The sequence below is a fragment of the Lactococcus taiwanensis genome, assembly GCF_014905395.1.
GTDB lineage: Bacteria > Bacillota > Bacilli > Lactobacillales > Streptococcaceae > Lactococcus > Lactococcus taiwanensis.
The window spans coordinates 57,672-173,014 of the sequence record NZ_BNDT01000002.1 but is presented as its reverse complement, the minus strand read 5'-3'; the positions used below and the strand labels follow the sequence as shown (position 1 = coordinate 173,014).

The 115,343-nt window shown below is 38.9% G+C and carries 113 protein-coding genes and 2 tRNA genes (2 of these 115 cut by a window edge); 29 read left to right on the top strand and 86 right to left on the bottom strand.

Annotation, left to right across the window (positions count from 1 at the left end):
* Window positions 1-996: the 3' portion of an AI-2E family transporter gene (locus JKP71_RS03150; RefSeq protein ID WP_075524899.1), read on the top strand. 36 nt of this gene lie to the left of the window's left edge; the window shows 996 of its 1,032 coding nt (coding positions 37-1,032); its start codon lies beyond the left edge, outside the window; it ends in the stop codon at window positions 994-996.
* 73 nt (window positions 997-1,069) lie between these two features.
* On the top strand, window positions 1,070-1,579 hold the full coding sequence (locus JKP71_RS03145) for a DUF2325 domain-containing protein (RefSeq protein ID WP_200407009.1): 510 nt from the start codon (window positions 1,070-1,072) through the stop codon (window positions 1,577-1,579).
* A 19-nt stretch (window positions 1,580-1,598) separates the two neighbouring features.
* Here the strand turns inward: JKP71_RS03145 and nrdG are convergent, their stop codons facing one another.
* Both nrdG and nrdD read right to left on the bottom strand, forming a co-directional pair.
* On the bottom strand, window positions 1,599-2,198 hold the full coding sequence (gene nrdG / locus JKP71_RS03140; RefSeq protein WP_200407008.1) for an anaerobic ribonucleoside-triphosphate reductase activating protein: 600 nt from the start codon (window positions 2,196-2,198) through the stop codon (window positions 1,599-1,601).
* Window positions 2,199-2,201: 3 nt separating this feature from the next.
* Window positions 2,202-4,445 carry an anaerobic ribonucleoside-triphosphate reductase gene (gene nrdD, locus JKP71_RS03135; protein WP_075524902.1) on the bottom strand — a complete coding sequence of 748 codons (2,244 nt, stop codon included), beginning with the start codon at window positions 4,443-4,445 and terminating at the stop codon, window positions 2,202-2,204.
* A gap of 464 nt (window positions 4,446-4,909) precedes the next feature.
* Here nrdD and JKP71_RS03130 point away from each other — a divergent pair, with 464 nt between their 5' ends.
* Window positions 4,910-6,205, top strand: a complete 1,296-nt coding sequence (locus JKP71_RS03130; RefSeq protein ID WP_200407007.1) for a LysM peptidoglycan-binding domain-containing protein — start codon at window positions 4,910-4,912, stop codon at window positions 6,203-6,205.
* A gap of 176 nt (window positions 6,206-6,381) precedes the next feature.
* Here the strand turns inward: JKP71_RS03130 and JKP71_RS03125 are convergent, their stop codons facing one another.
* Window positions 6,382-6,894 carry a cysteine hydrolase family protein gene (locus JKP71_RS03125; protein ID WP_075524904.1) on the bottom strand — a complete coding sequence of 171 codons (513 nt, stop codon included), beginning with the start codon at window positions 6,892-6,894 and terminating at the stop codon, window positions 6,382-6,384.
* 111 nt (window positions 6,895-7,005) lie between these two features.
* Complete coding sequence (locus JKP71_RS03120; protein ID WP_200407006.1) at window positions 7,006-7,851, bottom strand: aldo/keto reductase; 846 nt, start codon at window positions 7,849-7,851, stop codon at window positions 7,006-7,008.
* A 263-nt stretch (window positions 7,852-8,114) separates the two neighbouring features.
* Between JKP71_RS03120 and JKP71_RS03115 the strand changes: the two genes are divergently transcribed.
* From JKP71_RS03115 to JKP71_RS03105, 3 genes are all read left to right on the top strand, one after another.
* A complete protein-coding gene (locus JKP71_RS03115; protein WP_075524906.1) occupies window positions 8,115-8,591 on the top strand; it encodes an S-ribosylhomocysteine lyase in 477 nt (158 codons plus the stop codon).
* Between the two features lie 129 nt (window positions 8,592-8,720).
* Window positions 8,721-8,888 (top strand): hypothetical protein, encoded by a 168-nt coding sequence (locus JKP71_RS03110; RefSeq protein ID WP_196756708.1) that lies wholly within the window; start codon window positions 8,721-8,723, stop codon window positions 8,886-8,888.
* Entirely contained in the window at window positions 8,872-9,891 is a 1,020-nt protein-coding gene (locus JKP71_RS03105; protein WP_075524907.1) for a Gfo/Idh/MocA family oxidoreductase, read from the top strand. The genes JKP71_RS03110 and JKP71_RS03105 overlap by 17 nt, the downstream gene beginning before the upstream one ends.
* 24 nt (window positions 9,892-9,915) lie before the next feature.
* Here the strand turns inward: JKP71_RS03105 and JKP71_RS03100 are convergent, their stop codons facing one another.
* The 5 genes from JKP71_RS03100 to JKP71_RS03080 all read right to left on the bottom strand — a co-directional run bounded on the left by JKP71_RS03100 (window position 9,916) and on the right by JKP71_RS03080 (window position 16,009).
* Window positions 9,916-10,587, bottom strand: a complete 672-nt coding sequence (locus JKP71_RS03100; protein ID WP_200407005.1) for a YcjF family protein — start codon at window positions 10,585-10,587, stop codon at window positions 9,916-9,918.
* 129 nt (window positions 10,588-10,716) lie between these two features.
* Window positions 10,717-11,223: a hypothetical protein gene (locus JKP71_RS03095; protein ID WP_200407004.1), complete on the bottom strand. Its 507-nt coding sequence runs from the start codon at window positions 11,221-11,223 to the stop codon at window positions 10,717-10,719.
* 160 nt (window positions 11,224-11,383) lie between these two features.
* Window positions 11,384-13,231, bottom strand: a complete 1,848-nt coding sequence (locus JKP71_RS03090) for an ABC transporter ATP-binding protein (protein ID WP_200407003.1) — start codon at window positions 13,229-13,231, stop codon at window positions 11,384-11,386.
* A complete protein-coding gene (locus JKP71_RS03085; protein WP_200407002.1) occupies window positions 13,228-15,039 on the bottom strand; it encodes an ABC transporter ATP-binding protein in 1,812 nt (603 codons plus the stop codon). The genes JKP71_RS03090 and JKP71_RS03085 overlap by 4 nt, the downstream gene beginning before the upstream one ends.
* Window positions 15,040-15,181: 142 nt before the next feature.
* Window positions 15,182-16,009 (bottom strand): NAD(P)H-hydrate dehydratase, encoded by an 828-nt coding sequence (locus JKP71_RS03080; RefSeq protein ID WP_075524912.1) that lies wholly within the window; start codon window positions 16,007-16,009, stop codon window positions 15,182-15,184.
* 37 nt (window positions 16,010-16,046) lie between these two features.
* Between JKP71_RS03080 and JKP71_RS03075 the strand changes: the two genes are divergently transcribed.
* The 6 genes from JKP71_RS03075 (at window position 16,047) to JKP71_RS03050 (ending at window position 23,346) form a co-directional block, all read left to right on the top strand.
* Complete coding sequence (locus tag JKP71_RS03075; RefSeq protein WP_200407001.1) at window positions 16,047-17,333, top strand: BaiN/RdsA family NAD(P)/FAD-dependent oxidoreductase; 1,287 nt, start codon at window positions 16,047-16,049, stop codon at window positions 17,331-17,333.
* 59 nt (window positions 17,334-17,392) lie between these two features.
* Window positions 17,393-17,478: transfer RNA gene (locus JKP71_RS03070), tRNA-Leu, on the top strand.
* A 130-nt stretch (window positions 17,479-17,608) separates the two neighbouring features.
* Window positions 17,609-19,060: an AcpB/EbpR/MafR family transcriptional regulator gene (locus JKP71_RS03065; protein WP_200407000.1), complete on the top strand. Its 1,452-nt coding sequence runs from the start codon at window positions 17,609-17,611 to the stop codon at window positions 19,058-19,060.
* Window positions 19,061-19,207: 147 nt separating this feature from the next.
* Complete coding sequence (gene glpK, locus JKP71_RS03060) at window positions 19,208-20,701, top strand: glycerol kinase GlpK (protein ID WP_200406999.1); 1,494 nt, start codon at window positions 19,208-19,210, stop codon at window positions 20,699-20,701.
* Window positions 20,702-20,730: 29 nt separating this feature from the next.
* Complete coding sequence (gene glpO, locus JKP71_RS03055; protein WP_200406998.1) at window positions 20,731-22,560, top strand: type 1 glycerol-3-phosphate oxidase; 1,830 nt, start codon at window positions 20,731-20,733, stop codon at window positions 22,558-22,560.
* A gap of 51 nt (window positions 22,561-22,611) precedes the next feature.
* Window positions 22,612-23,346 carry an MIP/aquaporin family protein gene (locus JKP71_RS03050; protein ID WP_200406997.1) on the top strand — a complete coding sequence of 245 codons (735 nt, stop codon included), beginning with the start codon at window positions 22,612-22,614 and terminating at the stop codon, window positions 23,344-23,346.
* A gap of 25 nt (window positions 23,347-23,371) precedes the next feature.
* Here the strand turns inward: JKP71_RS03050 and JKP71_RS03045 are convergent, their stop codons facing one another.
* Both JKP71_RS03045 and JKP71_RS03040 read right to left on the bottom strand, forming a co-directional pair.
* Window positions 23,372-25,294, bottom strand: a complete 1,923-nt coding sequence (locus JKP71_RS03045) for a fructose-1,6-bisphosphatase (protein WP_200406996.1) — start codon at window positions 25,292-25,294, stop codon at window positions 23,372-23,374.
* A 192-nt stretch (window positions 25,295-25,486) separates the two neighbouring features.
* Window positions 25,487-26,656, bottom strand: coding sequence for a class I SAM-dependent rRNA methyltransferase (locus JKP71_RS03040; protein ID WP_200406995.1), 1,170 nt, complete (start codon window positions 26,654-26,656; stop codon window positions 25,487-25,489).
* A 131-nt stretch (window positions 26,657-26,787) separates the two neighbouring features.
* On the opposite strand from JKP71_RS03040, the gene JKP71_RS03035 reads away from it, so the two are divergent.
* From JKP71_RS03035 to JKP71_RS03020, 4 genes are all read left to right on the top strand, one after another.
* Window positions 26,788-28,167 (top strand): C69 family dipeptidase, encoded by a 1,380-nt coding sequence (locus JKP71_RS03035; protein ID WP_200406994.1) that lies wholly within the window; start codon window positions 26,788-26,790, stop codon window positions 28,165-28,167.
* A 93-nt stretch (window positions 28,168-28,260) separates the two neighbouring features.
* Window positions 28,261-29,085: an Rgg/GadR/MutR family transcriptional regulator gene (locus JKP71_RS03030; protein ID WP_200406993.1), complete on the top strand. Its 825-nt coding sequence runs from the start codon at window positions 28,261-28,263 to the stop codon at window positions 29,083-29,085.
* A gap of 115 nt (window positions 29,086-29,200) precedes the next feature.
* On the top strand, window positions 29,201-29,845 hold the full coding sequence (locus JKP71_RS03025; protein WP_234446102.1) for a hypothetical protein: 645 nt from the start codon (window positions 29,201-29,203) through the stop codon (window positions 29,843-29,845).
* A gap of 21 nt (window positions 29,846-29,866) precedes the next feature.
* Window positions 29,867-30,040, top strand: a complete 174-nt coding sequence (locus JKP71_RS03020) for a hypothetical protein (RefSeq protein WP_155724359.1) — start codon at window positions 29,867-29,869, stop codon at window positions 30,038-30,040.
* A 1,224-nt stretch (window positions 30,041-31,264) separates the two neighbouring features.
* Here JKP71_RS03020 and JKP71_RS03015 read toward each other — a convergent pair.
* The 17 genes from JKP71_RS03015 to guaB form a co-directional block, all read right to left on the bottom strand.
* Window positions 31,265-32,461: a phosphoglycerate kinase gene (locus JKP71_RS03015; protein ID WP_200406992.1), complete on the bottom strand. Its 1,197-nt coding sequence runs from the start codon at window positions 32,459-32,461 to the stop codon at window positions 31,265-31,267.
* 214 nt (window positions 32,462-32,675) lie between these two features.
* On the bottom strand, window positions 32,676-33,497 hold the full coding sequence (locus JKP71_RS03010) for an HAD family hydrolase (RefSeq protein ID WP_200406991.1): 822 nt from the start codon (window positions 33,495-33,497) through the stop codon (window positions 32,676-32,678).
* 122 nt (window positions 33,498-33,619) lie between these two features.
* Window positions 33,620-33,796, bottom strand: coding sequence for a 30S ribosomal protein S21 (gene rpsU, locus JKP71_RS03005; RefSeq protein ID WP_075525234.1), 177 nt, complete (start codon window positions 33,794-33,796; stop codon window positions 33,620-33,622).
* A gap of 117 nt (window positions 33,797-33,913) precedes the next feature.
* A complete protein-coding gene (locus tag JKP71_RS03000; protein WP_200406990.1) occupies window positions 33,914-34,573 on the bottom strand; it encodes a uracil-DNA glycosylase in 660 nt (219 codons plus the stop codon).
* The gene (locus JKP71_RS02995; RefSeq protein WP_200406989.1) at window positions 34,560-35,210 is read right to left on the bottom strand and encodes a GyrI-like domain-containing protein; all 651 of its coding nucleotides are present in this window, start codon (window positions 35,208-35,210) and stop codon (window positions 34,560-34,562) included. Before JKP71_RS02995 ends, JKP71_RS03000 begins: the two co-directional genes overlap by 14 nt.
* 91 nt (window positions 35,211-35,301) lie before the next feature.
* Window positions 35,302-36,018 carry a YebC/PmpR family DNA-binding transcriptional regulator gene (locus JKP71_RS02990; protein ID WP_075525214.1) on the bottom strand — a complete coding sequence of 239 codons (717 nt, stop codon included), beginning with the start codon at window positions 36,016-36,018 and terminating at the stop codon, window positions 35,302-35,304.
* A 213-nt stretch (window positions 36,019-36,231) separates the two neighbouring features.
* The gene (locus tag JKP71_RS02985) at window positions 36,232-37,347 is read right to left on the bottom strand and encodes a nucleotidyltransferase (RefSeq protein ID WP_200406988.1); all 1,116 of its coding nucleotides are present in this window, start codon (window positions 37,345-37,347) and stop codon (window positions 36,232-36,234) included.
* Between the two features lie 94 nt (window positions 37,348-37,441).
* Window positions 37,442-38,176: a class I SAM-dependent DNA methyltransferase gene (locus JKP71_RS02980; protein ID WP_200406987.1), complete on the bottom strand. Its 735-nt coding sequence runs from the start codon at window positions 38,174-38,176 to the stop codon at window positions 37,442-37,444.
* Window positions 38,177-38,265: 89 nt separating this feature from the next.
* On the bottom strand, window positions 38,266-38,625 hold the full coding sequence (rsfS, locus tag JKP71_RS02975) for a ribosome silencing factor (RefSeq protein WP_075525211.1): 360 nt from the start codon (window positions 38,623-38,625) through the stop codon (window positions 38,266-38,268).
* A gap of 166 nt (window positions 38,626-38,791) precedes the next feature.
* A complete protein-coding gene (locus JKP71_RS02970; RefSeq protein ID WP_200406986.1) occupies window positions 38,792-39,217 on the bottom strand; it encodes a GNAT family N-acetyltransferase in 426 nt (141 codons plus the stop codon).
* Between the two features lie 40 nt (window positions 39,218-39,257).
* Window positions 39,258-39,848, bottom strand: a complete 591-nt coding sequence (gene yqeK, locus JKP71_RS02965; RefSeq protein ID WP_075525209.1) for a bis(5'-nucleosyl)-tetraphosphatase (symmetrical) YqeK — start codon at window positions 39,846-39,848, stop codon at window positions 39,258-39,260.
* Window positions 39,841-40,440, bottom strand: coding sequence for a nicotinate-nucleotide adenylyltransferase (locus JKP71_RS02960; protein WP_075525208.1), 600 nt, complete (start codon window positions 40,438-40,440; stop codon window positions 39,841-39,843). Before JKP71_RS02960 ends, yqeK begins: the two co-directional genes overlap by 8 nt.
* 41 nt (window positions 40,441-40,481) lie before the next feature.
* Complete coding sequence (gene yhbY, locus JKP71_RS02955) at window positions 40,482-40,796, bottom strand: ribosome assembly RNA-binding protein YhbY (RefSeq protein WP_200406985.1); 315 nt, start codon at window positions 40,794-40,796, stop codon at window positions 40,482-40,484.
* Between the two features lie 27 nt (window positions 40,797-40,823).
* Entirely contained in the window at window positions 40,824-42,068 is a 1,245-nt protein-coding gene (gene hflX, locus JKP71_RS02950; RefSeq protein ID WP_200406984.1) for a GTPase HflX, read from the bottom strand.
* A 133-nt stretch (window positions 42,069-42,201) separates the two neighbouring features.
* The gene (locus tag JKP71_RS02945; RefSeq protein WP_200406983.1) at window positions 42,202-42,837 is read right to left on the bottom strand and encodes an RpiB/LacA/LacB family sugar-phosphate isomerase; all 636 of its coding nucleotides are present in this window, start codon (window positions 42,835-42,837) and stop codon (window positions 42,202-42,204) included.
* Between the two features lie 38 nt (window positions 42,838-42,875).
* The gene (gene yqeH, locus JKP71_RS02940) at window positions 42,876-43,973 is read right to left on the bottom strand and encodes a ribosome biogenesis GTPase YqeH (RefSeq protein ID WP_200407118.1); all 1,098 of its coding nucleotides are present in this window, start codon (window positions 43,971-43,973) and stop codon (window positions 42,876-42,878) included.
* 204 nt (window positions 43,974-44,177) lie between these two features.
* Window positions 44,178-45,659: an IMP dehydrogenase gene (guaB, locus tag JKP71_RS02935; protein ID WP_075525204.1), complete on the bottom strand. Its 1,482-nt coding sequence runs from the start codon at window positions 45,657-45,659 to the stop codon at window positions 44,178-44,180.
* 394 nt (window positions 45,660-46,053) lie between these two features.
* Here guaB and JKP71_RS02930 point away from each other — a divergent pair, with 394 nt between their 5' ends.
* Window positions 46,054-47,352, top strand: coding sequence for a GH25 family lysozyme (locus JKP71_RS02930; RefSeq protein ID WP_200406982.1), 1,299 nt, complete (start codon window positions 46,054-46,056; stop codon window positions 47,350-47,352).
* 53 nt (window positions 47,353-47,405) lie between these two features.
* Here JKP71_RS02930 and JKP71_RS02925 read toward each other — a convergent pair whose 3' ends face one another.
* The 25 genes from JKP71_RS02925 to JKP71_RS02805 all read right to left on the bottom strand — a co-directional run bounded on the left by JKP71_RS02925 (window position 47,406) and on the right by JKP71_RS02805 (window position 74,687).
* The gene (locus JKP71_RS02925; protein WP_200406981.1) at window positions 47,406-49,103 is read right to left on the bottom strand and encodes an LTA synthase family protein; all 1,698 of its coding nucleotides are present in this window, start codon (window positions 49,101-49,103) and stop codon (window positions 47,406-47,408) included.
* Window positions 49,104-49,240: 137 nt separating this feature from the next.
* Entirely contained in the window at window positions 49,241-50,686 is a 1,446-nt protein-coding gene (locus tag JKP71_RS02920) for a DUF2142 domain-containing protein (protein WP_075525201.1), read from the bottom strand.
* A gap of 11 nt (window positions 50,687-50,697) precedes the next feature.
* Window positions 50,698-52,503, bottom strand: coding sequence for a hypothetical protein (locus JKP71_RS02915; protein WP_200406980.1), 1,806 nt, complete (start codon window positions 52,501-52,503; stop codon window positions 50,698-50,700).
* A gap of 29 nt (window positions 52,504-52,532) precedes the next feature.
* Complete coding sequence (locus JKP71_RS02910; RefSeq protein ID WP_075525199.1) at window positions 52,533-53,954, bottom strand: lipopolysaccharide biosynthesis protein; 1,422 nt, start codon at window positions 53,952-53,954, stop codon at window positions 52,533-52,535.
* A gap of 31 nt (window positions 53,955-53,985) precedes the next feature.
* Window positions 53,986-55,098: a glycosyltransferase gene (locus JKP71_RS02905; protein ID WP_200406979.1), complete on the bottom strand. Its 1,113-nt coding sequence runs from the start codon at window positions 55,096-55,098 to the stop codon at window positions 53,986-53,988.
* A gap of 23 nt (window positions 55,099-55,121) precedes the next feature.
* Window positions 55,122-56,117 carry a stealth family protein gene (locus JKP71_RS02900; protein WP_075525197.1) on the bottom strand — a complete coding sequence of 332 codons (996 nt, stop codon included), beginning with the start codon at window positions 56,115-56,117 and terminating at the stop codon, window positions 55,122-55,124.
* A gap of 47 nt (window positions 56,118-56,164) precedes the next feature.
* Window positions 56,165-57,298, bottom strand: coding sequence for a glycosyltransferase (locus tag JKP71_RS02895; protein WP_200406978.1), 1,134 nt, complete (start codon window positions 57,296-57,298; stop codon window positions 56,165-56,167).
* Window positions 57,299-57,331: 33 nt separating this feature from the next.
* Window positions 57,332-58,129: a glycosyltransferase gene (locus tag JKP71_RS02890; RefSeq protein WP_200406977.1), complete on the bottom strand. Its 798-nt coding sequence runs from the start codon at window positions 58,127-58,129 to the stop codon at window positions 57,332-57,334.
* Window positions 58,116-59,282: a nucleotide sugar dehydrogenase gene (locus JKP71_RS02885; RefSeq protein WP_200406976.1), complete on the bottom strand. Its 1,167-nt coding sequence runs from the start codon at window positions 59,280-59,282 to the stop codon at window positions 58,116-58,118. Before JKP71_RS02885 ends, JKP71_RS02890 begins: the two co-directional genes overlap by 14 nt.
* A 25-nt stretch (window positions 59,283-59,307) precedes the next feature.
* Window positions 59,308-59,673, bottom strand: a complete 366-nt coding sequence (locus JKP71_RS02880) for a DUF2304 domain-containing protein (RefSeq protein WP_075525232.1) — start codon at window positions 59,671-59,673, stop codon at window positions 59,308-59,310.
* Entirely contained in the window at window positions 59,673-60,404 is a 732-nt protein-coding gene (locus JKP71_RS02875; protein ID WP_075525193.1) for a glycosyltransferase family 2 protein, read from the bottom strand. Before JKP71_RS02875 ends, JKP71_RS02880 begins: the two co-directional genes overlap by 1 nt.
* A 10-nt stretch (window positions 60,405-60,414) precedes the next feature.
* Complete coding sequence (locus JKP71_RS02870) at window positions 60,415-62,172, bottom strand: rhamnan synthesis F family protein (protein ID WP_075525192.1); 1,758 nt, start codon at window positions 62,170-62,172, stop codon at window positions 60,415-60,417.
* Window positions 62,169-63,134, bottom strand: coding sequence for a glycosyltransferase family 2 protein (locus JKP71_RS02865; protein WP_200406975.1), 966 nt, complete (start codon window positions 63,132-63,134; stop codon window positions 62,169-62,171). Before JKP71_RS02865 ends, JKP71_RS02870 begins: the two co-directional genes overlap by 4 nt.
* 8 nt (window positions 63,135-63,142) lie before the next feature.
* Window positions 63,143-64,522 carry a DUF2142 domain-containing protein gene (locus JKP71_RS02860; protein WP_200406974.1) on the bottom strand — a complete coding sequence of 460 codons (1,380 nt, stop codon included), beginning with the start codon at window positions 64,520-64,522 and terminating at the stop codon, window positions 63,143-63,145.
* Window positions 64,500-65,690, bottom strand: a complete 1,191-nt coding sequence (locus JKP71_RS02855; RefSeq protein ID WP_200406973.1) for an ABC transporter ATP-binding protein — start codon at window positions 65,688-65,690, stop codon at window positions 64,500-64,502. Before JKP71_RS02855 ends, JKP71_RS02860 begins: the two co-directional genes overlap by 23 nt.
* Window positions 65,691-65,705: 15 nt before the next feature.
* A complete protein-coding gene (locus tag JKP71_RS02850) occupies window positions 65,706-66,515 on the bottom strand; it encodes an ABC transporter permease (RefSeq protein ID WP_075525188.1) in 810 nt (269 codons plus the stop codon).
* Window positions 66,512-67,492 (bottom strand): glycosyltransferase family 2 protein, encoded by a 981-nt coding sequence (locus tag JKP71_RS02845; RefSeq protein ID WP_308430919.1) that lies wholly within the window; start codon window positions 67,490-67,492, stop codon window positions 66,512-66,514. Before JKP71_RS02845 ends, JKP71_RS02850 begins: the two co-directional genes overlap by 4 nt.
* A gap of 48 nt (window positions 67,493-67,540) precedes the next feature.
* Complete coding sequence (cps2T, locus tag JKP71_RS02840) at window positions 67,541-68,686, bottom strand: beta 1-4 rhamnosyltransferase Cps2T (RefSeq protein WP_200406972.1); 1,146 nt, start codon at window positions 68,684-68,686, stop codon at window positions 67,541-67,543.
* Window positions 68,687-68,874: 188 nt separating this feature from the next.
* Window positions 68,875-69,774: a dTDP-4-dehydrorhamnose reductase gene (gene rfbD / locus JKP71_RS02835; protein WP_200406971.1), complete on the bottom strand. Its 900-nt coding sequence runs from the start codon at window positions 69,772-69,774 to the stop codon at window positions 68,875-68,877.
* A 149-nt stretch (window positions 69,775-69,923) separates the two neighbouring features.
* Entirely contained in the window at window positions 69,924-70,985 is a 1,062-nt protein-coding gene (rfbB, locus tag JKP71_RS02830) for a dTDP-glucose 4,6-dehydratase (RefSeq protein WP_075525185.1), read from the bottom strand.
* A 65-nt stretch (window positions 70,986-71,050) separates the two neighbouring features.
* Complete coding sequence (gene galE, locus JKP71_RS02825; RefSeq protein ID WP_200406970.1) at window positions 71,051-72,031, bottom strand: UDP-glucose 4-epimerase GalE; 981 nt, start codon at window positions 72,029-72,031, stop codon at window positions 71,051-71,053.
* Between the two features lie 86 nt (window positions 72,032-72,117).
* A complete protein-coding gene (locus JKP71_RS02820; protein ID WP_075525184.1) occupies window positions 72,118-72,372 on the bottom strand; it encodes a hypothetical protein in 255 nt (84 codons plus the stop codon).
* Window positions 72,372-72,965: a dTDP-4-dehydrorhamnose 3,5-epimerase family protein gene (locus tag JKP71_RS02815; protein WP_200406969.1), complete on the bottom strand. Its 594-nt coding sequence runs from the start codon at window positions 72,963-72,965 to the stop codon at window positions 72,372-72,374. The genes JKP71_RS02820 and JKP71_RS02815 overlap by 1 nt, the downstream gene beginning before the upstream one ends.
* Window positions 72,965-73,834: a glucose-1-phosphate thymidylyltransferase RfbA gene (rfbA, locus tag JKP71_RS02810; protein WP_075525229.1), complete on the bottom strand. Its 870-nt coding sequence runs from the start codon at window positions 73,832-73,834 to the stop codon at window positions 72,965-72,967. Before rfbA ends, JKP71_RS02815 begins: the two co-directional genes overlap by 1 nt.
* A gap of 193 nt (window positions 73,835-74,027) precedes the next feature.
* Window positions 74,028-74,687 (bottom strand): DUF1129 domain-containing protein, encoded by a 660-nt coding sequence (locus tag JKP71_RS02805; protein ID WP_200406968.1) that lies wholly within the window; start codon window positions 74,685-74,687, stop codon window positions 74,028-74,030.
* A 135-nt stretch (window positions 74,688-74,822) separates the two neighbouring features.
* On the opposite strand from JKP71_RS02805, the gene rpmB reads away from it, so the two are divergent.
* The 6 genes from rpmB (at window position 74,823) to JKP71_RS02775 (ending at window position 80,295) form a co-directional block, all read left to right on the top strand.
* Window positions 74,823-75,017 (top strand): 50S ribosomal protein L28, encoded by a 195-nt coding sequence (gene rpmB / locus JKP71_RS02800; protein WP_003129776.1) that lies wholly within the window; start codon window positions 74,823-74,825, stop codon window positions 75,015-75,017.
* Window positions 75,018-75,318: 301 nt separating this feature from the next.
* On the top strand, window positions 75,319-75,681 hold the full coding sequence (locus tag JKP71_RS02795) for an Asp23/Gls24 family envelope stress response protein (protein ID WP_075525228.1): 363 nt from the start codon (window positions 75,319-75,321) through the stop codon (window positions 75,679-75,681).
* Window positions 75,681-77,345, top strand: a complete 1,665-nt coding sequence (gene fakA / locus JKP71_RS02790) for a DAK2 domain-containing protein (protein ID WP_075525181.1) — start codon at window positions 75,681-75,683, stop codon at window positions 77,343-77,345. The genes JKP71_RS02795 and fakA overlap by 1 nt, the downstream gene beginning before the upstream one ends.
* Before the next feature lie 172 nt (window positions 77,346-77,517).
* Window positions 77,518-77,976 carry a ferrous iron transport protein A gene (locus tag JKP71_RS02785; protein ID WP_200406967.1) on the top strand — a complete coding sequence of 153 codons (459 nt, stop codon included), beginning with the start codon at window positions 77,518-77,520 and terminating at the stop codon, window positions 77,974-77,976.
* A gap of 74 nt (window positions 77,977-78,050) precedes the next feature.
* Window positions 78,051-80,126 (top strand): ferrous iron transport protein B, encoded by a 2,076-nt coding sequence (gene feoB, locus JKP71_RS02780; protein WP_200406966.1) that lies wholly within the window; start codon window positions 78,051-78,053, stop codon window positions 80,124-80,126.
* Window positions 80,113-80,295: a hypothetical protein gene (locus JKP71_RS02775; RefSeq protein ID WP_200406965.1), complete on the top strand. Its 183-nt coding sequence runs from the start codon at window positions 80,113-80,115 to the stop codon at window positions 80,293-80,295. Before feoB ends, JKP71_RS02775 begins: the two co-directional genes overlap by 14 nt.
* 71 nt (window positions 80,296-80,366) lie before the next feature.
* Here JKP71_RS02775 and JKP71_RS02770 read toward each other — a convergent pair whose 3' ends face one another.
* The 17 genes from JKP71_RS02770 to JKP71_RS02690 all read right to left on the bottom strand — a co-directional run bounded on the left by JKP71_RS02770 (window position 80,367) and on the right by JKP71_RS02690 (window position 95,909).
* On the bottom strand, window positions 80,367-81,272 hold the full coding sequence (locus JKP71_RS02770; protein WP_200406964.1) for a prenyltransferase: 906 nt from the start codon (window positions 81,270-81,272) through the stop codon (window positions 80,367-80,369).
* Between the two features lie 56 nt (window positions 81,273-81,328).
* A complete protein-coding gene (locus tag JKP71_RS02765; RefSeq protein ID WP_200406963.1) occupies window positions 81,329-82,309 on the bottom strand; it encodes a polyprenyl synthetase family protein in 981 nt (326 codons plus the stop codon).
* 246 nt (window positions 82,310-82,555) lie between these two features.
* Window positions 82,556-83,167 carry a nitroreductase family protein gene (locus tag JKP71_RS02760; RefSeq protein WP_200406962.1) on the bottom strand — a complete coding sequence of 204 codons (612 nt, stop codon included), beginning with the start codon at window positions 83,165-83,167 and terminating at the stop codon, window positions 82,556-82,558.
* 328 nt (window positions 83,168-83,495) lie between these two features.
* Complete coding sequence (gene rlmN, locus JKP71_RS02755) at window positions 83,496-84,593, bottom strand: dual-specificity RNA methyltransferase RlmN (protein WP_200406961.1); 1,098 nt, start codon at window positions 84,591-84,593, stop codon at window positions 83,496-83,498.
* Between the two features lie 203 nt (window positions 84,594-84,796).
* Window positions 84,797-85,534: a YutD family protein gene (locus JKP71_RS02750; protein ID WP_200406960.1), complete on the bottom strand. Its 738-nt coding sequence runs from the start codon at window positions 85,532-85,534 to the stop codon at window positions 84,797-84,799.
* Window positions 85,535-86,890 (bottom strand): bifunctional metallophosphatase/5'-nucleotidase, encoded by a 1,356-nt coding sequence (locus JKP71_RS02745; RefSeq protein WP_200406959.1) that lies wholly within the window; start codon window positions 86,888-86,890, stop codon window positions 85,535-85,537. It abuts the gene before it with no gap.
* An 81-nt stretch (window positions 86,891-86,971) separates the two neighbouring features.
* Complete coding sequence (locus JKP71_RS02740) at window positions 86,972-87,424, bottom strand: dUTP diphosphatase (RefSeq protein ID WP_075525171.1); 453 nt, start codon at window positions 87,422-87,424, stop codon at window positions 86,972-86,974.
* Window positions 87,425-87,489: 65 nt separating this feature from the next.
* Window positions 87,490-88,929: a glycoside hydrolase family 1 protein gene (locus JKP71_RS02735; protein ID WP_075525170.1), complete on the bottom strand. Its 1,440-nt coding sequence runs from the start codon at window positions 88,927-88,929 to the stop codon at window positions 87,490-87,492.
* 128 nt (window positions 88,930-89,057) lie between these two features.
* Window positions 89,058-89,252: a preprotein translocase subunit YajC gene (locus JKP71_RS02730; protein ID WP_075525169.1), complete on the bottom strand. Its 195-nt coding sequence runs from the start codon at window positions 89,250-89,252 to the stop codon at window positions 89,058-89,060.
* Window positions 89,249-89,455 carry a hypothetical protein gene (locus tag JKP71_RS02725; protein WP_075525168.1) on the bottom strand — a complete coding sequence of 69 codons (207 nt, stop codon included), beginning with the start codon at window positions 89,453-89,455 and terminating at the stop codon, window positions 89,249-89,251. The genes JKP71_RS02730 and JKP71_RS02725 overlap by 4 nt, the downstream gene beginning before the upstream one ends.
* Before the next feature lie 118 nt (window positions 89,456-89,573).
* Window positions 89,574-91,058, bottom strand: a complete 1,485-nt coding sequence (locus JKP71_RS02720) for a PTS sugar transporter subunit IIC (protein WP_200406958.1) — start codon at window positions 91,056-91,058, stop codon at window positions 89,574-89,576.
* 141 nt (window positions 91,059-91,199) lie between these two features.
* The gene (locus JKP71_RS02715; protein WP_200406957.1) at window positions 91,200-92,291 is read right to left on the bottom strand and encodes a DUF871 domain-containing protein; all 1,092 of its coding nucleotides are present in this window, start codon (window positions 92,289-92,291) and stop codon (window positions 91,200-91,202) included.
* Between the two features lie 317 nt (window positions 92,292-92,608).
* Entirely contained in the window at window positions 92,609-93,667 is a 1,059-nt protein-coding gene (locus tag JKP71_RS02710) for a GNAT family N-acetyltransferase (RefSeq protein WP_200406956.1), read from the bottom strand.
* Window positions 93,668-93,770: 103 nt separating this feature from the next.
* The gene (locus JKP71_RS02705) at window positions 93,771-94,151 is read right to left on the bottom strand and encodes a VOC family protein (RefSeq protein ID WP_200406955.1); all 381 of its coding nucleotides are present in this window, start codon (window positions 94,149-94,151) and stop codon (window positions 93,771-93,773) included.
* A gap of 14 nt (window positions 94,152-94,165) precedes the next feature.
* Window positions 94,166-94,597 carry a DUF3284 domain-containing protein gene (locus tag JKP71_RS02700; RefSeq protein ID WP_075525163.1) on the bottom strand — a complete coding sequence of 144 codons (432 nt, stop codon included), beginning with the start codon at window positions 94,595-94,597 and terminating at the stop codon, window positions 94,166-94,168.
* A gap of 99 nt (window positions 94,598-94,696) precedes the next feature.
* A complete protein-coding gene (locus tag JKP71_RS02695) occupies window positions 94,697-95,389 on the bottom strand; it encodes a rhomboid family intramembrane serine protease (RefSeq protein ID WP_200406954.1) in 693 nt (230 codons plus the stop codon).
* A complete protein-coding gene (locus JKP71_RS02690) occupies window positions 95,379-95,909 on the bottom strand; it encodes a 5-formyltetrahydrofolate cyclo-ligase (RefSeq protein WP_200406953.1) in 531 nt (176 codons plus the stop codon). The genes JKP71_RS02695 and JKP71_RS02690 overlap by 11 nt, the downstream gene beginning before the upstream one ends.
* 117 nt (window positions 95,910-96,026) lie before the next feature.
* Here JKP71_RS02690 and JKP71_RS02685 point away from each other — a divergent pair, with 117 nt between their 5' ends.
* Entirely contained in the window at window positions 96,027-96,224 is a 198-nt protein-coding gene (locus JKP71_RS02685; protein ID WP_075525160.1) for a cold-shock protein, read from the top strand.
* 268 nt (window positions 96,225-96,492) lie between these two features.
* Window positions 96,493-97,845, top strand: a complete 1,353-nt coding sequence (locus JKP71_RS02680) for an MATE family efflux transporter (protein ID WP_200406952.1) — start codon at window positions 96,493-96,495, stop codon at window positions 97,843-97,845.
* A gap of 19 nt (window positions 97,846-97,864) precedes the next feature.
* Here JKP71_RS02680 and JKP71_RS02675 read toward each other — a convergent pair whose 3' ends face one another.
* From JKP71_RS02675 to JKP71_RS02625, 11 genes are all read right to left on the bottom strand, one after another.
* Window positions 97,865-99,379 carry an amidase family protein gene (locus tag JKP71_RS02675; RefSeq protein WP_200406951.1) on the bottom strand — a complete coding sequence of 505 codons (1,515 nt, stop codon included), beginning with the start codon at window positions 99,377-99,379 and terminating at the stop codon, window positions 97,865-97,867.
* Between the two features lie 127 nt (window positions 99,380-99,506).
* Window positions 99,507-100,940 carry an Asp-tRNA(Asn)/Glu-tRNA(Gln) amidotransferase subunit GatB gene (gene gatB, locus JKP71_RS02670; RefSeq protein ID WP_200406950.1) on the bottom strand — a complete coding sequence of 478 codons (1,434 nt, stop codon included), beginning with the start codon at window positions 100,938-100,940 and terminating at the stop codon, window positions 99,507-99,509.
* A gap of 39 nt (window positions 100,941-100,979) precedes the next feature.
* The gene (locus JKP71_RS02665) at window positions 100,980-101,582 is read right to left on the bottom strand and encodes an NUDIX hydrolase (protein ID WP_200406949.1); all 603 of its coding nucleotides are present in this window, start codon (window positions 101,580-101,582) and stop codon (window positions 100,980-100,982) included.
* Between the two features lie 3 nt (window positions 101,583-101,585).
* Window positions 101,586-103,046 (bottom strand): Asp-tRNA(Asn)/Glu-tRNA(Gln) amidotransferase subunit GatA, encoded by a 1,461-nt coding sequence (gene gatA, locus JKP71_RS02660; protein WP_200406948.1) that lies wholly within the window; start codon window positions 103,044-103,046, stop codon window positions 101,586-101,588.
* Complete coding sequence (gene gatC, locus JKP71_RS02655) at window positions 103,046-103,351, bottom strand: Asp-tRNA(Asn)/Glu-tRNA(Gln) amidotransferase subunit GatC (RefSeq protein WP_075525154.1); 306 nt, start codon at window positions 103,349-103,351, stop codon at window positions 103,046-103,048. Before gatC ends, gatA begins: the two co-directional genes overlap by 1 nt.
* 253 nt (window positions 103,352-103,604) lie before the next feature.
* Window positions 103,605-104,393, bottom strand: coding sequence for a GTP-sensing pleiotropic transcriptional regulator CodY (gene codY, locus JKP71_RS02650; RefSeq protein ID WP_075525153.1), 789 nt, complete (start codon window positions 104,391-104,393; stop codon window positions 103,605-103,607).
* A 154-nt stretch (window positions 104,394-104,547) separates the two neighbouring features.
* Window positions 104,548-105,762, bottom strand: coding sequence for a pyridoxal phosphate-dependent aminotransferase (locus tag JKP71_RS02645; protein ID WP_200406947.1), 1,215 nt, complete (start codon window positions 105,760-105,762; stop codon window positions 104,548-104,550).
* Window positions 105,763-105,846: 84 nt separating this feature from the next.
* Entirely contained in the window at window positions 105,847-107,430 is a 1,584-nt protein-coding gene (locus JKP71_RS02640) for a glycosyltransferase (RefSeq protein ID WP_200406946.1), read from the bottom strand.
* Between the two features lie 193 nt (window positions 107,431-107,623).
* Window positions 107,624-107,863, bottom strand: a complete 240-nt coding sequence (locus tag JKP71_RS02635; protein ID WP_075525150.1) for a hypothetical protein — start codon at window positions 107,861-107,863, stop codon at window positions 107,624-107,626.
* 12 nt (window positions 107,864-107,875) lie between these two features.
* On the bottom strand, window positions 107,876-108,085 hold the full coding sequence (locus tag JKP71_RS02630) for a hypothetical protein (protein WP_075525149.1): 210 nt from the start codon (window positions 108,083-108,085) through the stop codon (window positions 107,876-107,878).
* A gap of 125 nt (window positions 108,086-108,210) precedes the next feature.
* The gene (locus tag JKP71_RS02625; protein WP_200406945.1) at window positions 108,211-109,014 is read right to left on the bottom strand and encodes a DNA/RNA non-specific endonuclease; all 804 of its coding nucleotides are present in this window, start codon (window positions 109,012-109,014) and stop codon (window positions 108,211-108,213) included.
* A gap of 106 nt (window positions 109,015-109,120) precedes the next feature.
* On the opposite strand from JKP71_RS02625, the gene JKP71_RS02620 reads away from it, so the two are divergent.
* Window positions 109,121-109,558: a CoA-binding protein gene (locus JKP71_RS02620; RefSeq protein WP_200406944.1), complete on the top strand. Its 438-nt coding sequence runs from the start codon at window positions 109,121-109,123 to the stop codon at window positions 109,556-109,558.
* Between the two features lie 217 nt (window positions 109,559-109,775).
* On the top strand, window positions 109,776-110,960 hold the full coding sequence (locus JKP71_RS02615; RefSeq protein WP_200406943.1) for an MFS transporter: 1,185 nt from the start codon (window positions 109,776-109,778) through the stop codon (window positions 110,958-110,960).
* 99 nt (window positions 110,961-111,059) lie between these two features.
* Here the strand turns inward: JKP71_RS02615 and JKP71_RS02610 are convergent, their stop codons facing one another.
* Entirely contained in the window at window positions 111,060-111,752 is a 693-nt protein-coding gene (locus JKP71_RS02610) for a DUF975 family protein (RefSeq protein ID WP_200406942.1), read from the bottom strand.
* A 190-nt stretch (window positions 111,753-111,942) separates the two neighbouring features.
* Here JKP71_RS02610 and tgt point away from each other — a divergent pair, with 190 nt between their 5' ends.
* Together tgt and JKP71_RS02600 are read left to right on the top strand one after the other, a co-directional pair.
* Window positions 111,943-113,091: a tRNA guanosine(34) transglycosylase Tgt gene (tgt, locus tag JKP71_RS02605; protein WP_075525144.1), complete on the top strand. Its 1,149-nt coding sequence runs from the start codon at window positions 111,943-111,945 to the stop codon at window positions 113,089-113,091.
* Window positions 113,092-113,154: 63 nt separating this feature from the next.
* Window positions 113,155-113,227, top strand: a tRNA-Thr gene (locus JKP71_RS02600).
* A 44-nt stretch (window positions 113,228-113,271) separates the two neighbouring features.
* On the opposite strand, the gene JKP71_RS02595 is transcribed toward JKP71_RS02600, so the two are convergent.
* The 4 genes from JKP71_RS02595 to JKP71_RS02580 form a co-directional block, all read right to left on the bottom strand.
* Entirely contained in the window at window positions 113,272-114,111 is an 840-nt protein-coding gene (locus JKP71_RS02595; protein ID WP_200406941.1) for an Rgg/GadR/MutR family transcriptional regulator, read from the bottom strand.
* A gap of 78 nt (window positions 114,112-114,189) precedes the next feature.
* Window positions 114,190-114,549, bottom strand: coding sequence for a helix-turn-helix domain-containing protein (locus tag JKP71_RS02590; protein ID WP_200406940.1), 360 nt, complete (start codon window positions 114,547-114,549; stop codon window positions 114,190-114,192).
* A 104-nt stretch (window positions 114,550-114,653) separates the two neighbouring features.
* The gene (locus tag JKP71_RS02585) at window positions 114,654-115,298 is read right to left on the bottom strand and encodes an HAD family hydrolase (protein ID WP_200406939.1); all 645 of its coding nucleotides are present in this window, start codon (window positions 115,296-115,298) and stop codon (window positions 114,654-114,656) included.
* 35 nt (window positions 115,299-115,333) lie between these two features.
* Window positions 115,334-115,343: the 3' end of an Rgg/GadR/MutR family transcriptional regulator gene (locus JKP71_RS02580; RefSeq protein ID WP_200406938.1), read on the bottom strand. Its footprint extends 905 nt past the window's final position; only the last 10 of its 915 coding nucleotides appear in the window; its start codon lies beyond the right edge, outside the window; its stop codon occupies window positions 115,334-115,336.

The window sequence follows — 115,343 nt, the reverse complement described above, 5'->3', positions numbered from 1 at the left end:
TTAAGGCGATGGATCGTTCTTCTCTTAATGATTGCCTTGATTTATTTCTTAAGAAGTATTCTACCTTTAGTTTTACTTACCTTCATTTTCAGCTACCTTGCCTATCGTTTTGTCAATTTTGTAAAAGTGAAAACAAAACTCTCTGAAAAACTTATTGCGCCATTACTTTATGGCTCCATTCTCGTTCTAATTTATTTAGGAATCACACAGTATCTCCCTGTTCTGATTAAAGAGATCACTCATCTCGTAAATGCTGTTGCCAAGTTTTATCAGGTTAATAATCAGACTGACAGCGAGTTTATGTCCATGATCTATCAATTTTTAAAAGAATATAATCTTATGGGGAAACTCCAAACAGGCATGCTAACAATTATGAGTTATGTGACGAGCTTTGGGAAGGGGTTGATGATTTTCGCCTTTGCTTTTTTGATGAGTTTCTTTTTTACAATTGATCGCAAGGAAACTAATCGGTTTTCTAACCTCTTTTTAGAAAGTGACCTTGCTTGGTTCTTTGAAGATATCCATTATCTTGCCAAAAAATTCGTAAGAAGTTTCGGTGTAGTCATTGAAACACAGTTTATTATTGCCTTGGTTAATACGGGCTTAACTGTCCTCGTCTTGAGCGCTCTTAAATTTCCCGAACTGTTTAGTTTGGGAGTAATGATTTTCGTTTTAAGTCTCATACCGGTAGCGGGCGTGTTAATTTCTTGTATCCCCCTCACTGTCATTGCCTACTCTGTTGGAGGATTAAAAGATGTGCTGATTATTTTAAGCATGATTCTCTTGATTCATGCCTTGGAATCTTATGTTCTCAATCCACGGCTCATGTCTCAAAAAACCAAAGTTCCTATCTTCTATACCTTTATTATTCTCTTTTTAGGAGAACATTTCTTTGGAGTATGGGGGTTACTAACCGGTATTCCTCTGTTCAACTTCGCCCTCGATCTTTTAAATGTAAAGGCGCTCCCTCTTACTCCGAAACTTCCCCCAAAATAATAGGCTCTCCCCCCAAGTCCTAAACGATATGATATGATATAATCATACTGATATTATAGGGAAGGGGATAACTATGAGAACGATACTCGTTTTATGCGAATCTGGCTACTGGCATGATCTGCGCTCTGGTTTAAATCAAGTTGGCATATCTTTTCTAGGTTTTGACAAGAAAAAACCCAATCGTTTTGAAATTGAACAGCTGGTTGCCAAGGCTGATTTTGTGGTCATGAGAAATGTGAATGTCGCTCACCACTCTGTGCGTTTTGCTAAAGAAGCTTGTAAAGCAACAAATACTCCTTTCTGGATTAGTCATAATTTTGGTGTGGAAACAATTATCAACCACTTTAATGAAACTTTCCCGGAAGAAAGTGTTCATTTAGCTCGTAAAGCCAGTCAAGCTAAAAACACTAAGCCGCCACGCAAAACCATCCATTCAAAAACTACGAAAGATAAAGCTGAAGCACAGCTAATCACTAAATCTCTTAGTCAAAAGCATAAGCATCTTCCTTTAAAAAACATATTAAAAGATATCCAAATAAGTGATGAACCTGATTTTGAAAAAATGTTTAAAAAAAAGCACTGACCAAACAGTGCTTTTTATTTTATATTAATTTTTCTTTATGGATTTGCTCAAAGTTCTGATCTCCATCATTCAGTTTCTCCCAAATGACGACTTTACCTGTCGCTCGAGACTTTGGAACATCAATAATTCGTTGATTGGAAGAGCCACGAAATTGAAGCATAAGATTTTTCTTTGACAGTTCAAATCGTCCATCCACTAAAATGTCAAGTAAATCAAGCATTTCTAGTTTATCTTCCGTTTCCAGCATCATTTCTTCCCAGGTATAACCCGTCCATGACCAAATGTCTTTATCCGGTAGTTCTTTACGTATTCGCTTAAGTAATGGGAGGAGAAAAGTTGTATTAAGAAATGGTTCGCCACCAAGTAGCGTTAACCCTTGTACATAGGGTTGCGCCAAATCTGCCATGATGCGCTCTTCCAACTCTTGAGTGTAGGGCGTGCCATAGCGAAATGACCATGTCGCTTGATTATAGCAGCCTGCGCAATGAAACATACAGCCACTCACATAAAGTGAGCAGCGCACCCCTTCACCATCCACGAAATTGAAGGGTTTATAATCGGCAATATAATTTTGTGAGAGCTCTTCAGCTCTCCATTCGCCTGGTTTTGGATTGTTCATTTTTTATTTCTCCACGAAGTATTTTGATTTGGCTTCATCTACTTCGGCAGAATCAATGATATTCCCATTGTTAAGTGCACCAACTGATCCATTCATGTGTTTTACACGTGATGAAATTTCTTTATGGCGTCCGTGAACCATCGGACGAGCTTGAGGATTTCCGAGGTAGCCACAGGTCCGTTTTACAACATCACAGGTTTTAGGGTCATCATTGCCACATTGTGGACATTTGAAGCCACGCTCTGTCGGCGTAAAGTCGCCTTCAAAACCACAGGCATAGCAGTGGTCAATTGGTGCATTTGTTCCAAGATAACCAATACGATCATAAGCAAAATCCCAAACGGCTTCTAATGCTTTTGGATTTTGTTGGAGAACCGGATATTCACAGTAATGAATGAAGCCACCATTAGCATACACAGGATAGTCTTTTTCAAACTCTAATTTTTCAAATGGAGTAGGATTTTTGCGAATGTCATAGTGGAAAGAGTTGGTATAGTAATCTTTATCAGTGATATCTGCAACTGAACCAAATTTTTCTTTATCCATCCGACAGAACCGGTCAGTTAGGCTTTCTGATGGTGTTGAGTAGACTGAATAATGATATCCAGATGCTTTAGACCATGCTTCACAATCTTCATGCATCCGTTTCACAATTTCAATGGTAAAAGCTTTAGCTTCGGGGTTATTTTCCCAAGTTGGCCCGTAGAAGGTTGTTGCCACTTCATAAAGCCCAATATAGCCTAAACTTACAGTTGCGCGTTCATTATTGTAGAGATCATCAACAGCTCCATCAGCGTCAAGGCGGCCCAAGGCGCCATTCATAAAGAGAATAGGTGCATTTTTAGGTTGGGCTTCTTTAGTACGTTCCACACGAAAGGCAAGGGCATCATGAGCAATCTCAATTCTTTCATTGAAGATTTCCCAGAATTTTTCTTTATTACCAGCGGCTTCAAGCGCTATACGTGGAAGGTTGACTGTGACAACTCCAAGATTATTACGTCCAGCAGTCACATCATTACCTTGGGCATCTTTCCAGCCTTGTAAGAATGAACGACACCCCATTGAAGCTTTAAATGAACCTGTTAATTCAACGATTTTATCATAGCTCAAAATATCAGGGTACATCCGTTTTGTTGAACATTCAAGTGCAAGTTCTTTGATGTCATAGTTTGGTGTTCCTACTTCAAGGTTAAGCCCTCGTTTGAGTGTGAAAATTAATTTTGGGAAAATCGCGGTGCGGTGTTCTGCGCCAAGTCCACCAATCCGGACTTGAAGAATCGCTTTTTGTATTTCACGTGCATACCAATCTTCCCCAAGACCAAAACCAACTGTTACAAATGGCGTTTGACCATTTGAGGTAAACAAAGTATTAATCTCATACTCTAACGATTGCATGGCATCATAAATGTCTTTGGTGGTTTTTTCTTTAGCGTATGCTTCACGTTTTTCAGGTTGTTCAATCCATTTTTTAGCATCCCGCATGTGCTTGTCATAATTGAGCTTAGCGTAAGGTGCCAATACTTCATCGGCACGGTCAAATGAACAACCACCATATTGTGAACTAGCCACGTTAGCGATGATTTGACTGGCTTGCGCGGTTGCTGTTTGAATTGATTTTGGCGAATCGACTTGCGCATTGCCAAGTTTAAAGCCATTTTCAAACATATTTTTAAAGTCAATCAAACAACAGTTAGACATGGTTGTAAATGGGCTATAATCTAAATCATGATAATGAATATCACCTTTTTGGTGAGCATTGGCGACGTGAGGTGGAAGCATTTTAAGGCCGATGGCCTTGGAAACAGCGCCAGCTGTCAAATCACGTTGGGTGTTAAAAACATTGCTGTCTTTATTCGCATTCTCATTCACCACCGTTTGATCGCGATTGATAAGTTTTTCAATGGTAAAATTAATATCAGTAGCTTTAGAGCGTTCAATATCTCGTTTGGCACGATAGCTGATGTATTCTTCAGCGAGCGCTGCTTCACCCGATTCCAGTAACTCTTGTTCGACAATACTTTGAATCTCATAAATTTTGACATTCTCAGAAAAGCGCGCGAAAATTTCACTGACCACTCTGTCAGTAAGTTCTGACAGCATCGTTTGATCGGTCATTTCTACTTTTTCAGCCGCTTTCGTCAGTGCATCAAAAATCTTTTGGCTGTTAAATTTTACAGAGCGCCCATCACGCTTAATCACATTTATTTCTTTAACTTCAATTTCCTGATTTAATACTTCTGTTCTCATTTTTTATCCTCGTGCACTCTAAATTCTTTCCTCACTATTTTATCAAATTCTCACACTTAACACAATATATAGTAGGTAATTATGTAAAAGAATACAACATCTTGTGGCTTAAGGCTTAAGGCACTTTGCAACCCCTCTCAGAAAAAATGTCTGCGTTTTGTTTAAAAAATGTAATAGTTTTGTTTAAAAACTGAATTTCTAAAGCTTAAAATTGTCAAAAAGAAAAAGAAGTTACTGACAGCCTGATAAGTTGACCACTGCAGGCGATTGCTAAAGAAAATTTTTTCAACTTTAAAAAACATCATAGTTGCCTTTCAAAAAAAATCGTTTACAATTCGCCATACAATTGAAATCTTTTATTTTAATGTTTTTGTCATTTTGTTATAACAAATTGCTTCTTACATGGTAAAATAGGAGTATTCATTTTGTAATTTTAAAATTTCTCTATGGAAAGGAAACGATTTATGCCCGCTTCACGTGTTAAAGTAAAAAATAGACATCTAAAAAAGAAGGCGAAAAAGCCTTTAACTTTTCATAAACCTGCCTCTAAATTCGCTGGGGCGGTCCTAATTGCTGGTACGCTGACTACAACACACGATCTTTTAGTGCAACAGGCCCAGCCTATCGTTCAAGCAGCTACCAATTCGACGGAAGCATTTATCGAGAGTATTGCAGCCTCTGCTAAACCCGTCGCTGATGCCAATGGACTTTATCCATCCGTCATGATAGCGCAAGCTATTTTAGAAAGTAACTGGGGAACAAGCCAGCTTTCCCGTGCACCTTACTATAACTTATTTGGAATTCAAGGAACTTATCAAGGAAAAAGTGTCGTTTTCAAGACCCAAGAATACTTGAATGGTAAATGGGTAACTAAAGACATGCCGTTTCGTGTTTACCCTTCTTTCAATGAGAGTTTTCAAGATAATGCCCATGTCCTAAAAACCACTAATTTTGGGAATGGTCCTTATTACGTAAAAGCCTGGCGTGCTAACGCAGCAACTTATCAACAAGCTACAGCAGCCCTTACTGGTAAATATGCTACAGATCCAAACTATGGTGCCTCACTCAATCGAATTATCTCCCAATATAATCTTACCCGTTTTGATGGTTCCACCACTTCAGGAACTAACACAACCACGCCAACGCATACAACTAGCGGGAACTCCTCCACTGGCAACGCAACAACCACTAGCTACGCTGTAAAATCGGGCGACACCCTTTGGGGCATTTCACAAAAATATGGCGTCAGTGTTGCACAAATCCAAAGTCTCAATAAACTTAAGAGTACGACAATCTATATTGGACAAAAGCTGACAATCCGTAGTGCTACAAATAGTTCATCCTCTTCGTCCAGTACTACCACACCCACAACTTCTGTCACACCAGCTAAACCAGCAAGCCAGACGAAAGTTTCCGTCAAATCGGGCGATACCCTCTGGGCACTCGCTGTTCGCTATAAAACGAGCGTAGCCCAATTGAAAAGTTGGAACCACCTCACTAGCGATACAATTTATATTGGTCAAAGTTTGATTGTCTCACAAAGCGGAGGAAGTACAACTTCTTCATCGGCTTCTTCAAAGCCTTCGAGTACTTCTAAGCCATCCAGCACTGCTACGAATTCTACCATTCATAAAGTAGTCAAAGGTGACACGCTTTGGGCCTTATCGCAAAAGACAGGTGTGCCAGTTGCTTCTATCAAGGCATGGAATCATCTTTCTAGTGATACCATCCTGATTGGACAATACTTACGAATTAAATAAACCACAAAAAACTACGCTTAGCGTAGTTTTTTTATTTCCTCTTTTGAAAAAATAACGAATTAAAAAGCCCCAAAAAGGGGCTTTTTAGAATGTTTGTATTGCCATTCTTCCTATTTCATCAAGAAAGCTGATCAATGAAGTGAATAAGAATCCACAACTCCCCCCTACATCCTCGTTTAAGCATTGGTAACCTCTACTTGGCAAGATCGTAGTGTTTCTAGTGCTGCTTGATGTTTTTCAGGAGAGACTCCTGCACAACAAGAAGCATCAACACTTATTTTGACTTCGGGCGCATAGGCTTTAATCAGTAAGGCATTAGATACCACGCAAATATCTGTACAAATCCCGATGAGCTCTACTGCATCAAATGCCTCCTCCTTGATATATTGGGCCAGTTCAAGCGAGCCAAATGTTGTCTTTTCAAAGACTTTAGCGTAACCAACTTGTGCTTCCTTGCGTATTTCCCATCCCAGTGTTCCTTTTTGGCAATGCAAAACAGGTAAGTTTTTCCCTTCTTGCGTAGAGAGGTAATCTTCAAAATGTGTGTCCTTTGTTGCAAAACGACAAGCTTCAGGATAGGTTTTTAGTTTTTCTAAAACAGTAGGGACGATTTTTTGTGCTTCGGGTGTTCCTAAGCTTCCATCAATAAAATCATTCTGAAAATCCACTAATATCAAGGCCTTTTTCATTGGTTTTCTCCTTTATGCGCTGTGATTTTTATTTATTATATCATTTATTTTTTCTAAGACAAAAGAACTGCGCTAACACACAGTTCTTTTGTCATTTTGAGAAGTATTAACTTAGAAATCAACTTCATCAGGGTTTTTAGCCAAACCAGCTTTTCCATGAAGGCTGTCAATAAAAGCAATATCTTCAATACTTAAATCAAAATCAAAGATTTCTGCATTTTCTTTAATTCTTGCAGGGGTTACTGATTTAGGAAGTGGTAAATATCCTTTGTGAAGAGACCAACGCAATACCACTTGAGCAATACTCTTGTTGTATTTACTTGCCAAGTCTGCAAGTTCTGGAACTTCAAAGATTTTACCTGTTCCAAGTGGGCTGTAAGCCTCAGTCAAGATATTGTTGTCAACATTAAAACTTACAATTTCTTCTTGTTGATCACTTGGGTTAACCATAATTTGGTTAACTGCTGGCTTAATTTCAGCAAATTTCAACAATGGTTTTAGGTGACGTGGGTGGAAGTTTGAAACACCAATTGCACGGATTTTACCAGCTTTTAAGCCTGCTTCCATGGCTTTCCAAACTGCAAGATTACGTGTTTCAAAATCAGGGCGGAATGCTTTAGGATTTGGCCAATGAATGAGGTACAAATCAACATAATCCAGTCCCAATTTTTTCAAGGATTCATCCAAGGCTTTCGCAGCGTCCTCTGTTGTTCCTACGCCCCAAAGTTTTGTGGTCACAAAAAGTTCATCGCGCGCAATACCAGAGTCAGCAATTGCTTTTCCGACGGATTCCTCATTGCCATAGACTGCCGCAGTATCAATATGACGGTAACCTGACTCGAGGGCCACTTTCACAGCATTGTAGGCTTCTTCCCCACTTTTAGATTGCCATGTTCCAAAACCAACTTTAGGAATTTTTACGCCGTTATTTAAGGTATAAGTATCTGTTAAAGTCATATGTATTCTCCTTTTATAGTAAGCCAAGCGCCAAGTAGAATGAGGATAAACTGCTGTGCATGCGTCGCACAGGTTGTTTTCCAACTACTTTTGTAAACGTTATAACGTTATTTTACCACTTTATAATAAAAATAAAAAAAGATTTCGCTTAAAAATGAATGTAAGCACTCCCCTTTAATCTGTTACTACATCCTCCCCATTTGATTTTTAAACTTTAAATTGCTAGAATGAAGCTTAGAGAAAGCATTAAAGGAGATATAATTATGGCAGAAGTAGAATCTTTCCAACTGGATCACACAAAAGTTCTCGCACCCTATGTGCGTTTAATCGGTGCTGAATCAGGACCAAGCGGCGATGTAATAACAAATTTTGATGTTCGTTTTGTACAGCCTAACGCTAATGCAATCGGAATGGCAGCTTTACATACTATTGAACACTCTATGGCAAGTTTGATTCGTGACCGAATTGACGGCATGATTGACTTTTCACCTTTTGGATGTCAAACTGGTTTCCACATGATTATGTGGGGTGAACATAGTTCAGAAGAAATCGCTAAAGTAATCAAGTCTTCTCTTGAAGAATTGGCTGGCGATACTTTTGGCTGGGATAATGTCCCTGGTGTTGCTGAAAAAGAATGCGGAAATTACCGTAATCACTCCCTTTTTGGAGCAAAAGAATGGGCTAAAAAAATTCTTGCTGAAGGAATCTCCACTGACCCTTACGAACGTAAAGTTATTTAAAATTTTTACGTTGGGGACTGCTGGAGCGCTCTGGAATTTACTGACCGACCTGTCAGTAAATTTTTTATTAAAAAAACGCTGACAGACCTGTCAGCATCTGCTAGAAAAAACGATAGGAAACATTTTCTAATGGGAAAATATCAACTCGATCACAAAGGACAGCAAGCTGTCGGAAAATTTCATGAAAAAAACTCAACGGTAGGCGGAAAAGGTATCAATACTAAAAATGCGACGCAAGCTAAAATCGCTGCCCTACGCGAAAAAATGGAGAACAAAAAGAATGACAAAAAAGCTTAATATCGCCTATGTAGGCTTTGGTAAATCCACCAATCGCTATCATATTCCCTTTGTTAGAACTCGTGAAAACATCGTCATCAAGCGGGTGGTTAACCGTACTTTAGGAAAGCGTCCCGAGCAAGCTCTGCTTGAGGCTGAAGGAACGCTTTTTTCAACAGATATCAATGATATCATCAACGATGAAAGCATTGATTTAGCAGTCATCGTAACCCCAGCCTTCGCTCATTATGATTTCGCGAAACAGTTACTTTTAGGCGGCAAAAACGTGTTATGTGATAAGCCATTGGTTGAGACTTTAGCACAGGCTAAGGAGTTAGTTGAAATTGCTCGCTCTAAGGACTTATTCTTTATGCCTTTCCAAAATCGACGTTTTGACAGTGATTTCTTAACTGTTCAATCTGTCATTGAAAAAGGCTATTTAGGTGAACTTATTGATATCACTGTCAATATGGATCATTTTCGCCCTAATGATGCACAACCAGGTAAAAATTTTGATGGGGCTTGGTATGGGCACGGGGTTCACATGGTCGATCAAATGGTTTCGCTCTTTGGTCAACCACAGCAAGTGCAATATGATATTCGTTCTACACGCGATAAAGACAGCGTAGATGATTATTTTTCAGTCAACCTGCTCTATCCTAACTTACGTGCGACTGTAGCTGCGACTGAAGTTGCTGCCCTTCCTCATCCAAAATGGGTAGTCTACGGAACACGGGGCACTTTCATTAAACAGGATGTTGATCAACAAGAAAATGATCTGAAATTAGGCATGATGCCAGGTTCTGCAGGCTTTGGCCAAGATAGTCCAGCAGACTTTGGAAATCTGACCTACTACAACCAAAACGGAGACCGTATTGTTAAAACGATTCCAACAGTCGCTGGTGATTATGCACGCGTTTATGATGCTGCTTATGCTTCAATTATCAATGGTGCTGACAAGCTGGTCAGTGATGAACAAATGCTGACAGTCATTGAAATTTTGGAAAATGGTTTTAAAAAATAAAAAAGAAGGCTAAGCCTTCTTTTTTTATTTGGTGTTTCTTGATTTTTGAATTTTTTTGAGCAATCCTTTAAATTGCCCTTGAAACGTTAAGACATCATTAAAAATATCTTCACCATCATTAAGCATTTTGACGGTTACCCAACCCAATGTTTCTGTAATCGTCGTAGCAACAGTGGCATTGATTATGCCTCCTGTAACCGTTCCTACTGCAGGCACAAACTTAATAACGTTTCCTACGACACTTCGTCCCAAACCAACCACGACAAGTTCTTTTGTAAAGCCTTTGGCAAGCCCCTCAGACCAAGAGGCACCAAATAATTTATGAAGGCGCATCATCATTGTCAATTGGATGGGTACCAGCAAAAAGGCATCAGAAAAAGGAATGGGAGAAAAGCCGACGATAGCAGCTGCTAATGTCGCAAAATGAATGGTCTCATGACACTTACGACGTGTAACTTCATCAACATTTTTTAAATATTCATCAAAAAGATGATCCAACTTTTCTCCATTTTTGGCTAAAAAGGCTTCGGCTTTCACTTTAGTTTGCCCAAGGGAGTTCCGGATAAGTGTTGCGGATTTGGCTGGCATTTTAAGCAAAACTTGATTGAAAAATTCATCAAAACCTTCTGATTTTTCCTGAGACCTGTTTGCATCTTTTTCTGAATAATTACTGTTATCTTTTCCTTTATTAAACATGAGACTCCTTTCAGCTAATCTTGTCTTCATTATAACAAAAACTCTCAGCTTGAAGTAAAAAAACGACGCAAAAAACAACCAATCCCACTAAACAGGATTGGTCATTTCAAGTAGACGAGAATACGTGAGTTAGAGTAGCATCAAGACAACTTGGAGTGTCGCTGCAAGGGCATAAAAGCCATAGGAGAAGAGAAGGATTTGGTTGTGCCGCTCAATCGTCCGATGGCTCACTAGAAGCATCAGATACACACCCAAAGCAATAATTAAACCAGCCGAGTCAATGAAAGCGGTCGGGACAGGTTGTAACATAAAATACTCTGCGAGCGAAACCAACGCCGCAACGGGCAACAGGCTAGCTAATGTCCAGTGGTGGATCACCCCAAAACTATAGCTGAGGTTATTTTTGGTAGCACGCCAACGAGCGATACCGTAGTAAATACCCGCAAAGCCAAACGAGATGAGAACGGGCGCTACCCAAAGCATTACTAAACTAAAATTAGAAAATTCACGTTCTGATTGAAGCAGTGGCCATTGAATCATCAGTGTTAGCATCAAAAAGCTGATGACGGAACCGACCATTCCAAGTCGAGAGAGATAGAGACGATGAGCTTTTGTTTTATACGATCCTGCAAACATATGAGACTCCTTTCTGCGAGTTACGTTTTTTCATCTTTTTCTTATAATTTTATTATACTATTTTTAAAAAATTAAATAAAGCAAGATGCAAAAAAGAATTTGCCTGCTGCAAATTCTTATTTTTTTATTATTTATGTTAAAAAGTTTACTGACGAGCTGGTCAGCCAGCAAATTGTGAATTATAGAGGTCGGCATACATCCCTTCTTGGGCGAGGAGTTCCTCATGGGTCCCCGTTTCTACGATATTTCCTTTATTCATTACCAAGATCTGATCCGCTTCACGAATGGTTGAAAGGCGGTGTGCAACGACAAAGCTGGTACGCCCCACAAGCAGACGGTTCATGGCACTTTGAATTAACCGCTCTGTGCGCGTGTCTACACTTGAAGTCGCCTCATCTAAAATCAATATTTCGGGATTGGCCAAAAAAGCACGGGCAATCGTTAAAAGCTGGCGTTGTCCCTGTGAAATATTTGTTGCTTCTTCATTGAGGACAGTCTGATAGCCCTGAGGAAGTGTGGTAATAAATTCATCAGCATGCGCCATTTTAGCTGCAGCGAGTACTTCTTCATCTGTAGCTTCAAGCCGACCGTAGCGTAGATTATCCCAGATGGTGCCACTAAAGAGCCAGGTTTCTTGAAGGACCATGGCCATGCTTTGACGAAGCACTTGACGATTGATTGCCCGAATGTCTACTCCATTGCGTGAGATTTTTCCCGAAGTGACCTCATAAAATCGCTCCAGTAAATTAATCAATGTTGTTTTCCCAGCACCAGTAGGACCTACAATCGCGATCATTTCTCCTTTTTCAACCTCAAAATTTACCTGCGTCATCAAAGGTTGCTCATCATTATAACTAAAGCCCACTTGATCAAAACGGATAAAAGGTGGAGTACTGACCATGCTGTCAGTAACTTTTACCGATGCAAGAGGTAGCTCGACAAGTTCTTCTTCATCTAAAACTTCAAATATCCGCTCAGCTGAAGCAACTGTGGCTTGGATGGTGTTCATCATGTTTGAAATATTGGTAATAGGTTGAGCAAATTGATTGGTATATTGGAGCATCGCTTGTACATCGCCCAGATTGACCGTCCCTGAGATGACCTTAAGTCCACCGATCACAGCCATCGCTAAATAGTCTAAATTATTAATAAAACGCATGGTAGGATAAATCAAAGTAGAGACAACCTGAGCTTTCCACGCGACTTGATAAAAGGCTTCATTTTGCTGATCAAAGGCTTCCTGAGCTTTTTTTTCATGATTGAAGCTCTTAATTACGGTATGTCCAGCATAGTTTTCTTCGATTTGATTATTGAGTAAGCCAAGATTTTTTTGTTGCTCTGAAAAATATTTTTGGGATAAAGGCGCTACAATCCTCACTGTCAGCATCGCAAGCGGTACTGTAACAAAAGCTACAAGTGCTAACTGCCAAGAAATTGTAAGCATAAAGTAGATTGTTCCAACAAACTGTAAAACGGAGGTTACCAATTGTATGAGGGTTTGATTGAGTGTTCCTGAAATATTATCCATATCGTTAATCATCCGACTCATGATATCACCGTTATTGTGCGTGTCATAGTAAGCCACAGGTAACTTTTGCATTTTAGCTTTAAAAGCACGGCGCAAAGCATAAACCGTCCGCTGAGAAATTCGAGTCATAATGCTTTGCTGTACGACACCGGACACAAAACTGATCAGATATATCACAGCAACTTCACTTAAAATCATGGTCACTTTGGTCATATTTATGTCGGGGGCCGTATTTTTCTGAAACCCTTGAGTAACCCCATTAAAGATAACCGTGGTCGCCTCTCCCAGAATCTTTGGAGCTTGTACAGAGAGGAGGACTGATACAGCAGCAATCAAAAGAGAAAAAAGGACACCCCAAAAATCTCTTCTCATGTACTTAAATAAGCGTATCAGTGTTGGCCAAAAATTTTGAGGGCGGGCAGCTTTACTAAAACGCCCCGCTCCCTTGCCTCCACGATTCAATTGACTGCCTCGCATCATAAGTCTTGTCCTCCTTTCAAGAGAGCAGTTGAAGTTTCATTTTCCCACTGCTTCCAATTGACACCCAACTTTTGTAAATCTTGGTCTGAAAGTTGTGAGCGCATAATTTCCTGATAAGCTGGACAAGTCTGGGCCAGCTTTTCATGTGTCCCCAACCCTGCAATATGGCCATTCTCCAATACCATGATTTGATCAGCAGTCATCACCGTTGCGATACGTTGTGCAACAATGAGTTTTATCTTATCTTGGTGCTTTTGAGAATGCGCAATAGCTTGGCGAAGCTTACGGTCTGTCGCAAAATCTAATGCAGAAAAAGAATCATCAAATAAATAGAGCTCAGCGGGTTTAATGAGTGTCCGTGCAATCGCCAGGCGTTGTCGTTGACCCCCACTAAAATTGGCCCCATTTTGCTCGACAACCAAATCTAGTCCGCCCTGTTCTTTAACAAAATCCACCGCTTGTGCAAGAGAGAGCGCTTCCCACATCTCCTCATCAGTAGCATCTGCTTTTCCCAACAATAAATTAGAGCGTACTGTTCCTGAAAACAGGACTGCCTTTTGTTGTGTCAATGCCACCTTTTCACGGAGCACATGTTGAGAAAGTAGACGAATGTCATCGCCATCCAGCTTGACCTTTCCCGAAGTTGGATCCATCAGGCGGGCAATTAAATGCAAAAGTGTCGTCTTGCCAGCCCCTGTTCCACCAATAATGGCAAGTGTTTCGCCTTGTTCAACAGTCACTGACAGATCCGTCAGCACCTCTCGTGCCGCTGCATCAAATTTAAAGCTGACCTGCTCCAATTGCAAAGCATGCCGTGATAGCTCTGGCAATCGTTCCTTCGCAACAGTAGGGTTTGGATCTTTGATTTTATCTTCCTTTTCCAAAACCTCACGAACACGCTGAGCTGAAACCTGAGCACGTGGGACCATCACCGCAACTGCCGAAAGCTGCATAAAGCTCATCAGTATCTGAGTCGCATAAGTCAAAAAGGCGACAAGCGCTCCCATCTCCATCATTTTTTGACTAATTAAACGTGCGCCAAACCAGACGATTCCAATATTTGTGAAACTTAGAATCACAGTCATGATTGGCATTAATAAGGCAATCGTAGTCAGAACAACTCGGCTTGTATGGGTCAAATCCCGGTTGGCCTCATCAAACTTTTCTATCTCATAATCATCCCGGTTAAAGGCCCGAATCACTCGTACCCCTGTTAAACCCTGCTGAAAAATAAGGTTAATCTTATCGATCTTCGTTTGCATGCTACGAAAACGAGGCATGGCAATCGCAATGTTAATCACGACTGCTAAGGCCAATACAGGCAGAGCAACCACAAAAACCAACATCAAGTCATGCGACAAATGCCATGCCATAAAGATAGAACCAATCAACATCATAGGCGCCATCAACATCATGCGCAACATGGTCTGAAACACATTTTGCAACTGCGTCACATCATTCGTTGTGCGTGTGATCAGTGTAGCATCACCAAAATCCTGAAAATTTCGCTCATCCATAAAAAGGATTTTTTTAAATAAATCCCCTCGCAATTTTTTCCCCAACCCTTGGGATTGCTTCGACGCAAAATAAACATTTCCTATTGCAGAAAGCCAGCTGATAAGGGCAACAGCGAGCATTACAGCACCCATCGTCCAAATATAGGTCATATCGGATTGGGCAATCCCTTTATTGATGATATCTGCGGTAATCGTTGGTAACCAGAGGTTGGTCACAACTTGGATGATTAATAAAAAAAGCGCCCAAAAGACGGGCCAAAAATTTAAATAGCGGCGGCCTATGTTTAACATCGCATCTCCTTTTTCTTCCCCATCAAAAATTTAAAACTATTGTTTGTAGTTTATATTTAATGCCATTAGTTTCATGACTCATATTATAGCATTTTTGAATAAAAATAGCAGAAAAAGTTACTGACAGCTCTGTCAGTAACTTTTATACTTCATATTTCTTCATCATTCGGGGCAACTCTTCAATCAAATGAGTAGGTAAGACAACGTAAGCTGTCTTTGCAAGCTCCTTTGCAATCTTACTATGAAGATAAGTCGCCGCCGTGATGGCTTGTAAATTTTCTGTAGTAAACTGCCCAAGAAAACTCCCGATGATGCCTGCGAGCGTATCACCCATGCCACCCGTTGCTTGTGCAGGAGTACCTATCGTTAAACCATAAACTTCTTGTCCGGGTACAAAAATTTTTGTTTCCGAAGATTTAGCTACGACAACAGCGCCCAACTCCTCCACAAATTCCTGAACTTTCGGCACAGTTTGCCCCCCAATTTTTAGTCCAGAAAGACGCTCCAGTTCCTTCTCATGCGGAGTGAGGACTGTCTTATGTGGAAAAGGTAAAGCAAGCTGTCTCTGCGCAATAAGCGTAAGGGCAGAACCATCAGCAACTACCCACTGCTCCTCACGCACCTCCTCCATCACTAACTCAACCAAATCCCCCCTGTTTAAACCAAGACCTGGACCAATAACAATCACATCAGCACTTGCAAGAAGTGATTTTACTTGTGCTCTATCCCCATAGTCTGCCACCATGGCTTCTGGTAACCGGGCATGCAAAGCAGCATGATTGCAAGGCGCGGTCGCCACACTCACTAATCCTGCACCAGAATAAACAGCACTTGAGGCTGCTAAAATAGCTGCGCCCCCATAGGTTTCATTGCCTCCAATGATGAGAAAACGGCCAAATGTTCCCTTATGAGAATGCGCTGGTCTTTTTGTTATTGTTTTAAATAAAATATCATCTGTCAGTTCAATCATACTGCTATTTTACCGCATTTCATGGTAAAATTAAACCATGACTAAAACAGAAAAAAATTTCGATGTCCTTGTCGTAGGTGGAGGACCATCCGGCATGATGGCAGCTATTTCAGCTGCACAACGAGGCGCACGAGTGGCTTTAATTGATAAAAATAAAAAAGTAGGTAAAAAATTACTGATGACCGGTGGTGGTCGCTGTAATGTCACCAATGCACGTTCTGTCGACGAAATATTGTCCAATGTTCCTGGCAACGGGCGCTTTCTTTATTCCGCATTCTCTCAATTTTCTAATCTTGACATTATCGATTTTTTTGAACGCAATGGTGTCCCCTTGAAAGAGGAAGATCATGGGCGCATGTTCCCTGTGACTAATAAATCAAAAACAATTGTTGATGCATTATTTAACAAATTATTAAGTCTCCATGTCAGCTACTTCCCCAATCAAGCTGTCACCGATCTCCTTCTTGAAGACGGAAAAGTCCAGGGTGTTGTAACTGATCAAGAAACATTTCACGCACCGTCAGTGGTGCTCTCAACAGGGGGACGCGCCTATCCCTCGACAGGATCCACAGGGGATGGTTATCGTCTCGCACGCACAGCGGGTCACACAATCAGCTCCCTCTATGCAACGGAGTCAGCCCTTCTGTCTGATGATTCTTTTGTCCAAAATAAAAGTTTACAAGGAATCTCTCTGCGCGAAGTCCAGCTCTCTGTTCTGAACGCCAAGGGAAAGACGGTCATTGCTCATCAACACGATTTGCTCTTTACACATTTTGGACTTTCTGGGCCAGCTGCTTTGCGTTGTTCTAGTTTTATCAATCAATTACTCTCTAAAGGCCAAGCCTCTGTCACAGTGCATCTCGATCAGTTCCCTGACCAATCCCTTGCTCAATTAACGGATAAGCTGACCAAGCTATCAGCTACTGACAAGTCTGTCAAAAATGCTCTAGCCCCTCTCACCCAGGAACGGATGCTCCTTTTTCTCTTAGCATTCAATAAAATTGAGAGCAACCTCCCTGCCAAAAGTCTTTCACCTCAGCAACTTCAACATTTAGCAGAAAGCTTCAAAGCCTTTCCAATTAATATCCAACATACTTTTCCGATAGAAAAATCCTTCGTAACGGGTGGAGGTGTTACTCTCAAGGAGATTAACCCTAAAACACTTGAAAGTAAAAAAACGGCAGGCTTATTTATGACAGGTGAACTTTTAGATATTAACGGCTATACAGGAGGCTACAATATTACTTGTGCTTTTGTAACAGGTTATGTTGCAGGCCTTCATGCAACAGATCAAATTAGTGAACTAATAGGGCTCTCCGTCTAAAAATCAGTTCATACTTGCACAATTTTATAAGAAATGGTACTATATTAAAGTACTGTTTTGCGGTGGTGGCGGAATTGGCAGACGCGCAGGATTAAGGATCCTGTGACCGCTTTAGGTCGTGAGGGTTCAAGTCCCTCCCACCGCATCATTCAAAAAAGACGAAGCATAACCTGCTTCGTCTTTTTTTGAACGCTTTTTCTTCTCCCAAAAAAGAAATATGTTAAAATATAAGAGCGTTTACAAAACAAAAAGTTATTTAAAAAGTGAGGATTCTAGTGAATCTCGAAATATTACTAGAAAAAAAAGAGCAACTTCAACTTGAACTGCTCAAACAACTAATTTCAGAAAAAAATCCGCCTACACTTTCTCAGCTAGGTGAGCAGATCAGACTCTCACGTCCCTCTCTCGAGCTCTACTTAGAAGATTTACAGGATTGGGGCAAAGTGCATCAGTGTTTTCAAATGATCAGAAATGCGAACCATATTTACGCCCGCCTCTCAACTGGCAAAACTTTTGATAAAATATTGGGCGCTTTTGTTAAAGAAAGCATCAAATACAACTTACTTTGCGCTTTGCTTGAAAAACAGGCTCTTACAATTACCAGCCTGTCAGCACATCTCATGATTAGTGAATCCACCCTTTTTCGCAAAATCAAAGAACTAAACATCCTCTTAAAACCCTTTGATTTAGTAATAAAAAATAATCAGATGAACGGCGAAGAAAGTCAAATACGTTACTTCTACTACCTTCTTTGGCAAACCCTCCATCCCAATTTCCGTCCTTCCTTTCTATCTCCGAGCAAGCAAAGTCAACAAGTTGTGAACTTATTAGAAGAGACTCTTCGTGTTCGTTTTTCACCAAGTAGTCAAGCCAAAATAAACTGTTGGCTACGTATCGCTGATCAACGAAAAATGGTTGAAAGCCGAAAAAATCAGCTGGCCCAAAAACAGAAAAGTTTTTATCAGGATAATCATCTCTATCAACTTCTAGACTCTGTTTTTTATCAGTCTATTTATGAAGATAAAGTCAGCAAAGAAAATTATGAAACCATTATTTTCTTTGAGTTTTTAATTTCTTTTTATATTTTGTCTCGAGAAGATTACTATCGTTTTTACGTCAGCCAAAGTCAAAAGATTCCGGTCGTCTTGCTGGATATTGCTATACGGGAACGCGCCCTCAAACATTATCAAACACATCGTCTCGCTATAGAAGAAGAAAAAAGTTTCAGCTATCAACTTTCTCAAGTGAACAATCGCTTCTACTTTTTTAAGGGAACACTTTCTAGATACCAAAAAGTTCAACTCATGGACTATGAAAAAAACATGATGGATCAGAGCCTACAGCACCTCCTCAAAAAGCTATTGGAAATAGCGCAGTCTTATTTTCCGCAACAGAATGGCTTTAATGACCTCGAATTCGGTTACACGAATATGTTACTCCTCTTAGAGGTACTTTTTACACGTCAAGTCACGATTGCTTATGACCTCTCCGAAGACCCTTCTTTCCACATCCCTTTAGAACAACTCCTCAAATCACAGCTTCGGAGTATTGAAAATATCAGCATCGAACCTTTCAATCCTGACAAAAGTTATGACTTGTTAGTTTCAAATCAACGAGAAGAGCCACGTGAAAATGTCTATCTTCTAGATGATTTTAACCTTGAACAAAACCTCCACTTATTGACTCAAAAAATTGAACTCCTCAAACAAAACAGACTTTCTCATTAAATTCTTTCGCTTTAGAAAGAATTTTTCTTTTTTATTACCGCTTTCAAAAACTTTTAAAAAAAGTTAGTTTTTGAAAGTTTTTTTTAGAATACTCATGCTACAATATAAATATAGAAAGCGATTTCAAAAAAATGGAGGAAACAATCTATGCAAGAAAACTACATCATGGCAATCGACCAAGGAACGACAAGCTCTCGTGCAATTATCTTTGACAAACAGGGAAAGCACATCGGAAGTTCTCAAAAAGAATTCACCCAATATTTTCCTGAAGACGGTTGGGTAGAACATGATGCCAATGAAATATGGAATTCAGTCCAATCGGTTATTGCTGGTGCATTCATTGAATCTGGAATTAAGCCGAGTCAAGTAGCGGGAATCGGAATCACCAATCAACGAGAAACCACCATCGTTTGGGAAAAGGCGACAGGTAGACCGATCTATCACGCCATCGTTTGGCAATCCCGACAATCTTCAAGTATTGCCAATGGTTTAAAAGAAGCTGGCCACGAGACAATTTTCCATGAGAAGACGGGTCTTATTATTGATTCTTACTTCTCCGCAACTAAAATTCGTTGGATTTTAGACCATGTGGAAGGTGCTCAAGAGCGTGCAAAAAAAGGAGAACTCCTCTTTGGCACCATTGACACTTGGCTACTTTGGAAATTAACTGATGGAGAAGTTCATGCCACTGACTACTCCAATGCAAGTCGAACAATGCTCTATAATATTCACGACTTAGAGTGGGATCAAGAAATACTAAAGCTCTTAAATATACCTCAAGCACTCCTACCTAAAGTTGTGTCTAACTCTGAAATTTATGGGGTTACAAAAGGGTTCCACTTCTTTGGTGCAGAAGTTCCTATCTCCGGAATGGCTGGTGACCAACAAGCCGCTCTGTTTGGTCAAATGGCATTTGAACCTGGTATGGTCAAAAACACCTATGGAACGGGTTCCTTTATTGTTATGAACACCGGCGAAAAGCCACAAATTTCTAAAAATAGTCTCTTGACCACTATTGGATATGGGATCAATGGTAAAGTGTACTACGCGCTTGAAGGGAGTATCTTTGTAGCTGGCTCATCAATTCAGTGGCTGCGGGATGGTTTAAAAATGCTCCAACGCGCAAGTGATTCAGAAGCGGCAGCAAGGCAATCTTCCAATCAAGATGAAGTCTATGTTGTCCCCGCTTTTGTTGGGTTGGGCGCACCTTACTGGGATCAAGAAGCTCGGGGCGCTATTTTCGGTTTAAGCCGCGGAACCACAAAAGAAGACATTATTAAAGCAACTCTTCAAGGTATCGCTTATCAAGTCAGAGATGTCATCAGTACGATGAAAGAAGATACTGGTATCGAGATTCCAGTACTCAAAGTAGATGGCGGTGCTGCTAACAATGAATATTTAATGCAGTTCCAAGCCGACATTTTAGACATTCCTATTCAACGTGCCAGCGATTTAGAAACCACTGCCCTTGGGGCTGCATTCCTCGCAGGACTCGCCGTTGGCTTTTGGAAAGACATGGATGAACTTCGTGAGTCTTATGAAGCTGGTAAAATCTTCCAAGTACAAATGTCTTCCAACCGTCGCGAAAAACTTTATGAAGGCTGGAAAAAAGCAGTTAACGCGACACAAGCTTTTAAATAATATGAAATGATATATGGAGGAGAAATAAAATGGCATTTTCAAAGAAAACAAGACAAGAAGCAATTCGAGCAATTCAAGATGATGAGCTTGATCTATTGGTTATTGGTGGGGGTATTACGGGTGCCGGCTTAACGTTGCAAGCAGCAGGATCAGGTATGAAAGTTGCAATGCTTGAGATGCAAGACTTTGCTGAAGGTACTTCATCACGCTCTACCAAATTAGTCCACGGAGGGATTCGGTATTTAAAAAATTTCGACGTTGAGGTGGTCTCCGACACCGTATCAGAACGTGCAATTGTGCAAGGGATTGCTCCACATATTCCTAAACCAGATCCTATGCTACTACCAATTTATAACGACGAAGGTCCTACGACCTTTGATATGTTCTCAGTAAAGATTGCCATGGATTTGTATGACAGGCTGGCTGGTATTGAGCATTCTACCTATGCCAATTACACCATCTCACCTGAGGAAGTGTTACGCCGAGAACCGATGATAAAAAAAGAAGGCCTCCAAGGTGCCGGTATTTATTTGGATTATCGTAACAACGATGCACGGCTGGTTATTGATAATGTCAAAAAAGCCGTAGAACTTGGTGCCTATGCCATCAGTAAGATGAAAGTGATCGATTTCCTCTATGAAGATGGTCAGATAGCTGGTGTGCGTGCGCGCGATCTTCTAACTAATCAGGTCGTGGAAGTAAAGGCTCGCCTCGTTATCAATACAAGTGGTCCATGGGTAGATAAGATTCGATATTTGAACTTTACGCGCGCTATTGTTCCTAAAATGCGTCCCACTAAAGGCGTTCATCTTGTTGTCGACTCCGAAAAACTGCCAATCCCACAACCGACATATTTCGATACGGGAAAACATGACAAACGTATGGTATTTGCGATTCCTCGTGAAAATAAAACTTATTTTGGGACAACAGATACAGACTATCATGGCGACTTCACTGACCCTAAGGTGACTCAAGAAGATGTTGACTACTTACTTGATGTAATCAATTTCCGTTATCCGGATGCTAAGCTGACACTGGATGATATTGAGGCCTCTTGGGCTGGCTTAAGACCCTTACTTGGAGGGAATGCTGGCTCGGATTACAATGGGGGTGATAATGGAGCCGTTTCTGAAAAAAGTTTTGATTTGGTCGTTAATGCTGTTATGCGTTATCAAAATAAGACAGCGACAAAGGCTGAAGTGGAACATATCCTTAATCACTTAGAAGCCAGTCTGTCTGAAAAAGGGGATGCCCCTTCTTCTGTCTCTCGAGGGAGTTCCTTAGAGCGTGAAACTGATGGTTTAATTACACTTGCAGGGGGCAAAATAACAGACTACCGGAAGATGGCAGCAGGTGCAATGGAATTAATCTGTCAATTGCTAGATGAAGATTACGGTTTAAAATTTACACCTATAGACTCCAAAAAATGTCAAATTTCGGGCGGAGAATTCGATCCTACAAAAGTAGCAGAAACGGTTACTCAAAATATGAAAATTGGAGTCAAAGCTGGATTAAGCGAAGCGGAAGCGACTTATATTGCTGATTTCTATGGCATGAACTCCTTAAAAATCTTTGAATACGCTAAGGAAATGGAACCTTACGAAGGATTAACACTTGCTGAATCAGCGAAGTTGCGTTATGCCTTAGAAGACGAGATGGTTCTAACTCCAGTGGATTATTTACTCCGACGGACCAACCATATCCTCTTCATGATTGAAGGGGTGGATAAAATCAAAGGCCCTGTTATCAATGTAATGAACCATTTCTTAGGTTGGTCCCCAGCCGAAAAAGTTCGCCAACAAGAACTGTTAGAGAAGGCATTGCGCGAGTCTGCTTTGTCAGACCTGAAAGGCTTGTAAGAGTTAACATGGAACAAACGCCCACTAAATTTATAATTCAAAGGAGATAAAATGCACTCAGAAATCGTTCAATTGTTAGGAGAATTTCTCGGAACCTTCGTCCTAATTTTATTAGGGAATGGGGTCGTATCCGGCGTCGTGCTTCATAAAACTAAAGCTACAGGAGCAGGATGGGTAGCTATTACGCTTGGCTGGGGCTTTGCAGTCATGATGGGTGTATTTATCGCTGGTTTCATGTCTCCAGCACACCTCAACCCCGCAGTTACACTGGCGATGGCCTTGATTGGCAACTTCAGCTGGAGTCTTGTTATTCCTTATATCATTGCCCAGTTCCTTGGTGCAATGGTTGCAAGTATTATCCTCTACCTGATGTATTACCCCCACTATGAAGAAACTAAAAATCCAGCTGATATCCTTGGAACTTTCTCTACAGGTCCAGCTATCCGTCACACCCCTTCCAATTTAATCAGTGAAATTGTTGGGACCATGATTTTAACAGCAGGGATTTTAGCTTTCGGACAATACGATATCATGAAATCATCCGGAACTTCAGCCTTGCTCGTGGGTGCTATCATTACCGCTATTGGTCTTTCTCTGGGAGCTACGACAGGTTACTCGCTTAACCCCGCACGTGATTTAGGACCTCGTCTAATGCATGCCCTCCTTCCAATTAAAGGAAAAGGTAACTCCGATTGGAGTTACGCTTGGATTCCTGTGATTGGACCCCTTATTGGCGGAGCCCTTGGTGCTATCCTCTTAAATCTTGTGATTCAATTTGTAAAATAATAAAAAGTACCGACTAGGTACTTTTTTAATAACTTTCATAATGTTCAAAAAGGTATTCTAAATCTTGAATGTTTTCTATGAGTTTTTGACCGATATTGGTATTTTTCACTCGTTTACGTTCTTTAACTTCTTGAACAAGACGTTTTACGCTAATGATGTCGCTCCCTTTTTCAACTGCTTCTTTTACTGTAGAGAAGGGTTGATGGGCAACAAGTTGAATTCCATAACTATTATAAAGTAAGGTATAGCCCGCTATACCTGTTTCTTTTTGATAAGCTTTTGAAAAACCCCCGTCAATCACAATCAGCTTACCTTCAGCTTTTATTGGGTTTTCTCCATTTTTTTCTTTAATTGGAGTATGGCCGTTAACTAAATGTCCATCTTGCGGTAAATCAAAATTTTCCAAAATACGAACGATAACCTCTGGATGTTCACGAAGCTGATAATAAGGATTTTTCTTCTCTATATGAGTTGTTTTATCCTTAATATAATAGCGCTCAAATGTGGTCATCGCCGTCTTTCCAAAAAGAGAAGAACATTCCCCTACCCACAAATACCACATTATATCTGTAGCCAAATCTGTAGATTCTTCTGGATGGGCCAGACATGTTCGCACCTCTTGATCAAAGAAGTCGAGAAGGGCTCTTCCAGAGTATGCCTTATCAGCCATTCTAAATGATTTAAAATCACCATTTTCATGCAAAGGCAAGCAACCATGAATTAATAAATTTCCATTGTAACGCAGGTACATGGCTCCTTTTTCTTGTAAAAACTGTACATGATCTCGTAATTTATTTGAGCATCTAAAGTTTTTTAGAAGATGATGAACGATAGTTTCCTCTTCTGTAGTGAGTCGCTCAGGTTGCTTTGGATCAATCGTCGGCGCAGAAAAATTTTCTAAGGGGTAAGTGTTTCCCTCCAACTCAATGGTCTGCTTATCAAAATTAATCTTATGTAACACATCACGATGAGCTAATTGAAAATCTGGGCGTCGTATGATAAGTTGACTCTCCAATTTAAATTGTAAAATCGCTGCAGCTTGTTGGAGTTGATTAAGCAATTCCTTTTCTGATAGAGAAAGGGAGCCCTCTTCTGTGAGACGGGGCTCAAATGCGGGGCTAGGTTGATAGTATTCTGCTGCATAAGCTAACAGGCTCCTCAGATTAATCCCATAAGTCTCCTCGAGAATATCCAAATTGCCATAGCGGGAACAAATTCTAATGACATTCATCATAGCTACAGGAGAGCCACTAAAAGCAGCCATCCATACAATGTCATGATTGCCCCATTGTACATCAACCGAAGGCATTTTCGTCAGTCGGTCAATAATCTTATCCGGATGAGGGCCACGGTCATAAATATCACCAACAATATGAAGATGATCAACCGTCAATCTACGAATAGTATCAGCTAAGGCAATGATTAAGCTAGGAAGCTCGCCTAGGTCTTGAAGTTTTTGAAGAATTGCGTCAAAATAATCCTGTTTGTCTTTGGTAGCTTGAGCTTCATTGATTAATTCTTCTAAAATATAACGAAATTTTTCAGGAAAAGCTTTGCGTACTTTTGAACGTGTATATTTTCGTCCAACAAATTGAACTGTTGCTAAGAGCTGAATAAGCTTTTGTCGACAATCGTTTTCAAATGTCGCTTTAGTTTGGCGGTTGAATTCTAAATCTAGTTTTTCTTGTGGATAATAAATCAAGGTTGCGAGAGAGGAAAGCTCTGCTGCAGAAATTTCTGGAAAGCATTCTCGAAGTTTTTCTTTAATACTCCCAGAACCATTTCTCAAAACATGATTAAAAGCATCATATTCACCATGCACATCACTCATAAAGTGCTCTGTTGCTTTTGGTAATTCACAAATCGCACTTAAATTAATGATTTCAGTTAAAACAGCTTCTTTTGAAGTAAATTGTGCTTTCAGTAATTGGTAATATTTTTTATCCATAAATCCTGTAAAATAAGTTATTAACCTAGCTTACCCTCTACTTTCTATCTAAAAAAATGAGAATTATTAGACTATCTTTGCTATTTTATCATAGTCCGAAGCGATAGTAAAGCGCTATCATCCGTAAAAAGTTACTGACAGCACGGTCAGTAACTTACTGGCGTAATAAAAAATCTGTCAGTAACTGACAGATTATTTTTTGATTTTAATAAATAATACTTTAAGATAATTTCCTTCCGGAAAGCTGTCAGCAATATGAAAATCAGCCGGTAATTTTTCTTCTTGGAAAACGGTAAATTTTACGCCCTTATTTTTGAGCGCTTCTTCAATCATTTGACGGAATTTTTTATCAGAAACATTTGCTGCATTTGTTGATGCAATTAATGTCCCATTATTTTCTAAAATTTCAACAGCTTCTTTAACAAGCTCGCCATAATTTTTAGCTACTGAGAATGTTTTTTTACCATTTCTGGCAAATGAAGGAGGGTCAAGGACAATCATGTCATAAGTCAATTCTTTTTTCTTAGCATAATTAAAATAACCAAAAACATCCATCACATAGATTTTTTGACTTTCCGGTTCAATGCCATTGACCAAAAATTGTTCTCTCGTTTTATCAAGTGAGCGTTTCGCCAAATCAACAGATGTGGTTTGACTGCTCCCTCCAAAAGCTGCTGCGACTGAGAAAGCCCCTGTATAACTAAACATATTGAGTAGCGTTTTCCCCATCGCTAAGCCATTCACAAGTGCCCCGCGAACATTTTTTTGGTCAAGAAAAATTCCTGTCATTAATCCTTCATTGAGATAAGTCGCATAAGTCACGCCATTTTCCATGACTAACAAAGGTTCAGGTGCTTCCTCACCAAAAATATGCTGACTTTCTAAAGTAGCCTCAGAGAAACGAAGTTTTTCATAAGCCCCTTTAATATCTGGGAAGACGACTTGAAAAGCCTTAACAATCGCTTTTTTTTGACTATATATAAATGGATTATACCAAGAAAAGACAGCAAAACCATTATAAAAATCAATGGTTAAGCCACCTAATCCATCTCCTTCACCATTAAAAAGACGAAAGGCGTTCGTCAATTCATCCTGATAGAAGTTCGCCCGTAAAGCGCGTGCATTGACAAATTTTTCCACATAAAAATGATGGTCAATTTTTACCGATGAAGTAGCTAAAAGCCAACCCACTCCTTTATTTTGTTTCGAAAGATAGCCTGTCCCAAGTGCTTGCCCTTTTTCATCAAAAAACTGGACGAAGGCATCATCTGATGGAGCTGTCAGTAAATCTTCGGTTACTAAAAGTGGATAGCCCGCTCTCATTTTTTTCGCCGCTTTCTGGCGCACAGTAATTTTTTTCATGGTCTTATTATAGCAAGTTGTTTCCGATATCGTCAAGGAGTCACCTCTCCCCCTAATGCTTAGACTTTCCAGCTTGAAAATAACTTTAGGTATAGTATAATGAGAAAAACAACATTCGGAGGAACTAGATCATGGCCTGTACAACATTGCTCGTCGGTAAAAAAGCCTCATTAGATGGCACAACTTTAATTGCACGAAACGAAGATGGTGGAGATAAACCTAATCCCCAACGTTTTGTTGTCATCAATCCTGAAAATCAACCCAAGCACTATCGCTCTGTCGCCACAGCTTGTGAATTTGACTTACCAGAAAATCCCCTATCCTATACTTCTACACCCGACGCGGATTCAACCTATGGGATTTGGGCAGCGGCTGGCATCAATAGTGCGAATGTTGCCATGACTGCGACAGAAACCTCAACGACAAATAGTCGTATCTTGGGATTGGACCCCTATGTTGAAACAGGACTGGGTGAAGAAGATTTCACAACAATTACCCTTCCCTATATCCAGAGTGCGCGTGAAGGTGTTGAACGGATGGGACAACTCTTAGAAAAATATGGAACTTATGAATCAAATGGGATGGCTTTTTCTGATAAAGATGAAATTTGGTGGTTAGAAACACTAGGTGGACATCAATGGGCAGCTATGCGTATCCCCGACGACGCTTATGTTATTGCTCCTAATCGTCTTAATATCGATTGGTATGATTTTGAAAGTTCGGAAACTCTTTGTTCTAGCGGTTTGAAAGCCTTCATTGATAATAATCATCTTAATCCAGACTTTGATGGTTATAACCTTCGTCATATTTTTGGTTCAAGTACTATTAAAGACACGCGCTACAACAATCCACGCGCTTGGTATGTGCAAAACTATTTTTCTCCAGAAACCACAGGAAATGACGATCCATTTAACCAAGATTTACCTTTCATCTGCCATGCCAATCGCAAAATTTCCATTGAAGAAATTAAGTTTGTCATGTCAAGTCATTATGAAAATACAGCTTATGACCCATACAGCACAACATCAAGCGCCGCAGAACAAAAATTGATTCGACCAATTGGACTCAATCGTAATTTGGAACTTCATGTTTTACAAATTCGAGATAATGTAGACAAGGAGCTTGCTGGCATTCATTGGCTTGCTTTTGGACCTAACAGTTTCAATAGCCTTGTTCCATTTTATGCTCATGTGGCAGACACGCCTCCTTGTTATCGCGATACAAAAGCCGACTTTGACCCAACCATAATGTATTGGCTGACTACGATGACCGCTGTTCTAGGAGACAGTAATTTCCAAGGCTACGTCGATAAAAGAGACAATTTTGACCTCAACACAATGGCAAAATTAAGAGCCTTACAAAACGAAACCGACAAAGGAAGTGACCAATCACTTGAAGCAGTGAACGAAAAACTTGCACAGATTGCTCTGACTGCTCAAACTGAACTTCTTGGTAAAATGGTTATTTCTGGTTCCAATCACATGAAACTTCGCTTTGATTTTAATGATTAAAAAAAGTCAATAAGTATTTCCAAAAAGTTAAAATAGTTTTTCTTGCGATATTTTAATGTATAATAATGTTAATAATATTTCGAGGATGACAATATGAATTTTAGAGGATATGGTGAAAAATTTAGGTTAATTAGAGAGCAAAAGGGACTCCCACTTTCTTTCTTTGCAAAGTGTAACGTAGATAAAGCTGATTTGAGTCGTTTTGAGCGTGGCCAGTCAATGATGAGTTTTGAAAAAGTAGATGTAATGCTTCAGTCAATGAACGTAAGTTTAGCAGAGTATGAACTCGTTATTAATAATTTTGTTCCAGATTTTCAAGAAGAATTTTTGTTTGAAATTGATGAAGCTGATTTTTCACAAGATGAAAAGAAACTTCGAAGTTTATATCAGGAGGCTAAAGAATCAGGTTACGGCTATTTATCTTTAGCTGCTAAAGCCAGATTTGAGCAGTTGAGTCGAACGGAGATTATGGTAGTTGTGCAGTTTTTGAAAAAGGTTAAAGTGTGGGGCTATTTTGAATTGTCCGTTGCTTTTTTTGTTCTGGATAACCTTGATACAGAAACGATTCGAGATTTGATGGTCGATTTTGAGCAAAAGAATAAAAATTATTATGGAATTTTTCGCTATCGCCGTCGAATCTTACAAATTGCTTATCGAGCCATAGTCTTGCTTTGTTCAAGAGGCGAGCAAGACTTAGCTAAGGATATTTTGGTTTTGACAGAAAAGCGTAATCGAGCTGGAATTGACCTCTATCTTGATAATGTTCGGCAGATGGCTCTAGGATTCTATGATTATTATTTTGGAGATAAGAAATCCGGATTAGCGCTGATACAAAAAGGTTTAAATGTCTTTGAATTTTTAGGACAGGAGCGCTTAAAAAATTTTTATAGGATTAGAAATGAACATTTTTTGAAATAGTCTTATGTTACAAAGTCGTTGCGCTATCGCAACGACTTTTTTGATGATTGCCCTGACAAATAAATTATAATAGGCTTACCAAATAAAAACAAAATAAAAAAGGAGGAAATCTCTTATGAAAACCAAACAAATTATCGCAGGCCTTATGGCTTCAGCAACTTTACTTACAACAGTTGCACCAGTTATTACAAATGCGGATGACATTACTGACACTAATTCGCCAACAAATTTGACAGTTGAATCTCTCCCATCAGACTTTGTTGTATCAAACGATTCTTTATCTACATTAATCTCAGATGATGGAACGACTACAACATTAAACTCAGAGCAACAAGATGTTGCTAATGCTATTGCAAACTACTATGCTAAAGATAGTTCCGGAAATGTAACTTTTACTGCTTCTCTTAGTGACTTAATGAATTTGGGATTATCACAGGCTGATGCACAAGCAATTCTTGATAATGCATCATCAACTGTAACAAGTCCTATTCGTACTCGTGGCTTTGTTGGATTGCATATTAATTTGGGCACAAAGACTCGTAATATGAGTAGTTGGGCTGTCGCAGCTTATGTTACAGGGTATGTTGGATGGTACTTAAAAGTATTTGCAACAACGCCAGCAACAGCTGGAGCAGTAGCTTTAATTTCAGCCGGGGTTGGTGCATCTGTTAAATATGCTATTACTCATGGGATTAAGCGTATTGATGTTGGAGTGAATATCCCATTTGTAGCTCTTTCATATACAGTTACTACACCGTAGAAATTAGGTGAAAAATTGAAAATGGATCAAAAAAAATATGGCTATCTGATTAGTGGCAGTCTTGTTGCTCTTTTTGGAATGATTATGATTATTCAGGATTTTATGAGGAATATTTATTTTAGTTCTGTTATGGGAATTCTTGTAATCATAATAGGCGTTGGTATAGCGAGCAATTCAGTTCGGGATAGAAAATGACAATAAAGGTTTATAGATTGTTAATGACAGTTGGCTTAATGTTGGCAGTCATCCTAACTTTCTTTACAGATTATTCAAAGTTGGGCGTCTTACTTATAAAGGTACTGTTAGTCATAGTCTTTGTTACTGCAGTTTGGGGGTTAGTATCGGATTTTGTAAAAAAAGGAGGGAAGTCATGAATAACGAAATTCCGCCTAAGACAGGGTATGCTAGCTATATTTTTCTGACCATTGTTTGTTTAGCGCCAGCTCAATGGAAGACGGTTTGAGGGGGAAGAGGATGTAAAAAGAATTACTTAGAATCCTTATACCCGTATTCATAGTGATGATTCCTTTAAGAATATTACTCGAAAAAAGTCCAAAGCTGTTGTGGGTATGGACAGTAGGATATTTTCTGATAGTGCTTGTGTTATATGGTTTGAGTAAAAAAGTTTTTAAATAATAAAAAGACCTAAAATGGCTGGATGGGGATTTACTACCGCCATAATCCTTCCACAGGGGCAGCTCAATGGAAAACGGTATAGAGGAGGAGCTTCTAATGCAAAAAAAAATATCTGTTCCTTTTCATCCTTTGGGTGGCTATCATGTTCGTATTTAATTACTTGAGAGAGGGAATTCCAGAACTGTTTTGGGTGTGGGGGATTTTATATCTTTTAGTAACTGTTATTATGATTGCTTACGTTTTTAAGAAAGGGAAAAAGTAAACTCATGAAAAAAGAATTACTCAGAATCCTTATCCCTGCATTCATAGCGATGATCCCTTTGAGAATATTAATTGAAAAAAGTCCGAAACTGTTGTCGATATGGACAATAGCATATTTTCTGATAGTGATTGTATTGTACGGTTTAAGTAGAAATATTTTTAGGTAACATAAAAAGACCCTTCTGGGTCTTTTTATAAATGCTCGAAGAGCATCTCCTTTTCATCCGTTGGGTGGCTATCATATTCCTAGTTAATTACTTGGGAGAGAAAATTCCAGAGAGAAAATCAGATGAATTTATTCAAAAAATATTGGACCAATCCATTGCTGAATGGGTCGTTCAACTCATGACTTTTTATGCATATTTACATTTAACAATAAGATGTTTTCCTTGAGTTTCACTCACTAAATTTTCATATTTTTTACATTGCCCATCCTCTATGTTGTTGATTTAATAGCTCGAGTAAAATGAGTTGCAAAAAATAATTAAAAAAAAGCCCTTAAAGGACTTTTTTCCAAATTTCTTATTTTTCAGTCAAAGCTGCAAGTCCTGGGAGTACTTTACCTTCGAGGAGTTCCATTGAAGCTCCACCACCAGTTGAGATCCATGAGAATTTATCTGCATAACCAAGGTTGATTGCTGCTGCTGCTGAGTCTCCACCACCGATGATTGATTTAACACCTGGTTGTTTAACGATAGCTTCCATCAATCCAACAGTACCTGCTTGGAAGTCTGGGTTTTCAAATACACCAACTGGGCCATTCCAAACAACTGTTTTAGCGCCTTCAAGTTGTGTGTTGTAGTCTGCAATTGTTTTGCTTGCTACGTCAAGTCCCATGAAGCCTGCAGGAATATTTTGGTCAGCAGTTTCTTTAACTTCTGTGTAACCAGCAAAGGCGTTAGCCACTTTGTGGTCTACTGGCAAGATGAGTTTGCCTGCTGCTTTTTCAAGCAATTCTTTAGCAAGGTCAAGTTTGTCATCTTCAACAAGTGAAGTTCCGATTTCGTAACCTTGGGCTTTCAAGAATGTGTAAGCCATCCCCCCACCGATGATAACTTTATCAGCTTTTGAAAGAAGGTTTTCGATAACACCGATTTTATCTGAAACTTTTGAACCACCAAGGATGGCTACGAATGGACGTTCTGGAGCTTCAACTGCTTCTTGGATATAAGCAATTTCGTTTTCAAGAAGGAAACCAGCAACAGCTTTATCAACGTTTGCTGAGATACCAACGTTTGATGCGTGAGCACGGTGAGCTGTACCAAATGCATCATTAACGAAGATGCCGTCACCAAGTGAAGCCCAGTATTTACCAAGTTCTGGATCGTTTTTAGATTCTTTTTTACCATCAACGTCTTCAAAACGAGTGTTTTCAACGAGCAAGATTTCTCCATCTTTAAGTTCGTTGATTGCTGCTTCAAGTTCTGCTCCACGAGTAGTTCCTGGGAAAACAACATCTTGACCCAATTTTTCAGAAAGAGCTTTCGCTACTGGTGCAAGTGATTTACCAGCTTTGTCAGCTTCTTCTTTAACACGTCCCAAGTGAGAGAAGAGGACAGCACGTCCACCTTGTTCAAGGATGTATTTAATTGTTGGAAGCGCAGCAGTGATCCGGTTATCATTAGTAATCACGCCGTCTTTAAGAGGGACATTGAAGTCCACACGTACGAGGACTTTTTTACCTTTAAGTTCAACGTCTTTTACAGTCAATTTTGCCATTTGGAAAAATTCTCCTTTAAGATATTTTTGATGAGATGAAGAAAGCATCACCTTTCTCCACTTCAAATTGATAGGTTAATTATATCACAAATTCAGGCATTTTGGTTTTAAGAATTTTACTTTCTTTTTGTAAAGGGTTACTTATAAAAGGCATGTTGATGATCCACCAGAGCAAAGGAAAAGTTACTGACAGACCCATCAGTAACTTTTTAGGTTAGGTTTCACGCAAAATATATTTTTGAAGGCCTTTTGCGACCCCCTCCTCATTATTACTGCTCGTCATATAATGGCTCACTTTTTTCACGGCAAGGCTGGCATTCGCGACAGCAATAGGCAGTCCAACGCTTCTTAACATGGACAAATCATTTTCATTATCGCCAAAAGCAGCTAAGGCTGTATTTTTTAATCCCTTTTGCTGTGCAATCCAAGCTATTGCCTTAGATTTTTGGGCAGATTTAAGCGTGATCTCCAGATAAGAAGTCCAAGTTTTTTGAATGACTATTTCTGTGAAATTCAACACTTCAAGGTCTTGTTTTACTTCCTCTAAATGGGAGTCATCGGGGAGAATAAGCAAGAGCTTAAAAATTTCTTCAGTCTCATTATTTTTAGCCAAGTCTTGTAAATGCGCTAAGAGGTCTACCTTCTTAGGAATCTGAGGTGTAAATTGCATTTCTTGTACAATGCGCTCATCCATCTGCTCAATATACCAGTCTTGCGCCGTAAAATAGCTGAGATTAACCTGTGGGTAGCGATTTTTAATTTCTCTGACCAGACGGTCAGTAAGAGAGAGAGGCAGGGAAAATTTTTTTAAAAGGCCCTTCTCATCAAAAATCAAGGCACCATTAAAAGCCACTTGCTCTGCTTTTAAATCTAGCTGAGCGATAAGTGGTTGCATGGCCTGCGGACTACGAGCCGAAACCAAACTAATAGGAAGAGGACAGTTTTTGAGTACTGCTTGTGTATAGGCTGTGATTTCTCCTGCATCATTCAGTAACGTCCCATCTAAATCTGTAAATACATGTTCAATGCTCTCCATCTTAACCCCCTTTTCTTTATTTTAACAAAAATAATAGCGAATAAAAGCAAAAGCCTCGGCTACTTTGTCTCTGATGACAATAAAAAAATCACTGACGGTTGGGTCAGTGATTAAAATGCTTATTAGTATTTTTTACGTTTACGAGCAGCTTCTGATTTGCGTTTGCGTTTTACAGAAGGTTTTTCGTAGTGTTCGCGTTTGCGGAGTTCTTGAAGTGTTCCGGCTTTTGTTACTGAACGTTTGAAGCGGCGGAGTGCGTCGTCAAGCGATTCATTTTTACGTACAACAGTTTTAGACATAGATTTCACCCCATTTCCGTTTCTGATTTCGTGGTCTTTCACACGACTTTCCAAGTATAGCAAATTTAGACCACTTTTGTCAACTCGTGGTGCCTGCTGATCAGCTGATAAGTGCTTTTACTTACTCCAATCAATTGGAGTTTGCCCACTTTTAATCAAAAATTCATTTGCCTTTGAAAAAGGCTGCGAGCCAAAGAATCCTCGATTAGCTGAAAGCGGTGAGGGGTGAGCAGCTTCTAGGATAAGATGCTTGCTTCCGTCAATGAGTTTGGCTTTCTTTCTAGCAAAACCGCCCCAAAGAATGAAAACTTTTGGTCGCTCATCATCTGAGGCAATCTTGATAATTTCGTCTGTCAATGGTTCCCATATTTTACCTGCATGAGCATTCGAAGCAAACTCGGGAACCGTCAATACGGCGTTTAACAGCAGGACGCCTTGTTGAGCCCAAGCAGTCAAATCACTCTCTTTTTTCTCAAAGCCTTCACTTAACAACTCTTTTTGGATATTGACAATCGAGTCTGGTCGATTAACCTTAAAAGAAGTAGGATAAGAAAAAGCCAAACCTTGCGCTTTGCCTGGCTGTGGATAAGGATCTTGTCCCACAATGATTACCTTTGTGTCTGACAGAGCTGTCAGCTCAATGGCGCGAAAAATCTGATCCTCAGCGGGATAGATTTTTCCCTGCTGATAAGTTTCATTAATAAATTGGAGCATCTTAGGAAAATAATCTTCAGGTAATCGCTCACGTAAAGGTTTCGACCAATCAGTTTTTTTCATCTTCTCTCTCTTCATTCACAAATAAACGCAGAACTGTTTTTAATCGCTCTGGTGCTGTTTTTCTAAAATCACTCAAGTAAATCTCGCGATGGTGAAAGGCTTTATGAACAGGGGTCAAGCCATTTTGTTTGGCGAATGCTTCCATTTTGGCAAAAGTCTTGCCTTCATTATCATAAGTCCCCTGATGTATGGTTTGGAGGCACAAACCATCTGCCATTGCCACAAATCGAACGCCAGAAACATCCTGCTTTTTCTTTTCAAAAACAAGCTTTTTAGCAGTTTGGACAACTTCTGCTGTCACAAAATCTGGCATACGTATCATCAGTTGCCAAATCAACTCCTCTTTTTTCACCCGACCTTCTATTGGTGCATTCTGACTAGTCCATAAGCCTTCAAGCGGGGGCACAACAAATGGTTCAAAATGCGAAATAGTAAACTCAGGATTTCGGTAGGACATCGAAATCATATAAGCAACGCAATAGAGCGCGCCTATCGCTTGTTGAAAAGCTGGCTCACTAGGTGCTCCATTCCCGGCTACTAGGATGTAGTTCCTACTTGAAAACTTAATCACTTCCAAGTCTTTTGGATAATAATATGATTTTTCTAATTTTTTTAAATCCAGTTTCTTCATTATCATGATTTTATTATAGCAAAAGTCTCTTTTGTTTAAAATGTTTGCCAAGTATTTCTAACAAAAAAACTGCCTTAAAAAGGGCAGTTCTTTAAAATCAGAGATTAGCCACATTGTGGTAAACTTTTTGCACATCATCATCGTCTTCGAGCGCATCAACGAGCCCTTCGAAAACTTCAAGATCTTCGTCAGAAAGTTCAACTTCTGATTGAGGGATTAATTCTAATTCAGTCGTTGAAAATTCTGTAATTCCTGCAGCTTTGAGTGCTTCAATCCCTTTGTGAAGGTCTGTTGGTTCTGTATAGACAACAATGTTTCCTTCTTCCTCTGTGACATCACGAACATCAACTTCGGCATCAAGTAAAATTTCAAAAATTGCATCAGGATCCGTACCAGCAAAAACGATTACTCCTGTATTGTCAAACATGTAGCTGACAGAACCAGCAGCACCAATATTTCCCCCATTTTTGTGGAAAGTCGTGCGCACATTGGCAATCGTCCGATTAACGTTTGAAGTCAATGTTTCCGCAATAATCATTGAACCATTTGGCCCAAATCCTTCATAGCGTCCTTGAACGAATGTTTCGTCACCGCCACCTTTAGCTTTATCGATTGCTTTATCAATAACGTGTTTTGGCACTTGCGCTTGTTTTGCACGTTCAATAACGAATTTTAAAGCAGAGTTTGATTCTGGATCTGGTTCGCCTTGTTTGGCAGCTGCATAGATTTCTACCCCAAACTTTGCATAAACTTTAGATGTAGCGCCATCTTTAGCTGTTTTTTTGGCAACAATATTGGCCCATTTACGTCCCATTGGATGATACCTTTAGTCATGACTAACATGACCCACCACGATATGATGTGGTGTTCCTTTCGAAAATTTTTTTATGAGTAAGGCAGGAGTTTCCTGTCGTGATTTTTTCTATAATATTATAACACAAAAAGCCTAACTTCGGTAAAGTTTTTCCGCCGAAAGTCTATCAAGTTACGGGATCTGACTAAAGAGACCAAGTCTTTTAAACTGGTTTTATTTCACTGGCGAAGGAAAAATGATGGGTCTGCGTCCATAATTTTGTTCGCCGGCTTCTGGATTTCCCAGCTGATAAATTTCATCTGCTTTTTGAGTAAGAGGATCCCAAGGTTTTTGACCAATCTTACTAATCATCTGCGCTTTATGTTGTCCTAAGAGTTTTTGACCAGCTGCACTGAATCCCAAGACATGAATGCCTTGTGGTGTTTCAAAATCGCGTGGAATATCCAACAAAATGTAGGTAAGAAGACGACGCACACGCGCTTTAGTATAGCGTTTAGTGTGGACAAGCTCAACCAATTCTGTAAAGTTATGCGCTTTTTTGACAGCTCTTTGAAGGCGGACCGCAAGTTCTTGGTTAAGTTGGAAAATCTCCTCAAGATAAGCTGAATTGGAAATGATTTTATATTGCAAAAAAGCAAAATAATGTTCCCATGAAGTCGTGGGCTTGTCATAGTTGTGAAGAATTTGAGCCGGCACGTATTTTTTAAGAGCTGACAGCTCCGTCAGTCCCAAAATTTGCTGACGTAATGCAGTGGCGCTAGCAAATCCTTCATCTAAATCTAAAGAATGGAAATTTCCTTCTCTTTGAACGGCCACTAGTTCTATTCCTCTTCCTGCCACAGCTTTCGCATAAGCGAGTGCCAGCACATGATTAGGCGTTTGTCCACTGAAACTTAAGGAGGTAAACTTTCCCCACATTTGCTGAGTTTTTTCAGGGTAGGAGAGCTCCTCTGGTAAGGACTGTAGATAAGCCTCCATCTCTTTTTGATGGTGAGCATAACTTTGCGCAATTTCATTGTAATCTACTAAAGTCTCTGAGCCAAAGCTAAGCTGATTAATCCCCAATTGGGAAAGGATTTCCACCGCACCGGCGGCAAAAAAATCGGCTGCCTGTACGGAAACGGTAACGGGCAGTTCCACCACCAAATCTGCTCCACATTGCAGGGCCATTTCTGCACGTGTCCATTTGTCAAAAATAGCGGGTTCACCACGCTGCATCCAATTACCTGACATAGCCACAATTTTAAGGCCTGTTGCTTGCTTTAGTAAGTATTCATGCCCTTTGTGAAAAGGGTTAAATTCTGCGATAATTCCCGTGATTTTAGTCATTTTTTACCTCTAAAAAAATCTGTCAGAGCTGACAGAAATATTTTTATTAAGGACAGCACTCGTGGTCCGACTGATGCACTTGTCAGTAATTTTGTTATTTTTTACAGACAAAAAACCAACGCTTCGCATCTTCTTGGGGCGCTTCGTCCGTAAAATCAGCACAAACTACAGCCTGAGTAAAACCAGCTGCCGCCAAGCGACTTAAATAGTCTTCTAACGGATAAGTCCGCTCCTCATGCACCTCGTCTTTGCGTGTGAAACGACCGTCCTCACCTTGAATGAAAAAGCTCAACTCATGCACGATTGAATGAGGCACATCCCCCTCAAAAGAGTCCCATAAAAAAGCAAAGTCTTCCGCATTTTCATGGTAAGAATAATTGGGGAAAACTTCATCGATTTGATGCAGTGAATGCACATCAAAGATAAAAGTTCCCCCATCAGCTAGCAAATCGGAGACGCCATCAAAAGTAGCTTGCAATTCTTCGAGGTTTTCAAGATAACAAAGCGAGTCAGAATAACAAGTTACGGCGTCAAATTTACCAAGCCCTGACAATTCACGCATATCTCCCGCTTTAAAGGTAATCTTAACTCCCGCTTGGCGAGCTTTCTGACTAGCTAAAGTGAGCATCTCTTGTGAAATATCAAGTCCTGTCACCTGATAACCCTCTTGAGCCAGGCGGACCGATAGAGCTCCTGAGCCACAAGCTAACTCAAAAATCGATTGAGTTGAAGCTGGCAAATGCCGTTTTGTAAAAGCTAACCAGTCATCATACAATTCCTGATCCATGACCTGATCATAGACCCGTGAAAAATCTTCGTAAAAGGCCATTTCTCCTCATTTCCCCTTTTAAAAAATTACTGACGAACCTGTCAGTAAAAAAATTAGTTTTAAACACACTGACAAGGTCATCAGTACAATTAGTCTGCGATATATTGTGAAACATCTACCAATGGCGCATCTGACCAGAGTTTTTCTAAGTTATAATGAGCACGTTCATCATGACCAAAGACACTGACCACAATGTCACCAAGATCGAGTAAGACCCAACCTGTTCGAGCATCACCTTCAATATGTCCAGCAGCTTGCACGCCAGCTAATTCAACTTGTTCTGCAATGTTATCTGCGATAGCATCGAGTTGACGGCTATTCATTGCTTCCATAATTACAAAATAATCCGCGATACCTGAAACTTCATTCATATCAAGTGCCACAATATCTAAAGCTTTTTTGTCATCGGCTGCTTTAACAACCACTTCTAATAATTTTTTTGAATCCAAATTTTCCTCCAAGCCCTTTACGAGCCTCATTTTATTTCTACACTGTCGCCCGAAGCGACTTGCTTTTCTTTTCCACTAAATCCACCCACCTCGCAAGGGTGTGTCAGACCTAGACCTCTTATTTTAACATAAAAAAACCAAGCAACCAAAAATAGCCTGCACTTTTTTAGAGCATCTTTATGAAACGCTTTTGTGAATGATTGCTGGTGTAACCGTGCTGCTCGTAAAAATGGTGGGCCGCATGGCGTTGTACACCTGAGTTTAAGCGGATTGCCTGAATGTTTCGCTCGCGCGCCCGTTCTTCAAGTGCTTGCAACAAATGCCCGCCAATCCCTTGTCCTTGCACGGCTTCGCTCACCACAAGTCCTAAAACATTTAACATCACTTCCGGTGAGTACACCGCCTCATAGGTTTCCGCTTCGATAAATCCTAAAACTTGATTTTCCTTTTCATACACGAAAAATTCATGGGAGCGATCTGGCAACAGTCGTGTAAGATTTTTGATCACATCTGCTTCACTGATAACATAACCTAATACGGCTGACAAAGCGGTAATTGCCGCACTATCAGATTGCTTTGCTCGTCTAATCATCCTGATATCTCCTTCTTACTGACCAAGCGATCAGCAAAAATTACCTCAAATAACCAATAAAAGTATTGTAAGCTTCCAACGTTTGCGGATAGATTGTCAAACGTTGCTCCGCCAGATAGTTAACAAGTCGCATCGTTTCAAAAGCCACCGCTTGATTCAAATCTTGCTTAGCAACAGCTCGAGCTTCGATCACCCCTGGAAAAACACGACCTTCTTCAATGTAATCAGCTACATACAACACTTTAGCAAGTGGTGACATGACACGATCTCCGACCGTGTGAATCTCGATTGCTCGCAAAATTTCAGGATCTTTTAGACCAAAGTCTTCCATCATTTTGTAAATGCCAACTTTTCCATGCCAGATATTATTATCCCAGTTTTTCAGATCTGTATCTAAGTCGTACTTATCAATCAAAGCAAGGAATGTTTCATCGTCCACTTCTTTGCAGTAATCATGTAAAAGCCCAGCCAAACTTGCCTTATGTGGATCAACCCCGTATTTTTTAGCTAAAGCAATCGCAGCCTTTTCCACACCAAGCATGTGCTGAAAACGCGAAGGTTTCACAGCAGCAGCTATTTGCTTTAACAACTCTTCACGTGACAAATTCACTTCCGGATAAAACTCAAACATACAAGCCTTCTTTCAAAATATAATCTAAAACTTTTGGTGCCAGTAAAAAATTGGGGACATAACCCTGATGCAATTGCTCCCGAATTAAATTACCCGAAATATCCATTATCGGCACATCCACCCAGAGAATAGGATAAGATGTCCCCGCACGATAGCGGGGGCGACGTACCCCAACCAGCTGAACCAGCTCCAAGAGTTCATCTATATGCGCCCAATGCGCCAAGCCTGAAATCATGTCTCCCCCAATAATGAAATAAAAATCACAATCAGGGTTTTCCTCATGAAGCTCACGGACAGTCTGATAAATTCCTTCGCTATTTTTTGCTTTGAGGCGACAAGCATCTACTTCAAGTCCTGGGTGACCTTCAAGAGCTGCCGTTAACATGGCTGCCACATGACCGTCTGTATTATGCTCTGGCAAAAAAACGACTTTTTCAAGATGGAGCGCTTGACGAACCTGGTCTGCTATGGTCAAGTGTCCAATATGGACGGGGTTAAAGTTCCCCCAAAAAAGACCGATTGCGCGTCGTTTTTTCGCTTCTTCTGTTTTTAATTTAACCTTCGTAAAAGGCGTCAAAAGATCTATTGCCATTCATTCACCTACACCATTTATGATTATTTTTATCTTTTATGTTATTTGATCAAGTTTTTTACATCCATTGAGATTTTGCGATTTTCTTTGCGTTCAGACACTTTAAAGACAATGACGTTACGTCCGATAATCTGCACCACATCAAGTCCCATTTCTTCAATTGCTTCTGCGACATCTGTTGCTGTTTCATCCGAGTTTTGTAAAATATTAACTTTGATTAACTCACGTGCATCGCAAGCAGAGCGAATGCTCGTCAAAATCTCATTGGACAAGCCCCCTTTACCAATTTGGACAATTGGTTTGATATTAACTGCTAAGCTACGAAGGTAACGTTTTTGTTTTCCATTTAATTCCATTTGTGTTTTCCGTTCTATATTTTAATTTTAATACTCATTCAATTTCCAACTCAATTCTGGTGCAATCAAGCCTTTAATCTGATACCCTTCTTCCCCTTCAACTACGGATTGGACCAAGGCAATTTTTCTTAGTTCAGGTAATTGATAGGCTTTCTCATAAGCCATTTCTATTTCAAAGGGTTCAAAAAGGTCATGAATTTTTTCCAAAATAGCTGTTTTCAGCCATTGCACGCCACCCTCAGATTTGATAGAAAGTTGGACAGCAGGGGCTAAGGTAGGCACAAAATCCTCCTTAACCAAATCCATCTTATTATAAACATTCAGCACAGGAATATTGGTAAGCTTCAAATCTTCCATGATTTTTAAAACTGTTTGTTCATGGATTTCGTGATGAGGGTTGCTGGCATCCACAACATGAATCAGTAAATCAACATTAGCTGATTCTTCTAGTGTTGATTTAAAAGCCTTAATCAGCTCTGTTGGCAGGTTTTGGATAAAACCGACCGTATCGGTCAGTGACACCGTAAAGTCTTCAACCAATTTAACTGCTTTTGTTGTGGCATCCAAAGTCGCAAAAAGTTCATTTTGCTCATATTGTTCTTTATCAAGCCCAACTAAAGCATTCATAATACTGGATTTCCCGGCATTGGTGTAACCAATTAAGCCAATCCGAAAAATTCCTGATTTTGAGCGTTTTTGGCGAATATTTTCCCTTGTTTTTTCAACTTTTTTGAGGGCTTTATCAATGTTTTCAATTCGAGTGCGAATATAACGTCGATCTGTTTCAAGCTTGGTTTCACCTGGCCCTTTAGAACCAATTCCCCCACCTTGACGGCTGAGCATAATCCCTTGTCCCACCAAACGAGGCAAAAGATAATTGAGCTGGGCTTCTTCAACTTGAAGCATTCCTTCATGCGAGCGCGCACGCATCGCAAAAATATCCAAAATCAATTGCATTCTATCGATGACTTTGACACCCAAAGCTTCTTCTAAATTGACATTTTGCCTTGGTGATAAGCGATCATTGAAAATAACCGTATCAATTTCACCCACTTCAATCGCCCAACGTATTTGTTCTAATTTTCCAGAACCAATCATTGTCCGACTATCTGGACGTTCTCTTTTTTGAGTGAATTGGTCAATAACCAAGCCGCCAGCTGTTTTTGTCAGTTCAGCAAGTTCAATCATTGATGACTCAAAAGCCTGAAAATTTTCAGCTGTTTCCACTCCAGCAAGGAGAACTCTTTCTTGTTTTTCTTCTAAATCTATCAAATTTTTAGTAAAATTTTCCTTTTTTATTTTTGTCAGCTGAGTTTAGACTAAAATTGTTATGGAGCCAAACTCTGCTCATTTATTTATTGAGTTGTCACAATCCTTTTGACTTGAGCATTTACTGATAGAGCTGTCAGTAATTTTTAAAAGCTTTTAGAAATGCTATCAATTCAGGGTTGGTTCCATATTTGAAAATATAGTCTAGCAAATCACTTTTTTCTAAAATCGGTTGAATAAATTCTACTGACAAGCCTGTCAACACGCTTATCATATCTGTTTGAGCTAATTCTTTGATTTCTTTTAGTTTCAGAGCATCCGCTTGTTTGCGTTCTGCCGATTCTTTTGGATAACCAACATTCATAGGTTCTTCAAACAATTTCTCTAAAGTAAATCTCAGATTCACTTCGCCCGCCCAACCAAAATTCAAACCAAGTGGCAAAGAAGCACAATTCCCCTGATTAATTCGTCCGAAAAGGTAAGCATCTGTAGGCGTTGGTAAATAGCCAGAAATCACATTGGGCAAAGCGTTGGCTGCAATGTTCATCCCATTTCCCGACGAACAGCCCGTTACAACGAAATCAACCGCACCAGAGTTAAGCAAAAGCCCAACACAAAGTGCAATTTGAACATAAGAAAATTTTTCTTCATTTTCACTTACACCAAAATTAAGAACTTCTGCATTCAGATGTGCCGTTGCACGCTTTGTTTCTTCAAACAAAACTTCATTTCGACCAATTTGAGTACTGGCTTGAATTACTGCAATTTTCATCAAACTTCCACCCTTTTCTTCTTAGCCAGATAACCGTTTTACCCAATCAAAGCCTTACGCACAACTACATCCACACCTTTTGGCACCCAAGCGGCAACAACTGCTTTTTGTGGCACCCGAACCCAGCCAAGACCAGAAAAGACAATGTCCGACTTGTCAGTAATTTTAAACTCACGACGAACCAATTTGGCACCAACCAAAGCAGGAGCCAAAAGTTCTCCTTTATGCTTTTCATAAAATTCAGTCGCACCTGCAAGTTTCGTCCGATGAACCTTAATTTCATTGTCAAAATAAGCTGTCATTCCTTGACGTTCGCCACTTATAAAATCAAAACGTGTCAAACCACCAAAGAACAAGGTTTGTTCAGGGTTGAGCTGATAAGTTTTCGGCTTAATTTCTTTACGCGGTGACACATATTTCAAATCTTCTGGTTCCAAATAATGAGCCATTTGCCCACGGTGAATAATCCCCGGTGTGTCAATCAATGCCGAATCTTCATCAAGCGGAATTTCAATCTTATCAAGAGTTGTCCCAGGGAAACGTGAAGTTGTAATCACATCCTCAGAACCTGAGGCTGATTTAATAATCGCATTAATCAAAGTTGATTTCCCAACATTCGTGACACCAACCACATAGACATCACGACCATGTCGATAATGTTCAATGGCTTCCATCAACTCAGCCACATCATCTTTATTTTGAGCTGAAGTCACTAAAATATCTTTAGGTTTAAGCCCCCGCGCGCCTGCTTGTTCTCTCAACCAAGCAGTTAATTTCCCAACTTTTAGTGATTTTGGCAAAACATCACGTTTATTGGCAACCATGAGCAAATCATTTCCACCAGTCAATTTATGAAGGTTAGGAATCAAAGAGCCATTAAAGTCAAAAATATCAACCACATTGACAATCAAAGCATCATGTTGACCAATTTCTTTAAGTAAACGCAAAAAATCTGCATCCGTCAAACTTGTCGGTGCAATCTCATTATAATGGCGCAAGCGGAAACAACGCTGACAGTATAAATCCTCATCGTTCTCAATTTTTTTCTTCAAAGCACCCGCAGGCAAAAAGCCAAGTGCATTTTTATCCTCAGTTTGAATTTTTGCACCACACCCAATACAGTACAAATCTTCCATCGTATTTTCGTTTTCAATCATATTGCTTATTATACCACATTTCGCTAGTAATTTTGAGGGTATTTTCTGCCTTAAAACCCTTTATTTTCTTACTGACAGCCCTATCAGTAACTTTAATAAAAAAAAGTGAGCCGAACCATCTGTTCACTCACTTTTTCTTTTATTCACACTTATTTTTATCTAGTAGTTTACCCTACAAAAAACTTAATGTACAGAATAGTTGGGTGCTTCTTTCGTGATTTGTACATCATGCGGATGAGATTCTTTCAAACCAGCTCCAGACATTTCAATAAATTGAGCAGATTCGTGCAAAGCTAAAATATCTGCAGCACCTGTATAACCCATACCAGCCTTCAAACCACCCAACATTTGGAAAATAATGTCTGTTGCGCTTCCTTTATAAGCCACGCGTCCTTCAATACCTTCTGGAACAAGTTTATTAGCTTCATTAACAGCCCCTTGGAAATAACGGTCTTTAGACCCTTTTTTCATTGCTGCTAAGCTACCCATTCCACGGTAAGTTTTAAACTTACGACCTTGGAAGATTTCAAATTCACCAGGAGATTCGTCAGTACCTGCAAGCATTGAACCAAGCATAACTGCATCTCCACCAGCAGCAAGCGCCTTAACAATATCACCAGAATATTTGATCCCACCATCAGCGATGATTGTTTTACCAAACTCACGCGCCACATTTGCTGCATCATAAATGGCTGTAATTTGCGGAACACCTACACCAGCAACAACACGAGTCGTACAGATAGAACCAGGACCGATCCCAACTTTAACCACATCAACACCAGCTTCAAACAAAGCACGCGCACCCTCACCAGTAGCAATATTACCAGCAATCAACGTCCGGTCTGGGAAATGATCACGGATTTCACGGATCTTACGTAAAACACCAGCGGAATGCCCATGAGCCGTATCAATGACAATCGCATCAGCGCCAGCAGCGAACAAAGCTTCTGCACGTTCAAATGTATCAGAAGAAACACCTACCGCACCAGCCACTAAAAGACGCCCTTGTTCATCTTTCGCCGCATTTGGAAATTCAATCACACGTTCAATATCTTTAATGGTAATCAAACCAGCTAACTTACCTTCTTCATCCACCAAAGGCAATTTTTCGATTTTATGTTCTTGCAAGATTTGAGCAGCGGTGTCTAGTGTAGTCCCAACAGGTGCCGTAATCAAATTTTCAGCAGTCATCATGTTTTTGATTTGTTGATTATAATCTGTAATAAAACGCAAATCACGATTTGTAATAATTCCTACCAATTTACGATTTTCAAGTGTATCCACAATTGGTACACCAGAAATACGGTAAGTTGCCATCAAATTTTCTGCTTCTTCAATTTTGTGTTCTGGTGTCAAGAAAAAAGGATCTGTAATAACGCCAGACTCAGAACGTTTGACTTTGTGAATTTCTTCCGCCTGTTGTTCAATAGACATATTTTTATGGACAACACCTAGACCACCTTGGCGCGCCATCGCAATAGCCATTTTTGAGTCAGTAACAGTATCCATTGCAGCCGAGATAATCGGAACATTCAATGTCAAATTTTTTGCCAATTTCGTTTTCATACTCACCTCGTTTGGCAACACATGAGATTCTGCTGGAATCAGCAACACATCATCAAAAGTAAATCCTTTTTTCAAAAACTTAGTTTCCCAGTTTGACATCGAAATTATTCCTCCATTTATCAGTCAGCTCCAAAAGTATGACTGTATTTCTATGGCTCCCGCCATTTTTTTATTTTTACTATTCTACCACTTATTCATAAGCATTTCAACAACTGATTTATCATCTTTATAAAAAGCTAAACTATACGAGACAAACTTCAGTATATCATTTTCCCTTTAACGCCTTTCATGATAAAATAGTTCCATCATAATTATTATGAATTTTTACAGTTTTCTCATTAAAACGTAGCCTTTTATAACCTCCCATAAACATTTGACCCGAACCCCTAACGTGTTTTTACCAAAACGCAACAAAGACAGGCTAATATAATTGTAAAATAATAATAGTTGCATCTTTAAATTATTTACTTTATCAACTAGAAAGACAAAATAAATGAAACTAAAAAAACGTTATCTTTTTTCTCTTCTTATTATTACAGGACTTTTTGCTTTACCCGCACACGCAGATGACACCGTTTCTCAAGTCGATCACCCGATGGGCTACTATACTCAGCAAGAGACGCAAGAGGAAGCCTCCTCATCAGCACAAAACACAGAAGAAAATGAAACTTCTAATGCACCACAAGCCCGTTCTTTTTCTGCAGCTTCAGCAAGCGTTCCGTCCAACTTAAGCTCTAACGATACTTCACTTCCGCGGCGAGATGCCGTTGACGTCTCCAGTTATCAATCGTGGATGACGCAGGCAGATTTCAACTCGCTTAAAGCATCAGGTGTTAAGACGATTATTGTCAAGCTAACAGAGGGAACTTACTATAAAAACCCCTATGCGGCAAATCAAATTAAGATGGCACAAAATGCTGGACTCAAAGTGGCAACCTATCACTTTGCGATCTTTGGGAGCACGAGCAACCAAGCCACCGCTAACGCCCAAGCCCAAGCGGAAGCAACTTACTATGTTAACATGGCAAAATCCTTAGGTCTAAGTACTGGTACAGTAATGATAGAAGATGCTGAGTATACAGGTACGTCGTCATCATTATGGACCCAAGCTTCACAGAACTTCACGAACAAAGTTAAAGCGCTTGGATATAAAAATGTACGCTACTACACCTCGAAAAACTGGGCCGAAAACGGCACGATGAAACCTGCTACTCTGGGTGCTAAAAATTTCTGGGTGGCTCAATATCTCTATGGAAAACCTTCTGCTAGCAACTTACAAAATACTCAATATGGGGCTTGGCAATATACGAGCCAAATGTATTTCCAAGGTACAGCTAATTTGAGAGCTAACGCCGTTGATACTTCTATCGATTATAATAACATCTTCAACCCAACTTCCACAAATGATGTCTATCGTATGTACAACCCTAATAGTGGTGAGCATTTCTATACGATGAACTTTTATGAAGTAACTTCTCTACAAAATAGTGGATGGCACTATGAAGGAGTTGGTTGGGTTTCTTCTACAGCAAAGACAGCTCCTGTCTACCGGCTTTATAATAAAAATGGAGGCTACCATTTTTACACTACAAGTAGTTATGAAAAAGATCAACTTGTTAAAAAAGGGTGGAGATATGAAGGTATTAGCTTCTACAGCGGAGGTTCTAAAGCTGTACACCGCGCTTATAATCCTAACAATGGAATGCATAACTACACTTTAAATTCTTATGAACAAAATTCACTTGTAAAATTAGGGTGGAGAAATGAAGGCACGGCATGGAAATCTAATTAACTTGAACAAAAATCACTAGAAAAAAATATCGGTTCGACCGATATTTTTTTATCTCAGCGATAATTTAATGAGATTTTATAATATTCTTCAAGTTTATATTTAAGAGCTTTATTGTTCAGTTCAATTCCTACATTTCTCATAGTATCCTTTTGACTTACGCCCTGCGTATTATAAAGCTTATTTTGTATCGCTGTAATATACTGAAATGGATTTTTAGTGTCACTAAATAGTGAATCACCCAAAAAATAATTTAAATGTTCCTCATCATCAAGTAAATCTAATACTGTAGGAGTTAATGATAAACTATTTTTCCCTCCCACATTTATATTTCTTGGTTCTACCCCTGGGTAATAAATCATCAAGGGTATTGGAGCAGCAAAATAGTTCCTTGTTGTCTTAAATGTTGCATTGTAAATTGGATCAGGAAAAGTACTATGATCAGATGTAAATATAACCATTGTATTATTAACCAAACCGCTTTCTTTAATTTTCTTCCAAAATTTACCAAAAGCATCATCCAAATTATAATACTTATTAAGATAGGTATTTTTACCGTCGCCATACTTCATATCCGTACTGACGCCTACATGTGTCTGGTAAGTATAGTCCACAAGTAGAAAAGGATCTTCCATAGAATTCATTTTCACTGCTTGATTAAAGAGTAAATTATAATTTTCCTGATCCGCTAAAATCTTTTCACCTACACTCGTTGTCAGACTATCAGAAGAGCCTGATACGATACGATCAAATCCTAAATGTTTGAGATAAGTGGTCCAAGTTTTTTGCTCTGGTTCTGGATTAATCATCATCGTTTGATAACCCTGTTTTTTCAATATTTTTTGGAGGGATACTTGATTAGTTTGTAACATTTTAGCTACACCACTCGTTCCATTCTCGTACCCTTCAGAATATTGCTGTGAAGAAAAAAGCTGACCTCGTAAACCTCTATAAGTTGCTGCCGTATGATTAAAGTAATCAGTAAAATTAAGTGTTTCCTTAGAAAATTGATTTAAATTAGGTGTAATATTTAAACCTAAATCATTATTTACATCCATTATTTCAGAACTGAAACCTTCTGTAAAAATAATTATTATATTCGGTTTATTTAAATTAGTTTTAACACCGTTCTCAACGTTTGATCTTTCAAAAGTCTTATATACCCGTTGCTTGTCGTTACTATTTTCCCCAAGATTTACCGTAAGCCTAACTACTTCATAGTACTCTTTTACGAAGTCCTTCCACCCCAAAAATGGAGTTTTAGAGCCAAATATGCCCATAAATATATAAATGAGCACTATGAAAGTAAAACTAACGAGTTTCCCGATATTATTAAAACGCAAGCTATAAATAGGCAACAATGATATCATAACAGCCAATACTATAGCGAATAAATATAGTAGTAACGAGGAACCCAAAGCACTCAAATTTTCTAAGTTATTCCACATAATATATGTAGTGAATGTCCCAGAAAAAGCAACTACACCAAGATTAATCAAGAATAGGAGAGTAGAAATAAAGGAGGTTATATAACGAGCGACTGACCATTTCAAGGGCAAGAGTTGTACCAGTAAATAGAGAGCAAAATATTCTACTAAGCTAGAAAAAAATAAATTAAAATCCCAACTATTTTTAATACTAGCTCCAGTAACAACTATAAAAATGAGTATAAGTTTACACAAAGCCAGATAAAATTTTTTCTTCGTCATCACATTCACATATGTTTCACTCTGATTTTCTTTTTTCTTTATCATATCTCATTATAACGCTTTCTGAAAAGGTTAACAAACCAAAAGTCTAAGAGAAAAATTTGAAGCATCAAAAAAGAGCAGTTGTACGCCAAATGCTAAACTGCTCTCTTTTAAAAATGAAATCCTTTAGTTTCCTCATTTTACAAGGCCAAAATAACGCCCCAAAAATTATTCACTATTAATATGATATTAGAAAGCACAGCCAAAGATATAACCAAAGCAACTATTACTCTAGTTTCCTTTATCTTAGCCTTAAAATAGGTGCTCCCGCTGAACAATACTAGCAATAAAAATAAAGGAGTGAAATATCTACCCTGAACCCCGCTTATCGCACCCACTAACTGGTTTGCAGCCGTTGTTCCTGTATCGTAATAGCCGGATATCATATATTGGAAATATACAGCTAAAATATTTAAGATTAATAACAACAATGCTCCGAAACTGATTAATTTAGATTTCACAAATTTTTCTTCAGCTAATAAGCACAATATAAGTAAAACGCACCAAGAAACTGTTACCCAAATCGGAATTGAATTTGTGCGATATGGACTTACAAAAAGAGAAGTAAACATTGGTGGAGCAACATTACTTACAAGATTAACTACTAATCTTCTGAGTACATAAAAAATTCCGCCATATCTCTGCAAAATTACGATAGCAGCAACGATAAAAGCTAGTACAGCCGCTAACAATGCCCCTATTTTCATCAAATTTAAGTTGTGATTTCTTTTCTTTCTTCTTCTGTCATAAGAGAGCGTGCTACTTTTACTACTAATAGGGCTGTACTTACCTTTTTTATGAACATGCTTATTAAACCATATTGCTACTACAATTAATGGATAAATTATTATTATAGTTTTAAAATTAAGCTTCGCGGCTACTAATATCAAAAAACTAACTATAAGCATTTCCAATATATTTTTGGGAGATAGCTTATTATCATCTACTACATTTATCGCTACAGCCACTGAGGCTGCTACCAAAACATAAGACAGTGCATCATAAGAAAAACTTGAAAATTGACTTACAATAACCGGAGACAGCATCAATGCCGTGAAGGTTAACTTCCCTTTTTTCAATCTTTTTATTATAAAATAAATTAATAAGCTATATACTAGACTGGATAGGAGCCTACCAAATACTACCATTACTCCAATGGAAGGGTAAATATGGTAGCCTATCCATATGCCGATTGCCGGGATAATATGACCTAATTGAGCATAATCTAGGATATTTCCCCCTATTTCCCGAGGAAAGTTTTTAGCTTCAGTTATATAAGCCTCATTCAGATAATATTTTTCGAAATGAGTACCATCTACATAAGACTGGCTTTGCCCCGTCAGCGATGTTGTAACCGACGTAGAACCATAACGTGAAATATCTACAACTAAGCCAACCAAGTTGGCCGACGCTTCAAAATGATACGGGGAATCTGGTTCATTGAAAATAGGGTTAACTACTGAAGAAAAGAGACCTAAGACGACCGCTACTATTAAATAAATTTTATGTATATTTCTACTCATTGCATTAGTATCATGGCTTTGTTCTAACTGACTGATATCTAACTCCATATTTCTATTAATCATTTATCTACTTCCTACGTAAATTTCAGAATAAGTAATAAAACAAGTATTACTACAACAACTCCTAAAGCTATACCTCCTAAAACTCTGAGTGAAGAGTAGTTAGATACTTTATCATCAGAAGTAACCGACAGCACATTATATTCAGACTGACCAGCAGAATAGTCTCCTATCAAGCTATTCACTTTATAATTTTGGGTCAGGGCATCCCCTACGCTATTTTTACCGTTCATTTCATTAAAAGTAGTAAAAGGAATAATTGACTGCTTTAAATCATAACCTTCTGCGGCCTTTATAGGATACAAGAAATAATCTTTGCTGCTAGCTAGGCCTACTATCTTAATTAATGACTGATTAGTTTTCGTTTCTCTTTTCGCGTTAAAATCAAATAGGCTAGTATTTAAAGGAATTGACATCCCACTCGATACACCTAGCGAATAGATATTCCCACCTTCAAGTACTAAAGGCTCAATAGAGGAAACGGACGATAAATCAGCTACCTCTACCCAATTGCCAGTTTGAGTGTATATATCATAATTATCCCCCCTTTTTTTACCTAAAAGATACTGCGCACCACTCGCAAGTTTATTTTTTTCAGTATCCATCATTACAAAATTAATCCCAGTAGATGTTACTGAAGGCGATGTGCCAGTCAAATTGTCTTTTCCATTACTTAACGATAATTTAAAAGCAAAAGTTTGTTTAGCTGTCTGATAAGCGTTAATAGGAATAGTCAGTTCCATAGTATCAGTACTTGGTGGAAAATTTATTTGACGTTTTAAGTTGACTTGTGGTGAGATGTGCGCATGAATCTCTATCGTTACGTCTTCCTCAGAAGGATCTAACTTGATATTATAATTATATAACGGAAGATTAACCAATGAAGCACCAAGTAAAGTAATTACACCATCGTAATTATCATTTATTTGCGAGATGCTTGTGATACTAGGTTCGTAGACACTCGGTGTAATTATTGGATTATAGTAATCTGTCTGGGTATAGGGCACTGAAATATCATCAATTGTTAAGTTTGCTTGCGGAGCGATTGTTAAATTTGCACCATCTTTTAAATAAGCAGCTTTTATTTTTACTACATACTTAATACTCTCTCCAGACTCAATAGTATATTGATTTGTACCACTTAAACTAGATTTAGGCATGTCTACTGTTTTAATCGTCATACCTGAATCAGGATTAGATAAATCTAGACTAATATTTTTTGTTGCTTCAGTGATATCTACTATTTTCTGTAATCGATTATCCGAATCAAATATCGCAGTATAACCTAAAGGTAATTTAGCCTCCCCTTTTCCCTCTTTGTTTGTAAAAGGTTCACCTTTTACTTTGGGGGCTTTAAAAGTAATAGCTGTACTATCTTTTCCACCAGCTATGATATTCCCAGCCCCATTTAGTGTCATCGCGGCATTATAACTGTCATTTATTATTTTATTCAATATATAGAGAGCATCTGATGAGGTATTTTTAACCCCAGGCCCAATAGTGTATGTGCCCGATATTTTTAACGCTTTATCGTCCTTTGAATAAATATCTCCCAATTTTGTCCAAGCTTGAGAGGATACATCTCTATCAGTAAAGCTTCCCTCAACTATTTTTTGATAAAGAACATCAACATTTATTGCATTATACTTTCCTCCAGAAACTGGCTGTCCAAAATCCGTAACTCTAAGTTCAACCTTCTTCTCGACTTTCCCGTCTGTAGTCTTGGCATTCACTGTGAGAGGGCTTCCTTGTGCGAAAAATAGAAAAATATTGATTAGAAAAAATATTTTTACTAATTTTTTTAATAGTTCACTTGGCATTCTTTATTCCTTCTTTAATTTGAAAGAAGCTATTTACTTCTTAAAATCTCTTGGATTAAATTTTTTTCTTTAGTTAAAGTAATATAAAGTAGCATGGTCACTATTAGACCGATGCCCCGTATGACCAATACAAAAAATATATTTTGTGGCTCAAAAATACTAATTACCTCTAAAACAATAAAAGTAAGTATCCCTAAATAACATGGTGATTTAAATTCTGCTAAGAATTTTAACATAGAACCTTCTAAGGAAATTTTAACAACACGTCTAAAATTTATAAAAAAGTTTATAACAAAACCTACTGATAGAGAAATAGCGACAGAAGTTATCGTACCCGCAAATATCCCGACGATAATCGATCCTACTATTATAATCGCACTAATAACACCTGTATTAAATAAGAGTCGTGGTTGGTTTCTTGACTGGAAGATCGCACCGCTACTTGATAAAGTCATTTGGACCCAAACGGTCAAGGCCAATATTGCAAAGGGTGTAACTGCTTGTTCCCATTGACTACCAAATAAAAAGAAAATAATTTGCTTAGAAGATAAACTGAGGAAGATCGATAAAGGGATCCCTATTAAAGCTAAAATATGTACAATTTTGTAGTATATATCTCGAATGTAACTTACATTATCTTGGTAATCTGATAATACTGGTTGGAGGACAGGGTTAATAATTCCTAGAAAAAGTGTGTTTGGTAACATTAGGAGTTGGTAAGCCTTGCTGTAATTAGCTAAAGCGACCTCTCCCATAAATTTTCCAACTAAGATGTTATCTGAATTACGTGAAAAATAGTTTATAAAATTAAACGCAAATTGATTTTTAGAGAATTCCCAAATTTCTTTGAGAGGGGTTAAATCAAATTTTTTGCTGAATCTTACTTTTGTAAAGTAAGCGTTGAAGGAAAAATTAACGATAGATGATATTATCGCACTTATGATAAGTGCATAAACTCCAAAATGAAGAAAAGCTAGCCCGACACCAACGATTCCGGCCATAATATTTCCGATAACCAAGCTAAAATTAACTTGTTTAAATCTTTTAGATTTATTTAACAACGCTGATGGAACAATATTCATCCCATTAAATAAAACAGAAATAGCTTGAACCCATGTCAGTGTTTTATATATATCATTATTATACACTAAAGCTAAAACATGACCAAACAATCCGAAAATAACAGCTACAGCTAGAGCAAAAATTATTGAATAATTAAAAAGAATTTTAATATCTTCTTCCGACAATCGCTTGTTTTGGATTATTGCGGGCCCCATACCTGCTTCTATCATCATACTAAAGAAGACAATAAACACTTGTATTATTGCTACTATACCATATTCTGCAGGTGTAAGTAGTCGACTTAATACCGCATTGATTATTAGCTGCAAAAGAAAATTACTGTAAACACCTATTGTGGTAAAGAACATTCCTGTCTTCAAGTTTTTCATATTATGATATCTTTCTCATTCCTTAACAAAACTAAATAATGTTTTGCCATTGTTTTTGTAAAATTTCTACTTTGAAATTTTGGACGCGCTCTAAGGATTTTCTTTGATAAATTTTTCTCAACTCTGGATTTTCAGCCAACTTCAATAACTCAGTTATCATGGCCTCTACGTTCCCATTTTCTACTAGTATCCCGTACTTTCCATCATCTAAAACTTCAGAACTTCCACTTTGCTCGAAAGCGACAATGGGAAGACCGAAACTCATTGCCTCAGCTAATACTAGGGGCATACCCTCCCATCGCGAAGTCATGATGTATATCGAGGAGTCTTTATAATGTCTCAAAAGTTGTTCACCTTCTAGTGCCCCTCTGAGTAGTATCTTATCTTCTGCCTTTTCATCAGCGATGAGTTTTCTCAATGCATCAATTTCTTGAGTATTCCCCGAGCCAGCTATTGCAATTTTCCAGTCTTCAGGTAATTTTTTTGCAATTTTAACAAGGTAATCTAATCCCTTATGTTGGATATCATACCTGCATGTGATACTTATAATTTTTTCATTTAAATCTGAAACTAATCCTAAATTATCTAAAGTGATAGGATTATTGATTTTCACGACATTCTCAGAGATAACCCCATAACCTCTTTTGTCTTCTTCTGTTAAGGCTACTACAGTATCTGCACCCTGCATTGATTCAATCAAACTATCCTTAACTTTAGAAAAATAACCTTCAAAATAAACTTTATGATTATTATGCATCCATAAAATTACATTAATATTAGGAAACCGTTTTTTTATTACCGAAGCCTTAACAACTGAAGGGCCACTAATAATAACTGTATCTACTGGATTTTTTTCTAGATATCGGCACAAAGAATTGACATGGGTATTTATCAATGTCTTCTTCTTTTTAAAAACTAACCTATATAGGACATTTATCCCCAGATATATGGGATTCAGGCGTTTTTCGAAGATATTTTTCTCCCCAAAAACAACCTCTTCTTCAACTTTATAGAAGGGATCCACTTTATCATGGGAATATATCTTTACATTATAATCATTAACTAAAGATTCAGAGACTACTGTAACAACCCTTTGTATGCCGCCCATTCCTAAGTTATTTACAACAAACAATACTTTTTTCATTCTTCACATTTTTCTTTACACTATTATAGTTCGAAACTACTTTTTTCAGGAAATTTTTTATCTAATGCTTCCAAGAGATGATCTCTTTCATTAGTAAAGTTTATCTCCGCCGAGCCATCATTAAAGCATATAAGTTTATATTTGGAGTTCAAAATTTCTTCATATTTTTTATTATTCTCTAAAGGGACCACTTTCCCAAATTTAAATGAATTGTGTGGATAAAATTTATCTTCTGCTCGTTGGTAGTCAAGTACTGTCCAAATATTAATCGTATTTGGACTTCTAAATTTACTTCTAGAAGCATTATCAAACTCGTCGGAAACTACTTTGCGTAATTCCTTGAAACTACTTTTTAGCATAGGTTGCGCTAAATGATCTTGGAAAAAGCCAACATAGCGCTTGGTATAAAGTTGTACTGGCAACAGCCAAAGATTTATCAAGAATGCAAAAAATCCATTTTTTAACGATAATTTTTTTCTAGTAATAAATTTTTTATCTCGTATCGCTTTATTAACACTATAATTGTTATTAAATTGCACAATATTATATTTACTGTCCGCTGGTATTGGCATAGTTAAATATTGCAAAACAGGAAGCCCATTCTTGATGAAATCTTCACTTTTTACCTCTGCATTTAAAAACATATCATCATTAAAATTTACAAAAAACTCAGAAAGGGAATCAATTTTATCAAAATTTAGTTCAATAGTCCTAGAGTTGAATGTCGGGAGAAGCTCATTCGGAATAAACTCGTCATGACGTACAACATTAAGTTTAGGATGATTCGTATCCAGCCAATCAGGTACATGTCCCCATGTCACTAAATGGATCTTATTTACCCAAGGAGCATATTTCTCAACTGCACGAAACCAGTATTGAAAATTGTCCATATTTCTAAAGCGTGCTTCCGAGTTTAATGCTTTTTCAATACTTTCACCACTGTATTGAGCTTTTTGTTTTATCCAATCTTCGTCTGTACTATCCAAATAAGTTACTACGAAATCTATCTTTTCCGTCATTCTTCTTCCTTTATCTTAACGTATTGAACTTTTACCATAGAATGCTTTTACTTGAGCAGTAGCTGTTCCCAATTGTTGATAATTTTGTCAATTTCTAACATTTCCGAGCGTTGAAGTGAGAGGTGGGCATACTTTTCTCGAAGTTCTTTTGAATTTTGAAGATTTTTGAGTTCATTCATAAATTTTTCAATATTCCCGTTTTCTACCAGTACGCCATATCGCCCCTCATCCAGTACTTCGCGAGAACCAGAATTGGACATCGACAGTACTGGAAGACCAAAGCTCATGGCTTCAGCAAATACGAGGGGAAAGCCTTCAAATCGACTTGTACTTATGAAGAGAGAACTATTTTTGAAATGTTCTTGCAATTGTGCTCCACTTTTTGCCCCTCTCCAAACTAGCTTATGTTCCAAGCCATTTCTTCTGATATCTCGTTTAAACCTCTGCTCTTCAAGCCACATTCCACTCCCAGCTACATCTATTTTCCAATCGTTATCTAGCTGTTTGGCTATTTCAAGCAAATAATCAAGTCCCTTATGGTTATAATCAATTCTTCCAACAAAGCTAATTACTTTACTCTCTAATTCAGATTGGCTATTATCAGAATCTATCGTCACTGGATTATGCATAACTCGTACATTTCTATAACCTAATGAATTTAAGTGGTCCTTATCTTCCTTAGTTAAAACACAAATGACGTCACTATTATTATAACCAGATAATAACTTCTCATAGCTTTTTCCATATAAGAAAGTTTCATATATCTTTGTATTCAAGTGAAGCCATGAAATTAAAGTTACATTCGGTAGCCTGTCTTTTAAGTCTTTAGCAACAACCGCCCACTGTTCAACCAGTATCAGTGTTTCAATTTTATTTTCTTCTACAAAGATTACTAAATCATCGACCATTTCTTTATTTGGTATCACGGTCATATCAACTGGACGTCTTAGTATATACTTATAAAAACCCGTACTAACAAGTATCTTTCTAAATTGCATTTTGGTTATAGCATGTTTAGCATAGGATACTGGAGCATCTAAAGGAAAATAACTTTCTACTTTTCTCATAGAAAAAATTGAGATATCAAATTTACTTTTATCTAAATTATTTGCAATTACACTTTGAACTCGCATAGATCCCCCCATTTGAAGGTCTCCCACTGCAAATGTTATTTTTTTCATACGTTTTACGTAAACTCCTCATATTTTTTCAATTTAAATGTTTCCTTGCTGGTTTTTCACATAAAATTTCATTAGAAGTCGAGATATTGTTTTGCCCCAATATCTCCTAAACATTTCATACTCTTCTTTTTCTCTATTTTTATCCACAGTATTATTTGTTGTTTCTGACTCTTCATGAATTCTGTGAGCCATAAGGTGACCTGATAAAAATTTTATATCTCCAGGCATCTTCATAATACGCTCCCATGCATCCCAATCTAAGGCCATTTTCATACACTCATTAAATTTAAAACCTCTTAATCGACTCAAGTTATATGAAACTGCTGGGCAACAAATAAAATTACCAAAGGAATAGACTCTCCTCTGATACTTTTTATTATTAAATGCAGACATAACTTTAAGCGCAGCCGTTTTAATCTTAAGGTTTAAATTTCGAGAACGATAACTTCCTTCACCGTCAATTTCATAGTAATCCGTAAATACAATATTTAACTGTGCGTTCGTTTCAAAAGATTCTATAATATTTTCGCCATACTCAGGTTCGTATATATCATCTTGATGGGCAATAGTTGCATATTTAGTATCAACAAAGGACAACGCCCCATTCCAATCTGCGCCTATCCCCCCTCCTACACCAATAAAGCATTCAATATTGTAAGTGTGACATAATGAAGTTATGTAATCATTAGGTGTTGAAGTATAAAGTATTATTTTAGACTTACCATTTTTAAAACTTTGTTGTGCTAAAAGAGATAATATACAATTCTCCAAATGTATTGACTTTTCATATGCACAGATAACGAAGGTGTGCTTAACATCAATCTCTTTCATATAAATCCCTTGTGTATACCTTCTCACGAACAGCTTCTAGGACTTCATCCATACGATTCGCAACAATAATATCTACTTTTTCATTAAATGCATCAAAGTTTTCTTCAACCATAATATTATGATAAACTTTTTCTTTTAGTCTTGGTTCATAAATAATAACTTCTACACCAGATTTTTCCAAATATCGAATAATATCGTGAATGGCAGAATATCTAAAATTATCAGAACCTGCCTTCATAGTCAGGCGATAAATCCCGACACTATCTGGTTTTCTGGATAAAATCTGTTCAGCAATGTATTCTTTGCGAGTAGTGTTAGACCCTACAATGGCTGTCATCATTTCCTGAGGAACTCCATAGAACTCTGCTTTAACTTGTTTTGTATCTTTAGGTAAACAATATCCCCCATACCCAAATGATGGATTATTATAGTAATTACCAATACGTGGGTCAAAACCCATTCCCTCTATTATTTTCTTCGTATCCAAGTTGTTTGTTTCGGCATAAGTATCTAATTCATTAAAATACGCAACGCGTAATGCCAAATATGTATTTGAGAAGAGTTTTACAGCTTCAGCTTCTGTTTCATTCATTAAAAGAGTAGGCACCTCTTTTTTATGAGATCCACGTTTAAACATCTCCGCGAGTATCTGAGCACGTTCACTCACCTCTCCTATTACGATTCGGCTAGGGTAGAGATTATCATACAGTGCTTTTCCTTCTCTTAAGAATTCTGGAGAAAAAATAATATTTTCTGTTTGATATTTTTCCTTGAGTCTTCTCACGTAATTAACAGGAATTGTTGATTTTATAATAAATGTAGCATCAGGACGAATTGCCAGAGCTTTTTCAATTACATTTTCGATTGTGGATGTATCAAAATGTTGCGTGTCCTCATTATAGTCAGTGGGAGTCGCGATAATTAAATATTCACCATGATTAACCGCTTCACTGAAATTGCTTGTGAATTTGACATTAACACTATCCGATTGGAGGAACTCAATAATTTCTTTATCATCTAAAGTTGATTTTTTCTTTTTGAGTGTATCAATTTTACTTTCCACAATGTCGTATGCAACCACTTCTTCATGTTGTCCGAGTAAAAGTGCATTGGATAATCCCACATACCCTAAACCAAAAACTGAAATTTTCATATAAACCTTCCTTCAGCATATTATGCTATTTCTTTTCTTTTTTATCTTGTTCTAACTCAATAATTCTCTTCTTTAGTAATGACATCTCCTGAACCAAATTTTTTAGCTGCTTTTCAGCTGATATAAGAGAAATTTGATATTTTAAAGTTATGATTAATAGAAGTCCAACTAGTATAAACAACGCAAGAGAAGTTAAAGTTTGTATACCTAATAGGTGAGCGACTCTACTGCCAGACTCTGGAAATATTGATCCAATTAAAATTATAAGAGCTAGAGCAAGCCACTTTAACATATGACGTATTTCTGCTCTATCTCTCCTAACTAATCTAATCGTATAGAAAAAGAATAGAAGTGCAAGCAAAATAGCTATGATTCTAAGCTGTGTGGGCATCATTCTGTCTCCCTTCCAATTAAAGAACTAGCAATTATAGACAAAGATACACTTATCATATAATTTATACCTTTTATCATATTGATACTAGACTCCCCTGTAGTCCGTTCAAACATTCTTGCTCCTACCTCTTTTACGCGTATATTTTTAGCAAATAAATGCATATAACTCTCAGGCTCAGGATATTGTCTAGGATATCGTTTAACAAACTGTTCGATTACCTTTTTATTTCCCGCTCTATATCCACTTGTCACATCTTTAATTTTTATCTTTGAAGTAATATATATTAAGTTAGATAATATCTTAATACCCAACTGCCGTAACTTAGAAGATTTAAATTCTGAATTACTTTCGTCTAAAAATCTTGACCCAACTGTAAAATCTACTTCATCTCTCAGAACGGGCTCAATAAGATTAGGTAAGGAATGGATATCATGCTGAGCATCCCCGTCGAATTGTACTGCGATATCATAGCCATTCTCTTTAGCAAACATATAACCTGTCTGCACGGCCCCGCCGATCCCCAAGTTTTGGATCAGTTCAATATGATTGATATTATTATCCGTCAGGATTTCTTCTTCATTATCAGTTGAACCATCATTAATAACCACATATTCTAAATTGTAAGGACAGTTTTTAATGTACTTCTTTATGGTATTTATGTTATCAACGATACCCTCAGATTCGTTATAGGCTGGAATGATAAGCAGTATTTTTTTTTCACTTTTCATAAAGTTTATTTTATCCTTTCCCTGTAAGACGATATTTGAGAATAACTCTTATTTTTCTGAGTGTCATTTTAATCAGATCTCGAAGCTTAGTTTGTGTAAGATCCGTTTCTACCGCCCTAAGGAGTCTATTTGCAGAATAATTAGAAATAAATCCATTATTAGTTTGTATTTGTGAAATTTCAAAATCGTAACCATTCGCCCAAGCAACATAGACAACTAAACGTTCAAAAGCATGGAGAATACTGTTATAAGGTAGCGGTTCTTCTGGAATATCTTCAATAATATCTATATCGAGAAGGTTCTGTAGAGCTTCTGGACGATACCATAGCATGGTTCCATAGCTCATAACATAACTGTCTTTTTGTTTTAACTCTTTTGGGTTAATAAAATCTATCTTATTCCAAATTTGTTCCATATCTTGCCATATATCTCGCTCAGTGATATATGTCGGACCATAGAAATGTTCAAAAAATGAGGGAACATCAGCAATCATTAAGCCAAGTTTTGGATTTCGTTCAAACTCCTCAAAAATCTGTTGTGCTGGTTTTAATAACGAATATTCTATGTCACGCCGCCAAGATTCTCCCACAATCCAATCGTTATCCTTTGATTTTTTAGTATGAAAATGACCGATAAGTTCATAATTTTTCATCTCTTTAGAAATTATCATCCAAGGAAGGACATCACGCCCTTTATTTCCCGTCGCAATTACTCTCTTTAACTCAGGAAGTTTGTAATTTTCTTCAATTTTTAACTTCTTCTTCTCACTATCTGTAGTGATATAGAGATCATAATTTTTGACATAGGTCCTGAAGTATTCTATATACTCGGGGATTAAATCAAGATAAAAAGCGTGTAAATGTATTCCTACCTTCAAATTACCATTAACTGTTGAATCATCTTTAAAAATACGTGTTTTTTCAGCCAACATGTATTCACGATCAGGATAATCTACATCCGTCATATGGTCTACAATGAAACGGACAGGATAGTTTGTTTCCTGTTTTATTCTTTCCATTACAAGTGGCGTGTAGATATTATCTGCTCCATAGGTAAATGCCTTTATTTTCAAAAAAGGAATATGTCGCTTTAATAATTCTGGCATGTTGAATACTGAAAAATCATGTACCATCATCCCTGTCCAATTTTCCTTACGGGTATCAAACAGCACTGCTGATTTAAAGCCAGCATCTTCAAAATATTTCGTCATAGCCGTTTCGTATTTGACTATTACTTCTACAACATCATCCAAAACAGTGACATTTTCCCAAAAATTTTTGAAAGTATCCGATTTGACAATCTTCTGTTTGTAACTAACAAAATAACTTTGAATATGATCAGGTAATACCACTTCTGACCGATCGGCCCATGGTTTTACTTTATGACTACGATTATTGGTAATTCCCCAAAAATCAATTTGAACATTCGTATCCATTTTCTCGAAAGGTGCACCAAAATCATAAATAGGTCCAAAACAAGTGTCATTCATTAGAGTGACTGAATCATAATCTGCTAATTTATCAAATCCATATTTCTTCATGGCTTCCGCCCAAGCAACAAAATCATATCCCTGATTTTTTCTTTGCATGAAGCCATCAATTAGATTTTTCTCCTTTATAATCTTTAAATCTTCTGAAGATAAGACACTATTTGATATAAAGAAAACCTCTCCAAATAGCCCTCTGAGTTGTTGGAGTTGATAAACCACATGAGGGCTGAGTTTATTGTCTCTATTAAAATGTACGTAAAGTAGTAATCTTTTATTCATCTTTCTTTCCTAAAAGGGTGGAGTATTTTTCTGCCTAAGCGATACGCTCTAGAATGGCGAATTTCTTCGAGCTCTCGCTTGAACTGTTCCAGAGCACGTTCTTGGCTGCTAATGTATGTATCTTTGTCTTTAAGAGCCCGAGTAATAAACTTTTCTTGATCCTCTATATGACGATCCTTATCAAGAATAGCTTTTTGGTAGTGTAGTGCTTGGTCATTATTTTTTTTAATCCAATACATGATATTTCCTTGAAGCGCATTAATAATTTGTGTTGGTATCTCATTTTGATATTTATTTAATATATAGAAATAAGATTTATAATATTGTTCCCAATTCTCTCGGGCACTACGTGAATTATTGAGAACTCGATAATTTAATTTAGTTTCTGAGACATACAGAGGTTTAGCATGATGATTTAAAATGGCATTTAACCAGAAGTCAAAATCTTCAAGGTTTTCTAATTCCTCATCAAAGGTGATAGATTTTATAATTGTGCTTCTAACTAACGAAGAGACATCAATTAAATTTCCATTTAATTCTTTCTCTAAAGAATACTCCAAATCACTCCTCAGGACATCGCGCTGATTTTTAAAGTCCCATAACTGGCAATAAGCTATATCTGCATTTGTTGACTGTAATTTTTCTAGAAGAATCTCTAAATGTTTTGCAGGCATAAAATTGTCACTGTCCATGAAAATTATGAATTCACCTGTCATTTTTTCAATTGCTTCATTACGAACTTTTGCTACACCTTGGTTTTTTTCTGAAAAATACAACGTGGTTTCAAAAGGTGACTCCTGAAGTGTTCTCTCAATAATACTATCAGAATTATCCGTAGATCCATCATTAAACACCAGTAACTCTATGTTCTGATGCGTCTGCGTGAAAATGCTCCGCAAGCATTCCTCAATGTAATTTTCATGATTGTAACAAGCTACTGCAACTGTAATTTTAGGATTCATATGTTCACCTATTTAAATATATAATGTTCTATACCTGAACGGTACTCATCGGACGGAAGGTGTAAATGATAAAACTTGAGACTCGTAACTCCCAGATTAAGACCAAGCGCTATCACACTGATCAGTATAATACTTTTTTTCAGCCATAGGCCCGAAACCCTGATTTTTATTTTCTGTGCTAATAAAGTGAATATTGGGGCTAAAATTAAGAGAAACGCTGTAAAATAACGCCCCTGTGGACCTGTGATAATATGGTCAAGATAAGAAGGGGATACTGCAAATTTGAACAAAATCCCAAACAAATTAACTAAGTTTAAAACCATACCCATCCAAGCAAACCATCGAGGCACCCTTTCTTTTGTATAAGAGAGGAATAAAAGGACTAGTGCTGTATATTGGATTGGATAAAACCACGCTGGTATAGCGGATGTCGAAGTACCACTAATTACTTGTGTAGTAAGTACTGAATAATAAGGCTCCATCAAAGTATAGATGAATTTGTTAATTACAACTCTAATTTGATCATGATATCTCACAGCATATATACTAGCTCCTAGAACCAACACAAAAAAGCTTCCTGCTAAAATTTGAAATTTACTGATCTGGAAATTTAACTTTCTTCGAATCAATGCCATTAGCATTATTAAGACTAAGATAAAAAGTAATCGTGAATTAGATTTTGAAAAATAAAGCATGATTACTGGCCCTATTATTCTCTGAAAGAAGTTACGGAAAGTAATTATGTCCGCATTTTTGTAGTCAACAGCGATATTTATCAAAGTAGCACTTAACCAAGCAAAAGCGATATAGTTAAAACAATCATAGCTTAAACTAGTCGCAAATTGAATTGCAACAGGTGTGACTGAAATGACAGTGAAGACCATCTGGTAAGCCTTCAATTTCTTAATAATAAAATATAGAGAAACAATAAAGAAAATTAGGTTAAACAGTCTTGCTACGAGCACCATTGAACCAATTGAGGGATATATAACATAGCCCAGTTTCACTCCTATGCCTGGAACCAAGTGCATAATATCTTGGTACCAAGCCTGCCCAACTGCTCTTTGATCTATAACTTTGTCTCTTGAAATAACTGGTAGTTTTGTCTCAAAAAAATTTTTGAAATAAGTGCCCTCTTTCATCATTGAGCTTACGGTGCTAAAAGGAACTGGAGAGGATTGGTAATCTTCAGCAGGAAAACCTATTGCTGATCTATCTACCACCGTATTAGTGAGATAAGTTGATTTATCAAAATGATAGCTTGAATCAGGTTCAATGAAAAGAGGCTGTATGAATGTAAATGCAAAACCAGCCACTAAAGCTATAATTAAAAAGACTTTTTCTGGTTTAATCTGATTTACTCGCTTACGCAAATTCCCAAACTCCATTTCGTTGAATAAGTCCACTTGCTGAATCTTTAGCGCTTATATCATTCTTGTCAATATCTGTCCTATTAATCAGTATAATTTTTTCATCAGGGTCATAAGCAATCATTTCATCTTTCGAATTGCGTACTGAAACTTGGAGCTTAAGTTTCAGATTGTTTACTTGATCTAGCTTACAAGAGTAAGTCATTACTTTTTCACCGGTACCATTCGTGAGATAATCAAGTGAATTATCATTATAAATCCATATATTTCTATCCGCATCTGTAAGTGAAAAAGCAACATACGTTTGGATATCTTTCTTCACCTTGTACCTAATTTCAAATTGGATAGGTTTATCCGGAGTAGTTTGAACGGAGGAAAGAAGCTTGACATCCAAATCAGTCACGAACTCCTCTACCATTTGAGTTTTACCTTCAGCAGCTTGTAGTCTTTTTAAGTTATCTAAACTATACTGATTGGCAACCTTGTCAACGTCACCTGAAATCTTTATTAATCCATTTTCAATTAAAACAGCTTTATTACAATATTTTTTTACAGCATTCATATCATGCGTAACCAATATGGTAGTTTGGCCTGATTTTTTACGTTCTAAGAAATAATCATTACATTTTCTTTGGAATGCTTCATCTCCGACAGCAAGTACTTCATCAAGAACGAGTACATCTCCCCGAGCTTTGATGGCAACAGAAAATGCCAGCCGAACCTGCATTCCGCTGGAATAATTTTTTAACTTCTGATTCATGAATTCATGGAGCTCAGCGAAATCAACGATATCTTCATACATTTCATCAATTTCTTGAGTTGAAAAGCCAAGCATCGCTCCATTCATATAGACATTTTCTCGCCCTGTAAGTTCAGGATTAAATCCTACACCTAATTCGATAAAGGAAACTAATTTTCCATTAACTGTGACATTTCCTTTTTCAGGAGTGTAGATTTGAGAAATGATTTTTAAAAGGGTAGATTTTCCTGAACCATTTCGTCCAACAATACCGAAGAAATCTCCTTTTTCAACTTCGAAGTCAATATCTTTTAAGACGTGTTGTTCTTTGTAACCTTTAATGCCACGTAAGCGATTCACTAGCGTTGTTCTTAAGCTGGTAGTTGCTTCTGTAGGAAGTCGGAAGTATTTACTTACATGATCAATTTTAACTGCAAATTCTGACATCTTTCATTCTCCTTCTTATATAACTTCTGCGAAACGTTTTGAATTTTTGGTAAAAATCCAAAGACCAAAGGCAAATATTACAAAAGGTAAAATGTAAGGTATTGCCACTATATAAGGATTATCCCAAAGTTGCCATAGAGTAGGATTTGTATTATTACTAAATGTCAAAATATAACGCATATCCTGAACGATTTGGGCCATGGGATTAAGCATGAGTATCTTCGCAATTGTTGGATGATTTGTAGAAATCTGTGTAACTGGGTAAATGATTGGAGTTCCATAAAAACCAGCTTGCATTACTACTTCCCAGATTGGGCCCAAATCACGGAAATAAACAAAAGCAGTTGAAAGGATAAAAGCGATACCTGCACTTAGTATTACTAATTCAAATAATAACGGGATAGCAAAGATAACTGTCCAACTGAATTGGACTCCGTTTATAATCGCAAAACCAATGACCACGACAAGGGAAATCATTAAGTTAATAAATGCGTTAGAAATAACAGAAAAAATGATAATAGGTTTTGAAAAGTTAACCTTTCTCAATAAATCGCCTCTTCCAACGATAGAGAGCATCCCAACATTAGTGGCTTCACTGAAAAAGTTCCAGACCGTAATACCTAAAAGCAAAGCAACCGCAAAGTGTGGCATTCCTTCACCGAAACGCATGAAGCGCACGAAAACCAGGTACATGATCAGAAACAGTAATATTGGTTTCAAAATGGACCAAAGATATCCAATGACACTCCCCTGGTAGCGAAGTTTAAAATCTGTTTTGATTAATTCTTTGAGTAGAATTTGATTTCTACGGCTGAAAAAATTCATTTGTTTTTTCCTTTATATGCAAATTTTGTGACGATGAGTGTGCGGAATATTTTCGTATGATAACTTTTATTTTTCCGCAAATTATATTGCTCAAGCAACTGACGACGTTGCGCTTTGGGTTGGTTTAAAATGCCAACGTAAGCTTCAATCAATTGCTGTTTCTGTTCTGTCAGCAAATTTTCATTTTCTGTCAGTAACTTTTGAGCTTGTTTTTGACTGGCGGTAATCAACCACCAATACTTTTCAAACCATAAGTGAGGATGAAGCCATTTTTTCATACGTTTTGAGAGCGTCCGTGCTCCTAAAACATTAGCCTCATGTTGCCGGTACAGATGGGTGGGTTGGTCAATATAAACCAATTTCCCGACTGCACTGGCAAGTACTGCTAAATACCAGTCATGCATAATGATATCATCCGTCGTTTGCCAGAGGCTCGCAAGTGCATGGTTAATCATGCTGGCTCCGCCTGTGACGGTATTTTCGGTCAATTCCTGAACCAATTGGGTATTAGCATGGTCAGATTGACTGCGAATCATGGACTCTGATGTAACTGTCAAATTTTTATCAGTCACTTTGAGATCCGTATAATACATGATGGGTTGGTCATTATCCTGCTTTTGTGCTTCCGCCAGGACAATTTCTATTTTTTCAGGTAGCCAATAATCATCTTGGTCCGCAAAAAAGTAAAAATCTGCAGGATGAGTTTTGACCAGTTCATGAAAAGACTTGATGACGCCAACATTTTCAGCTCTAATCAAGCGAATACGTGAATCCTTACTGACAAACTGGTCAGCAATTTCACATGTTCCATCTTTAGAACCATCGTCACGGATAATGAGGTTCCAGTCTTTAAAGGTTTGTTTTTGAATGCTTTCGATCTGCTCTGCGACGAACTTTTCGCCGTTGTAGGTCGACATTAAAATATTAACTTTCAGAGTCAAGTCTGAGAACCTGCTTTCGGTATAATCTTGTGCCATTTGCCAGGAGGTCTTGCCAAAGAGAAAAGGCAAGTCTACCCTTTCTAACTAATAACGGCTAAACAGCATCTCGTATTGGTCACAGATATGCGACCACGTATATTTTTCTTCAATCAATTGACGCGCTTTACGCTGTAAGACATGACGTTCATCTTTTGTAAGCTTTTCAACTGCTGACAGCGTGGTCAGTAAATTATCTTTATCAAAATAAATAACAGCATCTCCAGCAGTCGTCCGATTAAAATGAACACCTAATACAACATTAACTGGCGTAGACCACATGGCTTCTAGGAGGCCCGGATTGGTCCCCCCCACTTCGTGCCCGTGGAGGTACGCAAAGGCTTTTTCGCGGATATAGCGCAGTTCATTTTGATCATAAACAGTCCCTACAAATTTAATTCGCTGATCTTTATCAAAATGAGTTTTGGCTCGCAAGTCCTCAAAATAAGCATTGCCCTCATGATTTGTTACAATTACCAAATCACGCCTTGTTGGACTGTTCATAAAGGCCCTAATCAATGTCTCATAATTATTTTCAGGGACAAAGCGACCAACAATCAAATAGTAGTCACTAACCTTATATTTTACCAAAGTTTTTGATTCTGTCAAATCTGAGTCGAATTGTTCAGTTCCGTACGCGATGACTTCAGAATTTACTTTACCATATTCGTCAGTAAGATAGGACTTAATCCCAGCGTTGTCAGAGATGATTAAATCGGCATGCTGTACCATTTTTCGTTCCGCATGTTTCAAATAGCGTCGCACGGGTGCTGGCCATTTTGTCCGTTTCCATTCTAGGCCGTCTGGATTGACGAGCAATTTACCACCGTAGCGGTGGATTTTGGCAGCATAGTGCCCAATCAATCCACCAATGGTATTACCTAAAATATAGAAAATTGGTGCTTCAATCCCTTCTTTTTTGCAATACCTAAGTGCGGCATTAATAGCTAAAATATCGTAAGCTATTACTCGTGCCGGACCTATATTTGGAACCTTTATCACAAAGCAATCCGCTCCCAAATAGTCAAAATGCTCGCCTGGCTGGCCTTTGTCTGAATTCTCGCTTTGACAGGCCACATGATATTTTATATTTTTATTATTTTGATGCTTGACGAGTTCTTCAACAAAAGTCTCAAAACCCCCATATTTTGCAGGTAAGCCGCGGCTTCCTATGATAAAAACGTGTTTCTTCATGTAGCTCCTTATGGTCAACTGGTCATCTTATCATTAAAAATCTCAGCTGATCTCATTTTTTTCTGAGTGCCTTCAAGCCTCTCAAAACGAGAATTCTGCCAGTACTGACAAGTGATTGCAAGTTACTGACAGAATTTTCGGTTGTATTTTGCTGACCATACTGTCAGTAACTGACAGTGGTAGTAATATTATTTTTTATTAATTTGTCCTTTGGCAACTTCTTTATTTTCTCTCAAATCGCCTTTTTCAAGCATTTTAGCTAAGGCTTCTTGCCAAGTTGGGATGACAAACCCAGTCGCTTTCGACTTGTCCAGATTCATTGTTGAGTTAAATGGACGTTTGGCAGCTTGTTTAAAAGCTGAAGAGTCGACCGGTTTTACTACAGTGTCAGAGTCTTTCAAGATTTCAGTAGCAAAGTCAAACCATGTCACATCCTCATCCTTAGCTTTGTCGTTTGAAAGATGGTAAAAGCCAGGTTCAGCATCCACATCTACTAAGTGCGTCATAAATTCCGCAAGCGTCCGGCTCCATGTTGGGACACCGTGTTGGTCATTGACCACTGTGAGCTCAGAATGCGTTTCAGCCAACTTTTGCATCGTAAACACAAAGTTTGGACCATATGAACCAAAAAGCCAAGCCGTACGAATCACATAAAATTTGGCACCTGAAGCCACAATTTCTTGTTCGCCAAGGTCTTTGGTACGTCCATATTCGCTTTCTGGATGTTTTTCATCATCAGGCATCCGTTCTTCACCGACAGGTAAGTAGCCACCAAAAACGTAGTCTGTTGAAATTTGGACCATTGTGGCACCTACACGCGCACAAGCTTGGGCGATATTGCGTGTTCCATCAACATTGATTTTTTCACCCAATACCTTGCCTTCACCCTCTTCCTTATCCACAGCGGTATAGGCTGCACAATTATAAACAATCGTAGGTCTATTTTTATCGAAAAAGGCATCTACACTGGCCTTATCAGTAATATCCAATTCATTGACATCAGCTGCGGTGTATGTAATTCCACGTTCATCAAGAAGATGACGTAGCTCAGTACCAAGCTGACCATTCCCACCTGTAATTAAAATCATCTGTTCTCCTTTTGTTTTCCATCGTAGCCTTGCAAGGTTCTGATACTTCGCTTGAATTACTCCAAATTTAGTCTACCTCAACCTTAAGTGAGGAAACGAGAAAAACTTTCACTATTCTTTTAACTATCTCATCTTAATCAATACGTTGCTTACTTTTCCACAACTTTTTGTGTTTCCGCATATTTTGCTTCTACAGCATCTTTTTCAGCTTTCCACCAGTCTTCATTTTCTTTGTACCAATCGATAGTCGCCTGCAAACCAGATTCAAAGTCAGTGTGTTTTGGTTCCCAACCTAATTCCTCACGTAATTTTGTATTGTCAATGGCATAACGTTTATCGTGAGCATCTCCACGTGGATCAATAATCCGATCATAATCATCTGCTGACTTATCCATACGTGTCAAGATGTCTTCAAGGACTTCTTTGTTATTTTTTTCGCCATCAGCTCCAATGAGGTAAGTTTCGCCATAACGACCTTTCGTCAAAATTGCCCAAACACCTGATGAATGATCTTCTGTGTGAATCCAGTCCCGCACATTTTTACCATCACCGTAGAGTTTTGGCTTGATGCCAGAGAGGATGTTGGTAATTTGGCGAGGGATGAATTTTTCGATGTGTTGATAAGGGCCGTAGTTGTTTGAACAGTTAGAAATCGTTGCTTTAAGACCAAATGACCGCACCCAAGCACGAACAATCAAGTCAGATGCTGCTTTAGTTGAGCTATATGGACTCGTTGGGTTGTAAGGTGTTTCCGGAGTGAATTTCTCACCAGCACCTTCGCCATGTCCTGGCAATTCTTCACGGTAAGGCAAATCACCATAAACTTCGTCAGTTGATACATGGTGGAAACGCAAGTCATATTTGCGTGCTGCCTGAATCAAAGTGTACGTTCCAATAAAGTTAGTTTGTACAAACTCATCTTGCGATACCAAGGAGTTATCATTATGGCTCTCAGCTGCATAATGGACAATGGCATCGGCTTTTGAAGCGACTTCATCAACGATTTTAGGATCAGCAATATCGCCTTCCACAAGTTCTACACGGCCGCTATCAAAAAGCATATTGATGTTGTTAACATTTCCGGCATAAGTTAGCTTGTCCAGCACTGTGATATGCACATCTGGAAAGTTATTGTATACATAGTGCACGAAGTTTGAACCGATAAAGCCTGCGCCTCCGGTTACGACGATGTGTTTAAATGGTGATTCCATCTTATTTTCCTCTTTATTATTGATATAGTTAATATTTTTATTGACTTGTAAGTGGGTAACTCAGCTTAATACTGATAGCCTTCCGGGTAAAATTGCTGAAATTTCCATGCATCAGCAATAATTTCCTCTATATTACTCTGCTTTGCCTGCCAGCCTAAAATAGAACTTATTTTCTGACTCGAAGCTACTAAAGAATCCGCATCCCCTGGTACACGGGGCTTGATTGTGACGAGAACCTCAGCACCCGTAATCTTCCGAACAGCTTTGATCACTTCAAGGTTAGAATAGCCTTGGGCAGAACCAAGATTAAAAATCTCACTTTGTCCTCCTTGAATGAGATATTCTAAAGCTAAAAGATGTGCTGCTACTAAATCACTCACATGGATATAATCACGAATACAAGTACCGTCGGCAGTATGATAGTCATCACCAAGAATCGTCATTTTATCCTGCCGACCTTGGGCTACACGCAAAGCGATTGGTATTAACCTAGGACGCACTTCACCCAGTGTTCCGTCTTTTTTAGCCCCTGCCACATTGAAGTAGCGTAAAGCCACAAAGGATAGTTGCCCTGCCTGATCGGCCCAATGCATCATAGTCTCCATCATCACCTTAGACTGCCCATAAGGATTAAGGGGTGCCGTAGCATTTAACTCATCTACTCGGCCTATCGCACTATTACCGTAAACCGTAGCCGATGAAGAAAACACAATATGGCGCACTTCAAACTCTGCCATTACCTCAAGTAACACTTGTGTACCATAAACATTATTACTAAAATACTTCATAGGTTGCTCAACGGACTCGCGGCCGAGAGAGAGTGCTGCAAAATGCAATACTGCTTCTACTTGTTCCGCTCGAAATATCTGTTGAAGCAGTGCTTTGTCTCGAATATCACCTTTGTAAAAACGTGCCTGTGCATGAACGGCTTGTTGAAAACCAGTGCTCAAGTTATCCAAAACAACTACTTTATAATTCTTTTCAATCAGAGCATCTACAGCATTAGCGCCGATATAGCCTGCACCGCCTAAAACTAAAATTGACATACGCATACTCATCTTCTAGACTTGAAATATCGAGTCAAATCAAACCATTTACTGGTTACATGGATAAGGTAAAAGGATAAGGGGAGTTAAGCAATACGATATTCTCGCAAAAATTTGGCCTTAGGTACGGCTTTCAAATATTTACCGTTGAAAACCATAAAATCGCCGATAGGCACAGTCATTTTAAGTAAACCACCCACATTTTGAATGGCAAGACGTTCTCCATTCCAGCGAAATCCGCCAGTGGCAAAGGCTCGCTCAGCCCAAGTTGGCAGCTGGCTGTCTTTTTCAACTTGCCAATATTCTAAACTTTTTTTAGTTCTTAAATGAGTTGCAAACATTAAAGTTCTTCTGCTTTAAGGGGTTTGACATCTTTTAAAAGGGGATGATTCTTGTCTGCTTCAGAAACTTCAGCATGCTCAACATCTTCCCACTTGATTCCAAGACTTGGGTCAGCATAATTCACAAAAGCGTATTTAGGTTTAAGTTCAAGCGCCCAGTAATCATTAACCAGATAGCTGTAAGAAACAGTATCTGAAAGAACTTGGAAACCATTGGCTACGCCACGAGGAACAAAGATTCCTTTACTGGCATCAATCACAGTTTGATAAACATTTCCAAAAGTTTCCCCTTCGCGAAGATCCACCCATGAACCGAGTACAGAACCACCATCTGCTACCGAAATGTATTTATCCCAAGGCTCAGCATGAAGCCCGCGCAAAACGTTTTTTCGTGAAAAGCTCACATTGTTTTGTAATTTTCCTTCGGCAAAAAAGCTTTCTGGAAAACCAAGTGGCATCATTTTTTCTTTTTGGAAATTTTCTTTAAACCACCCACGATTGTCACCATGGACAGGAATGTCAAATTCAAGCATCCCAGGAATTTGACTAATTTCACGGCTTGCAAGTGTCTTACCGAAAAAATTCTCAGTCATTATTTGTCTCCAATCAAACGAAGTAGGTATTGTCCATACTCATTTTTCTTCAAAGGTTGCGCTAAGGTACGGACATCGTCAGCGGTGATATAACCCATGCGGTAGGCAATTTCTTCCAAGTTTGCCACTTGCATATTTTGCATCCGTTGAACCGTTTCAATGTATTGCGCAGCTTCAAGTAGTGATTCATGTGTTCCTGTATCAAGCCATGCAAAACCACGTCCCATGAGTTCAACTGACAAGTCACCACGTTCAAGGTAAGCTTTGTTCACGTCTGTGATTTCCAATTCACCACGAGGAGAAGGTTTGATATTTTTAGCAATTTCAACGACATCATTATCATAGAAGTAAAGACCAGTCACCGCGTAATTTGAACGAGGCGCTTCTGGTTTTTCCTCTATAGATATCGCATTCATGTCTTTGTCAAATTCAACGACACCGAAACGTTCTGGGTCTGGCACGTGATAACCAAAGACAGTTGCTCCTTTTTCTTTAGCCGCAGCATTTTGAAGCATTTTAGACATCCCAGGACCGTGGTAGATATTATCTCCCAAAATTAAAGCTACAGAATCATCGCCGATAAATTCTTCACCGATGACAAAAGCTTGTGCCAAACCATCTGGAGAAGGTTGCACGGCATATTGAAGGTTAATTCCAAATTCAGATCCATCTTGCAAGAGCTCTTTAAAGCGAGGCGTATCTGTTGGGGTTGAAATAATCAAAATATCTTTGATTCCAGCCAACATTAAAGTGGACAATGGATAGTAAATCATTGGTTTATCATAAACTGGCATCAACTGTTTTGACGCTGCACGTGTCAGCGGATAAAGGCGTGTGCCTGAACCACCTGCTAAAATAATCCCTTTCATGAAAGGACCTCCATAATCATAATTAATCATCCTACATTATATCATAAATGTTAGGGCATTTCCTAACCCCTTTGGCCTAAAAACACCGAAAAGCTCTTTAAATTAAGCTTTCCAGCCTAATTTTTTCTAAAAATAACATCTCTTGTTTTGTTTTTATTGAGTAAAAAAGAAAAAACCTCTATATAAGAGGTTTTTAACGTCGGGGTTGAGCAACCAAAGCAGATTGGATATTGAACTGACGTTTGAGCAACCACCGCAGACCAAGCGCCACAGCTCCGACGATAATCAGAGCAAGTGCTGGAAGCTGCACATTGATTGAAACAGGAAGGAGTCCTGAGAAAATCGTTACAGCAATCCAAAGTAAGACAGATAGGGTCGTAGCTAAGAAGCCTTTCCAATTCCACTTTTGGCGAACACCGTCGGCTTTTGGCCGGTAAAAGAAACGGTACATTAGATACATTACGAGTCCCGCCACAGCTGCTGAAAGTATCACCGTTACAAAACCATAGACAGGTGAATTTGAAGTGAATAAAGCCATCACACCGTTAAGAAGTGAGATGAAGCCCAGAAAAAGCAAGCTACTATCCAACCACATCAAGCCTGGGTTTTCATTTTTTTCACTGACAGGTTTGTCAGCAACTTTTGGTTGATATTGTTGAACAAATTCAGTTGGCGCTCCCAATAATTTGCGGGCAATAATACCTGATTTTTGACCTTCAATAATTTGCGGCAGAATATCATTTAAAATGACCTTAACTTCTTCATCTGATTTCCCAACTAAAATCAGTTGTTTCGTTACCGAATGAATATATTCTTTATTTTTAGCAGTAAGTTCTTCGATTAAATTTTCCATAGTATCATTTTAGCAGAAAGTAGGGAAAAAAACAGCAAAAAATTTTTAAAAGCTTGATTTTTTCAATTGAAAAATGTTATAATCAACAAGTATGTTGTTTTTAAGCACATAAAAATCTAATGGGAGGTAAATATCATGTCTAAAGAATGTTATTTTACTGGTCGTAAGACTGTTTCAAGTAATAACCGTTCACACGCGATGAACCAAACTAAACGTGTCGTTAAACCTAATCTTCAAAAAGTTACGATTCTTGAAAACGGTGAACTCAAAACTGTCTGGGCTTCAGCTAAAGCTTTGAAGAAATTGCCAGCAGGCGTTGAACGCGTATAATTTTTGTTTTTTGCAAAACACAAAAATTCCTGTCATTTGACGGGTTTTTTTTATGTGAAAGCCGCAAAAAGTTTACTGACAGGGCTGTCAGTAACGCTTAATTGGACAAAAATTCATGTCAGCGCTGACAAATTCCTATTTTCTAAGCCAGCGATTCAAAAGCTCTGTTTTATTTCATAAAAGTATGATAAAATGGGTAATGATATTTAAATAATATGGAGGAAAGTGCCGTTTGTCAACCAAGTCTTTATTTTTGCAGCAACTGCAAAAGCAAAAATATGACGGCGGTACAACTACGAAAATGAGTGTTACTATTAACAACCAACATGGTAACGTCGATATTGCTACCGAAGTCATTGCGACTGTTGTAGGGGCATCTACGACTGAAATCTTCGGCGTAGTCGGCATGACCAGCAAATCTGCTGTCAAAGATAATGTCCGCAGTATTTTACGCCAAGAAAATTACTCTAAAGGGGTTGTGGTTACAACCACCGACAACGAAACTTCAATTGATGTTTATGTCGTTATCTCTTACGGTGTAAAAATCAGCGAAGTGGCTAAAAATATTCAAGAACGTGTACGCTTTAACCTCGAGAATCAACTCGGTATCACAGCAAGTAGCGTGAACGTCTACGTACAAAATGTGAAGGTGGTTGAAGACTAGTGTCAAATATCAATGCAAGTAAATTTCAAGAAATGGTTCAAGCGGCAGCAAGTCGTTTGAACGAGCAAGCTGAATATGTCAATTCACTCAATGTTTTCCCTGTCCCAGATGGTGACACGGGAACAAACATGGGGATGACCATTACTAATGGAGCGAAAGACGTAGCCAACAAACCAGCCAATACGGTGGGTGAAGTTGCACAAATTCTCTCAAAAGGGCTTTTGATGGGAGCACGGGGAAACTCTGGCGTTATCTTAAGTCAACTTTTTCGCGGATTTGCTCAGTATGCCCAAGATTATGCTGAATTGGATGGAATCCATCTGGCTGCTGCCTTACAAAACGGGGTAGAAGTTGCTTATAAAGCTGTCATGAAACCAGTTGAAGGTACGATCTTAACTGTTTCACGCGGTGCTGCTGAATTAGCTAACCGAAAAACAAATGAAACAGATGATGCAACGGAAATCATGACCGCTGCCCTTGAAGGGGCTAAACGTGCTTTAGCTAAAACTCCTGAGATGCTGCCTGTCCTCAAGGAAGTCGGTGTGGTGGACTCTGGTGGACAAGGGCTTGTTTACATCTACGAAGGCTTCCTAATGGCCTTAAATGGAGAGTTCGTCCCTGAAACGCCGGTTGCTGAATTGGGCGCGATGGATCGTATGGTCAATGTGGAACATGAAAGTGTAGCTAACGCTTCGACAGCCGATATCAAGTTTGGTTATTGTACTGAAATTATGGTCGAACTCGGTAAAGGCCCTACTGCGCGCGAAAACTATGATCACGACAACTTCCAAACTTATCTTGCTGGTATTGGGAATTCACTTCTTGTCGTTGATGACGAAGAAATCGTCAAAGTCCATGTTCACACTGAAGATCCTGGATTAGTGATGCAAGAAGGCCTTAAATATGGACGTTTAGTCAAAGTGAAAGTTGATAACATGCGCCTGCAAAATGAAGGGGTGGCTGAAAAAGAAGCTAAAACTTCAAATGTATCAACTTCAACTTCTAAAAAAGACTGGGGTCTTATTGCAATTGCAGCGGGAGATGGTTTGGCAGAGATTTTCCGGGAAATGGGCGTTAATCACGTTGTTTCAGGTGGTCAAACCATGAATCCTTCTACGGAAGATATTTTGAATGCCATTGAAGCCGTTAACGCAGAAAAAGTCATTATTCTACCTAATAATAAAAATATTTTTATGGCTGCGAAATCTGCTGCTGAAGTTGCGGAAATTCCTGTGGAAGTCATTGAATCTGCAACCGTCCCTCAAGGTTTTACCGCTCTGTTAAGCTTTGATCCTACACGTACAATCGAAGAAAACAAAGCTACAATGACGGATGCTTTGGCTGATGTCCAATCTGGTTCAGTCACTACAGCGATTCGTGATACGAACGTTGATGGAATCGAAATTCATAAAAAAGATACGCTTGGCATGTTAAACAATAAGATTGTCGTTTCTACTAAAAAGATGAACGATGCAATCTTTGCAGTCTTTGATAAAATGATTGATGAAGACAGTGAAATTGCAGCAATCTATGTTGGAGCTGAAGGCAAAAAAGCAAATGCTGAGCGAATTGCAAAAGAGCTCGAGAAAAAACATCCTCAAATTGAGGTAGAGATTCACGAAGGAAAGCAACCTGTATACCCTTATCTCTTCTCTGTAGAGTAAAAAGAAAAAAGGCCCGCCATTGGGTCTTTTTTTTATGCCTTTCTTTTTAGTTGCACTTTTACAAATTGTCGTTAAGTTTTTCACAAATTTTTGTAAGCTAAAGAAGAATTTGATATAATCATACATAATGTAAAGTTTACTTGACATTTTTAGCAAAAATGGAGGAGCATTGATGGAAACACTCGCTACTACGCACATAGGTCAAATCTATTATATCGATAAAATTGTTGGGAAAGACCAAGGGAAACTCCGAGAATTAGGTTTAATTACCGATAGAGAGATCTCACTCCTTTCAAACGATGGAGAAAATGCTATCCTCAAAATTGCTGAGCAACGCTTGGCTTTGAACAGCAATTATTTAAAGCAAATCTTTGTTAAAAAAGAACGTTCAAGTGAAGAGATCATTGGCCTTTCTCACTTACAAGTCGGTCAATCCGGTGTCGTCAGACTGATTGACGCAACAGGCGAAATCAAACGACGACTGATGGATATGGGAATCACACGCGGCACAAGCATTCACATTCATAAATTGGCGCCCCTTGGCGATCCTATTGAGTTGCGCCTGCGTGGTTATGCACTTTCTTTACGAAAAATAGATGCGGAAAAAATCAAAGTTGTCCTTGAAAAATAATGACATTCTCAAAAGTTACTGACAGTCTGGTCAGTAAGACTTTGCCTGAAAACCTCTTACAGAAATTTTAAACTATGAAAACTATTGCTTTACTGGGTAATCCCAACAGCGGAAAAACAAGCCTTTTTAATCTTTTGACGGGCGCTAATCAACAAGTCGGAAACTGGCCAGGAGTCACTGTCGAGCGAAAATCTGGCTACTTTAAAAAAGAACGCACCATCTGTATCCAAGACTTACCAGGGCTTTATTCCCTCTCTCCTTACTCCCTTGATGAACAAGTCGCGCGGGATTACTTGACCCAAACCCCACCAGATGTGCTCATCAATATTATTGATGCAACCAATCTTGAACGTTCACTTTACCTGACGTTGCAACTGATGGATTTTGAACTCCCTATGGTCATTGCGCTCAACATGAGTGACTTATTGGTAAGTCAAGGTAAAACCATCGATCTTGACCGTCTCTCTTATAGCCTTGGGATACCTGTCATTGCAACATCTGCTCTTAAAAACAAAGGGGTGGATGAGTTAATCAAAACCGCCTTAACTGCCCCGAAAGCACAGCCTTTGGATTATGATCACCGCTTAGAGAGTGCCCTGGTTGAAATTAAAAAAGTTGCCGCTTTAAATCATCGCTTTGACCAAATTAAACTTTTCGAAGGAGACCCATTCTTACTGACCAAGCTGTCAGCGGATCAGCGCACAGAAATCAATGAGATTGTCCGCATTACAGAAAAGTTGATGAATGACGAACGAGAAGCCATTCTGGTCAATGAACGCTATGACTTGATTGGTCAATTCATTAAGCTTTGCGTCACTATAAAGAATCCAGCAACTTTTAATCGGACTGATCAAATCGACCGACTTCTTACTCACAAATGGCTGGGCTTACCCTTCTTTGTTTTGATTATGTGGCTTGTTTACTTCATCTCTATCCAAACTGTCGGGACGGCTGCGACCGATTGGCTCAATGATGTCTTCTTTGGAAACTGGCTTCCCAATCTTCTGACTTCTGGGATGAATGCATTAGCTATCGTCCCCTGGCTTCAAGATCTTGTGCTCAATGGCATCCTCGCTGGAATTGGAGCAATCTTAGGCTTTGTACCCCAGATTTTTGTACTTTTTTTCCTTCTTGGAATCCTTGAAGATTCTGGCTATATGGCGCGTGTTGCCTTCGTCATGGATCGGCTTTTTCGTCGTTTTGGTCTTTCTGGAAAATCATTTATTCCCATGCTCATCGCTTCTGGTTGTGGTGTTCCAGGCATTATGGCCACTCGTACAATCGAGCAAGAACGAGACCGAAAAATTACGATTATGGTCACCACTTTCATGCCCTGTTCAGCTAAACTTCCCTTGATAGCGCTCGTGTCTGGTGCATTTTTCCGCCAAGAAAGCTGGGTGGCTCCAAGTGCCTATTTTTTAGGGATGGCCATGATTGTAATCTCTGGAATCATCTTGAAAAAAACACGCCTCTTTGCCGGGGATACTTCTGCTTTTATCATGGAATTGCCCAGTTATCATTTACCTCAACTCCGCACAGTCTTTAAATATGCTTTGGATCGGGGACTCAGCTTTATCAAGCGTGCGGGGACAATTATTTTTGCCATGAACGTCTTGATTTGGTTTACCGCCAACTTCAACTGGAGTTTACAAGAGGTCAATACCAATCAATCCATTTTGGCTGATTTTGGTAGAGTAATTGCAATCTTCTTTGCTCCTTTAGGTTTTGGAGAATGGCGTGCTACTGTTGCGACCCTTACCGGACTTATCGCCAAAGAAACTGTCGTGGGAACGATGGGCGTCCTTTTTGCGCATGGCTCAGGTGGAACACACCAGCTCTGGCAAGCAGTCTCATCGACTTATACCCCATTAGCAGCTTATTCTCTTCTTGTTTTCAACCTCTTATGTGCCCCTTGCGTAGCCGCCATTTCAACTATCCATAAAGAGATGGGGGATCTGCGTTGGACCTTACGTGCAGTAGGTTTTCAAACTCTTATTGCTTACAGCATGAGTTTTATCATTTACCAGCTCGGTAACGTCATTATCCAAAAACAATGGACTAACTTCACTTTTTTAGCGCTCTTTGTTTTAATCATTGGTCTTTACTACATTTTCAGAAATCGAAAGGAAGTCACTTATGAACTTGGCTAGCATCATTCTTTTATTGCTCATCTTAGCCGCAACCGGCTACACCATTTTTAAAACAATTCGTAGCAAAGGCGCGTGTGAAGACTGTCAAACGACGACCTGTCCCGTCAAAGGCTTAGCGACTCAAGAGACTAAACCCCAAAACCCTGTTCAACATGATTGTTGTCAATAAAAAAGTTACTGACAGGGCTGTCAGTAACTTTAAAGGCTTCGGTAAGACACCTGCTAAGGTGTTTTTTATCTTTAAAAATGAATCAAGCTTATAAATAATAAGAGGACTTGCACCAGTTGAAAAATCATCAAAATCTTCACAGAAACGATAAAGGTTTCTCTTTTGATTTGTCGGTGGAGATAAGGCTTAGCTAATTTGACCATCAGAGGACTGATTAATAGGATCACTAATAAGACAGGTGAGAGGAGTCCCAGGATTACAGCCACTACCACAGCCACAAAAGCCAGAATCAGGGCCAACTTCCACCAGAGCAAAGCTGCACTTTTACCAATATAATGGACAATCGTAAAGCGATGATTAGCCTCATCTTCTTCAAGGTCACAGGTGTTGTTGGCCAACATAAGGTTGGCGATTAATAAGGTATTGGGCAAAGCGACAAGAAAAGTTGCTCCAATCGTTTGCCAAGTCCACACAAAACTGCCATATGTATTGATATAAACACATATCAAAAAAATGACGTATCCCATCGTGATTCCGGAGAGCCACTCGCCTACAGGCAGCGACGATAAAGGCTTTGGTCCCCCAGCATAGAAAACCCCTACTGCATAACAAAGCAGGCCAAGCCAAAAGACCGCCCAACCGGTCATCATAGCCACAATAAGTCCCAAAATCAGGCTTCCGAAAAAGAAGAAAGCCAATAAACCCTTGATGGTCGATAGAGAGATATTCTCACGACCTATAATGTTCGTATTTTTTTGATAATCCTCTGTATCCACAGCATTATGATAATCATTGTAGTTATCCCAGATATCTACAAAGCAATTAAAGAGAAACATGGCGATAAAATAAATCGTAAGGGGCAATGGTTGCGCCAAGTGATAATGATAAAGCGAATACCCTAAGCCCAATAAAAAAGGGAAAATCGAGGCTGTTTTAGCTTTTAGCTCAATAAGTTCAGCAAACGTTCTGATCTTCATTTCTACTGTTCAATCCTTTCAAATAGATACCGAACAAAACCTGTCAAAGACAGGTTTTAATAATTTCTGTGTAATAAAATAGTTGTAGCTTCTTCCAAAATTTGTCGATGCCGTGAAGGAGGTAACTTTTGAATTTCAACCAAAGCAAGATCGGTCAGCCGACTTGCCACCATCAGAGCTCCCGTCAAACCACCTAGCGCTTTGACTAACTCAGCAAGCTCAAGGCATTCTTGGCGCGTTAGAAGTTCTGGTGCCTTCAGATAAGGCATTACTGCCGATGCATCAGCTTCTTTAGCTAGAAGAAGGGGTAGAGTATAGATTCCTTGCCGAAAGTCTGTCAAGATTGGCTTGTCTGCTTCATCTAAACCGACGGTAAAGTTTAAAATATCATCATAAACTTGAAAAGCTAAGCCAATTGCACGACCAATTTTACGTGCTGAGCGTTGCATTTGCTGATTTCCCCCAGCAAAATAAACGCCCTCTAAACAGCTCAAACTTAATAATTCTGCTGTTTTTCCGCTGATTGCTTTCATGTAGCGCCGTGCCGTATTTTGCGCATTGAAGGCGGACTGCATCTGGGTTAACTCGCCTTGTAAGATTCGTTTCATCGACTTTGCATTTTTTGACAAGAAGGGCGTACCGTTCATGGTCTCAATCAAAAGTTCGAAATAAACCGTATAAACAAAGTCCCCTGCATATACGGCCACATCTTTTCCAAATTGAGACTCGATAGAAGGAAGACCACGCCGCAAGGGGGAATCATCAATAATATCATCATGAATTAAGGTCGCAGAATGAAGCATTTCTAAGGAAGCGGCAATTTTAATCAACTGCTCTTCATCAGAAGTAGCATCGGGAACAATTCCAGCGAACAGCAAAAAAAGCGCCGGGCGGACCATCTTTCCCCCTCGAGAGATGAACTTTTCCAAGGCCTCTTGTATTTCTTGATTATTTATCTTTAAACGAGCTGCCATAAGCCCTTGTACGTCTTTTAATTTTTCCTGTATTTCAGGATAGTCCTGCCAAAATGTGAGCACTGTTTCTTTATTTCCTCTCGGGTGATGCTGCAACTGTTTTTGGCAAAGGTCAGAGAGAAAAGGAGCTCTCAGAGGAAAGCAAAGTCAAACCTCTAAAACTTACTTTTGCTGATTGTTCCTCTGATAAGTCGTGCCTTCGCTCGAAACAGTATTAAACGCTTACTCTCTATTTTAGCAAAATCACTACAATGTTGCTCATTTGCGATTTGACAAGTTAATAAAAAGAAGTTCTTGTGAACTTCTTTTTTACCGAATTTCCATGATGCGGGATTGAGGCAAGCGATAGCTAGGTTTACCTTTATTTTCAGCTCTTCCTAAAGGAATGATAAGTTCTGGCCGATAGCGTCGCTCTACTTCTAAAAGTTCATTGACCGCACTTGTACGGTCAAAACCGAGCAGCATATTGCTCTCATAACCATAGTTTTTAATTGCCAAAGCAAGATTCATGGCTACAATACCCGTATTGATTGATAAGTAGTTGCTCTCATAAAGCTCTTCAAAACCTTCATACATTTGAGGATACTGACTATTAAAGCGCAAAAGTTGCTCATCATCCAATTCGCCAGCTCCCAAACGAGCAATCTCACGAGAACGTTCCACAAGATCTGTGTCACTAAACAATACGATGACAGCACCAGCTTGTTTGATTTGTTCATGGTTACCAGGCTTGACCACCTGCAACAAAGCATCGCGTTTTTCAGCAGATTCTACGATTACGAAATGCCAACTTTGAATATTATGTGCAGAAGGGGCCAAACTTGCTGCTGAGATGATCTGTTTCACATCAACCGTAGGAATTTTTGTGCCATCAAAAAATTTAACAGCATGGCGTGATTTGTTGAGCTTTACGTAATCCATGAGTACTCCTTTATTGATCTTTCAACTTCCAAAACGAGGTCAAGCCTGTGCTAAAAAAAATACAAATCAGGCTTTGCCTTTTTTTCGGTTGTGGAGATCGTTTTCATTTTAGTTTGTTACTATTTTAGCAGATTTTTACCATTTTTGCATGTTTATTTACAGGATTTTTTACTGACCACGCTGTCAGTAACTTTATTATTCAATGAAATTAAAAAAGTATGCTTTCTATTACCTTCTTAGTCATTCGTTTTTGCTGCACTTAAAGCCCGTGCTGACAGAACTGTCAGTAAGAAAAAAGCTGTCAGTATCATTACTCACAGCTCCCTTTTCAGGCGATATTCGCTTTATTTTTCTTGATTTGTTTCGAACGTAATTGTCCACAGGCAGCATCAATATCTGTGCCATGCTCTTGTCTTACGACACAATTGATGCCATTTTTCTTGAGTACATCATAAAATTTCGTCGTGTCATTTTTGGTTGAGCGTTCGTATTTGATGTGTTCTGCTACTGGATTATAAGGAATCAAATTGACATAAGAAAGTTTGTTGCGTGGTTTGATCAAATCAGCCAGCTGTTGGGCTATTTCCGGACTATCATTTTCCCCAGACAACATGATGTATTCATAAGTTACTCGCCGATTGGTCGTCTCTGTATAATAATCAATGGCCTCAAAAAGTTTTTCAAGCGGTGCATTGCGTGTAATACGCATCAAGCTTGTCCGCAATGCATTATTTGGTGCATGTAAAGAAATTGCCAAGTTAACTTGCAGATTTTCGTGAGCAAATTCTTTGATTTTTTTCGGCATAAAGCCACATGTTGAAACCGTGATATGACGTGCACCAATGGCTAATCCGTTATCATCATTGATGACACGTAAAAAGTTCATTAAGTGTTCATAATTATCAAATGGCTCACCAATCCCCATTACCACAATGTGCGATACGCGTTCATCCAAACCACGTTCATCAAAATATTTTTGAACCAACATAATCTGACTGACAATCTCACCAGCAGTTACATCGCGTTCTTTTTTCAAGATTCCGCTGGCACAGAAAGTACATCCCATGTTACATCCTACTTGTGTCGTTACACAGACGGATAATCCATAGGCTTGACGCATCAGTACCGTTTCAATCATCACCTTATCAGGTAACATAAATAAATATTTAACGGTCCCATCTTCGGATTCTTGAACTACCACTTGTTGCAATGGATTAATTATGAAATTTTCATTAAGCTTAGCAATAAAAGCTTGAGACAAGTTCGTCATTTCTTCAAAAGATTGGACACGTTTCCGGTATAACCAGTCCCAAACTTGCGTCGCTCGAAACTTCTTTTCCCCATTTTCCTGCGCCCATTCAATCAACTGATCTCTTGTTAGTCCGTAAATTGAAGGACGAGTTTCTGTTTGTGTATTTTCTATCATTATTCTTTCTCTGTTATCTTCTTTATCTTATTACAAGTGCCATGCTGACAGCCTCATCCAAAGGCCACTTACAGCGCCGTCAGTAACATTTTTATAAAAAATGCTTAAAGACGGATAAAGGAGTAGCTTTTTAAGGCAACTCCCTGATTAATAATTCCAAGTCTCTATTTTAATCTAAAAAGTCAGATTTGACAAGCTTTTAACTAATCTTTCCCACGTGTTCGGATAACAAAACCAGGTTTTGAAGTATCTTTGGTTTTAGACTTAGGTGGCGTTTGTGGCGTTTCCCGTTGACTCACTTTAAATTTTTTATCCTTGGTCTGATTTTGTTGCACTGACTTGTGAGCATTTGCTGAAGCCGTTTTGGACTTCTTTGATTTTACTTTCTCACGGATTTGAAAATCCTTACTAGCACTTACCGCTTTGTCAGTACGTTGATTGTTTTTTGTACCTACTTGCTCTTCTTCTGAGCGCCCTTTGTTGCGGTTACGATTCCGATTGCGCTTACGCCTTGGTTTATCAAGCGTCTGCTTCATTTCTTTTTCTGTATAAATTTTTTCAGAAACAAAGGCTTCTTCTTTTTTAGCATCTCGTGAACGGATACGACGCAAAACAAAGTAAGCACAACCATAGTTGCAATACTCATTGATATAGTCTTCTAAATGATCAATCTTATTATCTGCAAGCATTTTTCGACGACTAGCCGAGAAAAAACCTTTCAGGCGTAGCTGCTCAAAGCCCCAGTCTCCAACGATATAATCATATTTGTCCAAGACATCTGAAAAACGTTGTTCTAATTTTTCTGCATCAAAAGCCTCGCGATGATTCTGCACAATATGAAAAGTTCGTGACCCTATTTGGACCACTTCACCACTTGCAATAACATGTTCGCCAGGATACTTATTATAATTTAATTTAGTTTCATCTATTACTTTAGGCATTTAATCTTTTTCTATTTCTAATCTTTTAAAATGTTCCGCCACAATCTCCCGCAAAAAATAAGGGAATAAGATTTCCGACTCTCCCAATTTTTTCAACAATGGAAAATACCAGGCAAATAAATACTGATCCGGCAGCGCAATTTGATATACCGACTGTGGATTCAACTTTTCACCTCTTGGGGCACCTCTTTTTTTCAGGTAAAAGTCACCCTTTCTAAACTCTAAGCCATAAAAAACAAGGGAGCCAAAGGTTTTTCCACGAAAACCCATGCCTTGAATCTGCTGTGTCGCCAGATAGGCAGAAACGTCCATCATTTCCAACAAAACGCGTTTAAGCTCCTCCCCAGTAAAGGTAAAGCGAACTAACCGAATCGAGTGAGGTAAAATCTCGTGGAGATTATCTAAAGTCAGACATGCCGGGAGCTGATCAGCCACTACCAAACCAGAATTAACGACGGCTAGACTTGTCTGAGCTGCTTGTGCAAAAAGTTCTGCAAAATAATAACTTGCAGCAAAGTCCGGATAACGATTGCTTAAAGGGGCCTTCAGTTGAGCCACTACTGTGCCTTTTAGCAGAGCGTGACCTTTTAATTCCCAACCATTAATTTCCACCAGGTCTGATTTCTTTTGTGGAAGTGTGTTTGTAGCGATTGCCTCTATCTTTGCATCCACCAAGTGATTCTGCTCATCAAAAGTTAAATCAATCTGACCCACGTGATCCCCATAGCGGCCAGCTGCTGCCAGCAAAGTCTGCTCCACCTGTGCACCATGCTCAAACAAATGATGAGTATGCGCTCCGATAATCAAATCAATGGCATAGCTTCGCGCAATCTTCTCATCCACGTTTTTACCCAAATGGGACAGCAAGATGGTAAAATCACAATCTAGTTGAGGCAAAAGCTCATCCAATACCTCAAAAGGATCAGACAAGTACCATCCCGCTTGCGGATAAGCTCGCGTATAAGGGGCTGTTAAACCAATCAAACCAACACGCAAACCAAAAGTTGTCGTCACAACCATAGGCGTACTATGTGAAAAAGTGGTAGCAAGATTTGACAGTAAAACTGGAAAATTAGCCTCATCATATAAGTGACTCAGCATCGTGTGGGTCAAGCCCAATCCTTCATTATTACCAATGGTTGCCGCTGTTAAGTGGAGCTGGTTCATCAGCGCTACATTGATTTGTCCTTGGGTGGCCTCCGTCAGCGGATGGACACGGTCCACATTATCCCCCAAATCAAAACGTAAAGTTTCGATGCCTTGGCTGGATTTTTCCGCAAAAAAACGTTCTATCACTGGAAAATGTTCCAAATGAGAGTGAAGGTCATTCAAATGAAGGATACGCAGATTATTCATAGCTCCATTATATCATAAGTGTTAAGCATTGAAAGCCCCTACTCATTAAAAGAAAAGAAAAAACGCTATGCGCTTTTTCTTTTAACGTCCTGTTGATCCAAAACCACCTGTGCGAGTCTCTTTATCTTGTTTTTCATCCCCATCAGCAACCAAAAAAGGCACAAAAACGCCTTGAACCACGCGCTCACCCTTCTCAACAATTACTTCATGATCTGTGAAATTACGCATTTGCATAAACATATGCCCTTCATTATCAGGATTGTTATAATAATCCTTATCAATCACACCAACCGAGTTAATCAAAACCAACCCTTTTTTTCGTGGGTTTGAAGAGCGATCGTACATGTAAAGTACTTCACCAGCTTGCATATAAGCTTTCAGCCCTGTCGGAATAAGTTTAATCTCACCGGGTGCCAAGCTTACTGTCTCCGCTGCCTCAATATCATATCCCGCTGCGTGTTCTGTTGACCTCTTAGGAAGATTAATTCCAGCATCTGCATATTTTTCTACAACTTCAAAACCACGAATTTTCATTAAATCACCTCTTTTTGTTTTACCTATTATAACATAAATAAAAAGTGTCCCATGGACACTTTTTATTATTTTATTTCTTCAGCATTCGTTTCAATCAGATGCTGATACCAATAATATGAATCTTTAGGGATTCTTTTCAGGGAACCTTCCATGGTTTCGTCCTGATCAACATAAACGAAACCATAACGTTTTTGATAGCCATTCAACCAAGAAAGTAAGTCGGTATAAGACCACGTATGGTAACCAATTACTGTCGCTCCATCGGTGATAGCTTCTTTAATGGCCCTAACGTGACTCTCGAGATAGTTAATCCGATAATCATCGTGAACTTTTCCTTCTTCCAACTTATCATATTCACCTAAACCATTCTCTGTAATCATTATAGGGATACGGTAGCGTGAAGTAATCCGACGTAGAGCAATTCGCAAACCTTCAGGGTCAATTTCCCAATCCCAGTTAGTCCGCTCAACAAAGGGATTTTGAATTTTTTTGTGTAAACCTGGTACTCCGGACTCTTTTGTCGTTCCTTTTTTTCCAGTCGTATTGAATGAAGCAGCACCTACACCGCCATCAAGTGGATTCCATGCATTTGTCGCACTTTGATAATAGTTAATTCCTAAGAAATCAGGCTGAGCGGATTTTAAGAGCGCAGCATCTCCCGCTTCAAATACAGGCGCTAAGCCTTGTTCACGTAATAAAGCAAGAGCTGCTAACGGATATTCCCCATACATATAAACATCCATCCAGAAATGACTGTACATTTCTTCGGCATTTTCAGCAGCGAGAACATTTCGCGGATCACTATCCTTCGCATATTGTGGGGTATAAGCAAAAGAAGGACCGATTTGTCCAGGAATTTCTAATTCATGGAATTTATTAATGACCGTAGCATTTGCCAAGTTAGCAATGTGATTAACCTGATAAAAAAGTTTCATATCTTTTTTTCCAGGTGGGTGTGTAGCTGTTACCCAACCTTGATTGGTAAAGACATTTTGTTCATTCAATGATACCCAGTATTTTACTTTTCCTTTGAAAGTCTCAAACAAAATTTCTGCATAATTTAAAAAATCTCCGATAATCTCACGAGACTCCCATCCCCCATACAAATCCTGCAAACTTTGAGGCAGATCCCAATGATAGAGGGTGATAATTGGCTCAATTCCATTTTCAATTAATTCATCTACGAGATTCTCATAGAATTTTAGCCCAGCTGAATTGACCGCTCCTCGTCCTTCTGGTAATACTCGAGTCCAAGCCACAGAAAACCGATAACTTTTTAGACCAAGTTCTTTCATCAAAGCAACATCTTCTTTGTAACGATGATAATGATCCACCGCTACATCTCCATTTGTCCCTTTAAATGTCTTTCCTGGAATACGAACAAAATTATCCCAGACGCTAGCTTTTTTCCCATCTTCAAATGGCGCGCCCTCTACTTGGTAAGCTGCAGAGGCTGATCCCCAAAGGAAATCGGCAGGAAAGGTGCTCAGTTTTTTATGCTCCATAGTGTTCTCCATTAGTTTTATTGATAGTACTATTATACCATTTGTAAACGTTTTATTTTGTTCCATATTCCGGAACTTGTTTTTTATTGGCTTTGTCTGTGAGGAAAAAAACGCCTTTGCGACGTTTCTTATTTCCGTGTTTTGATTTCGATATTTTTGTGTGCTTGTAACTGTTCTTGTGCTCTTTTTTCAGCTTTTTTCTTTTGGTTTCTCGCAACTAAAATCATAACGCCTCCAATTAAAACAAAGAGAAGACCAGTCCAATTGCGATAGGCGATCAATAAGAAGCCTAAGCTGATAAATGCGATTCCCCACGTACTCATACGACAGCCACATTAAAGAAAAGTGCCGCACCAAAAGGGCTATTCTTAATCAATTGCTTTGCTGTTGCTGCATCAGTAGTAGCATCATCTGAAGGAGTTTCAAAATATAATTTTAAGCCTTGCTTTTTGGTATGTTTAAAACCATTCGTTTCTAAAAGTTCAATAATTTCTTTTTGCATCATTGCAGAATTTACAAGTATCATTTACTTTCCTCCTCTGGATATTTTTATCACACTTGATAAGACTTTCAATAAAATCTTATCATATTTAACAAAAATGTGTAGAGCAAGTTCTTTGCCTGCTCTACCATCCATTTCTAAATTAATCGAGTTCTTCTTCTTCCAATTTGTTCGCTGCAATAACGAATGGTGTCCAAATAACGAAAGTGATTGCTAAGTTAATGATTGTCAAAACAATCGCCCGCCAGTCAAATCCAGTAGCCATGAACGCATTCATAATTGGTGGCGTTACCCACGGCACGGCATTGACAACAGGATCCACTAAGTGAAGTGCTGTTGCCGTGTAGGCAATGATTACTGAAATCAATGGTGCTACTGCAAATGGGATAAAGAAGATGGCATTCAAGACAACTGGGAGACCAAAGAGGACTGGTTCGTTGATATTGAAGATTCCTGGTGCGAGTCCAAGACGTCCGACCACTTTATAGTCTTTCCGTTTAGAAAAGAGGATAATCGCAATAACAAGAGTGATGGTACCACCCGAGCCACCGAACCAGGCAAAGGCATCCCATGATCCACGTACCCAAAGGTTGACATAGTCACCATTGATGGCATGCGCTTTATCAATCGCACCTTTAGCAACCAAGTCACGAATACCTGAAGAGTGAACTTGGAAGTAGAGGGCTTGGTTATTAAGACCAAGAGGTCCCCAAATCCCATCAAGTACTGGTGCCAAAACGTTTGGTCCGTGAAGTCCAAAGAACCAGAAGACTGACACAAACAGTGTGACAATCAGCACTGAGAAAATATTTTGAGATAAAATTTGGAACGGTTGAGCAATGTATTTGGTAATCAAGTTAATGACAGAATCATCAGTCAACTTACCAATGATGTAGTAGATTAGTCCAACGATGTACAGTGCTGCAATTGTAGGAATGATTGCCAGAAAGGCTTTTGCAACTGCAGGTGGTACTGATTCTGGCATCTTAATCGTGATATCAGCTAGCATAAGTTTCGCATAGATAATAACGGCGATTGCACCCATAATAATGACGGTGAAATAAGCTCCAGCATCAAGGTGAGCTGCGGCAAAAAGCGGTTTCCAAGTAGCAAGACCTTGGTCTCCTAGGACACCATTAAGCTTGTCAGTTGCTGCTACTCCAGCTTTACCTGTACCGAGTGTTTCGGTAAATTTGAGCATTTGGTTTGGCAAACCTGCAAATAAAGTCGCTACTGATACGATACCACCAGCGAGGTCATTGACGCCGTAAGCACGGGCTAAGTTATACCCCCAAGAAAAGGCAAAGATAAGACCAATAACTGTCAGTGTTCCTTGGTTAACAAGGGCTGAAATGTTGTTCAAATCACCAATAATTGGTGTATTGGCAAGGGTCCAGACTTTTTCTGGTGCCAATTTTGAGAATGCTGTTGCTCCCAACATCATTTGTTGAATGGCTGATGGGAAGGTGGTGACGATCGCTGAGATCATCGCTGCTAGGGCACCGGCAAGTGTTGCAGGCAACATACCGATGAATGAGTCACGCAGCGCAACCAGGTGTTTTTGAGACCCAATCTTTGCTGCTACAGGGACGAGATATTTCTCCATCCACGCAGTAATTCCGTTCATGGAATTCCTCCTTTAAAATTAATAATAAATTACTTCCAAAAAATATATTTTGAACAAAGTTAAGAACTAATCAATACTATGATCAATTAGTAAGGCTTCTCTTTTACTTAGTAAAAGAGAAAGGGTATACCCTTTTGAATATTATTTATTTTCGATGAGTTTGAATGAACTCCAAGGTTTCAAGAAATCAAGGAGGAATAATTCATCATCAGAGATGCGTCCTACTACATTAACACGCCCATCGTTTTCCATTTCACGTAAGGCAATCTGAGTTTCCCCTTTATATTGACCGTAGCCTTCGTTGTCAATAAGAAGATCTCCCCGATGGATGGGTTCAGTATCATGGGCAGGAAAATCAAGTGCTTTATAGATCACTCGAGTCATTGTTGAGCGAAGCATATAGGCTGATTTATCCCCCCGATAGCTATGTGTGGCTTCAAAGAGACATTTTCGCTCATTCTCCGTAATGGTTTCACGTGGAACGACTTTTATCTCTGGCATAGCTGCATTGAAGGCTTGACTCATTGCTTGCAACTCTGCTTCACTGGCGTAAGCATTCGCTATGGTGATGTCATCAATACCACCGAGCAGCTTATAATGTTTAACCTGCGTTGCAATGTCTAAGGTACGATGAGCTTCTAAAGTACAAAGTCCATCTTGTGTTGACCATGGCCCAAATGTGGCTGCATGAGAGTTAACAAAAGCCATGGTATTAAGATTGTAACCCTTGAACTTTTCAGTACATTTGAGATAATGGTTAAATTCTAGACCTGTGTAGCGATGCGGATAGAAATTATGACTTCCAAGCAAGTTTTCTACATTTGGCGAATAATCCATAATCGAGTCTACATAAGTTGTACCTTGACTCATGTTAATTTCAATCTTGATGCCATAGGGATTACGTGTCATGCGAGCTTCTTCCGCACCAGTAAAGCCGATATCTAGGCGTATTCCATCTGCTCCCATCTCATGAAAAAAGCTCAAATCATCGTAGCTAATCTCCAGTTGATCAAAGAGGCCTGGATTAATATCAACCATAACTTCCATGCCTAGACTATTGGCATAAGCAACAACTCTTTTAAATCCAGTTAAGACAGTCTCTTTATCTCCATCAATTTCTAACAGTGAGGTAAAAACACGTTTGAAACCATAGCGATGTGCCAAATCCAAATATGCCTTATCTGCTTCAAAGTTAGACCGTTCTGGATAAATGGAAACTCCTAATTTTCCCATCTTCTCTCCCTTTTCTAATTTTTTTATATTTCATTTTTAATACTGAAATAAAGCTTAACTCTATGATAAGGTTTTCATAAAGAAAATGCAAGCGCTATCCTCGCGAAAAAAACATGTTTCTTAAATTGAAACAATAAAGAAAGATTCTTATTTTTAGATAGGTTTGGCGCTTTCATAAAATAAGAACGAAAGGTTACAACAAAATCTGACTATACCAATTTAGTGTAGTTATATACTTGTAATCTCTGCTTTTATCCTCTCTTCTTAAGGTGACCTTCTTACAAAAAAAGTTACTGACCGCTCTGTCAGTAACTTTTTTAGAAGTATTCACGCAAAATAGCTTGCTCTTTCCGTAAGATTTTGGCAGTAAATTCACCAATAGACATTTTTTCTGGCTGGCCTTCGCCAAAAATCCGATGATTTTCAGGTAGAATCTCGTCAATAATTTCCACTGGAAAATCTGGTGGCCCATAACTTTCCAAAAAGGCATCTAAATTAACAATCCTTGCTTGCATATAAGGCAGTAAACTAATCTTAGCATGTTGTGGTTCACGCATATCTTGTTCCAAAGTCGCATCACTTGGCGCTTGCCAAACTACTTCAGAAAAAGCCCCCGCGTGACTCGCAATAAATCGATAAAGTCCTTGTTTAGCCTCATCAGTTAAAGTGATTAACTCACGTATCACAAAATCCATCCCAGAAAACTCATAAATCAAGTACCCTAATGCTTTTCCCTCTTCCCGATAAACAGCAAAATAAGGTTGGGATTTGTATTCAAAATAATAATGCCACTGTTCCACGCTACGAGCAAGAGAACCTTTATTATAAGCAGACTCATGGATTTTCATCAGATCTGTAAGCGTCTCTGAACTGCTCATAAGTGGACTGACAGCGCCGTCAGTAGCAGGTTCTTTACTGCTGATCTGCTCCCGAGAAACCCTCCCAATTGTTCGGCGTCCTTGAGGGAAATCTTGAGCAGGCAGACGGTAGAGTTTTTGCTCAAAAGCATAATGATAACCAAATTTGCCATAAAACTCGTAAGAAAAAGGAGCCAAATATGAAAATACTGTGCCCGCTTCATAATTATCGCGCAAAAGCTCCGTCATAAGTCCCCGGATTGCACCATTACCTCTGTATTCAGGATAACTTGCAACGTAACCAACACCTGACATTTTCACGCGTTTGCCCCCCCAGTGAACCTCAAAATGAGAATCAATAACCATTGAAGTCAAGGCACTAGCCGAACGGTGCGTATAGGGCGTGGAAAAATTTAGAAGTGCAGAAAATGCCCGTTCCCGTTCTGGTGTACGTTTCTTGTGAAAGGCATAAATAGAGAGGTCCAAAAGCTCTTTACTTAAAATTGTAGTCGTATTCATGAGTTCATTTTAACATAAAGCTAAAAAAATGAGAAACTTTTTATGTTAGCGTTTTCTAACCTCCCAACTAAAAAACAACCTTTTGGTTGTTTTCTCTTAAACTTCAGACAGTTAATTCAATTTCATTTTTTTCAGGGTCGAGAATGACGGCTTCATAATAACCATCTCCCGTTGTACGGGGACCAGATTTTATAGTGAAACCCTCTACAACAAATCGGGCCACAAGCTCGTCTACTTTTTCCTTTGTCCCCAGTGAAAACGCCAGATGAGCATACCCCGTACTGACGGCTCGGTCAGAGCTGTTCAATCCTTCTTTTGTCCCTATTTCTAAGCGCGCACCATCAGAAAATGTTAAAAAGTAGGATTGAAAAGTCGTCTTTGGATTATGGTATTTTGCACCAGCCGTTGCCCCAAAATAAGTCATATAAAATTGACGCATTTGTTCCAAATCTTGAACGAAAAGTCCGACATGTTCTATCTTCATCGTCATATCCTCTCTCAGCGACTGACCTGTCCGTTATAAGCCCGATTCATGTTATCCAACACCGCAAGCATTTGCCGCTTTTTTAAACGACCAAGAAAGAACCCAACGACCTTATCATTGACCATTTGGATAAACCCATTTGAGGTTTGTTGCTCTTGGATGTGGACTTCCGTGCTGCGATCATCTATTTTATGGAGTTCCCATCGCGTTACAAAGGTATTGCGATTTGTTTTAGTAGTAAAATCATAAACACTAGGTTCTAATAATTCGTTTATCCGGATTGTTCCTCGCTGATTTTTACCGAAATTTTTAGTGTATTCAAAGCCATTAAGATTACGTATTTTAGGGCGTTTCCCTGTATTTTTTTCTATATCAAATAAACATGAATCCACAATTTTTTCAAATATAAAATCACGCGGGGCATCAATGGTTTTATTAATTTTCATGACTAAATCATCTCCTTGGGCATTTTCTCTAAGCCTATTCTAACAAGATTAAAACTTCTTTGCAAGCACTTTCACGTTTCCAAAACTGAAATAAGTTTTTTATTTAAAGAAGGGCAGAGTGACAAAGAGAACAAGTAACACTAAAAATGCACCAGTAGCAAAAATTCGGAATTGTGCCGGGATAGAAGGTTTAAAAGCTTTAGGTGGTAGGATTGCCGCCAATAAAACCCCACCGATAGCCCCACCAACATGTGCCCAAATACTGACATTGCCTAGTGAGAAAAGGTTAAGAAATAAATTGGCGATAATTAGGACGGCAAATGTTTTTCCGATTTGTTGAAGAAAGGGGTGTTGGGTAAAATAACCAATACCTGCTACTGCTGCAAAGAGGCCGAATAATGAAGTCGATGCACCTGCAGATACGATATTAGGGGTTATCAAAAAGACTAGGGCATTCCCAAAAATCCCTGACAAAAGATAGATGAGAGTAAATCTTAACCACCCAAACACATTTTCTACTTGGCGACCGATAAAAAAGAGTGTTGCAGTATTCATCAAGAAATGTGCCCAACCAATGTGCACAAAAATGGGGGTAAAGAGGCGCCATATCTGGCTTGGATCTTGCAGAATCGCTGGACCAAAAAATGCCCCAGCGTTGAAGAGGTTGATTGTGGAGGTAGCTTGCGCACCAAAACTGAAAAATTGCCACAACCACACGAGTGTAGTCAAGAGGGAAAGGACATAAGTCGCTTTGTAACGGGTAAAATCTCGCTTTATTTCATTAAAATTCATTTTTTTCTCCTATAAACATATGTTGGACAGGCTTATCATGAGGTTCAGGTTGAAAATCATTCCTTTGAAAATCGTAAAGTACTGAAGCAGTTTGTCCTGAAAAATTAGCTAAATAACGGTCATAATAGCCTCCACCAAAACCAATACGGTAGCCATTTGTATTCCAAGCAAGGCCAGGAACGAGTATCAAATCTGGTTCTATTGCTTCAGTCGCTGTAGGTTCAAGCAGACCAAACGTAGAACGTTGCAATTGATTTTTATCATAGTTAGCAAACATTAATTGACGCTGGGGCAAACATTTGGGAATAAGAATCGTTTTTCCTTGTTCTTCTTCAAAGAGCAGTGTCAGATCAAATTCCTCAGGCATGGGCATATACAGCGCCACTTTTTCAGCCTTTTTCCAAGCAGGTGATGCGGTAAGCTGGGCAATTACCTGCTTTGTTTGACGTTTTTTTTGATCAGTTGGAAATATTTTTAACTTTTTGAACACTTTTTCGCGAATTTGGGCTTTACTTTCCATACTAACTATGATAACATGAAAGTGTAAGTTTTTGTTTTACGATTAGTTCTGCGCTTTTGGGTTCATTCCTATTCAAGATTCAGATTTACAAATTTTATAATAAGGAAGTACCAAAATATGGCTCAAGGAACTGTAAAATGGTTTAACGCAACTAAAGGCTTCGGCTTTATCACTACTGAAGAAGGAAACGATGTCTTCGCTCACTTCTCAGCTATCCAAACTGACGGCTTCAAAACACTTGACGAAGGTCAAAAAGTAACTTTTGAAGTTGAAGAAGGCCCTCGTGGACCACAAGCTGTTAATATCCAAAAATAATTAGCGCTTGAAGCCTGCCATTATTGGTAGGCTTTTCTTTTTGCATTTTTTTACAAGCAAATAATCAACTTTTATTCCAATAGAGTTAAAGCTAGAGACGGTTTTTTTGTCATCTTTCTTAAAAAGGCAGTTGAGTCCTTCTTTTCCCTTTTTATTCAAGTTTTTTGTTTTTGTACATAAAAAAGCGCTATTTTACAGAAAATAACCTTGTAAAAAGCCAAGAAATAAACTAAAATAAAGAAAACAACTACGTTCATTTAGGGAAAACATGAAAGATTTAACAAAAGGAAATATTTTAACAGGGCTTATCGCTTTTACTTTGCCCCTCTTGTTAGGGAACTTTTTTCAAGTTCTCTATAATACAGCTGATACACTGATCGTTGGGCAAACACTTGGAAAAAATGCACTGGCATCTGTTGGTGCGACCGGCTCTATCAACTTTTTAATTGTCGGCTTTGCCCAAGGGATGACTGCTGGCTTAACTATTTTGACTGCGCAGCGGTTCGGTGCAAAAGACCATCTAGCGATCAAAAAATCTTATGTGACTGGTCTTTACTTCACTGTAGCGGTCTCGATTTTACTGAGTATTCTCTCTATTATTTTTGTGGGACCACTTTTACAACTCATGCAGACACCCGCAGAAATCTTTGAAGGGGCTAAAACTTTCATGAGAATTATGCTGGGTGGGATGATTGCGACTAATCTCTACGCTTATCTGTCAAATGCTTTACGCGCGTTGGGAGATTCCAAAACACCACTTTACGCCTTGATTGTCGCCTCGATTCTGAATATCGGCTTCGAATACTTTGCCATCTTAGTTTTAAAACTTGGTTTAGCTGGGGCAAGCAGTGCGACAATTTTAGCCCAGACTATTTCCGTTCTCTTTCTTTTGTGCCATATTAAACGTAAAGTCCCAGAATATCATCTCAATCGCGCTCTTTGGCACATAGATCGCCAAGAAATATTGCATCATGCGCGTTTAGCCGTCCCAATGGGTTTTCAGTCAAGTATTATAGCGATTGGCTCTATTACGTTGCAAATTGCCCTTAATAAAATGGGAACTGACGCCGTCGCCACTCAAGCCATTGTCTCAAAAATTGACCAGCTAGCGATGCTCCCCATGATGTCAATGGGACTTGCGATGGCTACTTTTGGCGCTCAAAATTATGGTGCCCGACAGTATAAGCGTATTAATCAAGGCTTAATACGTGCTTTAGCTATAGCTGTAAGCTGGTCAATCGCCTTTGCCTTACTTTTGAATATCGCACATTTCTATTTTACTACGGCCTTTATCTCAGCGAGCCAGACCGCTGTTATTGAGATGTCGAGTCATTATTACTTGGTCAACGGAAGTTTCTATTGGCTTTTGGCCATCTTGTTTGTTACACGCTCAACAATTCAAGGACTAGGAAACGCCAAAATTCCCACACTCTGTGGTTTTGCAGAACTCTTTATGAGGGCGGGCGTTGCGATTATAGGGGTATTACTACTTAATTATACAGTCATTATTGCAAGTAATCCCGCCGCTTGGATCGGCTCCACTTCGATTCTTATTCCCACGACCCTGCGTATGATTAAACGTTTCCGTCGTAATGAAGATTTATATGAAAAAACCGCCTAAAAGGCGTTTTTTTATTTCATCACTGACTGACAGCCCCGTCAGCATCCCTTTTGCGGTAGTATTCAGGTAGAAGCAATAGACCAGCATCTTCAAAAGCTTTAGCCACTTGTAAGAGTAGAATTTCTGAATTTTTCGGTCCCCAAAGTTGAACACCTAACGGGAGATTTGTTTTTTCATTGACATAAATCGGCAAGGATAAGGCAGGTTGCCCTGTTAAGTTACTGATGAAGTTATAAGGTGTAAAAGCTAATGAGCGAGCAAAAGCTTGCTCAATAATTTCCATCTGTTTCTCAAAATCATAATGGGCAATCTGGTGCAATTGCTCTAAAACTTCAGGACTTATGAGTTCTTCACCAATTTTGGGTGCAGTCTTGGCAGTTGTAGGGGTAAGGAAGAGGTCATAATCTTGATAAATTTTTTCTGAAAACAGTTCTGCCGTAGCATCCCAGCGCACAAGTGCATCAATATAGCTAGTCACTGGTACTTTTCGCCCCGCTTCTAAAAGCGCATAGCTGAGTGGTTCAATCGCAGGTGGTGTTATTTTTTTACCTGTAGCTTTTTCCAAGGGTTCTAACATAGCCAGGGTTTCAGCTGCATTCATTTGATAGTAAGTACGTATAAGAGCTGTAGCTTCCAAGGGAAAGGGAACTTGCGTTACTTCATGTCCTTGGTCTTTTAAAAATTGTACAGCTTTTCGCACAGCCTTAATGGCATCTTCCGAAAGTTCCACCCCTTTTATCGGACTTTCAAGTGAAAAAGCGATTTTTTTATTACTGACAGGCCTGTCAGTAGTCTCACAAAGTTCGATTAACTGTTGCTCATCCACTAAGGGTGCTTGATAAGGCGCTCCCTCTTGGACGGTTTGTAATTCTAACAAGAAACGTGCCGTATCCCGAACAGATACATTCAGAGCTCCTGTAATAGCTGCTCCTTGCCAGCCTCGGTAATAACCTGGCCCTTGTGGCATTCGCCCTCGTGTCATTTTTAGTCCGATTAAACCCGAAAAGGAAGCTGGAATCCTTATCGATCCTCCACCATCTGAGGCACCAGCGATACTGAACATCCCTGATGCCACAGCAGAGGCTGCTCCACCAGAAGAGCCCCCTGAATAATACGCTGGGTTCCAGACATTTCTTGTGTCTCCATAAAGTTTAGAGTCTGAGATATTTTTAAAACCAAATTCGGGTGAATTGGTCTGTCCATAAGGTGTAAGACCAGCTTGCATAATTCCTTTAACGTAGTTATCATCAGCCTCAGCCGTTACATCCGCAAACAGAAGTGAGCTAGATGTATCAGGGAGCCCTTCATGCGTCTGTCCCAACATTTTTAAAGCAAAGGGTACACCAGCGAAAAAGCCTGGTGTCGTCTGTGCAAGATCCTGTTTAGCTAAAGACAAATCCTCTGCTACCACAGCGTTATAAAGAGGATTGAGCTGCTCAATCTTCTCTTTTGTCATCTCTAATAATGTTTCTGCGGACAGAGCTCCTGATCGGATTTGGTTTGCCCAAAAGGTCGCATCTTTAATTTCTGGCATCCGTTTCTCCTTTAAAATATGATAGGGACAAGGATCCCCTATGGAAGGTGCGCTTAACTTCATTCTACCATATCCAAGAAAAAATAATAAAACACACACACTTCTAAAAGAAGGTGCGTGTGTTATATTAAAAATTATCCAATTCTTGATACAAAAGTTTTTGCGCAACCGTTGGGTTAGCTTGTCCTTTAGTTGCTTTCATTAATTGACCAACCAAAGCTTTCGCCGCATTTTGCTTCCCACCACGATAATCGGCTACAGATTGCTCATTCTTAGCAAATACATCATGAATGATTGGCAAAAGCACAGCAGGGTCAGAAATTTGAACCAAACCAGCTTTCTTGACAAATTCTTCGGCAGAACCACCATTTTTTGCTAATTCAATAAAGACTTTTTTAGCAATTTTTGAAGAAATAGTGCCATCTGAAATCAAACGAATCATTTCTGTCAGATTTTCTGGAGTTAAGCCAATCTCATGAAGTTCTTTTTTCTCGCTGTTTAGGTATTGCGCTACTTCACCTTGCAACCAATTTGAAACCAATTTAGGGTCAGTATCAAATTTGACCGCTTCATCAAAGAAATCAGACACTTCTTTCGTTGCGGTCAACTGACGCGCATCGTAGTCTGACAAGCCCAACTCATTGATGTAATGCACCCGACGAGCGCTTGCCGTCATTGGCAAACTTTGACGCATTTCTTCAATCCATTCGTCAGAAATTTCAAAACGAGGGACATCTGGCTCTGGGAAGTAACGGTAATCAGAAGCGCCTTCTTTAACACGCATCAAAATTGTTTCACCCGTTTTGTCATTAAAACGACGTGTTTCTTGACGAATTTCGCCACCAGCGCGCAAAATCTTAGCTTGACGAGCGACTTCAAAGTCCAACGCTTTTTTGACATTGCTAAATGAGTTCATGTTTTTAACTTCTGTCTTCACCCCAAAAGCTTCTTGGCCATAAGGACGGAGCGAAACATTGGCGTCACAACGCATTGAACCTTCTTCCATCTTCACATCAGAAATTCCTGTGTAAAGAATGGCTTCTTTAAGAGCTGTCAAGTAGGCATAAGCTTCCTCAGGAGTGCGCATATCCGCTTCTGAGACAATCTCAATCAATGGTACTCCTTGACGATTCAAATCGACATAAGAATAACCATCCGTTCCGTGCGTATTTTTCCCAGCATCTTCTTCTAAATGAGCGCGCTCAATGCGAATCGTCGCTTTATGGCCATCTTCAAGTTCAATTTCAATGGAACCATTGTAACCAATTGGCTCATCAAATTGTGAAATTTGGTAAGCTTTGGGATTATCAGGATAGAAATAATTTTTGCGGTCAAAATGCATTGATTTGTGAATATCCATATTCAAAGCAAGCGCCGCTTTAATTCCGCTATCAATTACCCCTTTATTCATTACTGGTAAAACACCAGGAAGTGACCAGTCAATCACATTTGTATTTGTATTAGGGTCTCCACCAAATTTTGTTGAGGCGGGACTGAAAATTTTTGAGTTTGTACTTAACTCAACGTGGACTTCAAGCCCAATTACTGTTTCAAAGTTCATTATTTTCTCCGATACTTTCTTTAAGAAAGTCAAATTATCCTAGTCAATATATTGTTTTCCGGTTTTTGACAATTTTTCAAGCAAACTAAGTTGTGACATGGTCGTTCTTTTTACTGACAAGTTTGTCAGCTCTGAGCGTTTTATAAATTTCGTTTCTGAAGTTTCACTATTTTCCAGAAAATCAATGGATAAAGCTTTACACTTAAAAATAAATTTATAATATTGCTTTCCTTGCGGTTGCCATTTATCCGTATCGAAAATTGCTAATAATCGTCCGATCTCTCCAGAAACTCCAGCTTCCTCTTTCAACTCCTTAAGTAGATTTTCACTTGGGGTAAATCCAATCTCACCATATCCACCTGGTAAGGCCCAGTCTCCCTGCATTTTATCCCGAACAAAGAGTATCTCTTTTTCTTCATTTTGAATAAAAGCCCGCACATCAATCATCGGTGTCGGATAAGAATTATTTGGACGAAAGAGAGCTGTCAGCTCCTCTTTCGTCAAAGTCGTTGAATGCTCTAGAAGTTGAGATGAGATCGCTTTGATTTCCTGATAACGTTCAATATCAAAGATATCTTTCCCGTAATAAAGTCCTGCATCAGCAACTGCATTTAATCGCTTGATTAATTCGTCAAATTCCATTTTTTATTTTCCAAAAATAATCGGTTGTTTTTTGTGGAAATCAGTAGTTGCTTCAAAAGCAGCCGCTACTTGATAAATCGTTTCTTCATCGTAACGTTTACCAATTAATTGCATTCCCACAGGTAGTCCATCGGCAAAACCAGCAGGAATTGAAATTCCTGGAAGTCCAGCTAGGTTGACTGGAATTGTCAATAAATCCGCCAAATACATTGAAAGTGGATCATCAACACGTGCTCCCAAGTCCCAAGCTGGTGTCGGAGTGGTTGGGCCTAAGATTAAATCATATTTTTCAAAAACTTTTGCAAAATCATTGATGATTAAAGTACGAACTTGACCTGCTTTTTTGAAATGTTTATCATAAGAACCTGCTGAAAGACTAAAAGTTCCTAACATAATTCGACGTTGGACTTCTGGACCAAAGCCTTCAGAACGAGATTTCACATACAAATCTTCAAGATTTTTGATGTCTTGTGCACGATAACCATAACGAATACCATCAAAACGTTGAAGATTTGAGCTGGCTTCAGAAGAGGCAATAATATAATAAACGGCAACACCATATTTACTGTGAGGAAGACTCACTTCTTCAACGATGGCACCCAATTTTTCCAAATGTTTAGCTGCTGCCAAGATTTGTTCTTTTACTTTTTCATCAATTCCTTCACCAAAATATTCTTTAGGTAAAGCAATTTTCATTCCTTTAATGTCTTGACCAATTTTACTTGTAAAGTCAGGAACTGCAACATTTGATGATGTGCTATCATTTTTATCAAAGCCAGAAATAACATTCAAAAGTTGAGCATTTTCTTCAACTGTTGGCGCCAATGGACCGATTTGGTCTAATGATGAAGCAAAAGCAATCAAACCAAAACGACTCACACGACCATAAGTTGGCTTCAAACCAACAATCCCATTGAACGCGGCAGGTTGGCGAATTGATCCACCCGTATCTGAACCCAATGATAAACGAACTTGACCAGCAGCAACTGAAGCCGCAGAACCAGATGAAGAACCGCCAGGTACTTTTGTTTGATCCCAAGCGTTTTTGGTTGGCTTAACTGAAGAATTTTCACCAGAACCACCCATCGCAAACTCATCCATATTGAGTTTACCAATTGTAATTAACCCAGATGCGCTCAATTTATTCGCAACCGTTGCATTATAAGGCGGAATCCAACCTCCAAGAATTTTTGAAGCAGCTGTTGTTTCAATTCCTTCTGTAACAATATTATCTTTGACAGCAATTGAGATTCCGTCAGTCACAACGTCTGGATTAATGCCACGAGCATCAATTGCGGCGGCATCTTGCAAAGCTTTTTCTTCGGTAATGCTCAAAAAAGCATCAATCTGAGGTTCACGCGCTTTGATGTCAGACAGGGTTGATTCAGTCAACTCCACTGCTGAAATTTCTTTATTAACAAGCAACTCATGAAGTTCTTTGATTGTTTTATTATTGTATGACATTAAGCATCTCCTCCATCAGAAAGCATCGCTGGAACTTTGATAAAGCCGTCTTCTTTTTCAGGAACGGCTGCCATGAGTTTTTCACGGTCAAGTCCTTTTTCTGCCACATCTTCACGCATGAAGTTGAGATTGTCTGCTACATTCATCGTAAACGCTACACCATCAGTGTTCACTTCGTCTAACATTTCAACCATATCGATGATTTTTCCAAATGTATCGGTGAATGATTCTACTTCATTTTCCGAGAACTCAAGCTTGGACAAAAGTGCCACGTGCTTGACTTGCTCCTCTGTAATTTGACTCATATTTTTAATCTCCAGTTTTTTAGAGTGTATTCTTGTTAATTATAACAAAAAATCACGCTTTTAGCAGGCTACCAGTAACTTTACAACATTCCTTCATATTTTTTACTGACTGCCCTCTTTTAAACGCTGATCCATTCGAAAAGTGCTGACAGCTTATTACGTCAGCAAATTTTTGATGCATAAAAACCTCCCATCGAGGACAGGAGGTTATCGAAGTCGTATTCTAACTACTGAGGTTTTTAGTCCCTAGCTTTTAGAAATTACGTCCAGCAAGTTTATCAAACAAACCTGAGTTAAGGACTTTCAGATAAGTCCCTTTCATACCAAGTGAACGAGATTCAATCACACCGGCAGATTCAAGTTTGCGTAAAGCATTAACAATCACTGAGCGTGTAATTCCGATTTTATCAGCAATGACTGAGGCAATAACGTGGCCTTCTTCTCCATCAAGTTCTTCAATAATGGCTTTCACGGCTTTCATTTCTGAGTAAGAAAGTGTATTTACCGCCATCGTCGCCATGGTATCTTTACGAATATTTTCTTCCATTTGTTCAAGCTTAAGGTTTGAAAGTTGCACCCCAATTACAGTGGTAGCCAGTTCGACCAAAATAAGGTCATCATCCGTAAATTCTCCGTCTTCACGCCACATAATAAAGGTTCCAAGACGCATGCCTGAACCATAAATAGGCGCCAAAGTTGTCACACCCTTAGGAAAGTTTTCTAAAACTTCTTCTGGGAAGATTGCCAAAGGTTTGTCTACAGGTACGTTAGCCATAGTGTCGTAGATACGAACCGCAGCACGAACATATTCATCTGGTAATTTACGGTCATAGAAAAATTGATCTACACGTTCATTATTCGTATTGTAAGGAAGTGAGTAACCAAGTAACTCACCTTTCGTATTAATCACGCAGGCATTACAGTCAATGACATTTGCTAAGCGTTCCGTCATGCTATTGTATGGAAGCTCCTGTTGCAAATCGGTCACGCCATCTTGCAAAATCGCGGTGATTTTACGTGTTTTTTCAAGTAATGTAGCCACTCTGTTCTCCTAGTTTTTTTATATTATTCATTTTATACAAAATTTTTCATAATTAGTATAACATAAAAAAAGTTGATTGACAATAAAAATTGTCAGAAAATTATTCTCAACAAAAAAAGATATATGAATTATTCATACATCTTCGAGTCTTTAACTATCTACGATACTGTTGCAAGAAGCGTTCCATTTTTTCTTGTATTTCCGCCAGTTCATCTACCCGCGGAAGATAGACAATCCGGAAATGGTCAGGCTCTTGCCAATTGAACCCACGTCCATGCACCAAGAGAATCTTTTCTTGCTTCAAGAAGTCTAACACAAACTGCTCATCATTGTCAATCTGATACATTTCTCTGTCAATCTTTGGAAAAATATAAAAAGCGGCCTGGGGCTTAACTGCTGAGAGACCCGGGATATCGTTAATTGCTTTATAGATGAATTCTCGTTGTTCAAAGATTCTTCCACCAGGCAATAACAGTTTATCGACAGATTGAATTCCCCCCAGCGAAGTTTGCACCACCGACTGTGCCAATACATTTGAACATAGTCGCATTGAGGCTAACATATTAAGACCTTCTATATAGCCTTTTACATGCGATTTTTCCCCTGAGAGCACCATCCAACCCACACGAAAACCAGCGATGCGATGGGATTTAGATAAGCCGTTCATTGTTACTACAAATAAGTCAGGAGCAAGACTTGCAATAGGGATATGCTCTGCACCATCCATTACCAAGCGATCATAAATTTCGTCTGAATAGATGATAAGATTATTTTCACGTGCTACCTGGACAATATCAAGTAGTAAGTCCTTCGAGTAGAGCGCTCCCGTAGGATTATTGGGGTTAATCAGTACAATCGCCTTGGTATTACTCGTAATCTTTGCCCGTATGTCATCAATATCAGGAAACCAACCTGCTTGTTCGTCACAGATATAGTGCACTGCCTTACCGCCTGCTAAGCTCACTGCCGCTGTCCAAAGAGGATAGTCTGGCATCGGAATCAGTACCTCATCACCCGTGTTGAGAAGCCCTTGCATCGCCATGACGATCAGTTCGGAAACTCCATTACCTGTGAAGATGTCATTAATATCAAGATTAGGGAAACCTTTTATCTGACAATATTGCATGATGGCCTTACGTGCTGAGAAAATACCGCGAGAATCTGAGTACCCTTCGCTCTCAACGGCATGCGCCATCAAATCACTGATAACCTCATCAGGCGCTAAAAAGCCAAATTCAGCAGGATTACCTGTGTTAAGCCGGAGTATTTTCTCACCATTAGCACGCATGCGTTGTGCTTCATCAAGCACAGGTCCACGGATATCATAACTGACGTGATCAAGTTTATTTGATTTTTCAAATGTTCTCATATTGGCCTCCAGAACTTTTGGATACGGTGATGCTGATTTCGTCAGTAACTGACCGTGCGATCAGCAGTCGACGAAAAGTCTAGTCTATTTCTTCTGATAAATACGGAAGTATTCCCCCGAATAATTGGCAACTTTGTAATGACTTGCTAAGGCTTTTTCTAAAGATTTTGGAACAGTCTGTCCTGCTTGAAGCACTACATATTGGTCAGACATTTTTTCAACTTTTAAGTCATAGCTTTGTGTAAATTTCACAGGGTAATTTGAAGGGACAGTATCTATGGTAGAGACCCGTTTACTCTTAAGGTTGATGTCTTTACCAGCTGTCACTGCATAAACCCGATCTGATGTTTTTGCATGCTGGTTCAGGTAATGCACAACAGCATTCTCTTCGCTAAAGGTCTTATGATTTAAGAAATGATAAGTCAAGGGAGTAAAAATTACAAAAAGAACAGCCAAGATAGGGGCAAACAAACGATTTTGCAAATATTTTAGCAATATTTGATCGCTGTCTTTTACACCAAGACCAGCAAACACAGCAATATAAGGTAATACAGCTAATAAATTGGAACTGTCAAAACTCTTATTGAAAATCACAATTAAAGTAACTACAACGATACCAAGTAAAAGTAGTACGTACCAAATGTTAGCACGCCCCGCTTTTTTTAGTTGAAGTATTCCTTGCGCAAATCCTGTAACAATACCAAAAACTAAAATCAAAACCAAGGCTTTTGCAAGTGTCAATAGTAAATCATCAGGTAAACCAAAATTTGAAAAAGGAATCAGCACCGATTGCTCAATAGAAGTGTAAAGCGTTTGTTCCTCTAAGGCATAGTAAGCCACGGAATAGCCAACAAGTAAAATCCCTAAGATACTTGCAAGCAATTGATAAAACCCACGCCCCACTCGACGATGGAGCAGATTATAAATTAATAAAGCGACGCCCGAGAGTACAAAAAAGAGCGTCATGATTGGAGCGATTACAAATGTAAAAGCCCCCGCCATCCCAAAACGAATGAAGCCTTTATCTGTTGTTCCTTCCTGAAAATAGCGAAAGATGAAACCTGCCGCCCACAAAGCAAAAGGAAGGGCAAAAAGTGTTGGAGTATCTCCTCCACGAGCTAATCCCGTAATTGTGACTAAGGTAAAGGCTGAAACAATTGTTGCCGCCATCTGGTTGCGCGTTTGTTGAAAAACCAAACGATAAGACAAAATCCCACTAATCAGCAGAGCAACAAGCTCAAAAAGCCAGAGAAGCCATGTGCTCCCACCAATATTCCCCAGCCAATTAATCAGGTAAAATAAGGAGCCACCCGAACCGTAAAAGTCATTATAAGGCACTAGGCCTTGATGCATAGCTAAACCTGAGTAGAGGTTTTGAGATTGTAAGGGGGTTGCTACATGCTGCCATAAAGGAAAAGCATAGAAAGTCAAGCCCAAAAGTACTGACAGCCCTGTCAGTAAGCCATAGAGCCACAAAGGGGCACTGACGGCTTCATGACGTGAGAAGCTTGAGCGAGCAGCTCTCTGGCGTGTTTCAGTCAGTGGTGTTACTTCGAGATGTTCTGTTGCCTGATCTGCTGCTGCCTCTACAACATCAAAGTCTTTTTTAGCCCAACGCGAACTCCGGCGCTCATGGCGTGACGAGCGCGTTTTATATTCATTTGACATGACGTCCTCCGATGTTTCCGCGGGGGAAACCTTTTTTGTAGGGTTTTCCATTTTATGAAAAACCATAGTAGTAAAAGAATTATATCAAATTTTTGGACAACACTCAATAAAATTGAAAATATTAGAAAATTATAGTCAAAAAAATTACTGACCAACTGGTCAGTAATTAAGCCTCTTACAAGCATGCTCCATCTTATCTTTTAAACTTTCCCACTAACCAAATGGCAAGGGCAAGTACAGCGATAAAGAGCCAAAAATGTGGATTAAAAAGAAGCATAATCCCTGCGAAAATAATCCGAATCACGAGCAAAATAAGTAGAATGGGTAAAATGTAGCGAAAGAAAATCCGTGTAGCCACCACACCAAAAACGACAAGCAAGATGGAAATAATCGCGCCAAACAAAATTAACCCTGATAAAAATCCTAAAAACATACTATTCTCCTTCTAATTAAAACGGGGGCCACGACTGGCTTTTACTAACCAGACGATAAAAGCAATCACCAGTACCGTCCCAAGAAAATGAGGGCTCAACAAGAGCATCAAGCCGCCAAACAAGACACGCACTATCAGTAAAAGCACTAAAACGGGCAAAACAATCTTAAACATTCCTCTCATCATTAAAAATAAAGCTAAAAGCATTAATAATACAAACATTCTCTTCCTCCTCAACTTCGTGAGCTTCTTCAGTTACTTTTCTTACACTAATTATATCAATAAAAAAGACCGATTCTCTCGGCCTTTTGACTGATTTTTTTCTTCCTTTTTTACTGACGGCTCTGTCAGTGAGCTTTTACGGTGTTAGTGGCCGTCCCATCAGCATAATTAATATTAGCATTGGGCGCAACATTATCTAGCACGACCACTGTTGCCCCATCATGACCTGTTTTTTCTCGTCCACCACCCAATTTTATAGTCAGTGGTTGTCCTTTTTGATCAAAGCCTACATAAGCCAAACGGATTTGCCGCGGTAAAAGTTCATTGCCTTTGTAAAGTGGGGTAACTTGATAATCCAAATAGTAGTTAGGATGATTTGCGAGCCAACTGTCTAAACGATTCTCATAGTAGAGCATGCTTGCAGTATTGCCATCATTCATCCCTGTAAAACTACCTCCATTAAACCAAGCCGTTTCAGGCACTAAATTCCGTGGTTCATCATTGAGTCCAGAAAATTGGTAACCGACCAGATGACCGCGCGCCATCAGCCACATTTTTCCCACTGAACCATCAGATTTTTTATAATAAAAATTATAGTTATGCCAGCCCACAGGATTATAGTTCAGCGCCTCCCGTTTTACCGTTGGTTCTTGTGAATCCTTTAGCTGAATGTGAGCATCCACAGCCCGTCCTAACGCATCCGTATCTGCGAGAACCAACTGGCGTTTATTTTGAAATGATAAAGGTTTTTGAGCGACAGAGCTAGCCAGTTGCTTTGTCGCCTGTGAAGTTTGTTCTTGACTGGAAGATGTGGTCGGCCCTTTAACCCATTGTTCAAGATTTAAACGGTCACTTCCCAAATAGCCCACTAGCAAGGCAATCACGACAATTATCAGTCGTGTTAAAGCTTTCTTTTGTTTCTTATTCATAACTTAATTATACCAGAAAAACTTTTTCAACTAATAAAAATGCAAATCTACATGCAACTTAGCGCATTAGTGTATAATATAGACAAAATCAAACGGAGGTACTGCTATGTACGAATTTGAAAATCCAAGTCCCGCCATCATCTTTGGTTACCTCAAAAAAGCTAAAACGATTGCAGTTGTAGGGCTTAGCAACAAAACTGACCGGACGTCCTACTTAATTGCTGAAGGCTTACAAAAAAATGGCTATCGTATCGTTCCTGTTAATCCTACCTTAAAAGGTACTGAATTACTTGGCGAAAAGGTTTATGGTACACTTCAAGAAATTCCTTTTCATATTGATATTGTAGATATTTTTCGTCGAAGTGAATTTTTACCCGAGGTGGCTCATGATTTTTTGGAAACCGATGCTGATGTCTTCTGGGCTCAATTGGGTTTACAATCTCAAGAAGCCGAACAAATCTTACGCTCCGCTCAGCGTGATGCCATTGTGATGAACCGCTGTATCAAGATTGAATATGCCTATTCCGGCTTAGCAAACTTGTGAGTTTTTCAAGGACTGACCAAACCGCTCAGTCCTTTTTTCATCGCTCCAAGTAACCTTATTCATACACGATGCAACAAATTGTTGTCTTTTTTTGATATAATAGCAAAGTTAATTACGGAAACACAAAACTCTCGTCCACCTGCGAGAGTTTTGTCTATTTTTAGTTTCTATGTTTCCGCATACATTCAATGTACAGTTTTTTTAAAGAAAGGATTTTATGAAAGAAAAACTTTGGACGACCACTTTCGTGGTCAATATGATGCTTAATTTCATTTTTTATCTCGTTTTTTATCTCCCAACCGTCGTTATCGGAACAATGGCGATGACAAATTACCATGCTTCTGCTAGTATTGCTGGGATTTTATCGGGAATTTTTATTGTCGGAGGCTTCGTTGCCCGCCTCTGGACAGGAAATAACATGAAGCGTTTTGGCGCTAAAAAACTCCTCTATATCGGGACAACCATCTTTTTTGTCCTTACATTTGGCTACTTTTTTATTCATAGCGTTGGCTTGCTTTTGCTTTTACGCCTTATCCACGGTATGGGATTTGGTATAGCCGCAACAGCTTCAGGAACCTTAGCAGGTGCGATAGTCCCATCTAGTCGGCGAGGAGAGGGAATTGGTTACTATGCCCTATCCGTTACCCTTTCCTCAGCAGTCGGACCTTTTTTATCCATGTTTCTTTACCGGCTCTATGGCTTTAATGCCGTGGTTTTACTCTCTGCGCTGCTTCTTTTTATCGCACTGATTGGAATTTTCTTTCTTCGTATACAAGCAACTCCTGCTGACCCCTCCGTCAGTGAAGGAACCACTAAGAAATTTGCTTGGTCTAATTATTTTGAAAAACAAGCGGTTCCAATTTCCTTTATTGCCTTTTTGATTGGGATTTCTTATTCAAGTATCCTTTCGTTCATGGATGCTTATGCACAAAATATCCACTTGTCAGAAGCGGCTTCCTTTTTCTTTTTAGTTTACGCTATTACAGTTCTTGTCTCACGCCCCGTAACAGGACGAGTTTTCGACCGCTTTGGGGACAACGCAGTCATGTATCCTACTTACCTCTTCTTTGCCCTCGGACTTTTGTTAATTGGTTTTGCCCAATCTGGTTGGATGCTCCTTCTTGCCGCAGTTTTTGTCGGGTTAGGGTATGGTTCCTTTTCACCTTTCGGACAAGCTATTGCAATTCGTAGTGCGGAGGTGCACCGCTTAGGTGTGACCACTTCAACCTTCTTTGGATTGATGGATATGGGCGTCGGCTTTGGACCATTCATTCTAGGTTTACTCATGCCTTTACTGGGTTACCGCAATCTTTATCTTGCCTCTGCTATCTTAGCGGTACTTATTGCTGTGATTTATTATTTTGTTCATGGACGACATTCTCATTCTAATCAAGACATTTAATTACCTCGCTAAAAAAGACAATATCAAAAATAAGATATTGTCTTTTTTATTATCGAATGATCACCTTTACTGACAGCTCTGTCAGTAAAATATTTGTGCTTAAGCGCCAATATTTTCATAATAGGCTACAGAAGCCATATTCACGTATGGGGTTGTCCAAAACCCGGCTAGTCCTCCTGTAACGCCATACAAAACATACCACCAAAAGAAGCTCAATTTAAAGATAAAGTAATCCGCGCGCAATCCTCTCATCATCGTAGCAGAGTCACGAAGTACACCCATTACCCCTTCATATTTATCTTGCTCCAATTGATCAAATAAGACATAAGTGGATTGCGACCAGCCCAAAGCTAAGTAGATGCCAATTGCCCACCCTATAATCGGAATAAACATTAAGACGATAAAGATGAGCCCCTTAACAATTGTCAGCAAAATGATTTTTCCAGCTGACCCGTCGTGAAATGGGACGAAAATGTTACTGAACTGAGGATTATTACGTTCGCCACGATAAATCTTGATGTAGTTGAAAACTGCGCCAACTGTAATCACTGCCACAAACAAAGTAAGGGCAATAATTAAAACCGCCATGATGAGTCCCACCACTGACACAGCCAACCATACACTTCCTGGCAGAGCATCCAGCCCAGAGCTATTTTCATCAAGTGTGGTTCGCATTCCGTTGCCACCCCCTAAAATACCAAGTACGATGGGGATAATGAATAAAAGCATCTTCGAACCAAAGTTATCCCTCAATGCCCCTTTTGCCCGCTCCTTTAAAGCCTTCCTCGTCATCTAAATTCCTCCTTTATCCTCGCTAGAAACTCTAGCCTTCTCAAATAATCTTTACTTAATTCTATTATACCAATAATTGCTAAGAAAAACCTAAGACTTTTGCCTGATTTTTGGAACATTACCTATAAAAACACCCCTTTTTTTGTTATACTTATAAGTGCTTAATTTTTTAATCTAATAAAGGAAAAATATGACTGAACACGCTATAAAATATAGACTTATCAAAAAAGAAAAACACACCGGCGCACGGCTTGGTGAAATTATCACACCACACGGTACCTTCCCAACACCAATGTTCATGCCTGTCGGCACTCAAGCCACTGTAAAAACCATGAGCCCAGAAGAACTCAAAACCCTTGGCTCGGGAATCATCCTCTCTAACACCTATCACCTCTGGCTTCGTCCCGGAGACGAGTTAGTTGCCGAAGCTGGCGGTCTTCACAAATTTATGAATTGGGACCAACCTATTCTGACTGATAGCGGCGGTTTCCAGGTTTACAGCTTGGTCCAAAACAAGAAAAACATCACCGAAGAAGGTGTCAAGTTCAAGAGCCATTTGGACGGACGTGAACTTTTTCTTAACCCCGAAAAAGCAATAAGCATTCAAAATAATCTTGGCTCTGACATCATGATGTCCTTTGACGAATGTCCACCTTTCTATCAACCCTATGACTATGTCAAAGCCTCTGTTGAAAGAACTTCCCGTTGGGCTGAGCGTGGCCTCAATGCTCACCGTCGTCCAAATGACCAAGGACTTTTCGGGATTGTTCAAGGCGCTGGTTTTGAAGATCTACGTCGTCAATCAGCTAGAGACTTGACTTCAATGGATTTCGCTGGTTATTCTATCGGTGGCCTTGCCGTTGGTGAATCTCATAAAGAAATGAATGCTGTCCTTGACTTTACAACACCAATGCTTCCAGAAGACAAACCCCGCTATTTAATGGGTGTTGGTGCGCCAGATAGCTTGATTGATGGTGTCATTCGTGGAGTTGATATGTTTGACTGCGTTCTTCCTACACGAATTGCTCGTAATGGTACCTTGATGACTCACTTTGGCCGAGTAAATATCCGAAATGCCAAGTATGAGCACGATTTTACTCCACTTGATCCAATGTGTGATTGCTACACTTGTACCAACTACACGCGTGCTTACTTACGTCATTTGATCAAAGCCGATGAAACCTTTGGCTTACGTCTTTGTTCTTATCATAATCTTCATTTCCTTGTCAATCTCATGAAAGACGTCCGTCAAGCTATCATGGACGACAATCTCCTTGAATTCCGTGAAGATTTCTGTGAGCGTTACGGTTATAATTTGCCCAACGCCAAAGATTTTTAAGTCTTGAAAATATTTTTGAAAAGTTGTATGATTATGGAAGTGGAAATTTCACTTTCATAAATTGCCGAGTTAGCTCAGTCGGTAGAGCACTTCACTCGTAACGAAGGGGTCACAGGTTCGATTCCTGCACTCGGCATAAATAAAAACTGTCTCTAAGGAGGCAGTTTTTTATTATATATCCTAAGCCTGATAGGCAATACTTTCAAAATTTCTCAAAAAAACTTTTCGTAAATCCAAAGCATCAATTTCCGATAAAATGCTGAGTGTATGCCGTACCATTTTATACCCACGTTTTTCGTCTTCAAATTTGTAAATCCAACAGCCTTTAACAAAAATACTCGAAATCCGTACATAAGTATCAAAAGGTGTCAGCAAATTCCCTAATTCCCCCATCAGTTTTTCGGAATAATCTTTATAACCTCGGCGGATCATTGACAAAATTGTTCGAATAACCAGTCGAATGAGAAGATTTCTAAAATCAGAAACCTCTTTCAGATATTGGTAATCATGCGATAAGATTCGTTCCATAATACAATAAAGCAGGCGAGGCTTAATTTCATCCAATGTATTGACCAAAACAAACATTTCATAACTGTGCCAGACATGATAACCAGATAGGCACTCTTCAACATACTGGACCTCATCAGTTGATAGACGACTGTAACATGCTTTAGCTGACAAAGCAATCATCTGACTCTCCTCCGAATCATAAGCACTATTTTCCAAGTAAATTTGGTGTAGCGCGGAGGTATCGTTGCTAAAATAGTACTTTTCAATTTTTTTAAACTGACTCAACCAATAATCCTCTTCGTCATTATTAAGCATGAGCATATAGGAACGAAAAGTAGTGTGCATCTCTTGGAGGGCTAAATCTAGCTTATCAAAAGAAATCAAAGATTTTCCGTTTTCAAAATAAGAGAGCGTAGATTTTGATAAACCAATTCGCTCAAAATCTCTTAAAGATAAACGGTGCTGGAGTCGTAATTTTTTAAATGCTTGCCCATATTTTTTATAAATCATTTCTAGTTTCTCGCATATTTTTATAAGTAATAAATTTTAGTTGAAATAAGGTTTTGCGATAAAAATGACCAGAAGCCACTAGTCTCTTTTGAGAATTACTGACTGCTGATCTCTATTTTCTTCTAAAAGTTCCATTCGTTCGAATAGCCAATCCTGACACAGATTGTACATTTCTTGTTTTTGCTCTGTTGTCAAACGATGAAATATCTGTTGCACAGCTTTGACAGAGCAGTCATCAATCTCTCCCAAAAGATATTCAGGCTCCACTTCAAAATATCTTGCAAGCTCAAAAAGTCTTACGGCTGAAGGAATCTTATTTCGCTTATAATTGTTTAAGGAATTTCTTGGATAACCCAAGTCCTTAGCGACCTGATTAATGGATTTTCCTGATAGATCAGCCAATGCTTTAATTCTAGTAAATAACAAATTTTCTTCCATATCTTACTTTCCTCATATTTCAACAAATCAAAACAATACTATCTTTCGTGTGGCCAATAAATTAAAAATACATTTGCCCTATTTTCATAGAAGGATTGGTGTTTTCATTTTATTTTAAGAAGCTCTCTCATATCAGAAATTAAAAAATCGGGATGGGCCTGCTGGAGCTCCGTTTTAGAATGGGCACCCCATGTTACTCCACAAGTCTTTACATGTGCAGCCTGACCCATTTGAAGATCAAAAACAGCATCCCCAATCATGAGTGTAGTTTTTTCATTACGCCGGAAACGTTCTAAAATGAATAGAATTCCATCCGGAGCAGGCTTGTAGTGGTGCACATCATCAGAACCTATAATACCATCAAAATATTGAGCAATGTCAAGTTGCTCGAGATTTCGGGCGAGGGAGCTAGAATGTTTACTTGAGACAACATATAAATGCTTCTGCGCTTTTTTTAGCTGTTGTAAGACTTCTTGAGTTCCTGGAAAAAGATGAAGGTGTGATGTTTCGAAACGCTTATAGTAAGCCCTAAAGCAACTTAACAAATCTTCAAATTCCGTTCCATCAAACGTATGTGGTAAAGCCATTTTCTTAAAAGAGACTTCAATCGGTATCCCCATATAGTAGATGATCGTTTCTCTATCTGGCCAAGGTAAATTAAACTCTTCAAAAGCAGCTTGTGTGGCTAAAATTCCCGTTTCTCCGGAATTGGCCAGCGTACCATCGAAATCAAAAATATAAGTATCCATGTATATCTCCTTGGGTTTGTATCGACATCAAACATTTATAATTCA

Coding starts and splice junctions, on each gene's coding strand:
- JKP71_RS03145 (WP_200407009.1), top strand. CDS start 1,070: ATGAGAACGATACTCGTTTTATGCGAATCTGGCTACTGGCATGATCTG.
- nrdG (WP_200407008.1), bottom strand. CDS start 2,198: ATGAACAATCCAAAACCAGGCGAATGGAGAGCTGAAGAGCTCTCACAA.
- nrdD (WP_075524902.1), bottom strand. CDS start 4,445: ATGAGAACAGAAGTATTAAATCAGGAAATTGAAGTTAAAGAAATAAAT.
- JKP71_RS03130 (WP_200407007.1), top strand. CDS start 4,910: ATGCCCGCTTCACGTGTTAAAGTAAAAAATAGACATCTAAAAAAGAAG.
- JKP71_RS03125 (WP_075524904.1), bottom strand. CDS start 6,894: ATGAAAAAGGCCTTGATATTAGTGGATTTTCAGAATGATTTTATTGAT.
- JKP71_RS03120 (WP_200407006.1), bottom strand. CDS start 7,851: ATGACTTTAACAGATACTTATACCTTAAATAACGGCGTAAAAATTCCT.
- JKP71_RS03115 (WP_075524906.1), top strand. CDS start 8,115: ATGGCAGAAGTAGAATCTTTCCAACTGGATCACACAAAAGTTCTCGCA.
- JKP71_RS03110 (WP_196756708.1), top strand. CDS start 8,721: ATGGGAAAATATCAACTCGATCACAAAGGACAGCAAGCTGTCGGAAAA.
- JKP71_RS03105 (WP_075524907.1), top strand. CDS start 8,872: ATGACAAAAAAGCTTAATATCGCCTATGTAGGCTTTGGTAAATCCACC.
- JKP71_RS03100 (WP_200407005.1), bottom strand. CDS start 10,587: ATGTTTAATAAAGGAAAAGATAACAGTAATTATTCAGAAAAAGATGCA.
- JKP71_RS03095 (WP_200407004.1), bottom strand. CDS start 11,223: ATGTTTGCAGGATCGTATAAAACAAAAGCTCATCGTCTCTATCTCTCT.
- JKP71_RS03090 (WP_200407003.1), bottom strand. CDS start 13,231: ATGATGCGAGGCAGTCAATTGAATCGTGGAGGCAAGGGAGCGGGGCGT.
- JKP71_RS03085 (WP_200407002.1), bottom strand. CDS start 15,039: ATGTTAAACATAGGCCGCCGCTATTTAAATTTTTGGCCCGTCTTTTGG.
- JKP71_RS03080 (WP_075524912.1), bottom strand. CDS start 16,009: ATGATTGAACTGACAGATGATATTTTATTTAAAACAATAACAAAAAGA.
- JKP71_RS03075 (WP_200407001.1), top strand. CDS start 16,047: ATGACTAAAACAGAAAAAAATTTCGATGTCCTTGTCGTAGGTGGAGGA.
- glpK (WP_200406999.1), top strand. CDS start 19,208: ATGCAAGAAAACTACATCATGGCAATCGACCAAGGAACGACAAGCTCT.
- glpO (WP_200406998.1), top strand. CDS start 20,731: ATGGCATTTTCAAAGAAAACAAGACAAGAAGCAATTCGAGCAATTCAA.
- JKP71_RS03050 (WP_200406997.1), top strand. CDS start 22,612: ATGCACTCAGAAATCGTTCAATTGTTAGGAGAATTTCTCGGAACCTTC.
- JKP71_RS03045 (WP_200406996.1), bottom strand. CDS start 25,294: ATGGATAAAAAATATTACCAATTACTGAAAGCACAATTTACTTCAAAA.
- JKP71_RS03040 (WP_200406995.1), bottom strand. CDS start 26,656: ATGAAAAAAATTACTGTGCGCCAGAAAGCGGCGAAAAAAATGAGAGCG.
- JKP71_RS03035 (WP_200406994.1), top strand. CDS start 26,788: ATGGCCTGTACAACATTGCTCGTCGGTAAAAAAGCCTCATTAGATGGC.
- JKP71_RS03030 (WP_200406993.1), top strand. CDS start 28,261: ATGAATTTTAGAGGATATGGTGAAAAATTTAGGTTAATTAGAGAGCAA.
- JKP71_RS03025 (WP_234446102.1), top strand. CDS start 29,201: ATGAAAACCAAACAAATTATCGCAGGCCTTATGGCTTCAGCAACTTTA.
- JKP71_RS03020 (WP_155724359.1), top strand. CDS start 29,867: ATGGATCAAAAAAAATATGGCTATCTGATTAGTGGCAGTCTTGTTGCT.
- JKP71_RS03015 (WP_200406992.1), bottom strand. CDS start 32,461: ATGGCAAAATTGACTGTAAAAGACGTTGAACTTAAAGGTAAAAAAGTC.
- JKP71_RS03010 (WP_200406991.1), bottom strand. CDS start 33,497: ATGGAGAGCATTGAACATGTATTTACAGATTTAGATGGGACGTTACTG.
- rpsU (WP_075525234.1), bottom strand. CDS start 33,796: ATGTCTAAAACTGTTGTACGTAAAAATGAATCGCTTGACGACGCACTC.
- JKP71_RS03000 (WP_200406990.1), bottom strand. CDS start 34,573: ATGAAAAAAACTGATTGGTCGAAACCTTTACGTGAGCGATTACCTGAA.
- JKP71_RS02995 (WP_200406989.1), bottom strand. CDS start 35,210: ATGATAATGAAGAAACTGGATTTAAAAAAATTAGAAAAATCATATTAT.
- JKP71_RS02990 (WP_075525214.1), bottom strand. CDS start 36,018: ATGGGACGTAAATGGGCCAATATTGTTGCCAAAAAAACAGCTAAAGAT.
- JKP71_RS02985 (WP_200406988.1), bottom strand. CDS start 37,347: ATGACTAAAATCACGGGAATTATCGCAGAATTTAACCCTTTTCACAAA.
- JKP71_RS02980 (WP_200406987.1), bottom strand. CDS start 38,176: ATGGCCTTTTACGAAGATTTTTCACGGGTCTATGATCAGGTCATGGAT.
- JKP71_RS02970 (WP_200406986.1), bottom strand. CDS start 39,217: ATGATTAGACGAGCAAAGCAATCTGATAGTGCGGCAATTACCGCTTTG.
- yqeK (WP_075525209.1), bottom strand. CDS start 39,848: ATGTTTGAGTTTTATCCGGAAGTGAATTTGTCACGTGAAGAGTTGTTA.
- JKP71_RS02960 (WP_075525208.1), bottom strand. CDS start 40,440: ATGGCAATAGATCTTTTGACGCCTTTTACGAAGGTTAAATTAAAAACA.
- yhbY (WP_200406985.1), bottom strand. CDS start 40,796: ATGGAATTAAATGGAAAACAAAAACGTTACCTTCGTAGCTTAGCAGTT.
- JKP71_RS02945 (WP_200406983.1), bottom strand. CDS start 42,837: ATGAAAATTGCAGTAATTCAAGCCAGTACTCAAATTGGTCGAAATGAA.
- yqeH (WP_200407118.1), bottom strand. CDS start 43,973: ATGGAAGATTTGTACTGTATTGGGTGTGGTGCAAAAATTCAAACTGAG.
- guaB (WP_075525204.1), bottom strand. CDS start 45,659: ATGTCAAACTGGGAAACTAAGTTTTTGAAAAAAGGATTTACTTTTGAT.
- JKP71_RS02930 (WP_200406982.1), top strand. CDS start 46,054: ATGAAACTAAAAAAACGTTATCTTTTTTCTCTTCTTATTATTACAGGA.
- JKP71_RS02925 (WP_200406981.1), bottom strand. CDS start 49,103: ATGATAAAGAAAAAAGAAAATCAGAGTGAAACATATGTGAATGTGATG.
- JKP71_RS02920 (WP_075525201.1), bottom strand. CDS start 50,686: ATGATTAATAGAAATATGGAGTTAGATATCAGTCAGTTAGAACAAAGC.
- JKP71_RS02915 (WP_200406980.1), bottom strand. CDS start 52,503: ATGCCAAGTGAACTATTAAAAAAATTAGTAAAAATATTTTTTCTAATC.
- JKP71_RS02910 (WP_075525199.1), bottom strand. CDS start 53,954: ATGAAAAACTTGAAGACAGGAATGTTCTTTACCACAATAGGTGTTTAC.
- JKP71_RS02905 (WP_200406979.1), bottom strand. CDS start 55,098: ATGAAAAAAGTATTGTTTGTTGTAAATAACTTAGGAATGGGCGGCATA.
- JKP71_RS02900 (WP_075525197.1), bottom strand. CDS start 56,117: ATGACGGAAAAGATAGATTTCGTAGTAACTTATTTGGATAGTACAGAC.
- JKP71_RS02895 (WP_200406978.1), bottom strand. CDS start 57,298: ATGAAAAAAATAACATTTGCAGTGGGAGACCTTCAAATGGGGGGATCT.
- JKP71_RS02890 (WP_200406977.1), bottom strand. CDS start 58,129: ATGAAAGAGATTGATGTTAAGCACACCTTCGTTATCTGTGCATATGAA.
- JKP71_RS02885 (WP_200406976.1), bottom strand. CDS start 59,282: ATGAAAATTTCAGTTTTTGGTTTAGGGTATGTGGGATTATCCAATGCA.
- JKP71_RS02880 (WP_075525232.1), bottom strand. CDS start 59,673: ATGCCCACACAGCTTAGAATCATAGCTATTTTGCTTGCACTTCTATTC.
- JKP71_RS02875 (WP_075525193.1), bottom strand. CDS start 60,404: ATGAAAAGTGAAAAAAAAATACTGCTTATCATTCCAGCCTATAACGAA.
- JKP71_RS02870 (WP_075525192.1), bottom strand. CDS start 62,172: ATGAATAAAAGATTACTACTTTACGTACATTTTAATAGAGACAATAAA.
- JKP71_RS02865 (WP_200406975.1), bottom strand. CDS start 63,134: ATGAATCCTAAAATTACAGTTGCAGTAGCTTGTTACAATCATGAAAAT.
- JKP71_RS02860 (WP_200406974.1), bottom strand. CDS start 64,522: ATGGAGTTTGGGAATTTGCGTAAGCGAGTAAATCAGATTAAACCAGAA.
- JKP71_RS02855 (WP_200406973.1), bottom strand. CDS start 65,690: ATGTCAGAATTTGCAGTTAAAATTGATCATGTAAGTAAATACTTCCGA.
- JKP71_RS02850 (WP_075525188.1), bottom strand. CDS start 66,515: ATGAATTTTTTCAGCCGTAGAAATCAAATTCTACTCAAAGAATTAATC.
- JKP71_RS02845 (WP_308430919.1), bottom strand. CDS start 67,492: ATGGCACAAGATTATACCGAAAGCAGGTTCTCAGACTTGACTCTGAAA.
- cps2T (WP_200406972.1), bottom strand. CDS start 68,686: ATGAAGAAACACGTTTTTATCATAGGAAGCCGCGGCTTACCTGCAAAA.
- rfbD (WP_200406971.1), bottom strand. CDS start 69,774: ATGATTTTAATTACAGGTGGGAATGGTCAGCTTGGTACTGAGCTACGT.
- rfbB (WP_075525185.1), bottom strand. CDS start 70,985: ATGGAATCACCATTTAAACACATCGTCGTAACCGGAGGCGCAGGCTTT.
- galE (WP_200406970.1), bottom strand. CDS start 72,031: ATGTCAATTTTAGTTTTAGGCGGTGCAGGCTATATCGGCGCTAATGCT.
- JKP71_RS02820 (WP_075525184.1), bottom strand. CDS start 72,372: ATGTTTGCAACTCATTTAAGAACTAAAAAAAGTTTAGAATATTGGCAA.
- JKP71_RS02815 (WP_200406969.1), bottom strand. CDS start 72,965: ATGACTGAGAATTTTTTCGGTAAGACACTTGCAAGCCGTGAAATTAGT.
- rfbA (WP_075525229.1), bottom strand. CDS start 73,834: ATGAAAGGGATTATTTTAGCAGGTGGTTCAGGCACACGCCTTTATCCG.
- JKP71_RS02805 (WP_200406968.1), bottom strand. CDS start 74,687: ATGGAAAATTTAATCGAAGAACTTACTGCTAAAAATAAAGAATATATT.
- rpmB (WP_003129776.1), top strand. CDS start 74,823: ATGTCTAAAGAATGTTATTTTACTGGTCGTAAGACTGTTTCAAGTAAT.
- JKP71_RS02795 (WP_075525228.1), top strand. CDS start 75,319: ATGAGTGTTACTATTAACAACCAACATGGTAACGTCGATATTGCTACC.
- JKP71_RS02785 (WP_200406967.1), top strand. CDS start 77,518: ATGGAAACACTCGCTACTACGCACATAGGTCAAATCTATTATATCGAT.
- feoB (WP_200406966.1), top strand. CDS start 78,051: ATGAAAACTATTGCTTTACTGGGTAATCCCAACAGCGGAAAAACAAGC.
- JKP71_RS02775 (WP_200406965.1), top strand. CDS start 80,113: ATGAACTTGGCTAGCATCATTCTTTTATTGCTCATCTTAGCCGCAACC.
- JKP71_RS02770 (WP_200406964.1), bottom strand. CDS start 81,272: ATGAAGATCAGAACGTTTGCTGAACTTATTGAGCTAAAAGCTAAAACA.
- JKP71_RS02760 (WP_200406962.1), bottom strand. CDS start 83,167: ATGGATTACGTAAAGCTCAACAAATCACGCCATGCTGTTAAATTTTTT.
- rlmN (WP_200406961.1), bottom strand. CDS start 84,593: ATGATAGAAAATACACAAACAGAAACTCGTCCTTCAATTTACGGACTA.
- JKP71_RS02750 (WP_200406960.1), bottom strand. CDS start 85,534: ATGCCTAAAGTAATAGATGAAACTAAATTAAATTATAATAAGTATCCT.
- JKP71_RS02745 (WP_200406959.1), bottom strand. CDS start 86,890: ATGAATAATCTGCGTATCCTTCATTTGAATGACCTTCACTCTCATTTG.
- JKP71_RS02740 (WP_075525171.1), bottom strand. CDS start 87,424: ATGAAAATTCGTGGTTTTGAAGTTGTAGAAAAATATGCAGATGCTGGA.
- JKP71_RS02735 (WP_075525170.1), bottom strand. CDS start 88,929: ATGGAGCATAAAAAACTGAGCACCTTTCCTGCCGATTTCCTTTGGGGA.
- JKP71_RS02730 (WP_075525169.1), bottom strand. CDS start 89,252: ATGAGTACGTGGGGAATCGCATTTATCAGCTTAGGCTTCTTATTGATC.
- JKP71_RS02725 (WP_075525168.1), bottom strand. CDS start 89,455: ATGATACTTGTAAATTCTGCAATGATGCAAAAAGAAATTATTGAACTT.
- JKP71_RS02720 (WP_200406958.1), bottom strand. CDS start 91,058: ATGAACGGAATTACTGCGTGGATGGAGAAATATCTCGTCCCTGTAGCA.
- JKP71_RS02715 (WP_200406957.1), bottom strand. CDS start 92,291: ATGGGAAAATTAGGAGTTTCCATTTATCCAGAACGGTCTAACTTTGAA.
- JKP71_RS02710 (WP_200406956.1), bottom strand. CDS start 93,667: ATGAATACGACTACAATTTTAAGTAAAGAGCTTTTGGACCTCTCTATT.
- JKP71_RS02705 (WP_200406955.1), bottom strand. CDS start 94,151: ATGAAGATAGAACATGTCGGACTTTTCGTTCAAGATTTGGAACAAATG.
- JKP71_RS02700 (WP_075525163.1), bottom strand. CDS start 94,597: ATGAAAATTAATAAAACCATTGATGCCCCGCGTGATTTTATATTTGAA.
- JKP71_RS02695 (WP_200406954.1), bottom strand. CDS start 95,389: ATGAATTTTAATGAAATAAAGCGAGATTTTACCCGTTACAAAGCGACT.
- JKP71_RS02690 (WP_200406953.1), bottom strand. CDS start 95,909: ATGGAAAGTAAAGCCCAAATTCGCGAAAAAGTGTTCAAAAAGTTAAAA.
- JKP71_RS02685 (WP_075525160.1), top strand. CDS start 96,027: ATGGCTCAAGGAACTGTAAAATGGTTTAACGCAACTAAAGGCTTCGGC.
- JKP71_RS02680 (WP_200406952.1), top strand. CDS start 96,493: ATGAAAGATTTAACAAAAGGAAATATTTTAACAGGGCTTATCGCTTTT.
- JKP71_RS02675 (WP_200406951.1), bottom strand. CDS start 99,379: ATGCCAGAAATTAAAGATGCGACCTTTTGGGCAAACCAAATCCGATCA.
- gatB (WP_200406950.1), bottom strand. CDS start 100,940: ATGAACTTTGAAACAGTAATTGGGCTTGAAGTCCACGTTGAGTTAAGT.
- JKP71_RS02665 (WP_200406949.1), bottom strand. CDS start 101,582: ATGGAATTTGACGAATTAATCAAGCGATTAAATGCAGTTGCTGATGCA.
- gatA (WP_200406948.1), bottom strand. CDS start 103,046: ATGTCATACAATAATAAAACAATCAAAGAACTTCATGAGTTGCTTGTT.
- gatC (WP_075525154.1), bottom strand. CDS start 103,351: ATGAGTCAAATTACAGAGGAGCAAGTCAAGCACGTGGCACTTTTGTCC.
- JKP71_RS02645 (WP_200406947.1), bottom strand. CDS start 105,762: ATGAGAACATTTGAAAAATCAAATAAACTTGATCACGTCAGTTATGAT.
- JKP71_RS02640 (WP_200406946.1), bottom strand. CDS start 107,430: ATGTCAAATGAATATAAAACGCGCTCGTCACGCCATGAGCGCCGGAGT.
- JKP71_RS02635 (WP_075525150.1), bottom strand. CDS start 107,863: ATGTTTTTAGGATTTTTATCAGGGTTAATTTTGTTTGGCGCGATTATT.
- JKP71_RS02630 (WP_075525149.1), bottom strand. CDS start 108,085: ATGTTTGTATTATTAATGCTTTTAGCTTTATTTTTAATGATGAGAGGA.
- JKP71_RS02625 (WP_200406945.1), bottom strand. CDS start 109,014: ATGAATAAGAAACAAAAGAAAGCTTTAACACGACTGATAATTGTCGTG.
- JKP71_RS02620 (WP_200406944.1), top strand. CDS start 109,121: ATGTACGAATTTGAAAATCCAAGTCCCGCCATCATCTTTGGTTACCTC.
- JKP71_RS02615 (WP_200406943.1), top strand. CDS start 109,776: ATGAAAGAAAAACTTTGGACGACCACTTTCGTGGTCAATATGATGCTT.
- JKP71_RS02610 (WP_200406942.1), bottom strand. CDS start 111,752: ATGACGAGGAAGGCTTTAAAGGAGCGGGCAAAAGGGGCATTGAGGGAT.
- tgt (WP_075525144.1), top strand. CDS start 111,943: ATGACTGAACACGCTATAAAATATAGACTTATCAAAAAAGAAAAACAC.
- JKP71_RS02595 (WP_200406941.1), bottom strand. CDS start 114,111: ATGATTTATAAAAAATATGGGCAAGCATTTAAAAAATTACGACTCCAG.
- JKP71_RS02590 (WP_200406940.1), bottom strand. CDS start 114,549: ATGGAAGAAAATTTGTTATTTACTAGAATTAAAGCATTGGCTGATCTA.
- JKP71_RS02585 (WP_200406939.1), bottom strand. CDS start 115,298: ATGGATACTTATATTTTTGATTTCGATGGTACGCTGGCCAATTCCGGA.